Source organism: Brachybacterium tyrofermentans, assembly GCF_014897585.1.
Taxonomy (GTDB): domain Bacteria; phylum Actinomycetota; class Actinomycetes; order Actinomycetales; family Dermabacteraceae; genus Brachybacterium; species Brachybacterium tyrofermentans.
In genome coordinates this window covers 1-115,343 of sequence record NZ_JABUXW010000009.1, presented here as the reverse complement: position 1 = coordinate 115,343, position 115,343 = coordinate 1, and the positions used below count along the sequence as shown (strand labels likewise).

General features: G+C 70.7%; 98 protein-coding genes and 1 tRNA gene (1 of these 99 running past the window's edge). 78 read left to right on the top strand and 21 right to left on the bottom strand.

The genetic code is table 11. From position 1 onward, the window contains the following. Positions 1–51, bottom strand: partial view of an ABC transporter ATP-binding protein gene (locus INT49_RS08490; protein ID WP_193117294.1) — the beginning only. The gene continues 921 nt to the left of window position 1, outside the view; only the first 51 of its 972 coding nucleotides appear in the window; its start codon is at positions 49–51; its stop codon lies beyond the left edge, outside the window. Positions 52–198: 147 nt separating this feature from the next. Beyond that, complete coding sequence (locus INT49_RS08485; RefSeq protein WP_193117293.1) at positions 199–1,305, bottom strand: glutathione S-transferase family protein; 1,107 nt, start codon at positions 1,303–1,305, stop codon at positions 199–201. Between the two features lie 265 nt (positions 1,306–1,570). Here INT49_RS08485 and INT49_RS08480 point away from each other — a divergent pair, with 265 nt between their 5' ends. The 6 genes from INT49_RS08480 to INT49_RS08455 all read left to right on the top strand — a co-directional run bounded on the left by INT49_RS08480 (position 1,571) and on the right by INT49_RS08455 (position 6,660). Beyond that, complete coding sequence (locus INT49_RS08480; RefSeq protein ID WP_193117292.1) at positions 1,571–2,308, top strand: helix-turn-helix transcriptional regulator; 738 nt, start codon at positions 1,571–1,573, stop codon at positions 2,306–2,308. Next, a complete protein-coding gene (gene sufB / locus INT49_RS08475; protein WP_193117291.1) occupies positions 2,305–3,732 on the top strand; it encodes a Fe-S cluster assembly protein SufB in 1,428 nt (475 codons plus the stop codon). The genes INT49_RS08480 and sufB overlap by 4 nt, the downstream gene beginning before the upstream one ends. Next, positions 3,732–5,051 carry a Fe-S cluster assembly protein SufD gene (gene sufD / locus INT49_RS08470; protein ID WP_193117290.1) on the top strand — a complete coding sequence of 440 codons (1,320 nt, stop codon included), beginning with the start codon at positions 3,732–3,734 and terminating at the stop codon, positions 5,049–5,051. Before sufB ends, sufD begins: the two co-directional genes overlap by 1 nt. Further along, complete coding sequence (locus tag INT49_RS08465; RefSeq protein WP_193117289.1) at positions 5,051–5,389, top strand: non-heme iron oxygenase ferredoxin subunit; 339 nt, start codon at positions 5,051–5,053, stop codon at positions 5,387–5,389. Before sufD ends, INT49_RS08465 begins: the two co-directional genes overlap by 1 nt. 79 nt (positions 5,390–5,468) lie before the next feature. Continuing rightward, positions 5,469–6,230, top strand: coding sequence for a Fe-S cluster assembly ATPase SufC (gene sufC / locus INT49_RS08460; protein WP_193117288.1), 762 nt, complete (start codon positions 5,469–5,471; stop codon positions 6,228–6,230). A gap of 97 nt (positions 6,231–6,327) precedes the next feature. Then, positions 6,328–6,660 (top strand): metal-sulfur cluster assembly factor, encoded by a 333-nt coding sequence (locus tag INT49_RS08455; RefSeq protein ID WP_193117287.1) that lies wholly within the window; start codon positions 6,328–6,330, stop codon positions 6,658–6,660. 251 nt (positions 6,661–6,911) lie between these two features. On the opposite strand, the gene ald is transcribed toward INT49_RS08455, so the two are convergent. Then, positions 6,912–8,027, bottom strand: coding sequence for an alanine dehydrogenase (gene ald, locus INT49_RS08450; RefSeq protein WP_193117347.1), 1,116 nt, complete (start codon positions 8,025–8,027; stop codon positions 6,912–6,914). A 316-nt stretch (positions 8,028–8,343) separates the two neighbouring features. Here ald and INT49_RS08445 point away from each other — a divergent pair, with 316 nt between their 5' ends. The 28 genes from INT49_RS08445 to pyk all read left to right on the top strand — a co-directional run bounded on the left by INT49_RS08445 (position 8,344) and on the right by pyk (position 40,842). Then, positions 8,344–9,948, top strand: a complete 1,605-nt coding sequence (locus INT49_RS08445; RefSeq protein WP_193117286.1) for an ABC-F family ATP-binding cassette domain-containing protein — start codon at positions 8,344–8,346, stop codon at positions 9,946–9,948. 196 nt (positions 9,949–10,144) lie between these two features. Continuing rightward, positions 10,145–10,774, top strand: coding sequence for a MarR family transcriptional regulator (locus tag INT49_RS08440; RefSeq protein ID WP_319021557.1), 630 nt, complete (start codon positions 10,145–10,147; stop codon positions 10,772–10,774). Positions 10,775–10,849: 75 nt separating this feature from the next. After that, positions 10,850–11,410, top strand: coding sequence for an elongation factor P (gene efp / locus INT49_RS08435; protein WP_193117285.1), 561 nt, complete (start codon positions 10,850–10,852; stop codon positions 11,408–11,410). Beyond that, the gene (nusB, locus tag INT49_RS08430) at positions 11,407–11,925 is read left to right on the top strand and encodes a transcription antitermination factor NusB (RefSeq protein ID WP_193117284.1); all 519 of its coding nucleotides are present in this window, start codon (positions 11,407–11,409) and stop codon (positions 11,923–11,925) included. The genes efp and nusB overlap by 4 nt, the downstream gene beginning before the upstream one ends. Before the next feature lie 227 nt (positions 11,926–12,152). Continuing rightward, on the top strand, positions 12,153–12,800 hold the full coding sequence (gene pyrR, locus INT49_RS08425) for a bifunctional pyr operon transcriptional regulator/uracil phosphoribosyltransferase PyrR (RefSeq protein WP_193117283.1): 648 nt from the start codon (positions 12,153–12,155) through the stop codon (positions 12,798–12,800). Continuing rightward, complete coding sequence (locus tag INT49_RS08420) at positions 12,797–13,753, top strand: aspartate carbamoyltransferase catalytic subunit (RefSeq protein ID WP_193117282.1); 957 nt, start codon at positions 12,797–12,799, stop codon at positions 13,751–13,753. The genes pyrR and INT49_RS08420 overlap by 4 nt, the downstream gene beginning before the upstream one ends. Continuing rightward, the gene (locus INT49_RS08415; protein ID WP_193117281.1) at positions 13,750–15,084 is read left to right on the top strand and encodes a dihydroorotase; all 1,335 of its coding nucleotides are present in this window, start codon (positions 13,750–13,752) and stop codon (positions 15,082–15,084) included. The genes INT49_RS08420 and INT49_RS08415 overlap by 4 nt, the downstream gene beginning before the upstream one ends. Further along, a complete protein-coding gene (locus INT49_RS08410; RefSeq protein ID WP_193117280.1) occupies positions 15,081–15,575 on the top strand; it encodes a PH-like domain-containing protein in 495 nt (164 codons plus the stop codon). Before INT49_RS08415 ends, INT49_RS08410 begins: the two co-directional genes overlap by 4 nt. After that, positions 15,572–16,831, top strand: a complete 1,260-nt coding sequence (gene carA / locus INT49_RS08405; protein WP_193117279.1) for a glutamine-hydrolyzing carbamoyl-phosphate synthase small subunit — start codon at positions 15,572–15,574, stop codon at positions 16,829–16,831. Before INT49_RS08410 ends, carA begins: the two co-directional genes overlap by 4 nt. Further along, positions 16,831–20,196 carry a carbamoyl-phosphate synthase large subunit gene (gene carB / locus INT49_RS08400; protein ID WP_193117278.1) on the top strand — a complete coding sequence of 1,122 codons (3,366 nt, stop codon included), beginning with the start codon at positions 16,831–16,833 and terminating at the stop codon, positions 20,194–20,196. Before carA ends, carB begins: the two co-directional genes overlap by 1 nt. Then, the gene (pyrF, locus tag INT49_RS08395; protein ID WP_226849970.1) at positions 20,193–21,086 is read left to right on the top strand and encodes an orotidine-5'-phosphate decarboxylase; all 894 of its coding nucleotides are present in this window, start codon (positions 20,193–20,195) and stop codon (positions 21,084–21,086) included. The genes carB and pyrF overlap by 4 nt, the downstream gene beginning before the upstream one ends. A gap of 195 nt (positions 21,087–21,281) precedes the next feature. Then, on the top strand, positions 21,282–21,608 hold the full coding sequence (mihF, locus tag INT49_RS08390) for an integration host factor, actinobacterial type (protein WP_193117277.1): 327 nt from the start codon (positions 21,282–21,284) through the stop codon (positions 21,606–21,608). Continuing rightward, positions 21,605–22,201, top strand: coding sequence for a guanylate kinase (gene gmk, locus INT49_RS08385; RefSeq protein WP_193117276.1), 597 nt, complete (start codon positions 21,605–21,607; stop codon positions 22,199–22,201). The genes mihF and gmk overlap by 4 nt, the downstream gene beginning before the upstream one ends. Before the next feature lie 83 nt (positions 22,202–22,284). Continuing rightward, a complete protein-coding gene (rpoZ, locus tag INT49_RS08380) occupies positions 22,285–22,647 on the top strand; it encodes a DNA-directed RNA polymerase subunit omega (RefSeq protein WP_193117275.1) in 363 nt (120 codons plus the stop codon). A gap of 25 nt (positions 22,648–22,672) precedes the next feature. Beyond that, entirely contained in the window at positions 22,673–23,947 is a 1,275-nt protein-coding gene (gene coaBC, locus INT49_RS08375) for a bifunctional phosphopantothenoylcysteine decarboxylase/phosphopantothenate--cysteine ligase CoaBC (RefSeq protein ID WP_193117274.1), read from the top strand. Further along, complete coding sequence (gene metK / locus INT49_RS08370) at positions 23,944–25,152, top strand: methionine adenosyltransferase (protein ID WP_193117273.1); 1,209 nt, start codon at positions 23,944–23,946, stop codon at positions 25,150–25,152. Before coaBC ends, metK begins: the two co-directional genes overlap by 4 nt. Continuing rightward, complete coding sequence (gene hisI, locus INT49_RS08365; RefSeq protein ID WP_404801945.1) at positions 25,149–25,586, top strand: phosphoribosyl-AMP cyclohydrolase; 438 nt, start codon at positions 25,149–25,151, stop codon at positions 25,584–25,586. The genes metK and hisI overlap by 4 nt, the downstream gene beginning before the upstream one ends. After that, positions 25,583–27,223: an anthranilate synthase component I gene (locus INT49_RS08360; RefSeq protein WP_193117272.1), complete on the top strand. Its 1,641-nt coding sequence runs from the start codon at positions 25,583–25,585 to the stop codon at positions 27,221–27,223. The genes hisI and INT49_RS08360 overlap by 4 nt, the downstream gene beginning before the upstream one ends. Continuing rightward, positions 27,220–27,963 carry a Trp biosynthesis-associated membrane protein gene (locus INT49_RS08355; RefSeq protein WP_193117271.1) on the top strand — a complete coding sequence of 248 codons (744 nt, stop codon included), beginning with the start codon at positions 27,220–27,222 and terminating at the stop codon, positions 27,961–27,963. Before INT49_RS08360 ends, INT49_RS08355 begins: the two co-directional genes overlap by 4 nt. A 122-nt stretch (positions 27,964–28,085) precedes the next feature. Next, positions 28,086–28,334 (top strand): HGxxPAAW family protein, encoded by a 249-nt coding sequence (locus INT49_RS08350; protein ID WP_193117270.1) that lies wholly within the window; start codon positions 28,086–28,088, stop codon positions 28,332–28,334. Next, positions 28,331–28,798, top strand: coding sequence for a DUF2752 domain-containing protein (locus INT49_RS08345; protein ID WP_193117269.1), 468 nt, complete (start codon positions 28,331–28,333; stop codon positions 28,796–28,798). Before INT49_RS08350 ends, INT49_RS08345 begins: the two co-directional genes overlap by 4 nt. Before the next feature lie 61 nt (positions 28,799–28,859). Then, positions 28,860–29,693 (top strand): indole-3-glycerol phosphate synthase TrpC, encoded by an 834-nt coding sequence (gene trpC / locus INT49_RS08340; protein WP_193117268.1) that lies wholly within the window; start codon positions 28,860–28,862, stop codon positions 29,691–29,693. Continuing rightward, positions 29,690–31,024 (top strand): tryptophan synthase subunit beta, encoded by a 1,335-nt coding sequence (gene trpB / locus INT49_RS08335; RefSeq protein ID WP_193117267.1) that lies wholly within the window; start codon positions 29,690–29,692, stop codon positions 31,022–31,024. The genes trpC and trpB overlap by 4 nt, the downstream gene beginning before the upstream one ends. Next, positions 31,021–31,848: a tryptophan synthase subunit alpha gene (trpA, locus tag INT49_RS08330; protein ID WP_193117266.1), complete on the top strand. Its 828-nt coding sequence runs from the start codon at positions 31,021–31,023 to the stop codon at positions 31,846–31,848. Before trpB ends, trpA begins: the two co-directional genes overlap by 4 nt. Positions 31,849–32,055: 207 nt before the next feature. Further along, positions 32,056–32,985, top strand: coding sequence for a prolipoprotein diacylglyceryl transferase (gene lgt / locus INT49_RS08325; RefSeq protein ID WP_193117265.1), 930 nt, complete (start codon positions 32,056–32,058; stop codon positions 32,983–32,985). Positions 32,986–33,103: 118 nt separating this feature from the next. Further along, the gene (gene gltB, locus INT49_RS08320; RefSeq protein ID WP_193117264.1) at positions 33,104–37,801 is read left to right on the top strand and encodes a glutamate synthase large subunit; all 4,698 of its coding nucleotides are present in this window, start codon (positions 33,104–33,106) and stop codon (positions 37,799–37,801) included. Next, complete coding sequence (locus INT49_RS08315) at positions 37,794–39,272, top strand: glutamate synthase subunit beta (RefSeq protein ID WP_193117263.1); 1,479 nt, start codon at positions 37,794–37,796, stop codon at positions 39,270–39,272. Before gltB ends, INT49_RS08315 begins: the two co-directional genes overlap by 8 nt. 100 nt (positions 39,273–39,372) lie before the next feature. Beyond that, on the top strand, positions 39,373–40,842 hold the full coding sequence (gene pyk, locus INT49_RS08310) for a pyruvate kinase (protein WP_193117262.1): 1,470 nt from the start codon (positions 39,373–39,375) through the stop codon (positions 40,840–40,842). A 94-nt stretch (positions 40,843–40,936) separates the two neighbouring features. Here pyk and INT49_RS08305 read toward each other — a convergent pair. Further along, positions 40,937–41,018 (bottom strand) — tRNA-Leu (locus tag INT49_RS08305). Positions 41,019–41,126: 108 nt separating this feature from the next. Between INT49_RS08305 and INT49_RS08300 the strand changes: the two genes are divergently transcribed. Together INT49_RS08300 and INT49_RS08295 are read left to right on the top strand one after the other, a co-directional pair. Beyond that, positions 41,127–41,780, top strand: a complete 654-nt coding sequence (locus tag INT49_RS08300; protein ID WP_193117261.1) for an ANTAR domain-containing response regulator — start codon at positions 41,127–41,129, stop codon at positions 41,778–41,780. Between the two features lie 56 nt (positions 41,781–41,836). Then, positions 41,837–43,201: an ABC transporter substrate-binding protein gene (locus INT49_RS08295; RefSeq protein ID WP_193117260.1), complete on the top strand. Its 1,365-nt coding sequence runs from the start codon at positions 41,837–41,839 to the stop codon at positions 43,199–43,201. A 21-nt stretch (positions 43,202–43,222) separates the two neighbouring features. Here the strand turns inward: INT49_RS08295 and INT49_RS08290 are convergent, their stop codons facing one another. Continuing rightward, positions 43,223–43,687: a PaaI family thioesterase gene (locus tag INT49_RS08290; protein WP_193117259.1), complete on the bottom strand. Its 465-nt coding sequence runs from the start codon at positions 43,685–43,687 to the stop codon at positions 43,223–43,225. A 102-nt stretch (positions 43,688–43,789) separates the two neighbouring features. Between INT49_RS08290 and polA the strand changes: the two genes are divergently transcribed. The 7 genes from polA to aroD all read left to right on the top strand — a co-directional run bounded on the left by polA (position 43,790) and on the right by aroD (position 53,182). Beyond that, positions 43,790–46,489, top strand: coding sequence for a DNA polymerase I (gene polA, locus INT49_RS08285; RefSeq protein WP_193117258.1), 2,700 nt, complete (start codon positions 43,790–43,792; stop codon positions 46,487–46,489). 311 nt (positions 46,490–46,800) lie between these two features. Then, positions 46,801–48,291, top strand: coding sequence for a 30S ribosomal protein S1 (gene rpsA / locus INT49_RS08280; protein WP_193117257.1), 1,491 nt, complete (start codon positions 46,801–46,803; stop codon positions 48,289–48,291). Between the two features lie 205 nt (positions 48,292–48,496). After that, positions 48,497–49,327, top strand: a complete 831-nt coding sequence (locus INT49_RS08275; protein WP_193117256.1) for an HAD-IIA family hydrolase — start codon at positions 48,497–48,499, stop codon at positions 49,325–49,327. Between the two features lie 102 nt (positions 49,328–49,429). After that, positions 49,430–50,680 carry a chorismate synthase gene (gene aroC, locus INT49_RS08270; protein ID WP_193117255.1) on the top strand — a complete coding sequence of 417 codons (1,251 nt, stop codon included), beginning with the start codon at positions 49,430–49,432 and terminating at the stop codon, positions 50,678–50,680. Further along, complete coding sequence (locus INT49_RS08265) at positions 50,677–51,222, top strand: shikimate kinase (protein ID WP_193117254.1); 546 nt, start codon at positions 50,677–50,679, stop codon at positions 51,220–51,222. The genes aroC and INT49_RS08265 overlap by 4 nt, the downstream gene beginning before the upstream one ends. Continuing rightward, positions 51,219–52,301, top strand: a complete 1,083-nt coding sequence (gene aroB / locus INT49_RS08260) for a 3-dehydroquinate synthase (RefSeq protein WP_193117253.1) — start codon at positions 51,219–51,221, stop codon at positions 52,299–52,301. Before INT49_RS08265 ends, aroB begins: the two co-directional genes overlap by 4 nt. Positions 52,302–52,312: 11 nt before the next feature. After that, on the top strand, positions 52,313–53,182 hold the full coding sequence (gene aroD, locus INT49_RS08255; protein WP_193117252.1) for a type I 3-dehydroquinate dehydratase: 870 nt from the start codon (positions 52,313–52,315) through the stop codon (positions 53,180–53,182). Between the two features lie 52 nt (positions 53,183–53,234). Here the strand turns inward: aroD and INT49_RS08250 are convergent, their stop codons facing one another. Further along, positions 53,235–54,209, bottom strand: coding sequence for a trimeric intracellular cation channel family protein (locus INT49_RS08250; RefSeq protein WP_193117251.1), 975 nt, complete (start codon positions 54,207–54,209; stop codon positions 53,235–53,237). A 109-nt stretch (positions 54,210–54,318) separates the two neighbouring features. Here INT49_RS08250 and coaE point away from each other — a divergent pair, with 109 nt between their 5' ends. From coaE to INT49_RS21075, 3 genes are all read left to right on the top strand, one after another. Further along, the gene (gene coaE, locus INT49_RS08245; protein ID WP_226849968.1) at positions 54,319–54,942 is read left to right on the top strand and encodes a dephospho-CoA kinase; all 624 of its coding nucleotides are present in this window, start codon (positions 54,319–54,321) and stop codon (positions 54,940–54,942) included. 135 nt (positions 54,943–55,077) lie between these two features. Beyond that, positions 55,078–57,180 carry an excinuclease ABC subunit UvrB gene (gene uvrB, locus INT49_RS08240; RefSeq protein ID WP_193117250.1) on the top strand — a complete coding sequence of 701 codons (2,103 nt, stop codon included), beginning with the start codon at positions 55,078–55,080 and terminating at the stop codon, positions 57,178–57,180. Between the two features lie 114 nt (positions 57,181–57,294). Beyond that, positions 57,295–59,010, top strand: a complete 1,716-nt coding sequence (locus INT49_RS21075; RefSeq protein ID WP_226849966.1) for an ABC transporter ATP-binding protein — start codon at positions 57,295–57,297, stop codon at positions 59,008–59,010. A 41-nt stretch (positions 59,011–59,051) separates the two neighbouring features. Here the strand turns inward: INT49_RS21075 and INT49_RS08230 are convergent, their stop codons facing one another. Both INT49_RS08230 and INT49_RS08225 read right to left on the bottom strand, forming a co-directional pair. Next, on the bottom strand, positions 59,052–59,525 hold the full coding sequence (locus INT49_RS08230) for a hypothetical protein (protein WP_193117249.1): 474 nt from the start codon (positions 59,523–59,525) through the stop codon (positions 59,052–59,054). Between the two features lie 88 nt (positions 59,526–59,613). Continuing rightward, positions 59,614–60,084 (bottom strand): pyrimidine dimer DNA glycosylase/endonuclease V, encoded by a 471-nt coding sequence (locus tag INT49_RS08225; RefSeq protein WP_193117341.1) that lies wholly within the window; start codon positions 60,082–60,084, stop codon positions 59,614–59,616. Positions 60,085–60,178: 94 nt separating this feature from the next. Here INT49_RS08225 and INT49_RS08220 point away from each other — a divergent pair, with 94 nt between their 5' ends. Continuing rightward, positions 60,179–60,679: a GNAT family N-acetyltransferase gene (locus INT49_RS08220; protein ID WP_193117248.1), complete on the top strand. Its 501-nt coding sequence runs from the start codon at positions 60,179–60,181 to the stop codon at positions 60,677–60,679. A gap of 209 nt (positions 60,680–60,888) precedes the next feature. Then, positions 60,889–61,464 (top strand): hypothetical protein, encoded by a 576-nt coding sequence (locus INT49_RS08215; protein WP_193117247.1) that lies wholly within the window; start codon positions 60,889–60,891, stop codon positions 61,462–61,464. Positions 61,465–61,666: 202 nt separating this feature from the next. Here the strand turns inward: INT49_RS08215 and INT49_RS08210 are convergent, their stop codons facing one another. From INT49_RS08210 to INT49_RS08200, 3 genes are all read right to left on the bottom strand, one after another. Next, positions 61,667–63,478: an HNH endonuclease signature motif containing protein gene (locus INT49_RS08210; RefSeq protein WP_193117246.1), complete on the bottom strand. Its 1,812-nt coding sequence runs from the start codon at positions 63,476–63,478 to the stop codon at positions 61,667–61,669. Between the two features lie 227 nt (positions 63,479–63,705). Beyond that, positions 63,706–65,448 (bottom strand): bifunctional 3'-5' exonuclease/DNA polymerase, encoded by a 1,743-nt coding sequence (locus INT49_RS08205; protein WP_319021556.1) that lies wholly within the window; start codon positions 65,446–65,448, stop codon positions 63,706–63,708. Next, positions 65,445–66,134, bottom strand: coding sequence for an MBL fold metallo-hydrolase (locus INT49_RS08200; RefSeq protein ID WP_193117245.1), 690 nt, complete (start codon positions 66,132–66,134; stop codon positions 65,445–65,447). Before INT49_RS08200 ends, INT49_RS08205 begins: the two co-directional genes overlap by 4 nt. 72 nt (positions 66,135–66,206) lie before the next feature. Here INT49_RS08200 and uvrA point away from each other — a divergent pair, with 72 nt between their 5' ends. The 9 genes from uvrA to secG all read left to right on the top strand — a co-directional run bounded on the left by uvrA (position 66,207) and on the right by secG (position 77,727). Beyond that, positions 66,207–69,068: an excinuclease ABC subunit UvrA gene (gene uvrA, locus INT49_RS08195; RefSeq protein ID WP_193117244.1), complete on the top strand. Its 2,862-nt coding sequence runs from the start codon at positions 66,207–66,209 to the stop codon at positions 69,066–69,068. Positions 69,069–69,077: 9 nt separating this feature from the next. Next, positions 69,078–71,018 (top strand): excinuclease ABC subunit UvrC, encoded by a 1,941-nt coding sequence (gene uvrC, locus INT49_RS08190; protein ID WP_193117243.1) that lies wholly within the window; start codon positions 69,078–69,080, stop codon positions 71,016–71,018. Between the two features lie 41 nt (positions 71,019–71,059). Beyond that, positions 71,060–71,956, top strand: a complete 897-nt coding sequence (rapZ, locus tag INT49_RS08185) for an RNase adapter RapZ (protein ID WP_193117242.1) — start codon at positions 71,060–71,062, stop codon at positions 71,954–71,956. Beyond that, positions 71,953–73,092: a gluconeogenesis factor YvcK family protein gene (locus tag INT49_RS08180; RefSeq protein ID WP_193117241.1), complete on the top strand. Its 1,140-nt coding sequence runs from the start codon at positions 71,953–71,955 to the stop codon at positions 73,090–73,092. The genes rapZ and INT49_RS08180 overlap by 4 nt, the downstream gene beginning before the upstream one ends. Beyond that, positions 73,076–74,074: a DNA-binding protein WhiA gene (gene whiA, locus INT49_RS08175; protein WP_193117240.1), complete on the top strand. Its 999-nt coding sequence runs from the start codon at positions 73,076–73,078 to the stop codon at positions 74,072–74,074. The genes INT49_RS08180 and whiA overlap by 17 nt, the downstream gene beginning before the upstream one ends. Before the next feature lie 148 nt (positions 74,075–74,222). Further along, entirely contained in the window at positions 74,223–75,227 is a 1,005-nt protein-coding gene (gene gap, locus INT49_RS08170) for a type I glyceraldehyde-3-phosphate dehydrogenase (protein ID WP_193117239.1), read from the top strand. Positions 75,228–75,384: 157 nt separating this feature from the next. Next, on the top strand, positions 75,385–76,587 hold the full coding sequence (locus INT49_RS08165) for a phosphoglycerate kinase (protein WP_319021555.1): 1,203 nt from the start codon (positions 75,385–75,387) through the stop codon (positions 76,585–76,587). After that, a complete protein-coding gene (gene tpiA / locus INT49_RS08160; protein WP_193117238.1) occupies positions 76,584–77,357 on the top strand; it encodes a triose-phosphate isomerase in 774 nt (257 codons plus the stop codon). The genes INT49_RS08165 and tpiA overlap by 4 nt, the downstream gene beginning before the upstream one ends. Positions 77,358–77,484: 127 nt before the next feature. Further along, positions 77,485–77,727 carry a preprotein translocase subunit SecG gene (gene secG, locus INT49_RS08155; RefSeq protein WP_193117338.1) on the top strand — a complete coding sequence of 81 codons (243 nt, stop codon included), beginning with the start codon at positions 77,485–77,487 and terminating at the stop codon, positions 77,725–77,727. A 357-nt stretch (positions 77,728–78,084) separates the two neighbouring features. On the opposite strand, the gene pgl is transcribed toward secG, so the two are convergent. The 4 genes from pgl to tkt all read right to left on the bottom strand — a co-directional run bounded on the left by pgl (position 78,085) and on the right by tkt (position 84,815). Beyond that, positions 78,085–79,800 carry a 6-phosphogluconolactonase gene (gene pgl / locus INT49_RS08150; RefSeq protein WP_193117237.1) on the bottom strand — a complete coding sequence of 572 codons (1,716 nt, stop codon included), beginning with the start codon at positions 79,798–79,800 and terminating at the stop codon, positions 78,085–78,087. Further along, a complete protein-coding gene (gene zwf / locus INT49_RS08145; protein ID WP_193117236.1) occupies positions 79,797–81,359 on the bottom strand; it encodes a glucose-6-phosphate dehydrogenase in 1,563 nt (520 codons plus the stop codon). The genes pgl and zwf overlap by 4 nt, the downstream gene beginning before the upstream one ends. A gap of 73 nt (positions 81,360–81,432) precedes the next feature. Next, positions 81,433–82,545 carry a transaldolase gene (gene tal / locus INT49_RS08140; RefSeq protein WP_193117235.1) on the bottom strand — a complete coding sequence of 371 codons (1,113 nt, stop codon included), beginning with the start codon at positions 82,543–82,545 and terminating at the stop codon, positions 81,433–81,435. A gap of 170 nt (positions 82,546–82,715) precedes the next feature. Next, entirely contained in the window at positions 82,716–84,815 is a 2,100-nt protein-coding gene (gene tkt / locus INT49_RS08135) for a transketolase (protein WP_193117234.1), read from the bottom strand. A gap of 299 nt (positions 84,816–85,114) precedes the next feature. On the opposite strand from tkt, the gene INT49_RS08130 reads away from it, so the two are divergent. From INT49_RS08130 to INT49_RS08070, 13 genes are all read left to right on the top strand, one after another. After that, positions 85,115–86,068: a heme o synthase gene (locus INT49_RS08130; RefSeq protein WP_193117233.1), complete on the top strand. Its 954-nt coding sequence runs from the start codon at positions 85,115–85,117 to the stop codon at positions 86,066–86,068. A 10-nt stretch (positions 86,069–86,078) separates the two neighbouring features. After that, entirely contained in the window at positions 86,079–87,077 is a 999-nt protein-coding gene (locus tag INT49_RS08125) for a site-specific tyrosine recombinase XerD (protein ID WP_193117232.1), read from the top strand. Between the two features lie 182 nt (positions 87,078–87,259). Next, positions 87,260–88,132, top strand: a complete 873-nt coding sequence (locus INT49_RS08120) for a ParA family protein (RefSeq protein ID WP_319021554.1) — start codon at positions 87,260–87,262, stop codon at positions 88,130–88,132. 86 nt (positions 88,133–88,218) lie between these two features. After that, positions 88,219–89,031: a pseudouridine synthase gene (locus tag INT49_RS08115; protein WP_319021553.1), complete on the top strand. Its 813-nt coding sequence runs from the start codon at positions 88,219–88,221 to the stop codon at positions 89,029–89,031. Next, positions 89,028–90,137: a prephenate dehydrogenase gene (locus tag INT49_RS08110; RefSeq protein WP_193117230.1), complete on the top strand. Its 1,110-nt coding sequence runs from the start codon at positions 89,028–89,030 to the stop codon at positions 90,135–90,137. The genes INT49_RS08115 and INT49_RS08110 overlap by 4 nt, the downstream gene beginning before the upstream one ends. A 20-nt stretch (positions 90,138–90,157) precedes the next feature. Then, entirely contained in the window at positions 90,158–92,470 is a 2,313-nt protein-coding gene (gene der, locus INT49_RS08105; RefSeq protein WP_193117229.1) for a bifunctional cytidylate kinase/GTPase Der, read from the top strand. Between the two features lie 63 nt (positions 92,471–92,533). Continuing rightward, positions 92,534–93,214, top strand: a complete 681-nt coding sequence (locus tag INT49_RS08100; protein ID WP_193117228.1) for a TM2 domain-containing protein — start codon at positions 92,534–92,536, stop codon at positions 93,212–93,214. A 32-nt stretch (positions 93,215–93,246) separates the two neighbouring features. Continuing rightward, positions 93,247–93,537, top strand: a complete 291-nt coding sequence (locus INT49_RS08095; RefSeq protein ID WP_193117227.1) for a hypothetical protein — start codon at positions 93,247–93,249, stop codon at positions 93,535–93,537. Between the two features lie 35 nt (positions 93,538–93,572). After that, the gene (locus INT49_RS08090; protein WP_193117226.1) at positions 93,573–94,046 is read left to right on the top strand and encodes an NUDIX hydrolase; all 474 of its coding nucleotides are present in this window, start codon (positions 93,573–93,575) and stop codon (positions 94,044–94,046) included. Next, positions 94,043–94,699, top strand: a complete 657-nt coding sequence (locus INT49_RS08085; RefSeq protein WP_193117225.1) for a hypothetical protein — start codon at positions 94,043–94,045, stop codon at positions 94,697–94,699. The genes INT49_RS08090 and INT49_RS08085 overlap by 4 nt, the downstream gene beginning before the upstream one ends. A gap of 67 nt (positions 94,700–94,766) precedes the next feature. Next, the gene (locus INT49_RS08080; RefSeq protein WP_319021552.1) at positions 94,767–96,188 is read left to right on the top strand and encodes a substrate-binding domain-containing protein; all 1,422 of its coding nucleotides are present in this window, start codon (positions 94,767–94,769) and stop codon (positions 96,186–96,188) included. Next, complete coding sequence (locus INT49_RS08075; protein ID WP_193117224.1) at positions 96,185–97,126, top strand: carbohydrate ABC transporter permease; 942 nt, start codon at positions 96,185–96,187, stop codon at positions 97,124–97,126. The genes INT49_RS08080 and INT49_RS08075 overlap by 4 nt, the downstream gene beginning before the upstream one ends. Next, a complete protein-coding gene (locus tag INT49_RS08070; protein ID WP_193117223.1) occupies positions 97,123–98,010 on the top strand; it encodes a carbohydrate ABC transporter permease in 888 nt (295 codons plus the stop codon). Before INT49_RS08075 ends, INT49_RS08070 begins: the two co-directional genes overlap by 4 nt. A gap of 54 nt (positions 98,011–98,064) precedes the next feature. On the opposite strand, the gene INT49_RS08065 is transcribed toward INT49_RS08070, so the two are convergent. After that, entirely contained in the window at positions 98,065–99,321 is a 1,257-nt protein-coding gene (locus INT49_RS08065; protein ID WP_193117222.1) for an acyltransferase family protein, read from the bottom strand. Positions 99,322–99,442: 121 nt separating this feature from the next. On the opposite strand from INT49_RS08065, the gene INT49_RS08060 reads away from it, so the two are divergent. The 3 genes from INT49_RS08060 to INT49_RS08050 all read left to right on the top strand — a co-directional run bounded on the left by INT49_RS08060 (position 99,443) and on the right by INT49_RS08050 (position 102,406). After that, positions 99,443–100,726, top strand: a complete 1,284-nt coding sequence (locus INT49_RS08060) for a sensor histidine kinase (RefSeq protein ID WP_193117221.1) — start codon at positions 99,443–99,445, stop codon at positions 100,724–100,726. Beyond that, positions 100,723–101,352 carry a response regulator gene (locus tag INT49_RS08055; protein WP_193117220.1) on the top strand — a complete coding sequence of 210 codons (630 nt, stop codon included), beginning with the start codon at positions 100,723–100,725 and terminating at the stop codon, positions 101,350–101,352. Before INT49_RS08060 ends, INT49_RS08055 begins: the two co-directional genes overlap by 4 nt. Positions 101,353–101,449: 97 nt before the next feature. After that, on the top strand, positions 101,450–102,406 hold the full coding sequence (locus tag INT49_RS08050) for an SDR family oxidoreductase (RefSeq protein ID WP_193117219.1): 957 nt from the start codon (positions 101,450–101,452) through the stop codon (positions 102,404–102,406). Positions 102,407–102,409: 3 nt separating this feature from the next. On the opposite strand, the gene INT49_RS08045 is transcribed toward INT49_RS08050, so the two are convergent. Both INT49_RS08045 and INT49_RS08040 read right to left on the bottom strand, forming a co-directional pair. Next, on the bottom strand, positions 102,410–103,294 hold the full coding sequence (locus INT49_RS08045; RefSeq protein ID WP_193117218.1) for a formyltetrahydrofolate deformylase: 885 nt from the start codon (positions 103,292–103,294) through the stop codon (positions 102,410–102,412). A 98-nt stretch (positions 103,295–103,392) separates the two neighbouring features. After that, positions 103,393–105,549 (bottom strand): MMPL family transporter, encoded by a 2,157-nt coding sequence (locus tag INT49_RS08040; protein WP_193117217.1) that lies wholly within the window; start codon positions 105,547–105,549, stop codon positions 103,393–103,395. Positions 105,550–105,649: 100 nt separating this feature from the next. Between INT49_RS08040 and INT49_RS08035 the strand changes: the two genes are divergently transcribed. Then, a complete protein-coding gene (locus INT49_RS08035; RefSeq protein WP_193117216.1) occupies positions 105,650–106,315 on the top strand; it encodes a MarR family winged helix-turn-helix transcriptional regulator in 666 nt (221 codons plus the stop codon). A gap of 39 nt (positions 106,316–106,354) precedes the next feature. Here the strand turns inward: INT49_RS08035 and INT49_RS08030 are convergent, their stop codons facing one another. Next, a complete protein-coding gene (locus INT49_RS08030) occupies positions 106,355–107,434 on the bottom strand; it encodes an NADH:flavin oxidoreductase/NADH oxidase (protein WP_193117215.1) in 1,080 nt (359 codons plus the stop codon). 93 nt (positions 107,435–107,527) lie between these two features. Here INT49_RS08030 and INT49_RS08025 point away from each other — a divergent pair, with 93 nt between their 5' ends. The 4 genes from INT49_RS08025 (at position 107,528) to INT49_RS08010 (ending at position 112,592) form a co-directional block, all read left to right on the top strand. Beyond that, a complete protein-coding gene (locus INT49_RS08025) occupies positions 107,528–108,565 on the top strand; it encodes a LysR family transcriptional regulator (RefSeq protein ID WP_193117214.1) in 1,038 nt (345 codons plus the stop codon). Positions 108,566–108,734: 169 nt separating this feature from the next. After that, positions 108,735–109,994 carry an aspartate aminotransferase family protein gene (locus INT49_RS08020; RefSeq protein WP_193117213.1) on the top strand — a complete coding sequence of 420 codons (1,260 nt, stop codon included), beginning with the start codon at positions 108,735–108,737 and terminating at the stop codon, positions 109,992–109,994. Continuing rightward, positions 109,994–111,202, top strand: a complete 1,209-nt coding sequence (gene doeA, locus INT49_RS08015; RefSeq protein ID WP_193117212.1) for an ectoine hydrolase — start codon at positions 109,994–109,996, stop codon at positions 111,200–111,202. The genes INT49_RS08020 and doeA overlap by 1 nt, the downstream gene beginning before the upstream one ends. Before the next feature lie 13 nt (positions 111,203–111,215). Next, positions 111,216–112,592, top strand: coding sequence for an NAD-dependent succinate-semialdehyde dehydrogenase (locus tag INT49_RS08010; RefSeq protein WP_193117211.1), 1,377 nt, complete (start codon positions 111,216–111,218; stop codon positions 112,590–112,592). Positions 112,593–112,820: 228 nt separating this feature from the next. Here the strand turns inward: INT49_RS08010 and INT49_RS08005 are convergent, their stop codons facing one another. Continuing rightward, complete coding sequence (locus INT49_RS08005) at positions 112,821–113,942, bottom strand: tyrosine-type recombinase/integrase (protein ID WP_193117210.1); 1,122 nt, start codon at positions 113,940–113,942, stop codon at positions 112,821–112,823. A gap of 301 nt (positions 113,943–114,243) precedes the next feature. Next, a complete protein-coding gene (locus INT49_RS08000) occupies positions 114,244–115,233 on the bottom strand; it encodes an IS481 family transposase (protein ID WP_193117209.1) in 990 nt (329 codons plus the stop codon). Between the last annotated feature and the right edge of the window lie 110 nt (positions 115,234–115,343).

The window sequence follows — 115,343 nt, the reverse complement described above, 5'->3', positions numbered from 1 at the left end:
GCGCAGCGCCGCCGGGGGAGTGCTCGCAGGAGCGGTGATGTCGTCTGTCATGGCGACCCCATCGTAGGCGCGACCTCCTGGGTGTCGCGCCGCGCCCGCCGGACAGCACGGCGCCCCACCACCGGGACCGGTGGTGGGGCGCGTGGCGTGGCTGGCGTGAGCGGTGCGAGATGGGCGACCGCTCAGCACCGGCTGGGTTTAGCGACCGACGACGTGCAGCGGGGTGTGGGAGGGGTCCACGACCTCGGCCGCGAGCGGGGCCAGGGGAGCGGTGCCCCCATCTCCCCAGGTGTTCGTGGGGAAGCGGTCACGGTCGTGCGCATCCAGCAGGGGCGCCAGGTCCGGGCCGAGCGGCACCACCTGGGTGGGGTTGATGTCGATGTGCACCACGTAGTAGTGCTCCTTGATCTGCTGGAAGTCGACGGTGTCGCCGAAGCCGGGGGTCTGGAACAGGTCCTTGGTGTAGTTCCAGAGGTTCGGCATCGATGCGAGCGTCTGCCGGTTCGCCTTGAAGTGACCGTGATAGACGGCGTCGAAGCGGATCAGGGTGGGGAAGAGGCGCACATCGGCCTCGGTGATCGAGGGACCCATCAGATACCGGCTGCGGGAGAGCCGCTCCTCGAGCTCGTCGAGGGCGGACCAGAGCTCGCCGAACTCCCTCTCGTAGTCCTCCTGGCTGCCGGCGAAACCGACCTTGTAGACGCCGTTGTTGACCGTGTGGAGCATCCACGAGTTCAGCGAGTCGATCTCCTCGCGCTGCGCCTCGGGGTAGAGGTCAGGGGCGCCCTCTCGGTGCAGATCCGCCCACTGCGTCGCGAAGTCCAGCGTGATGCGCTGGAAGTCGTTCGTCACGACGGCCTTCGAGGGGATGTCGACGAGGGCAGGGACCGTGATGCCGCGCGGGTAGTCGGGGAAGCGGGCGAAGTAGGCCTGCTGGAGGCGTTCGTAGCCGAGCACGGGGTCGACCCCGCCCTCGTCGAGATCGAAGGTCCAGGAGCGCTTGTCATGGGTGGGGCCGGGCATCCCGACCGAGAGGGCCTCCTCGAGGCCGAGCAGGCGGCGGGAGATCAGGGTCCGGTTCGCCCAGGGGCACGCGCGGGCCGCGATGAGGCGGTAGCGGCCGGGCTCGACCGCCCAGCCGTCGCTGCCGTCCCGCGTGATCCGGTCGGAGATGTAGGACATGTCGCGGTCGAAGGGCTTCCCCTTGTGCACGTAGGACCCCTCGGTCGAGTGCTCCGCGGAGTGGCCTGCGGAGCCTTTCGCGGCGGTGTCCTCGCGGTCGGTGGTGCTGTCCTGCGTGGTCATAAGATTCCTTCCTCGCTCCCGAGGAGCATGTGTCCTGGATGATCCGAGAGTAGTTGAAAGTGATAGCAAATGGAAGAGGTGGTCGACCTGGGTGGGTCGACGTGGACCGGAAGTGCGGCGGAGTGAGCGGGCGGACAGGCCGGTCCCGGGGTGATTTCGCAGGTTAGGGGACCCTTGGTGCCGTGCGGCACACCACCTCGACCGGTATTTGGCAAGCCATCTGTTGTAAAATGAATTCAGGTCGATGGGAGAGGGTGATGCACCGATGACAGTCTCGGATCTGGATCCGGCCGGCCCGCATGCCACGCGGGACCGACTCGTCGAGGCGATCTCTGCGCACGGACCGATCACCGCCCGCCAGCTGGCGGAGCGCTTCGGTCTCACGAGCGCGGCCGTGCGTCGCCACCTCGCGGCACTCGAGGCCGACGAGGTCATCGCCGAGCACGACATGCCGGTCGCGCACCGCGGACGCGGCCGCCCGAGCAAGGCCTTCGTGCTCACGAAGTTCGCCCACGAGGGCTACACGGGCGGGTACGACGAGCTCGCGGCGATGGCTGTCGCCGAGCTCGCCCGGCTCGGAGGTGACGAGGCGGTGAGCCGCCTCGCCGACCGACGGGTCGCCGACTGGGAGGGGAAGCTCGCCCAGGTGGTCGCCGGCCGCGAGGCGGCGGGGGAGACGGTGACCCTCGTCCGCAAGGTCGAGCTGCTCGCTGAGCTGCTCACATCTCGTGGGTACGCCACCACGGTGCGTCCGCTGCACGTCCCGCTGCCCACTCCGAGCACGCGATCGGGATCCATCCCCCGTACGCTCGTGACGGCGCAGCTGTGCCACGGACGCTGCCCGGTCCTCGACGTCGCCACAGATCATCCCGAGCTGTGCGAGGCCGAGACCCGCGTCATCTCCCGCATCGTCGGAGCCCCGGTCCAGCGCCTCGCCACCCTGGCGCAGGGCGCCCATGCCTGCACGACCCACATTCCGCTCACCGAGGGAAGGACACCATGACGACAGCACCAGAAAAGCTGACACAGGACGAGATCATCGACTCCGTGGGCCAGTACGCCTACGGATGGCACGACGAGGACTCAGCCGGCGCCAGCGCTCGCCGAGGCCTGAGCGAAGAGGTCGTGCGCGACATCTCCGCCCGCAAGGACGAGCCGGAGTGGATGCTCGAGCGCCGCCTCAAGGCCCTCAAGCTCTTCTACAAGAAGCCGCTGCCCACCTGGGGCCCGGATCTGTCCGGCATCGCGTTCGACCACATCAAGTACTTCGTGCGCTCCACCGAGAAGCAGGCCACCTCCTGGGAGGACCTGCCCGCGGACATCAAGGAGACCTACGACCGCCTCGGCATCCCCGAGGCCGAGAAGCAGCGTCTCGTCGCCGGTGTCGCCGCCCAGTACGAGTCCGAGGTCGTCTACCACCAGATCCGCGAGGACCTGGAGGAGCAGGGCGTCGTCTTCCTGGACACCGACTCCGCGCTCAAGGAGTACCCGGAGCTGTTCAAGGAGTACTTCGGCACCGTCATCCCCTCGGGGGACAACACCTTCTCCGCACTGAACACGGCGGTCTGGTCCGGCGGCTCCTTCGTGTACGTCCCCAAGGGCGTTCACGTGGAGATCCCGCTGCAGGCCTACTTCCGGATCAACACCGAGAACATGGGCCAGTTCGAGCGCACCCTGATCATCGCCGACGAGGGCTCCTCGGTGCACTACGTCGAGGGCTGCACGGCGCCGATCTACAAGTCGGACTCGCTGCACTCGGCCGTCGTCGAGATCGTCGTGAAGAAGGACGCCAAGGTCCGCTACACGACCATCCAGAACTGGTCGAACAACGTGTACAACCTGGTCACCAAGCGCACCACGGTCGAGCAGGGCGGCTCCATGGAGTGGGTCGACGGCAACATCGGCTCGAAGGTCACCATGAAGTACCCCGCCGTCTGGCTGATGGGCGAGCACGCCCGCGGCGAGACCCTGTCCATCGCCTTCGCCGGCGAGGGCCAGCAGCAGGACACCGGCTCCAAGATGGTCCACATGGCTCCGCACACCACGAGCTCGATCGTCTCCAAGTCGGTCTCCCGCGGCGGTGGTCGTACCTCGTACCGCGGCCTGGTCCAGGTCATGCCCGGTGCCGAGCACTCGGCATCCACCGTGCTGTGCGATGCGCTGCTGGTGGACCAGATCTCGCGCACGGACACCTACCCCTACGTCGACGTGCGCGTCGACGACGTCCAGATGGGCCACGAGGCCACCGTCTCCAAGGTCTCCGAGGAGCAGCTCTTCTACCTGATGAGCCGCGGCATGACGGAGACCGAGGCGATGGCGATGATCGTGCGCGGGTTCATCGAGCCCATCGCGCGCGAGCTCCCCATGGAGTACGCCCTCGAACTGAACCGCCTGATCGAGCTGCAGATGGAAGGAGCAGTCGGTTGATGACCACCGCAGACCTCAAGGGTGCCGAGACCGTGGGTGACCCCACGGCCAATGAGAACGTCGGCCACGCCGCCGGCGCGGCACCCGTCGCCGCCCAGACCGCGCTCGACGGGGCGGACACCGCCGCTGCGCCCGAGCTCGAGGACGAGGCGCTCGCCCTTCCGGGGGAGAGCTCCCCGGCCCGCGCCGCGCTGAACCGCGGTGCCCGCAGGCGCTCGTTCGAGCTGGGAGACCATCCCCGCCCGAAGAGCGACATCGAGGAGTGGCGCTTCACCCCGCTGCGCCGGTTCGCGCCGCTGTTCGAGGACGCCGCGACCGACGACCGCGAGGGCGATCCGGCACTCACCTACGACGTCACCGTCCCCGAGGGCGCGCCCGACGTCGCCACCCTCGCCCCGGGCGAGGCGCCCCGTGGCACCGTGCTGGTGCCCGAGGACCTCCCCACGGCGGTCGCCTCCGCACGCACCGAGCAGGCTCTCCACCTGGTCGCGCCGAAGAATGCGGCGCTGGAGACCCCGTTCCAGGTCCTGGTGCACGGCAACGGCGCAGACCGCCGCGGCAACGCCCACATCGTGCTCGAGACGAAGGAGTCGTCCTCGGCGACCTTCGTGCTGAACCACACCGGTTCCGCGCAGTACGCGCAGAACGTGGAGATGGTCGTCGGCGACAACTCGCAGATGACCGTCATCACCCTGCAGGACTGGGATGACGACGCGCTGCACATCTCCACGCACCACGCCCGCGTGGGTCGTGACGCGAAGATCAAGCACATCGTGGTCTCGCTCGGCGGCAGCGCCGTGCGCGTCAACGCGATCGGTGAGTTCGCGGCCCCCGGCGGCGAGCTCGAGAACATCGGGCTGTACTTCTCCGACGAGGACCAGTTCCTCGAGCACCGCCTGTTCGTGGACCATGCGGCTCCGAACTGCACCTCCAACGTGGCCTACAAGGGCGCGCTGCAGGGGAAGAAGGCACGCTCCGTGTGGGTCGGCGACGTGCTGATCCGCAAGGAGGCCGAGGGCACCAACACCTATGAGCTCAACCGCAACCTGGTCCTCACCGAGGGTGCACGCGCCGACTCGGTGCCGAACCTGGAGATCGAGACCGGGGAGATCGAGGGGGCTGGCCACGCCGCCGCCACCGGTCGCTTCGACGACGAGCAGCTCTTCTACCTGCGCGCCCGCGGGATCCCCGAGCTCGAGGCCCGTCGCCTGGTCGTGCGCGGCTTCTTCGCCGAGCTGATCCAGCGGATCGACGTCCCGGAGATCCGGGAGCACCTGACCGCGTCCATCGAGTCCGAGCTCGCCCGGAGCATGAACTGATGTCGGACGCCTTCGTCCCCGTCGCCACCCTGGACTCCCTCGCCCCCGGCGAGGCGATCGACGTCGTCGCCGGCGGCGTCGAGATCGCCGTGGTGCGCGCCGAGGACGGCGGCGTCCACGCCCTCGAGGACATCTGCTCGCACGACGAGATCGCGCTGAGCGATGGCGACGTCGAGGGATGCACCATCGAGTGCTGGAAGCACGGCAGCCAGTTCGACCTGGTCACAGGCCGTCCTCTGCAGCTTCCGGCGGTCCTCCCCGTGCGGGTCTTCCCCGTGCGCATCGACGAGAGCAGCGGCGAGATCCTCGTGGATCCGACCGCGGCACCCGCCACCTGAACACTCCGGGCACCGTCCGTCGGCGCCCGTACCCATCACCCACGAATCCACCAGTACCACTGGTCAAGGAGAACAGCCCATGTCGATCCTGGAGATCAAGAACCTCCACGCCACCGTCGAGACCCCTGAAGGCACCAAGGAGATCCTCAAGGGTGTCGACCTCACCATCAAGTCCGGCGAGACCCACGCGATCATGGGGCCCAACGGCTCCGGCAAGTCCACCCTCGCCTACGCGATCGCCGGTCACCCCAAGTACCAGATCACGCAGGGCGAGCTCACGCTCGACGGCGAGGACGTCCTGGAGATGAGCATCGACGAGCGTGCACGCGCCGGGCTCTTCCTCGCCATGCAGTACCCGGTCGAGGTCCCTGGTGTCACGGTGTCGAACTTCCTGCGCACCGCGAAGACCGCGGTCGACGGCCAGGCCCCTGCCCTGCGCACCTGGGTCAAGGACGTCAAGGGCGCGATGACCGACCTTCGCATGGACCCGGTCTTCGCCGAGCGCAACGTCAACGAGGGCTTCTCCGGCGGCGAGAAGAAGCGCCACGAGATCCTCCAGATGCAGCTGCTCAAGCCGGGCATCGCGATCCTCGACGAGACTGACTCCGGTCTCGACGTCGACGCGCTGCGCATCGTCTCCGAAGGCGTGAACCGCGCCAAGGAGGAGACAGAGGTCGGCATCATGCTGATCACGCACTACACCCGCATCCTGCAGTATGTGAAGCCGGACTTCGTCCACGTCTTCGTCAACGGCCAGATCGCGGAGCAGGGCGGCCCCGAGCTGGCCGAGCGCCTCGAGAACGAGGGCTACGACCGCTACCTCGTCGGCTCCGGCAGCTGACCTCCTGCCGGCCCGGCCCGGGAGAGATCCCGGGCCGGGCCGGCACCAACTCACCCGTGGGCCGACACCTCGACCCGCACCTCATCGGGAGGACCCCATGACCGACCAGAAGACCCCGTCGGCGACCGTCAGCTCCGAGGACGTCCTCGAGGCCCTGAAGGACGTGATCGACCCCGAGCTCGGGATCAACGTCGTCGACCTCGGACTCATCTACGGCGTGACGGTCGAGGACGGCAATGCCGTCATCGACATGACGCTGACCTCCGCGGCCTGCCCTCTGACGGAGATGCTCGAGGACCAGACCTTCGCGGTGCTGGACCCGATCACCGAGACGCACCGCATCAACTGGGTGTGGATGCCCCCGTGGGGCATGGAGAAGATCACCGAGGACGGTCGCGAGCAGCTGCGTGCGATCGGCTTCAACCTCTGATCGACTGATCCGGCCTCAGGGCCCTGGCCGCTGCGGTGGCGTGCCCGCCGGAGGGCGAGCGGGCAGCCGCGGCAGCCGCCGGGCAGAGAGATGTCCCGGGAGGACCGATGCGATACGTCGCATCGTTCCTCCCGGGACATGTCCATCTCGGGCGAGCCCGGCGTCGTCGCACAGGGGGTCGGCTCCCGCAGGGTGCGGCCTCCTGCACGGCGCCCGCTCCCGCCCGGAGCCCGCCCCGGGGGAGCGGCGGGTCAGCCGATGATCTGCTCCGCGGAGGCGACGTCGAGGCCGTGCGCCTCGCCCGTCCCGGCATGCGTGAGGGCTCCCTCGTGCGTGTGCAGGCCCTTCGCGAGCGAACCGTCGCTGCGCAGTGCCTCGCGCCAGCCGGCATCGGCGATCTTCAGCACGTAGGGGAGCGTCGCATTCGTCAGCGCCGAGGTGGCGGTGACGGGCACGGAGCCCGGCATGTTCGCGACGCAGTAGAACACCGTGTCGTGCACGGCGAACGTCGGATCGTCATGCGTGGTGGGATGCGAGTTCTCGAAGCATCCGCCCTGGTCGATCGCGACATCCACGAGCACGGAACCCGGTTTCATTGACGCGACCATCTCGTCGGTCACCAGTTTCGGCGCCTTCTTGCCGGGGATCAGCACGGACCCGATGACCACGTCGGCCTGCTGGATCTTCTCCGTGAGGTCGAGCGTGGTGGAGTAGCGGGTGAGGATGCCGCCGTGGTGCATGGTCGCGATCTGCCCGAGGCGGGAGACGTTGAGGTCCATGACCGTGACGTCCGCATGCAGGCCGTGCGCCATCATCGCGGCCTGCTCGCCCACGACGCCGCCGCCGAGGATCAGCACATCCGCCTCCGAGGTCCCGGGGACGCCGCCCATCAGCATGCCGGAGCCGCCCAGCGGGGACATCAGGTGATACGCCGCGACCTGGGTCGCCAGGCGCCCGGCGATCATGCTCATGGGGGAGAGCAGGGGCAGCGACCGGTCCGGCAGCTGCACCGTCTCATAGGCGACGGCCGTCACCCCCGAGCTGAGCAGCGCCTCCGTGAGGGCTCTGTCGGCGGCGAGGTGCAGGTAGGTCAGCAGCACCTGGCCGCGCCGCATCCGCCCGTACTCGTCCGGGAGCGGCTCCTTGACCTTGACGATCAGCTCCGCCTGCTCCCAGACCTCGTCGGCCGTGGCCAGGATCCGGGCACCTGCCGCCCGGTAGTCGTCATCGCTGATCCGCGCTCCCAGGCCCGCGCTCGCCTCGACCACCACGTCGTGGCCGCGGACTGCGAGCTCATGGACTCCTGCTGCGGTCAGCCCCACCCGGTTCTCGTTGTTCTTGATCTCCCGGGGCACACCTATGCGCATCACGAAGCCTCCTCGCATCGTCGTCCGGCCGCCTCTGCGGCCGCTGGGACCAGCATGTCATCGACCTCGCCGCGATGGTGCCGTGGACGCTCCCCGAGGAGTGACGGACTTGTGAGGGTTCCCGTCGGCGGCGAGGGCCTGATCACGCAGGGCCGCGGCGGACTGTGGTTCACCGCACCGTGCGCCGAAAAATCGAGGCCGACGAGGGCCTGCGCACCTAGACTCGATCCGGCCCCGGACCGCTCTGCGTCCGATGACGGCCACCAGCGTCCGCGGTCCCGCCGCCCCCTCTCACCCCACCAAGGAGTCTGATCCTGTGATCACCGTGCACGACCTCGCCATCCGAGTCGGTGCCCGGCTGCTCATGAGCGACGTCTCCTTCCAGATCACCGATGGTGACCGGGTGGGCCTGGTGGGCCGCAACGGGGCCGGGAAGACCACGCTCACGAAGGTCCTCTCCGGCACCCTCCAGCCCGCAGAGGGCTCGGTCGAGGTCACCGGGGAGCTGGGTTACCTCCCCCAGGACACCCACGCCGGTGACGAGGACGAATCGGTGATCACCCGCATCCTCTCCGCCCGCGGCCTCGACGACATCCTGCGCCGGCTGCGCCGGGCCGAGGAGGAGATGGGGGACATGAGCCTGACCGAGGCCAAGCGGGAGAAGGCGATGAACCGCTACCCGCGGCTCTCGGCAGAGCTCGATGCCGTGGGAGGGTACGCCGCCGAGGCCGAGGCCAAGCGGATGGCCTCGAACCTGGGCCTGCCCAACCGCATCCTCGAGCAGGGCCTGGGCACCCTCTCGGGCGGCCAGCGCCGCCGTGTGGAGCTGGCCCGCATCCTCTTCTCCCAGGCCTCCACCATGATCCTGGACGAGCCCACGAACCACCTCGACCACGACTCGATCGTGTGGCTGCGCGAGTACCTCCTGGCCTACCGAGGCGGTCTGATCATCATCAGCCACGACGTCCAGATCGTGGAGTCCGTCGTGAACAAGGTCTTCTACCTCGATGCCAACCGCGCCGAGATCGATATCTACAACATGGGCTGGAAGCTCTATCAGCGCCAGCGCGAGGACGACGAGAAGCGCCGCAAGCGCGAGCGTATGAACGCCGAGAAGAAGGCGTCGACCCTCACCATCCAGGCTGAGAAGATGCGCGCCAAGGCCACCAAGGCCGTCGCCGCGCAGAACATGCTCAAGCGCGCCGAGCGGATGCTCGACGGCCTCGAGAGCGAGCGTCAGCAGGACCGGGTGGCGTCGCTGCGCTTCCCCAAGCCCGCCCCCTGCGGCAAGACCCCGCTGATGGCGAAGGACCTCTCGAAGTCCTACGGCAGCCTCGAGATCTTCACCGGGGTGGACCTCGCGATCGACCGCGGCTCGAAGGTGGTCATCCTGGGCCTGAACGGCGCCGGCAAGACCACCCTGCTGCGGATCCTCGCCGGGGTCGACGCCCCGGACACCGGCGGCCTGCTGCCCGGTCACGGCCTGCGCATCGGCTACTACGCGCAGGAGCACGAGACCCTCGACCTCGAGCGCACCGTGCTGGAGAACATGATGACCGCCGCCCACGAGATCGCCGAGGTCGAGGCCCGCAAGATCCTGGGCTCGTTCCTCTTCACCGGCGACGACGTCCACAAATCCACCCGGGTGCTCTCGGGCGGGGAGAAGACGCGACTGGCCCTGGCCACACTCGTCGTGTCCAGCGCGAACGTCCTCCTGCTGGATGAGCCGACGAACAACCTCGACCCCGCCAGCCGCGAGGAGATCCTCGGGGCGCTCGCGGCCTTCGAGGGCGCCGTGGTCCTGGTCTCCCACGACCCGGGCGCCGTCGCCTCGCTCTCCCCGGAGCGGGTGCTGATGATGCCCGATGCCGTCGAGGACCTCTGGAACGAGGAGTACCAGGAGCTCATCGAGCTCGCCTGACCCTTCCGGTCAGGGACGGACTGGTCCGGTTCGTCGACTCGTCGGCTCGTCGGCCCTCTGAACTCCCTGCTCGCACGCGTCATGGCGATATCACCGTCTTTCGGCTGTACTCTCGTGGACAGCGGATTCGCCCTGAACTCCGTGTGATCGCGACCGCGACGCGCAGCCCGCGTCGCGACGAGGTGGTGGCAGTCCCGTGTACGTCCTCTCCTTCGCCGGGGGCGCCGTGCGCACCTCGCGCGACGGCACCGATCCGGTCCCTGCGATGCTCGAGGCACTCGAGGGCGTGACCCTCGCCCTGCCCGCCGAGCGCACCGTCGGCCCCGACCTGCTCGCGCTCGCCTCCCGGGCCGACGCCGCGCTCGACGCGGTGCTGCGCGCTCGCGAAGAGGGTGACTGGCGGATCGGCCTGGGTGTCGGAGCGGTCCGGAGCCCGCTGCCCGGTTCGGTCCGGGAGATCGAGGGGCCGGCCGTCGTCGCGGCCCAGGAGGCGGTGCAGGCGGCACGCCGGGAGCGGTCGGCGACCAGCGTCCCGATCCACGTCCGGGCGGCCGACGGCCGGCACCGGGAGACCGCCCAGGACGCCGAGGCGGTGCTGGGACTGATCGGATGGATCGTGCGCTCGCGCAATCGCGGTCAGTGGCAGGCCGTCCGCGCGCTGCGGGAGGACCCCGGGGCGACCCAGGCCCGGCTCGCCGAGGGCCTGGGCGTGACCCAGCAGACCGTCTCGCGGGCGGTGAAGACGAGCGGCTGGCGCGAGGAGAGCGCCGCGCATCCGCTCGCCTCCCGACTGCTGAGCATGATCGACCTCACGTCCGAGCGCTGAGCGGGTCCGTCGCCCCGGTCCGCAGCGATCCGGCGCGCTATCCTTGACCCGCCCCGACGACTACCGAGGAGATTCATGGCGACGACGAACGATCTGAAGAACGGGATGGTCCTCGTTCTGGACAAGCAGCTCTGGAGCGTGGTCGATTTCCAGCACGTCAAGCCCGGCAAGGGTCCGGCCTTCGTGCGCACCAAGCTCAAGAACGTCCTGTCCGGCAAGGGTGTCGACAAGACCTTCAACGCCGGCCTCAAGGTGGAGACCGCGACCGTGGACCGTCGCGACATGCAGTTCTCCTATCTCGACGGCGACATGTACGTGTTCATGGACACGAGCAACTGGGAGCAGACGAACCTCACCGAGGAGACCGTCGGCAACGCCAAGGACTTCATGATCGAGGGGCAGGACGTCGTGGTGGCCTTCCACGACGGCACTGCGCTCTTCGTCGAGCTGCCCGCCTCCGTGGTCCTGACCATCGAGTTCACCGAGCCCGGCCTGCAGGGCGACCGCTCCAGCGGCGGCACCAAGCCCGCACGCCTGGAGACCGGCCGCGAGATCCAGGTCCCGCTGTTCCTGGACCAGGGCGACAAGGTCAAGGTCGACACCCGTGGCGGCGAGTACCTCGAGCGCGTGAAGTGACCGATTCCCCCGCTCCTCGGGGCACCGGCCTCCCTCATCCCACGAGGGAGGGCGCGGAGGTCGAGTTCGAACGGACGGTGCCCGCGGGCACTGACCGGCTCCATCGTCGCTCCCGTGATCGCATCCGGGCCCTGGACGTGCTGTTCGAGGCCGATGCGAAGCGGGAGGACGTGCTTGACGTCCTCGCCCAGCGACTGCGCCGCACGGCGGCCCAGAGCCCGCTGCCGGAGGCCGCGCGGGCTCTCGTCGAGCTGTACGCGCCGAACGCCGCGGACATCGACGAGGATCTGGCCACCCATTCCCGGGACTGGCCGCTGCACCGCATGCCTGCGGTGGACCGCGCGATCCTGCGCCTGGGCAGCGCCGAGGTGCTGTACGGCACCGAGGAGACCGCACGGGGCACGCTGATCGGCGAGTACACGAAGATCGCGGAGGTCCTCTCGACGGATGACTCCCCGCGCTTCGTCAACGGACTCCTGCAGCGACTGGCGGACGTGCGCGGCCTGCTGTCCTGACCGCTGCCGGGCCCCGGGGACGGCTCCGGGCCCGGCGGTCCGCGCGGCCGGTGAGCACGGCGCGGCACACGCCGAGGGACGACCCCGAGACTGTGCGGCCGTCCGCCGTCCGGCAGGTGGTCGCCCCCGCGCCGCCGACGCCCGAGCGGCTAAGCTCGGCCTCGCTCGAGAACGAGCATCTGCACCCTTTAACGACACGTCCTGTGAGGCGTGGAAGGGAGAACCCCATGCACGACGTACTACCACCTGCAGGATTAGCAGCCGGACACTCAGCCGATTCCCCGGCGGAGCACTCGCGAGTGCTCGGAGCCGAGGAGATCCGACGGGCGCTGACCCGGATCGCCCACGAGATCCTCGAGAGCGGCCACGGCGCCGATGACCTCGTGCTGCTCGGCATCCCGCATCGCGGAGTGCCGCTCGCCGAGCGCCTCGCCGCCCAGATCGCGCGGGCCGAGGGCGACGACCGCCCGCTGGACCAGCTCGCCGGGTCCCTCGACATCACCATGTACCGCGACGACCTGCGGCACAATCCCACCCGGGCACCGAGCCCCACCCGCATCCCGCGAGAGGGCATCGACGGTCGCACCGTGGTGCTCGTCGACGACGTGCTGTACTCCGGACGCACCATCCGTGCGGCCCTCGACGCCCTCGGGGCGATCGGCCGGCCCGCCGCCGTGCGCCTCGCCGTGCTGGTGGACCGCGGTCACCGGCAGCTCCCGATCCGCGCCGATCACGTCGGCAAGAACCTCCCCACCTCGCGCAGCGAACGGGTGCACGTCCAGCTGACCGAGACCGACGGGGTCGACGCGGTCGACATCGTCCGCCCTGGCGCCGAACCAGGCCCCGGGACAGAGCCCGCGGAGGGGACGGCATGAGGCACTTCATCTCCATCGCGGACCTCGACCGGGACGAGGCGATCGCCGTGCTCGCGACCGCCGAGCACATGGCCGAGACCCAGTCGCGCTCGATCCGGAAGCTGCCCACACTGGTCGGCACCACCGTCGTGAACCTCTTCTTCGAGGACTCCACCCGCACCCGGATCAGCTTCGAGGCCGCGGCCAAGCGGCTCTCCGCCGACGTCATCAACTTCTCGGCCAAGGGCTCGAGCATCTCCAAGGGGGAGACGCTCAAGGACACCGCCCTCACGCTGCAGGCCATGGGAGCCGACGCCGTCGTGGTCCGCTCCGGGTCCTCCGGCGCGGCGCACCTGCTGGCCCATGCCGGCTGGATCGACCAGCCGATCGTGAATGCCGGGGACGGGGCCCATGAGCACCCGACCCAGGCGATGCTCGACGCCTTCACGATGCGCCGACACCTGCGCCCCGGGGACCCGACCGCCGGCCTCGACGGCCTCCACGTGGTCATCGTCGGCGATGTGCTCCACTCGCGGGTGGCGCGCTCGAACGTGCTGCTGCTGACCCTGCTCGGGGCCCGCGTCACCCTGGTCGCGCCGCCGGCGCTGGTTCCCGTCGGCGCCTCCGCGTGGCCCTGCGAGATCCGCTACGACCTCGACGAGGCCCTCGCGACCGGACCGGACGCGGTGATGATGCTCCGCGTCCAGAGCGAGCGCATGGTCGGCGGCGGCTTCTTCCCCACGGCGGGGGAGTACTCCCGCCGCTACGGGCTGACCACGGCCCGCGCGGCCTCTCTGCCCGACCACGCGATCGTGATGCACCCCGGCCCCATGAACCGCGGTTTCGAGATCGCCGGGGACGTCGCGGACTCCCCGCGCAGCGTCATCGTCGAGCAGGTCGCATCCGGCGTGTTCGTCCGCATGGCCGTGCTCTACCATCTGCTCGCCACCGACTCCCGGGAGGGCCCCCGATGACCGCCGACCAGAACGCATCCCCCGGTGGCACCGGGCCGTCCCCGCTGCTGATCCGCGGAGGCCGACCCTACGGCGAGGACGTCCAGGACGTCCTGCTCGAGGCAGGCCGCATCACGGCGATCGGCACGGACCTCGAGGTGCCCGCCGACGCCGAGGTCGTCGAGGCCGACGGCTGCATCGTGCTGCCGGGCCTCGTGGACCTGCACACCCATCTCCGGGAGCCCGGCGGGGAGGAGGCCGAGACCATCGAATCCGGCACCCGCGCCGCCGCCCGGGGCGGCTTCACGGCCGTCCACGCCATGGCCAACACCCTGCCGGTCGCCGACACCGCCGGCGTCGTCGAGCAGGTCGCCCGCCGCGGCGAGACCGACGGCTGGTGCTCCGTGCGCCCCGTCGGCGCCGTGACGGTGGGGCTCGCGGGGGAGCGCCTCGCCGAGCTCGACGCGATGGCCAACTCCCGGGCCAAGGTCCGCGTGTTCAGCGACGACGGCAAGTGCGTCCACGACCCCGTGCTGATGCGGCGCGCCCTGGAGTATGTGAAGTCCTTCGACGGCGTCATCGCCCAGCATGCCCAGGACCCGCGGCTGACCGAGGGTGCCCAGATGCACGAGGGCGTCGTCTCCGCGGAGCTCGGTCTCGCGGGCTGGCCCGCGGTCGCCGAGGAGTCGATCATCGCGCGGGACGTGCTGCTGGCCCAGCACGTCGGCTCCCGCCTGCACGTGTGCCACCTGTCCACGGCCGGCAGCGTCGACATCGTGCGCTGGGCCAAGGAGCGCGGCATCGACGTGACCGCCGAGGTCACCCCTCACCACCTGCTGCTGACCGATGAGACGGTGCGCGAGTTCGACGCCGTGTTCAAGGTGAACCCGCCGCTGCGCACCGCCGAGGACGTCCAGGCGGTCCGCGACGGCCTCGCCGACGGCACGATCGACATCGTCGCCACCGATCACGCCCCGCACCCGCGCGACGCCAAGGACCGTGAATGGGACCAGGCCGCCATGGGCATGACCGGCCTCGAGACGGCGCTCTCCCTCGTGCAGCTGACCATGGTCGACGAGGGTCGCCTGACCTGGCGCGACGTCGCCCGTGTGCTCTCGGAGAAGCCTGCCGAGATCGGCCGCGACGAGGACCAGGGCCAGGTGCTCGAGCCCGGAGCTCCGGCGCATGTGCTGGTCTGGGACCCCCGGTCCGTGCGCGCCGCCGATCCGGCCGAGCACGCCTCACGCAGCCGCAACTCCCCGTTCGCGGGGATCGAGCTGCCGGGCATGAACCGCCTCACCGTGCTCGAGGGCCGGCCCACCGTGCGCGACGGCCTCGTGGTGGAGCAGTGAGCGAGCAGCTCGGACCGGTCCTCGCACTGGTCGCCCTCTTCGCTCTTATCCTGGTGCTCATGGCCTGGGGCTGGCGACGCCGCGGCGCGTCCCAGTCGTCTCTGCCGCAGCCGCTCCGAGATTCGCTCGAGGAGCTCGGGGAGGCCGTCGAGATCGGCCCGCTCGACGCGGTCTACGTGAGCACCGTGCTCGCTCGCCAGCCCCTCGAGAGAGTGGTCGCCCACTCGCTCGGCCAGCGTGCGACAGCTCGCGTCAGCATCGGAGCGGCCGGCACCTGGCACATCGATCGCGAGGGCACTGCGCCCCTCACCATCTCCGCCGACTCCCTCGACGAGGTCACCGCCGGACCCGGCATGGCCGGCAAGTTCGTCGGCGGCGACGGCATCCTCATCCTCCGCTGGCGCCTCGGCGACCAGCTCCTCGACACCGGTCTGCGCCTCGCCCGGCGCGACGACCACGATCTGCTGCTCTCCCGGAAGGAGCACTCATGACAGTCCCCGCCCCTCACCAGTCCTCTGGCCCCGCATCGTCAGGCGCCCGGACCACCTCCCGTGTCCGCCGCGACCGCGCCCTGCTCGTCCTCGAGGACGGCACGGTCCTGCGCGGCAACGCCTACGGCGCCCGGGGCGCCCGCCTCGGCGAGGTCGTCTTCACCACCGGCATGACCGGCTACCAGGAGACCCTCACCGATCCCTCCTACGCCGGCCAGATCGTCGTCCAGACCGCTCCGCACATCGGCAACACCGGTGCGAACGCCGAGGACATGGAGTCCAGGAAGGTCTGGGTGCGCGGCTACGCCGTGCGCGACGCCAGCCGCCTCGCCTCGAACTGGCGCTCCGAGCAGTCCCTGGACGACCTGCTGGTCAGCAGCGAGGTGGTGGGCATCAGCGATATCGATACCCGCATGCTCACCCGCCGCCTGCGGGACGCCGGATCGATGCGCGGGGGCATCTTCTCCGGGGAAGCGCTGCAGAGCACCGAGGACGAGCTCCTCGCCCAGGTGCGCGAGCAGCCCACCATGAGCGGCTCCAGCTTCGTCGAGGAGGTGACCATCGCGCAGCCGGTCGTGCTCGAGCCCGAGGGCGAGGTGCTCGGCACCGTCGCCGCTGTCGACCTCGGCATCAAGGGCGCCTCGCCCCGCAGCATGCTCTCCCGCGGGCTCCGGGTGCACCTGCTCCCGGCCACGACGTCATTCGAGGAGCTGCTCGCCGTCGCTCCGGACGCCGTCTTCTTCTCCAACGGCCCCGGGGATCCCGCCGCCGCGACCGCCCAGGTCGAGCTCCTGCGGGGAGTGCTGGACGCAGGCCTGCCGTTCTTCGGCATCTGCTTCGGCAACCAGCTCCTGGGCCGGGCGCTCGGCTTCGACACCTACAAGCTGAAGTTCGGTCACCGCGGCATCAACCAGCCCGTGATGGACCGGGAGACCGGCAAGGTCGAGATCACGGCCCACAACCACGGCTTCGCCGTCGACGTCCCCCTCGAGGGCGAGCACGAGGCGCCGCACGACGGCGGCCGCTACGGCCGGGTCGTCGTCACCCACGTCGGCCTCAACGACGACGTGGTCGAGGGCATCCGCTGCCTCGATCGCCCCGCCTACTCCGTCCAGTACCACCCGGAGGCCGCCGGCGGCCCGCATGACGCCTCCTACCTCTTCGACCGCCTCGTGGGCCTGGTGACCGAGCGCCGCGCCTCCGGCAGCTCCACCGGCTCCTCCTCCCACATCCAGTCCTCGCAGAAGGAGTCCTGATGCCCCGTCGTCCCGACATCTCCTCCGTCCTCGTCATCGGCTCCGGCCCGATCGTCATCGGCCAGGCCGCGGAGTTCGACTACTCCGGCACCCAGGCCTGCCGGGTGCTGCGCGAGGAGGGCCTGCGGGTCATCCTCGTCAACTCCAACCCGGCGACGATCATGACGGACCCGGACATCGCCGATGCCACCTATATCGAGCCGATCGACCCCGACATCATCCGGTCGATCATCGCCGCCGAGCGTCCCGACGCGCTGCTGCCCACCCTCGGCGGCCAGACGGCGCTCAACGCCGCGATCGCCCTCGCCGAGAACGGCACCCTCGAGGAGTTCGGCGTCGAGATGATCGGTGCGAGCCTCGACGCGATCAACAAGGCCGAGGACCGCCAGCTGTTCAAGGAGGTCGTGGACCGCGTCGGCGGCGAATCCGCGCGCTCGAAGATCTGCCACACGGTCGATGACCTGCTGGCGGGCGCGGACGAGCTCGGGTACCCAATGGTGGTGCGTCCCAGCTTCACCATGGGCGGTCTCGGCTCCGGCATGGCCTACGACGAGAAGGACCTGCGCCGCATCGGCGGCGACGGCCTGCACTACTCGCCGACCACCGAGGTCCTCCTGGAGGAGTCCATCCTCGGCTGGAAGGAGTTCGAGCTCGAGCTGATGCGCGACCGCAACGACAACTGCGTGGTCGTCTGCTCGATCGAGAACGTCGACGCCGTGGGCGTGCACACCGGCGACTCGGTCACCGTCGCGCCGGCGCTCACGCTCACCGACGTCGAGATGCAGAAGCTGCGCGACCTGGGTATCGCCATCATCCGAGAGGTCGGGGTCGACACCGGCGGCTGCAACGTGCAGTTCGCGACGCATCCCGAGACCGGTCGCATCGTCGTCATCGAGATGAACCCGCGCGTCTCCCGCTCCTCGGCGCTGGCGTCCAAGGCCACCGGCTTCCCGATCGCGAAGATCGCGGCACGCCTGGCCATCGGATACTCGCTCGACGAGATCCGTAACGACATCACCGGCACCACGCCGGCGAGCTTCGAGCCCGCGCTGGACTACGTGGTCGTCAAGGTCCCGCGCTTCGCCTTCGAGAAGTTCCCGGCCGCGGACCCGACGCTGACCACCACCATGAAGAGCGTCGGCGAGGCGATGGCCATGGGCCGCAACTTCACCGAGGCCCTCGGCAAGGCGCAGCGGTCGATCGACGTCAAGGGCGCCGCCCCCACCTATGCGGGCACCCCGCCGACCGCTGCGGAGATCACCGGCCTGCTCGAGGAGGTGCGCACCCCGACCGACACCCGCCTGGTCACGATCTCGCGCATCCTGTGGGCCGCCGCCGAAGGGGTCGTGGACCCGACAGAGACCCTGGACCGCCTGGTCGAGGCGACCTGGATCGATCGCTGGTTCCTCGACCAGATGCTGCTGGTCGCCGAGCTCGCGGCCGAGATCCGCACCTCGGAGGTCCTCGACGCCGAGCTGCTGGCCCTGGCCAAGCGGCACGGCCTGTCCGACGACCAGATCGGTCGCCTGCGCGGACAGAGCGGCGACGTGGTCAAGGGGGTGCGCGAGGCACTGGGCATCAACCCGGTCTTCAAGACCGTCGACACCTGCGCGGCGGAGTTCGCCTCCCGCACGCCGTACCACTACTCCACCTACGACCAGGAGACGGAGGTCGAGCCGCGCGAGCGCCCGGCGATCCTGATCCTCGGCTCGGGCCCCAACCGCATCGGCCAGGGCATCGAGTTCGACTACTCGTGCGTGCACGCGGCCCTCGCGCTCGGCGACCGGGACCTGCCCGGCGGCGGCTACGAGACGGTCATGATCAACTGCAACCCCGAGACCGTCTCCACCGACTACGACATCGCCGACCGGCTCTACTTCGAGCCCCTCACCTTCGAGGACGTCGTCGAGGTGTACGAGGCGGAGAAGGCGGCCGGACCGGTTGCGGGCGTCATCGTCCAGCTCGGCGGCCAGACCCCGCTCTCGCTCGCGGACCGGCTCCAGGACGCGGGCCTGCCGATCATCGGCACCAGCCCGGCGGCGATCGATCTCGCTGAGGACCGCGGCCACTTCGGTGCGGTGCTCGCCGACGCCGACCTCCCCGCACCGCCCTACGGCACCGCCTGGGGCCTCGCGGACGCGACCGAGGTCGCCGCCGCGGTGGGGTACCCGGTGCTGGTGCGCCCGAGCTATGTGCTCGGCGGGCGCGGCATGGAGATCGTCTACGACCAGGAGGGCCTGGTCGACTACGTGAGCAGGAATCTTCCCGACGGGGGCCGCGCCGAGGCGCCGATCCTCATCGACCGCTTCCTGGACACCGCGATCGAGATCGACGTGGACGCCCTGTACGACGGGACGGACCTCTACCTCGGCGGCATCATGGAGCACATCGAGGAGGCCGGCATCCATTCCGGAGACTCCGCGTGCACCCTCCCGCCGGTCACCCTCTCCGACGACGTGATGGACCGCATCCGCACCTCGACCCTCGGCATCGCCGAGGGCGTGGGGGTGCGCGGGCTGCTCAACGTCCAGTACGCCCTCTCCCAGGGCACCCTGTACGTCCTGGAGGCCAACCCGCGCGCCTCGCGCACGGTGCCCTTCGTCGCCAAGGCCACCGGCGTGCCGCTCGCGCAGGCCGCGGCGCGGCTGATGGCGGGGGAGTCGATCGCCGAGCTGCGCGAGCGCGGCGTGCTGCCCTCCCAGGGCGATGGCGCGGATCTCCCCGACGACTCCCCGATCGCGGTCAAGGAGGCCGTGCTCCCGTTCAAGCGCTTCCGCACCCGCGAGGGTCGTGCGGTGGACTCGGTGCTCGGCCCGGAGATGCGCTCCACCGGCGAGGTCATGGGTCTGGACGCGACCTTCCCGCTCGCTTTCGCGAAGTCCCAGCTGGCGATCTCCGGGCAGGGGCTGCCGATGTCCGGCAGCGTGTTCATCTCCGTCGCCGACCGGGACAAGCGCGCCGTCGTGCTGCCAGCTGCCCGGCTCGCCGCGCTCGGCTTCGACATCCTCACCACGGCCGGCACCGGTCGCGTGCTGCGCCGCAGCGGGATCCCCTGCACGGTGCTGCGCAAGGCCTCGGAGACGGATGGCGAGGGGGCGAGCGTCATCGAGCTCCTCGAGTCCGGCGACATCGCCCTCGTGCTGAACACCCCGTCGGGATCGAACGCCCGCGCTGACGGCTACGCCATCCGCGCGGCGGCGACCAGCATGGACGTCCCGATGATCACGACGCTCCAGGAGTTCCAGGCCGCCGTGCAGGCGATCGAGGCACGCCCCGAGGAGCCGTTCGCGGTGGGCAGCCTGCAGGAGCACACCCGTCGCCTGGTCGAGGCCCGCGCGGCCACGGTCGCCGAGGCCTCGGCATGACAAGCCGGAGCAGCATGACGGGCGGGACCGGCATGCACACCGCCGCCCCGGCGTCCTTCGGCGCGCGCCTGCACCGGTCGGTGCAGGAGAACGGCCGGATCCTCGCAGGGATCGACCCCCACGCCTCGCTGCTGGAGGCGTGGGGCCTGCCGGACTCCCCGGCCGGGCTCGCGGAGTTCTCCCGCGTCGCGCTGGACTCCGTCGCGGGGCAGGTCGCGGCGATCAAGCCGCAATCGGCCTTCTTCGAGCGTCACGGATCCGCCGGGGTCGCGGTCCTCGAGGACCTCCTGGCCGCGGCGCGCGAGCGAGGGGTGCTCACCATCCTCGACGTCAAGCGCGGGGACATCGGCTCGACCATGGGGGCGTACGCCCAGGCGCACCTCCTCCCGGGAGCGCCGCTCGAGGCCGATGCGATCACCGTGAGCCCGTACCTGGGGACCGGGTCGCTCGACCCCGCGGTGCGGCTCGCCCTCGAGCACGGCAAGGGCCTGTTCGTCCTCGCGCTGACGTCGAACCCCGACGGACCGCAGGTCCAGCACGCGCTGAGCGACTCGGACACGCCGGTGGCGCTCGAGATCGCGCGACACGCCGAGCGGATCGGTGCCGGAGATCCGGGGGAGTGGGGGAGCGTCGGCCTGGTCGTCGGCGCGACCGTCGGAGACGCCTATCGGCGGCTCGGGCTGGACCGTGCGGCGCCCTCGGTGCCGCTGCTCGCCCCGGGCTTCGGAGCCCAGGGCGCAGGCCCCGCCGAGATGTCCGAAGTGTTCGGTGAAAGTGCAGGTCATGTGCTGGTTTCGCTGTCCCGCGGGATCTTGTCGCAGGGTCCGGACCCGGAGCGTCTGAGCCATATCGTCGGCCGGCTCCGGGACGAGTACAGCGGCCGGCCCTGAGCGGCTGAGCGGCGCGGCGCACGCCGTCCCGGAGGGGCGTCCCGGAGGGCTCCGGGACGCCCCTGATCTGCATCCGACCTGGGGTTGAGCGTGTCAGAAGTGCCCTTGGCCACGATATTGGGGTTACGCTCTTCCCACACGCGAGGTCCTCCCGGATCCCGCCCGTCACCAGCAAGAGAAGATGAGGTAAGAACAGTGGCTCTCCCTCCCCTCACCCCTGAGCAGCGGGCCGACGCCCTGAAGAAGGCCGCCGAGGCTCGTCGCGAGCGCGCGGTCATCAAGGCCCGGCTCAAGGACAGCGCCGGCCACCGTGGCGCCGAGATCAAGAAGGTCCTCGTCGAGGCCGAGTCCAACGAGATCGTCGGTCGCCTCCGGGTCGCCGCGCTGCTCGAGGCTCTGCCCGGCGTCGGCAAGGTCAAGGCTCAGCAGATCATGGAGGAGATCGGCATCTCCCCCTCCCGCAAGATCCGGGGCCTCGGCTCCCATCAGGCGGAGAAGCTCGTCGCCCACTTCTCCGAGTGACCGATCCGTCAGGGGCCGGTGCCGTCACGGCACCGGCCCCCGTCACGGTCCTGGCCGGACCGACGGCCGTCGGCAAGGGCACGGTCTCCGCGGCGATCCGTGCGCAGTACCCCGAGATCTGGCTGTCCGTCTCCGCGACCACCCGGGCCGCACGTCCCGGTGAGGTCGACGGCGTGCACTACCGGTTCGTGGAGGAGGAGGAGTTCTCCCGCCTCATCGACACCGGGCAGATGCTCGAGTGGGCAGTCGTCCACGGTCGCAACAAGTACGGCACCCCGCGCGGTCCCGTCGAGGAGAAGGTCGCCGAAGGGCGGCCCGTGCTGCTCGAGATCGACCTCGCCGGCGCCCGGCAGGTCCGCGAGTCCCTGCCGGATGCGCGCTTCGTGTTCCTCGCCCCGCCGGACTGGGACACCCTGGTGGACCGGCTCGTGGGCCGCGGCACCGAGGACGCCCAGGAGCGCGAGCGCCGCCTGGAGACCGCGAAGGTCGAGCTGGCCGCAGAGAGCGAGTTCGACGTGACGATCATCAACGACACCGTGGATCGCGCCGCCGCGGAGCTCGCCGGACTGATCGGCGTGCGCGACCTCACCTGACCTGTGCGCAGGCGCGCTCGCCCCCGACCGGGTCGAGGGCGTATCCTGAAGCGTCGCACCCCGAAACTGACGAAGGGACTTCCGTGGCCGGAACAGTCGCTCAGCCCGAAGGCATCACGAACCCCCCGATCGACCGTCTCCTGGAGACCGTCGATTCCAAGTACGCGCTGGTGCTCTACGGCTCCCAGCGCGCGCGCCAGATCAACGCCTACTACTCGCAGCTCTCCGAGGGCCTGCTCGAGTTCGTCGGCCCGCTGGTGGACGTCGACAACCAGGAGAAGTCCCTGTCGATCGCGCTGCGCGAGATCGACGAGGGCCTGCTGACCGTCCGCGAGATCGACGAGGCCGAGTACGCCGCCCAGAACGAGCCCGATCCCGACGCCCCGGCGCCGCTCAAGCTCGGCGACGACGCCCCCGAGGTCCCGCCCTCCGGCTTCAGCTTCTGACCCTCACCCTCCACCGGGAGCTGCGATGAGCCTCGTGAAGAGCACCCTCGATGGTGCCCGCGTCCTGGTCGGCGTCGGCGGAGGGATCGCCGCCTACAAGACCGCGCACCTGGTGCGCGGTCTTGTCGGCGAAGGGGCCGACGTGCGCGTCGTCCCGACCGCGTCCTCGCTGCAGTTCATGGGCGCTGCGACCTGGGAGGCCCTCAGCGGGCACCCGGTCCTGACGTCGGTGTTCGAGGACGTCGACCAGGTCGCGCACGTCCGCTTCGGCCAGGAGGCCGACCTGGTCGTGATCGCCCCCGCCACCGCCGACCTGCTGGCGCGGATGCGAGCAGGACGCGCCGATGACCTGCTCACCGCCTCCCTGCTCGTGACCCGGGCGCCGGTGGTCGTCGCCCCGGCGATGCACACCGAGATGTGGGATCACCCGGCCACCGTCGAGAACGTCGCCGTGCTGCGAGAGCGCGGCGTCATCGTGCTGGAGCCCGCCGTCGGCCGCCTGACCGGCCCCGATTCCGGACCCGGACGGCTGCCCGAGCCCGCTGCGCTCCTCGAGGCCGCGCGCGCCGCGATCACGGCACCGCGCGACGAGCGCGGGATGATCCTCCAGGACCTCGCCGGGCGCGAGCTGCTCATCACCGCCGGCGGCACCCGGGAGGATCTGGACCCGGTCCGCTTCCTCGCCAACCACTCGTCCGGACGGCAGGGCTGGGCCCTGGCCCACGCCGCTCTCGTACGGGGCGCCCGCGTGCTCCTGGCCGCCGCGAACGTCGACCTGGAGACGCCGCCCGGCGCCCGACGGCTCGACGTCGGCAGTGCCGCCGACCTCGCCGCGGCCGTCACCGAGCACCGCCGCGGCGTGGACGCGCTGGTCATGGCGGCCGCTGTGGCAGATTTCACCGCCGCCGAGCCGAGCCGGGAGAAGATCAAGAAGGACGAGTCCGAGGGCGACTCCGTGCCCACGATCGCCCTGCGCCGCACCGACGACATCCTGCGTCACAGCGTGCTGGACCGAGGCGACGGTGAGCGCCCCGCGATCGTCGGCTTCGCGGCCGAGACCGGCGGGAACGGCAGCTCCGCCCTGGAGCTGGCCCGTTCCAAGGCCCGCCGCAAGGGTGCTGACCTGCTGGTCTTCAACGACGTCACCGCAGGGGTGTTCGGCTCCTCCGACAACGCCGTGCGCATCCTGGACGGCGACGGGGGAGAGGTCGCCGAGGCGACGGGCAGCAAGACCGTCGTGGCCCACGCGGTGCTCGACGAACTCGCCGGTCGGCTGCCGCAAGTACCCTGGTCCGCATGACCTCCAGCGAGCTGCGCACCTTCACCTCAGAATCGGTCACCGAAGGCCACCCGGACAAGATCTGCGACCAGATTTCCGATGCGATCCTTGATGACCTGCTGTCCCAGGACCGCGACGCACGCGTCGCCGTCGAGACCATGGTGACCACCGGCCTCGTGCACGTGGCCGGCGAGGTCCGCACCACCGGCTACAGCGACGTCGCGACGATCGTGCGCGACGTCATCCGGGAGATCGGCTACGACTCGTCCGAGAAGGGCTTCGACGCGGACTCCTGCGGCATCGAGGTCTCCATCGGTGCGCAGTCACCGGACATCGCCCAGGGTGTGGACACCTCCTTCGAGACCCGCGGCGACGCCGCCGCCGAAGCCTTCGCACGGCTCGGCGCCGGGGACCAGGGACTCATGTTCGGGTATGCCTGCCACGACACCCCTGAGCTGATGCCGCTGCCGATCCACGCGGCGCACCGGCTCACCGCGAACCTCTCGGCGGCCCGCCGCGACGGCGTGCTGCCCTACCTGCGCCCCGACGGCAAGACCCAGGTCTCGATCGGCTACGACGAGGACGGGGTGGCCCGCACCGTCGAGGCCGTCGTCGTCTCCACGCAGCACAGCGAGGAGGTCGACCTCGCCAGCCAGCTCGCACCGGCCATCTCCAAGGTGGTCGTCGCCCCGGTCCTCGAGGACCTCGCGGCGCTGGGCCTGGACGTCTCGGACGTCACCACCCACATCAACCCCTCGGGCCGTTTCGTGCTCGGCGGGCCCAAGGGCGATGCGGGCCTGACCGGCCGCAAGATCATCGTGGACACCTACGGCGGCATGGCCCGTCACGGCGGCGGAGCCTTCTCCGGCAAGGACCCCTCGAAGGTGGACCGCTCCGGGGCGTACGCCATGCGCTGGGTCGCCAAGAACATCGTCGCCGCGGGCCTCGCGGACCGCTGCGAGGTGCAGGTCGCCTATGCGATCGGCGTCGCGGAGCCCGTGGGTCTCTACGTCGAGACGTTCGGCACCGCCCACCGTCCCGCCCACCAGATCGCCGCTGCCGTGCGGAAGGTCTTCGACCTGCGCCCCGCCGCACTGATCGACGCCCTGGACCTGCTGCGCCCGATCTACGCCCTCACCTCGGTGCACGGCCACTTCGGCCGGGAGCTGCCCGAGTTCACCTGGGAGCGCGCCGATCGCGCGGAGGAGCTGGAGCGCGCGCTGTGACCACGCCCGCCGCCGCCCAGCCCGCTACCCCGCAGCCCACCGCCACGCAGCCCGCCGTCCCCGTCTCGGGCCTGGACCCGGAGCTCGCCGCGCGTCTGAAGCGTGACGAGGCCGGCCTGATCACCGCCGTCGTCCAGGACGCCGCCGACCATCGTGTGCTGATGGTCGGCTGGATGGATGACGAGGCCCTGCACCGCACGCTCACCTCCGGCCGCGCCACCTACTGGTCGCGGTCCCGGCGCGAGTACTGGCGCAAGGGCGATACGAGCGGACACGTGCAGTGGGTCCGCTCCGTCGCGATCGACTGCGACGCCGACACCCTGCTGATCGAGGTGGACCAGGTGGGCGCCGCCTGCCATCGCGGCACCGAGACCTGTTTCGACGGCGGCGACCTGGGCGCCGTCGTCCTGGACCCCACGGAGCGCACCGCATGACCGACCGTCCCACCCCTGCCCCGACTGATCGCGCCGCCGGATCACCCGCAGCTGATGCCTCCGCCGCCGGTGACCGCTCCGAGGTCTACCCCGAGCTGGTCGCCGGCCGGGAGGGCGACACCCTGGGCGTGATCCAGCCCGACCGCGCCACGTTCCGGGCGCTGGCCGCCCGCCAGCGCGTGGTGCCCGTGAGCGTGCGGCTCCTCGCCGACGAGGACACCCCCGTGTCCCTGTACCGCCGCCTCACCGCGGACGGTGACGGCCGCGGCACGTTCCTCCTCGAATCCGCCGGCGAGGGCGAGTCCTCCCGCTGGTCGATCATCGGCACGCGCGCCCGCGCCGTGCTCACCGAGCACGAGGGCCGGGCCCGCTGGATCGGGGACGTCCCCAGCGGGGTGCCCGTCGACGGCAGCCCGGTCGAGGCGCTGCGCGAGGTCACCAGTGCCTTCCGCGCCGCCCGGCAGCCCCACCTGCCGCCGTTCTCCGGCGGCATGGTCGGATACATCGCCTACGACGCCGTGCGGCACTGGGAGAAGCTCCCCGACTCCCCGCCCGACGAGGTGGGACTGCCGGACCTCTCCATGCTGCTGGCGCAGGACGTCGTGGTCCACGACGCCCACGACTCCACGGTCGTCCTGGTCGCCAACGCCCTGAACCTCAACGCCACGGACGACGGGGTGGACGCCGCCTATGACGACGCGATCGCCCGCCTCGACGTGATGCGGGACCGCCTGCGGACTCCGCTGAGCGGCGGTGCGATGGTCTACGAGACAGTGCGCGACCTCGAGCCGAAGTCCCGCACCGCGCGGCTCGACTACGAGCGGGCCGTACACGAGGCGGTCCAGGACATCGTCGACGGCGAGATCTTCCAGGTGGTGCCCTCCCAGCGGTTCTCCCTCCCGGCCGCGGCGCACCCGCTGGACGTCTATCGGGTGCTGCGGCGCATGAACCCCAGCCCGTACATGTACCTGCTGCGCACGATCGACGCCGACGGCGAGCCGATCGACGTGGTGGGCGCGAGCCCGGAGTCGCTGGTGACCGTGCGGGGCCGGACCGCGACCACGCACCCCATCGCGGGCTCGCGGCCGCGCGGGGCCACCCCGGAGGAGGACGAGCACCTGGGCCAGGAGCTGCTCGCCGATCCCAAGGAGCGCTCGGAGCACCTGATGCTGGTGGACCTCGCCCGCAACGACCTCCAGAAGTTCTGCGAGCCCGGCACAGTGGTGGTGCGCGACTTCATGCATATCGAACGCTTCTCGCACATCCAGCACATCGTCTCCACGGTGACCGGGACGATCCGCGAGGACGCCCTGGCCTACGACGCCCTGCGGGCCACGTTCCCCGCGGGCACCCTCTCGGGGGCACCGAAGCCCTCGGCGATGCGGATCATCGACCGGTTGGAGCCGGTGCGCCGCGGCGTCTACGGGGGCACCGTGGGCTACATCGACTTCGCGGGAGACCTGGACATGGCGATCGCGATCCGCACCGCGGTCCTCAAGGACGGCACCGCCCACGTGCAGGCCGGCGGGGGTGTGGTGGCGGATTCCGATGCCACCACCGAGTACCGCGAGACCCAGTCGAAGGCTGCGGCGGCCCTGCGCGCCGTGGCCTCCGCCGACACGCTGCGCCCCGCATGAGCACCCCGACCCCGGCAGCGCCGATCGACCCGCAGCAGGATCGCCCGCAGCAGCGCACGTCCGTCCGCCGAACCGGCGCTCGTCCCGGCCGCGCCGTCACCGTGCTCGCGGGCACGGTCTTCTCCGGACTGCTGATCGGTGCCACGCGGCTGACCTGGGCCCAGGCGGACGCCCCTGATCTCACCGGCAGCGCGCAGTCCGTCGCGGTCACCGGCACCGACGCCGCCCCCGCGGTGCTCGCCCTGGCGATCGTGGCCATCGCCGCATCCCTCGCGACCTCCCTGGCCTCGTCCTGGGTGCGCTTCGTCACCGGGCCGGTGCTGATCGTGGCCGGGCTCGGCGCGGCCTGGTCGTCGTTCGCCGTCACCCTCGACCCTCAGGGAGCCGCGGCCGGAGCGGTCACCGAGGCCACCGGGGTGGTCGGTTCGCAGGTCGATGCCGCGGCCACGACGTGGCCCCTCCTCGCGATCCTGCCCGCGCTCGTCCTCTGCGCGATCGGGGTCGTGGTGCTCCTCGTGGGAGGGCGCTGGCCGCGAGGGACCCGCTACCGCAGCGCGGCGGTCGCCGCGCCGTCGGACCCGGCCGAGGACCCGGCCGCAGCCTGGGATGCGCTCACCCGGGGCGAAGATCCCAGCGCCGGCCTGCCGGAGCCGGAAGCCGGTCCACCTTCTCCCGAGGACGGAGCACAGCCCCCGCCCGGAGGGAGCGAGGACGGCTCGTCCGGGAGCCCCACCCGCTGACGGTGCTGGTGACGGTGCTCACCCTGGCCGCGCCACCTGCGGAGCTGCGCGGACGCCTCCGCGTCGACCCGCCGATGACGTGGCACAATGGCCTGGACCGGGCCCCTGACTGGAGAAGGATCATGACCAAGACCTACACCGTGCCACCGCCCCCGCCCCACAACGAGGGCAAGACCGTGGCCGCCTACACGCTGAACTTCGGCGTGGTCCTCGGCGCCCTCTTCATCGGGCTGGGCATGGTCCTGCCGATGGTGCTGCTCGTGTGGATCGGCACCGGTGTGATCGCCCTGTCGATCATCGCCGGTATCGCGCTGTCCCTCGCCGGCTTCGGCCAGCCCCGTCGTCGAGCCTCCGAGGCCGAAGCGCGGTGACCACCGGGGTGGGTGATCGGCACGGAGCGACCGCACCGGCCGTCCCCGCCCGTGGCCCGCGCAGGGCGCTGCTGCCGGTGGGCATCGTCGCCGGCGGCCTCGCCCTGGCGGCAGGGGTGCAGCTGGTCTTCGATCCGTTCCGCACGGACATCCCGCTGTGCATCGTCTACCACCTGACCGGTCTGTACTGCCCCGGCTGCGGCGCCATCCGTGCCGTGCACTCGGTGCTCGCCGGGGATCTCCTGCTCGCCCTGCGCAGCAATGCGCTGATCACCATCGCGCTGCCCCTGGTGGCTCTGGCCTTCGTGGTCTGGACCGTCCGTCGGGTGCGCGGCCTCGCCACCGATCTGCTGCCCTCCACCCGGGCGGCCTATGTGCTGCTCGCCCTCATCGCCGTCTTCGCGGTGCTGCGCAACCTTCCCCCCTTCTGGTTCATCGCTCCGATCTCCTTCATCGGCGCCTGAGACCGGACTCCCAGGTGCCCGCGTCCTGCGGGCGCCGCCCCGACTGCTGCAGGAGGTATCCGTGGTCACCACCGGAACCGTGCTCGACGAGATCATCGTCGGGGTCCGCGAGGACCTCGAGACCCGCCGCGGCCAGGTCCCTGCGACCGAGCTCGAGGACCTGGCCCGCGCGGCCGCCCCGGCGCTCGACGCCCGCGCCGCGCTGCGCGGCGACGGCTCCACGATGGGTCTGATCGCCGAGGTGAAGCGCGCGAGCCCCTCGAAGGGCGATCTCGCGGAGATCCCGGTCCCCGCGGACCTCGCGGCGATCTATGCCGAGCACGGGGCGTCCGCGATCAGCGTGCTCACCGAGCAGCGTCGCTTCCGCGGCACCCTGGCCGATCTGGACGACGTGCGGCAGCGCGTCGACGTCCCCGTGCTGCGCAAGGACTTCGTGGTCGACCCCTATCAGGTCCTCGAGGCGCGCGCCCATGGCGCCGACCTCGTCCTGCTGATCGTCGCCGCGCTCGAGGACTCCCAGCTCCACGAGCTGCACCAGCAGATCACCGAGCTCGGGATGAGCGCTCTGGTCGAGACCCACACCGAGGACGAGCTGGATCGGGCGCTCGCCCTGGGCGCCGACATCATCGGCGTCAACGCCCGCAACCTCAAGACCCTCGACGTGGACCTCACCCGCGCCACAGAGCTGCTGCGGCGCATCCCTGCCGGCCCACTGGCGATCGGCGAATCCGCCGTCGTCTCCGTCGCCGACGTCCAGGAGTACGCCGCCGCGGGGGCCGACGCCGTCCTGGTCGGCGAGGCCCTCGTCACCTCCGGCGACGCCGGTGACGCGGTCTCCTCGTTCCGCTCCGTGGCCCGCCGCGGCCGCACCGCCCCGGAAGGAGCTCAGGCATGAGCACATCGGACCCCCGCCCCGCGATCCCCGATCTCACGCGCCCGGACGGCGAGCTGCGCTCCGAGGCCGGCCCGTACTTCGGCGACTTCGGCGGCCGCTTCCTGCCCGAGGCGCTGGTGCCCGCGCTCGACGAGCTGCGGGAGACCTACGAGAAGGCCGTGCTGGATCCCGAGTTCATCGAGGAGCTGCAGCGACTGGCCCGCGAGTACACCGGGCGTCCGTCCCTGCTGTCCGAGGCGCCCCGCTTCTCGCAGCTCGCCGGCGGTGCCCGGATCCTGCTCAAGCGCGAGGACCTCAACCACACCGGCAGCCACAAGATCAACAACGTGCTCGGCCAGGCGCTGCTGACCAAGCGCATGGGCAAGACCCGCCTGATCGCCGAGACCGGAGCCGGGCAGCACGGCGTGGCCACCGCCACGGCCGCCGCTCTGTTCGGCCTCGACTGCACGATCTACATGGGCGAGGAGGACACCGAGCGGCAGGCCCTCAACGTCGCCCGGATGCGTCTGCTCGGCGCCGAGGTGGTCGCGGTCACGCAGGGTTCCCGCACTCTCAAGGACGCCATCAACGAGGCGTTCCGAGACTGGGTCGCCAATGTCGAGAGCACCCACTACCTGCTGGGCACCGTCGCCGGCCCCCACCCGTTCCCGGTGATGGTGCGCGACTTCCATCGCATCATCGGGGAGGAGGCGCGGGAGCAGACCCTCGAGGTCGCCGGTCGCCTCCCGGACGCCGTGGTCGCCTGCGTCGGCGGCGGCTCCAACGCGATGGGCATCTTCCACGCCTTCCTCGACGACACCGACCCCCTCGTGCGGCTGGTCGGCTGCGAGGCCGGCGGCGACGGCATCGCCACCGGCCGCCACAGCGCGACCATCGGCGGCGGGACGGCGGGCGTCCTCCACGGGGCCCGCAGCTTCGTCATGCAGGACGAGGACGGCCAGACCATCCCCTCGCACTCGATCTCCGCGGGTCTGGACTATCCCAGCGTGGGCCCCGAGCACGCCTGGCTGGCGGACATCGGCCGCGCCGAGTACCGCGCGATCGACGACGGCCCGGCGATGGAGGCCTTCGCCCTGCTGTCGATGACCGAGGGCATCATGCCCGCCATCGAATCCGCCCACGCCCTGGCCGGTGCGCTCGAGCTGGGCCGCGAGCTCGGCGAGGACGCGGTGATCCTGGTGAGCCTCTCGGGCCGCGGCGACAAGGACGTGGACACCGCCTCGCGCTGGTTCGGCCTGGTGGGGGACGGTCCCGCCTCCGGCGACCTGGCCGCGCTGCGGGCCCAGGCCCGCGCCACCTCCGACAGCACCGATCCGAAGGAGACGCGATGACCGCCACCGACACCCACCGTCTGCGGTCGGCGGAGGCGATCGACGCCGCCCGCGCCGAGAACCGTGCGGCCCTGATCGGCTACCTGCCCGTCGGCTACCCGGACCTCGCCGGGTCGATCGACGCCGCAAGGGTGCTCATCGACCATGGGGCCGACATGATCGAGCTGGGCCTGCCCTACTCGGACCCCGTCATGGACGGCCCCATCATCCAGAAGGCCGCCTCCGCATCGCTGGCCGGCGGTACCCGGACACGCCATGTGATCGAGGCCGTCGAGGCGCTCTCGGGGCGCGGAGCCGCGATCCTGGTGATGTCCTACTGGAACCCGATCCTCGCCTACGGCCCGGATGCCTTCGCCCGTGATCTCGCGGCGGCAGGCGGCGCCGGGGTCATCACCCCGGACCTGATCCCCGACGAGGGCGCCGACTGGATCGCCGCGAGCGAGGAGCACGGCGTGGACCGGGTCTTCCTGGTCGCCCCCAGCTCGCCCCGCGACCGGCTCGCCCATGTGGTCTCCCACACACGGGGCTTCGTCTACGCCGCGAGCACCATGGGTGTCACCGGGACCCGCGCGAGCGTCTCCGCGGCGACCGAGGGCCTCGTCGAGCGCACGCGCGCTGCGGGTGCGCAGAACGTCTGCGTCGGCCTCGGCGTCTCCAACGGCGACCAGGCCGCGCAGGTCGGAGCCTACGCCGACGGGGTGATCGTCGGCTCCGCCTTCGTCCGGGCTCTGCTCGAGAACGAGGGGGACGGGACCGCCTCGCGCACCGCCCTGGCCGCCGTGGCCGACGACCTGCGTTCAGGGGTTGAACGCGCCCGCCGCTGAGCACCGTCGGGCAGTATTCTGTCGGCGGCGGGGATTCGATCCGAGGATCGCCCTGCCCCGGTGAGCGGGAGACATCAGGACCTGAGGGCCCCGATCACCAGCTCGACCCGACGACCTACCCGGATCGACCACCAGCCCGGCTCGACCACCAGCCAGGTTCGACACCAGCCCGCATGAACGGGGCACGACAGTGAGGAGTGCACGGACATGATCCCCAGCCCGCCCATCTCCTCCGTGTCCCTCGGCCCGCTCACGGTGCACTTCTACGCGATCTGCATCCTGGCCGGCATCGGGCTGGCCCTGTGGTGGTCCACCAAGCGCTGGGAGCAGCGCGGCGGCAACGCCGACGACCTCTTCGACATCGTGTTCGTCGCCGTGATCGCCGGCATCATCGGCTCGCGCATCTGGCATGTGCTGACCTCCCCGGCCCCCTTCTTCGGACCCGACGGCGACCCGCTCGCGGTGTTCTACATCTGGCAGGGCGGCCTGGCGATCTACGGCGGCGTGGCCGGCGGAGCCGTGGCCGTCTGGATCATGGCTCGCGTCAAGAAGGTCTCCTTCGTCGCCCTGGCCGACACGATCGGGCCGACGATCATGGCCGCCCAGATCCTCGGCCGCTTCGGCAACTGGTTCAACCAGGAGCTGTACGGACCGGAGCTGGACGCCTGGTGGGCCTGGGACGTCACCTGCGTGACGAACGGGCAGACCATCGGGGGCTGCGTCCCCGGGACATATCACCCCACGTTCGCCTACGAGCAGATCTGGATGCTCGCGGGGCTCGCCGTGCTGATGCTGCTGAGCCGACGCTTCCAGTGGGCCGGCGGTCGCGTGTTCTGGGCCTACGTCGTCATCTACTCCGCCGGGCGCGCTCTGGTCGACTCGATCCGCACCGAGCCGGTGCTGATGGTCGGCCCCCTGCGCATCCACACCCTCGTCGCCATCCTCATGGTGCTCTTCGGCGTCCTGGTGTTCGTGAACCTCACTCGGCGCAAGCAGCGCCGCGGGGGAGAGGTCGTCGCCGCCGACGGCTCGTTCGTGCTGTTCGCCCAGACCGCGGGCAACGGTCCCGATGAGGACGAGGTCGAGAAGTCCGGGACGCCTCCGTCCACGGGTGAGGATCCCTCACCCGGACCGTAGGCCACCCAGGACCCCGCGCGATGCAGATCGCCAGGTGGATCCCGGGCCTGCGACCGGGCAGTCGTCGATATCCGACGCCCCCCGCCACCGGCCGCCCACCTGGAAGGGCTTCGCTCCCATGCGATCTCTCGATTCTGATTCCGTTCTGTCCACCGGCTCCACGCACCCCACCGACGATCTGCGCTCGGCGCACTCCGTCCGGTCCTCCCGGTTCTCGGACTTCCCTGCGCCCCAGGGCCTCTACCACCCCGACAGCGAGGTCGACTCCTGCGGCGTCGCGATGATCGCGACCCTGCGCGGTCGCCCCGGGCACGACATCGTCGAGCACGCGCTCACGGCGCTGCGCAACCTCGAGCACCGCGGAGCCGTCGGCGCCGAGGAGGACACCGGCGACGGCACCGGGATCATGGTGCAGCTGCCCGATGCCTTCCTCCGCGAGGTCGTCGGGTTCGAGCTGCCGCCCCTCGGTGCCTACGCGGCCGGCACCGCCTTCCTGCCCCGTGATCCGGCCGGCAGAGCAGAGGCGCTGGACGCTCTCGGGACGATCGCGGCCGACGAGGGCCTGCAGCTGCTCGGACTGCGCGAGGTGCCCATCACCGACGGTCTCGTCGGCCCCTCCGCCGAAGCGGTCCGCCCCGACTTCGTGCAGGTCTTCCTGGCAGACGCAGCAGGTGCGGACGGCGCGGCAGGCGTGGCCGGAGCGGTCGACGGGGCCGGGGCGCGCACCGGCCTCGAGCTGGAGCGTGCGGCCTTCGCCGTGCGCCGCCGGGTCGAGCACACCACGGGGGCCTACTTCCCCTCGCTGTCCACACGGGTGATGGTCTACAAGGGCATGCTCACCCCGGTGCAGCTCGACGAGTTCTACCCGGACCTGCGCGACCCGCGCGTCACCTCCGAGCTCGCGATCGTCCACTCGCGGTTCTCGACGAACACCTTCCCGGCCTGGCCGCTCGCCCATCCCTTCCGGGCGCTCGCCCACAACGGCGAGATCAACACCGTCATCGGCAACCGCAACCGCCTGCGGGCCGCCGAGGGCAGCATGCGCACGGACGCCTTCGGGACGGATTTCGAACGGCTGCTGCCGATCAACACCCCCGGAGCCTCCGACTCCGCCGGTCTGGACGAGGCCCTCGAGCTGCTCCACCTCGCGGGCCGCTCCCTCCCGCACGCGCTCATGATGCTCATCCCGGAGCCCTGGGAGAACGACGCCACGATGGACCCCGATCTGCGGGCCTTCTACGAGTTCCATGCGGCGCTCCAGGAGCCCTGGGACGGGCCCGCCTCGGTGGTGTTCACCGACGGCACCCAGGTCGGCGCGCGCCTGGACCGCAACGGACTGCGCCCGCTGCGCTACTGGATCACGGACGACGACCTGGTGATCCTCGGATCCGAGACCGGGCTGGTCGACGTCCCTCGCAGCTCCCTGGTGCGCACGGGGCGCGTGGCCCCGGGCGAGATCTTCCTGGTGGACCTCGCCGCAGGGGAGATCGTCCCGAGCGATCAGCTCAAGCACGCCATCGCCACCGAGCATCCGTACGGCACCTGGGTGCGCGAGCAGAAGGTGCAGCTGGCGGACCTCCCCTCCCGCGAGCACATCATCCACTCGCGGTCCTCCGTGGTGCGGCGCCAGCAGACCTTCGGCTACACGGAGGAGGAGCTGCGGATCCTGCTCGCCCCGATGGCGGCCAAGGGCGCCGAACCGCTCGGAGCGATGGGCACCGACACCCCGATCGCGGTGCTCTCGGAGCGGCCCCGGCTGCTGTTCGACTACTTCACCCAGATGTTCGCGCAGGTGACCAATCCTCCGCTGGACTCCCTGCGCGAGGAGATCGTGACCTCGCTGGGCGTGGCCATCGGCCAGTCGCGCAACCTGCTCGACGCCACCCCGCAGCACGCCCGCCAGCTCGGGCTGGACTTCCCGATCCTGGACAACGACGAGCTCGCGAAGATCATCGCGGTCGATGCGAACCCGGCCACCGCGGACTTCCACACCGTGCGCCTGCGCGGCCTCTACCCGGTGAGCGGCGGGACCGCGGCGCTCCAGCGGAGGCTGCAGGAGATCTGCGAGGAGGCGGTCGCGGCGATCGACGACGGCGCCACCTTCCTGGTGCTCTCGGACCGCGACGCCAACCAGACGCTCGCGCCGATCCCGTCCCTGCTCCTGACCAGCGCCGTGCAGCACCACCTCGTGCGCACCGGCCGCCGCACCGCGGCCGCGCTGGTCGTCGAGGCCGGCGACGTGCGGGAGGTCCACCACGCCGCCCTGCTGATCGGCTACGGGGCGAGCGCGATCAACCCCTATCTCGCGATGGAGAGCGTCGAGGAGCTCGTGCGCCGCGGGGTGATCAGCGACATCACCCCCGAGCACGCCGTCCGCAACCTCAACCGGGCGCTCGGCAAGGGCGTGCTGAAGATCATGTCGAAGATGGGCATCGCGACGGTCGCCTCCTACCGCGGCGCCCAGATCTTCGAGGCCGTGGGCCTCTCGCAGGATCTCGTGGAGACCTGGTTCCCCGGCACGATCAGCCGCATCGGGGGGATCACCCTGGACGTCATCGCGCAGGAGAACGCGGCCCGCCACGCCCTGGCGTATCCGGTGGACGGGGAGCACCCCGCCCACCGCAACCTGCCCGTGGGCGGCGAGTACCAGTGGCGCCGGGAGGGGGAGCCGCACCTGTTCACCCCCGAGGCCGTGTTCCGCCTGCAGCATTCGACGAAGAACCGCCAGTACGAGGAGTTCCGGAGGTACACCGACGAGGTCGATGACCAGCACGAGCGGCTGATGACGATCCGCGGTCTGCTGCAGCTGCGCACGGGCGAGCTCGACCCGATCCCGATCGACGAGGTCGAACCGGTCGAGGAGATCACGCGCCGCTTCATGACCGGCGCCATGAGCTACGGCTCGATCTCGCAGGAGGCGCACGAGACCCTCGCGATCGCGATGAACCGCCTGGGCGGCATGTCCAACAGCGGGGAGGGCGGGGAGGATCCCGAGCGCCTGCGCGACCCGGAGCGACGCAGCGCGATCAAGCAGATCGCGTCGGGCCGCTTCGGGGTCACCAGCGAGTACCTGACCTTCGCCCGGGACATCCAGATCAAGATCGCCCAGGGGGCGAAGCCGGGCGAGGGCGGCCAGCTGCCCCCGGAGAAGGTGTACCCGTGGATCGCGCGCACCCGGCACTCCACCCCGGGCATCGGCCTGATCTCGCCGCCGCCGCACCACGACATCTACTCCATCGAGGACCTCGCCCAGCTGATCCACGATGCCAAGTCGGCGAACCCGTCGGCCCGCGTCCACGTGAAGCTGGTGTCGCGCTTCGGGGTCGGCACCGTCGCGGCAGGGGTCTCCAAGTCCCATGCCGACGTGGTGCTCATCTCCGGGCACGACGGCGGCACCGGGGCGAGCCCGCTGAACTCGCTCAAGCACGCCGGCACCCCGTGGGAGCTCGGCCTGGCGGAGACCCAGCAGACCCTGCTCCTCAACGGTCTCCGCGATCGCATCACCGTGCAGGTCGACGGCCAGATGAAGACGGGACGCGATGTGGTGATCGCCGCGCTGCTGGGTGCCGAGGAGTACGGCTTCGCCTCCGCCCCGCTGGTCGTCTCCGGCTGCGTCATGATGCGGGTGTGCCACCTCGACACCTGCCCGGTGGGCGTGGCCACCCAGAACCCCGAGCTGCGCTCACGGTTCACCGGCCGCGCGGAGCACGTGGTGACCTTCTTCCAGTTCGTCGCCCAGCAGGTGCGCGAGCACCTCGCGGCCCTGGGCCTGCGCAGCCTGGACGAGGCGATCGGGCGCAGCGACCTGCTGGACCTGCGCGAGGACGCCCGCAGCGGGTCGGTCCTCGGGGCGGCCAAGCGGGAAGGGCTCGACCTGGGAGCGATCCTCGCGCCGCCCACCATCCATCCGGGCGACCATCCGCGGCGCCGCCGCGGCCAGGACCATCAGCTCGACCGCGCCGCGGACCACCCGTGGATCGCGCAGGCCGCGTCCGTCATCGATGGGCGCTCCGCCTCGGTGCGGATCTCCGACACGATCCGCAATGTCCAGCGCAGCACGGGCACGCTGCTGGGACACGAGGTCACCCGCCGCACCGGGGGAGACGGCCTGGCCGACGACTCCATCGTGCTGGACCTCGAGGGGACCGGAGGGCAGTCCTTCGGGGCGTTCCTGCCCCGCGGGATCAGCCTGCACGTGACCGGGGACGTCAACGACTACGTCGGCAAGGGGCTCTCCGGCGGGGTGATCGCCGTGGGCCACGGCACCGCCACGGAGCCCTCGCTCACCTCGGCCGTGATCGCCGGCAACACCTGTGCGTACGGCGCCACCAGCGGCCGGCTCCTGCTCGCCGGCTCGGCGGGGGAGCGCTTCGGGGTGCGCAACTCCGGGGCGACGCTCGTCGTCGAGGGGATCGGCGACCACGGCGCGGAGTACATGACCGGCGGCGTCGTGATCGTGCTGGGCCCGACGGGCCGCAACCTCGGCGCCGGGATGAGCGGGGGCACCCTGTTCGTCCTCGACCTCGACCCGGCGGCGCTGAACGCCCAGGACGCCGCCACCTTCGAGATCAGCGCCGTGCGGGAGGACCACCGATCCTTCGTGCTCGACGCGATCTCCGAGCACGCCCGGCGCACCGGGTCCGACCGGGCCGCCGCACTGCTCGCCGATCCCGAGGAGCTCCTCGGCCGGCTCACGGAGATCGCGCCCCGCGCGTTCCTCCGCATCACCGGGATCCGCGAGGACGCCCTGGCCCAGGGGATCGACCCCGATTCGAACGATGTCTGGAACGAGATCATGGAGAGCACTCATGGCTGATCCTCGCGGATTCCTGCGGAACCGAGATCGGGAGCTGCCGCCCCGACGTCCCGTGCCGGTGCGGCTGATGGACTGGCGGGAGGTGTACGAGGCCCGTGAGAAGGGCACGCTGAACGTCGTGTCCCGCCAGGCCGGCCGCTGCATGAACTGCGGCATCCCCTTCTGCCATCAGGGCTGCCCGTTGGGGAACCTGATCCCCGAGTGGAACGACCTCGTCTATCGCGATGACTGGCAGGAGGCGGCCGAGCGGCTCCACGCGACGAACAACTTCCCGGAGTTCACCGGCCGTGCCTGCCCGGCGCCGTGCGAGTCGAGCTGCGTGCTGGGCATCAACCAGCCGCCGGTGACGATCAAGAACATCGAGGTCTCGATCATCGACCGCGCCTTCGAGGAGGGCTGGGTCGAGCCGGTCGAGGCCGCCCGGCAGACGGGCCGCTCCGTGGCCGTGGTGGGCTCAGGGCCGGCCGGGCTGGCCGCTGCCCAGCAGCTCACCCGGGCCGGGCACTCCGTGGTCGTGCTCGAGCGGGACGACCGCCTGGGCGGGCTCCTGCGCTACGGGATCCCGGAGTTCAAGCTCGAGAAGCGCCATGTGGACCGGCGCCTGCAGCAGATGCGCGCCGAGGGCACGCGGTTCCGCACCGGGATCGACGTGGGCGGCACGGGGAAGGGCGCCCTGTCCGTCGACGACCTGCGGTCCCGCTTCGACGCGGTGGTGCTCGCCACGGGTGCGAGCACGCCGCGGGAGCTCGCCGTCCCCGGGAACGACGCCGTCGGTGTGCATCCGGCGATGGAGTACCTGACCCAGGCCAATCGCCTGGTCGAGGGGGACTGGGTGGAGGACGGGATCTCCGCGGAGGGCAAGGACGTCGTGATCATCGGCGGCGGGGACACCGGCGCCGACTGCCTGGGCACGGCCTTGCGCCAGGGCGCACGCTCGGTCACGACCCTCGCGATCGGCACCCAGCCTCCCGCCGAGCGGAACGAGGACCAGCCGTGGCCCACCCACCCGGTCCTCTTCGAGGTGTCCGCCGCCCATGAGGAGGGCGGTGACCGCACCTACCTCGCCTCGACGACCGGCTTCGAGGTCGGCGAGGACGGCGCCGTGACGGGCCTGAAGGTCGCACGGACGCAGTTCCGCGACGGGGCCCGTGTGCCCACCCCGGGCACCGAGACCGTCCTGCCCGCGAGCCTCGTGCTCATCGCGATGGGATTCACGGGTGCGCAGGAGGATGGACTGCTCGCCTCCCTGGGCGTGGAGATCACCTCGCGTGGCAACATCGTGCACGACGAGAACTGGGCCACGACGGCTCCGAATGTGTACACGGCGGGGGACTGCGCCCGAGGTCAGAGCCTGATCGTCTGGGCGATCGCCGAGGGGCGCGCCTGCGCGGCGGCGGTGGATCGGGCGCTCATGGGCTCGTCCTCGCTGCCTTCGCCGGTGAGTCCCGGAGAGAAGCCCGTCACGGTGTGAAACACTAGGGGGACCACGCGACGCTGCGGCCAGTACGGCGAGCACTTCGTGGTGCCCGCCGGAGGGCCGCGGCCCTTACTCGAACTACTGATGGGTTGACATGCGCAAAGCGAAGATCGTCTGCACACTCGGTCCGGCGACCAACACCTACGACCAGATCCGGACCCTGATCGAATCCGGGATGAACGTGGCGAGGATGAACCTCAGCCACGGCACCTACGACGATCACGAGCAGGTCTACGCGAACATCCGCAAGGCCGCCGAGGACCTCGGGCGCAACGTCGCCGTCCTCGTCGATCTCCAGGGCCCGAAGATCCGGCTCGGCACGTTCGAGAGCGGCCCCCACCAGCTCGAGGTCGGCGACACCTTCGTCATCACGACGGACGACATCGTCGGCTCCAAGGAGCGCGTCTCCACCACGTTCAAGGGCCTCCCGGGCGACTGCCGCCCCGGTGACTCCCTGCTGATCGACGATGGCAAGGTGTCGGTGCGCGTCACCGACGTCACCGCGACGGACGTCACCACGGTCGTCGAGGTCCCCGGACCGGTCTCGAACAACAAGGGCATCAACCTCCCCGGCGTCGCGGTCTCCATCCCCGCGATGAGCGAGAAGGACATCGCCGATCTCCGCTGGGGCCTGAACCTCGGCGCCGACGTCATCGCCCTGTCCTTCGTGCGCGACGCCCATGACATGGACGACGTGCTGCGCATCATGCAGGAGGAGGGCCGCCGGGTCCCCGTCATCGCCAAGATCGAGAAGCCGCAGGCCGTGCGCGCCCTGCGCTCCATCGTCGGCGCCTTCGACGGCATCATGGTCGCCCGTGGCGACCTCGGCGTCGAGCTGCCGCTCGAGCAGGTCCCGCTGGTGCAGAAGCGCGCCATCGAGCTCGCCCGCCGCAACGCGAAGCCGGTCATCGTGGCCACCCAGGTCCTCGAGTCGATGATCACCAGCCCGCGCCCCACGCGCGCAGAGGCCTCCGACTGCGCCAACGCGATCCTCGACGGCGCCGACGCGGTCATGCTCTCCGGCGAGACCAGCGTGGGCGCGTACCCCTTCGAGGCCGTCCGCACGATGGCCCGCATCATCATCAACACGGAGGAGAACGGCGCCGACCGCATCCTCCCGCTGGGCACCATCCCCCACACCCGCGGCGGTGCGATCACCCGTGCGGCCGCCGAGATCGGCGACCAGCTCTCCGCGCAGTACCTGGTGACCTTCACGGAGTCCGGTGACACCGCGCGCCGGCTCTCGCGCCTGCGCCCCACCATCCCCCTGCTGGCGATGACCCCGTATCCCGAGGTCGCCCGCCAGCTGTCGCTGACCTGGGGCATCGAGGCGCACCTGGTGCCCATGCAGAAGGACTCCGACCAGATGGTCGCGGAGGCCGACGCGATGCTCCGCGAGAGCAAGGGCCTGCAGAAGAACGACCTCGTCGTGATCGCCGCCGGTTCCCCTCCCGGAGTCCACGGCTCGACCAACACGCTGCGCGTGCACCGGATCGGTGACCTCGACGGCACCGAGTCCGCTCGGATCGAGGCGGACCGCATCGCGGCCGGGCCCGAGAACTGAGACGCTGCACCGTATGAGACGGCGCCCGCGGCCGGAAGGCCGACGGGCGCCGTCTCATGGGCGGGCGCTCTGCGGAGGCGCCATGCCCTGCTCGTACCGGGTGCGGGACTCGAACCCGCACGCCCAAAGGACAGCGCATTTTGAGTGCGCCGCGTCTACCATTCCGCCAACCCGGCTCGCCCCCTCAGAGGAGGGCTGGACTAGGATACCGCTGATGACCACCGGCCTCGACCGCGTGGGTGCACGGCACCCCGCATCAGGCACTACCCGAGACACAGGGCGACATGACTGACGACACCACCCCCCTTCCCGACGATCAGCAGGACTTCTCCGGCCCGGACGAGGAGGAGACCCCGCGACGCACCGCCGTCGTGGCCGAGGACGAGAGCCTCATCCGCATGGACATCGTGGAGACCCTCACCGAGGCAGGCTTCGAGGTCGTCGCTGCGGTCGGTGACGGCGAGAGCGCCGTGACCAAGGCCCGCGAGCTGCGACCCGACGTGGTCGTGATGGATGTGAAGATGCCCCAGGTCGACGGCGTGACCGCCGCCGAGCGCATCGGCGAGGACAACCTCGCCCCCGTCGTGATGCTCACGGCGTTCTCGCAGGCCGAGCTCGTCGAGCGCGCCCGCGATGCCGGCGCGATGGCCTACGTCGTCAAGCCCTTCACCCCGGCGGATCTGCTGCCCGCGATCGAGATCGCGATCTCCCGCTACCAGCAGATCACCCAGCTCGAGTCCGAGATCGCCGACCTCGGCGAGCGTTTCGAGACCCGCAAGCGCGTGGATCGTGCCAAGGGCCTGCTGCAGACCAACATGGGCCTGTCCGAGCCGGAGGCCTTCCGCTGGATCCAGAAGACGTCGATGGATCGCCGCCTCACGATGCGTGAGGTCGCCGACGCCGTCGTCGACCAGCTCGGCGGGTCCGGCAAGGACTGACCGGAGACACCGGTCCGGCGTGGCATATGCCGGAGCAGAAGGGACGCGCGGGCTCGATGTCGATCACACGGCGGTCGCTGGTGCGCGGGCTCGCCCCGGCGATCGTCGGCGCCGCGGCAGGTGTCGGCGCCCTGACCTCGTGCAGCTCTGACCGCGATCCCGACGCCTCGGCGGAGGACGCCGGGACGCGCAGTGCCCCGCAGCCCCTGCCGGACACCCCGCTCGTCCTCGGATCGATCGGGGCCTCCTATGGCCGCGCCGCAGCCTTCGAGGCGCCGATCTCGATCGCGATCAGCGAGGCGATGATCGATCTCAACGCCCGCTGGGGTGGCGTGCTCGGCCGCGAGGTGACGATGCACGAGCGGCACGTCGCAGCCGCTGCGGGGGAGGACCTCACCGCGGTCATCGCGACGATGGCCGAGGCCGGGGTGAGCGCCGTGATCACCTCGCTCGACGAGGAGGCGCTCGTCGCGGCGATCCCCGCCCTCGTCGACGCGCAGATCGCCGTGATCGACGTCCTCACCTCCGGCATGACCGTGCGCGAGCCCGAGGTGGCCAGCGCCACCATGCTGATCCGGCTCGCGCCCGATGACGTCGCGATCGCGTCCCTCTATGCCGAGCAGGCGTGGACGGCGGGATCGGACAGGAGCGGCCCGCCCGGCACGCTCGCCTACGTCTCCGAGGACACCGCGCAGGGGCACAGCCTGCTCGGTGAGCTCACGCGGATCCTGGCCCCTCAGGGCGGGAAGATCCAGACGGAGCAGTTCTATCGCGCCGGGGAGTCGCCGGACCTCGACGCCGTGGTCGAGGCCATCCTGGCCGAGCCGCCTGCCCTGCTCGTCGTCAACGGCGGCCGGGAGGCGGGACCTCTCCTCTCCGCCCTGCACGACGCCACGCTGGACGGGTCGCAGGAGCCCACCGTGCAGATCGCCGCCCGGTTGAGCCCGGCGGCGACTGCGGACTACTCCGAGGACGACCTGGCGCCGGGGTGCCTCGCCTCCGCCACCGGATTCCTGCCCGGCGGCGAGCTGGACGACACCCACATCAACATGATGCTCAACGCCGACACGACGCTGCTGGGCACCGGGTTCGGGTACTCGCAGCAGGCCTACGACGCGGTCATGCTCGCCGGGCTCGCCGCGGAGGACGCCGTGTCGGTCGGGGGCGTCGACATCGCCGGGTCGCTGACGAAGGTGCTCACGGGGGCCCAGGAATGCACCGAGTTCGGGGAGTGCTCGACGCTGCTCCGCGATGCACGAGCTGCCGGGCAGCGCACCATGATCTCCTTCACCGGACGCTCGGGACCGCTCGAGCTGGGCTCGGACAACGACATCCGCACCGGGACGATCCGCAGCAGCACCTGGGACGACGCGAACGCGATCGAGCCCGGTCCCACCACGGATGTCGGCACCGGGAGCTGAGGCGCCGCCGGCGTCGACCGTTCAGCGCGGCGGGAGGAGCATCGTCTGGACGGTGATGGTGCTCAGCAGTGTTCCGCCCTCGTCGTGCACGTCCACGAGATAGCTGGCGACCTGCCGCCCCGCGTGCCGGCTGGTGCAGGTGGCCGTGACGACCCCGGACCGGGCCGAGCGGTGGTGGAGCGCCGAGACCGAGGTGCCGACCGCCTGGGCGCCGTCGCCGTGGACCTCCCGGGCGCGGACGATCGCGGCGAAGGAGGCGACGGACTCGGCCAGGGCGATCGTCGCGCCGCCGTGCAGCAGCCCGGCCGGCTGCGTGTTCCCGGCCACCGGCATCGTCATGACGCCGCCGTCGGCGGACAGGCTCAGCAGCTCCATCCCGCACCGTTCCACGAGGGTCCCGCGGATCATCGGGGCGATGAGCTCGCGCAGCTCCTCCCCGGACAGCGGGGAGGGGGCGTTCTCGGTCTGGTCCGGTGCATCGTTCATGCCCACGAGGGTGCCACAGGCAGGGCATCCATCGGTGCGATCGCCGCAGCCGGAGCGCGAGGGAATGCACGTCCGTCGGGCGGACATGCGAGACTTCTCCTCATGAGTGCCAGCGACACCGGTGACCAGCGAATCCTCCTCATCGACGGGCACGCCATGGCGTTCCGCGCGTTCTTCGCGCTGCCTGCCGACGGGTTCAGCGACGGGCGGGGGCAGGCGACCAACGCCGTGTACGGCTTCACGCGGATGATCATCAACGTCGTCGCCTCGGAGAAGCCCACCCATGTGGCCGTCGCCTTCGACCTGCCCGGCGGAACCTTCCGCGACCGCATCTACGACCAGTACAAGGGCGGTCGCGACGAGACTCCGCCCGAGTTCGTGGGCCAGATCGACCTGATCATGCAGGTCCTGGATGCGCTCGGGGTGCGCTGGCTGACGGTCGAGGACTACGAGGCCGACGACATCATCGCCAGCCTCGCCCACCGGACCGCGACCGAGGGCGGCGAGGCGCTGATCGTCACCAGCGACCGTGACGCAATCCAGCTGGTCGGGGAGAGCGTGACCCTGCTGCAGCCGGTCAAGGGCGTCACCGAGATGCGCCGCATGAACCCCGCGGCCATCGAGGAGAAGTACGGGATCCCGCCCGAGCGCTACTCGGATCTCGCCGCGCTCGTCGGGGAGTCGGCGGACAACCTCCCCGGGGTCCCCGGCGTCGGCCCGAAGACCGCCGCGAAGTGGATCGTGCAGTACGGCGACCTGCCCGGGATCATCGCCCACGCCGGCGAGATCAAGGGCAAGGCCGGGCAGTCCCTGCGCGACCACATCGCCGATGTCGAGCGCAACCGGCTGATGAACGCCGCGGTCCTCGACCTCGAGCTGCCCGCGGATCCCGAGCACTACACCCTGGGCCGCGGCGACGCGACCGTGCTCAACGCTCTCTTCGACGAGCTCGCCTTCGGCCCCACGATCCGCAAGGACGTCCCCGCGGACTTCCTCGCCGGGGGTGCGGACGTGCCCCAGGCGCCGGCCCGCGAGCTGCCCCCGGTGCAGCGTCCCGCCTCCGCCGAGCTCCCCGAGCTGCTGACCTCCGCCTTCGGCGAGGGTGCGGCGCTCGCGAGCGACGGCAGCTGGGTGCTCGGGCAGGGAGACCTGCGCCGGCTCGCCCTGGCCACCGACGACGCGCTCGCGGTGCTCACGCTCGCCGATCTCGACGACGCCGCGGAGCGGGCTCTCGCCGCCTGGCTCGAGGACCCCGAGATCCCCAAGTCCGCGCACGACACCAAGAACCTCGCCCATCAGGCCCGTGGCCGCGGGCTGCGCATCGCGGGCTGGCGCACCGACCTCGCGATCGCGGAGTTCCTGTGCCGTCCCGACCAGCGGCCCACCGACCTCGCCGGGCTGACCCTGCGGCACCTGCAGGAGGACCTCCAGGTAGAGGCCGCCGCGGCCCAGCAGGAGCTGGATCTCGGGGCCGACGACGGCAGCGACGCCGAGGCCGAGCAGCTCGGCCGCGCCGCCGATGCGGTGCTGCGCCTGGAGCGGCTGCTGCGCTCCGAGCTCGAGGAGCACGCCGCGCTGTCGCTGCACGACGATCTCGAGCTGCCGCTGTCCGCCGTGATCGGTGAGCTCGAGGCCACCGGCATCGCCGTCTCCGACGACGTGCTCGCGGGCCTGGACCAGGAGCACGCGACCAAGCAGACCGAGGTCGCCGAGTCGGCGTTCTCCCACCTCGACGGCGATCGCATCAACCTCGGCTCGCCCAAGCAGCTCCAGGAGGTCCTCTACGAACGCCTGGGGCTCCCCAAGGGCCGCCGGACGAAGACCGGCTACAGCACGAACGCCGAGACCCTCGTGGATCTGTTCGAGAAGACCCAGCACCCCTTCCTCGCGGATCTGCTCGCGCACCGTGACGTGACGAAGATGCGGCAGATCATCGACACCCTGCGCCGGTTCATCTCCCCGGAGGGGCGGATCCACACGACGTTCCACCAGAACATCGCCGCGACCGGCCGCCTCTCCTCGAACAACCCGAACCTGCAGAACATCCCCACCCGCACCGAGGAGGGGCGACGGATCCGATCGGCCTTCGGGAACTCCGCGGGATACCACGCGCTGCTCACGGCTGACTACTCGCAGATCGAGATGCGCATCATGGCGCACCTCTCGGAGGACGCCGGCCTGATCGAGGCGTTCCGCTCGGGGGAGGACCTGCACCGCTTCGTCGCCTCGCGAGTCTTCGACGTCGAGCCGGAGGAGGTCGACGGCGCGATGCGGTCCAAGACCAAGGCCATCAGCTACGGGCTGGCCTACGGGCTGAGCGCCTTCGGCCTGGCCCGCCAGCTGCACATCTCCCAGGGTGAGGCGACCGCCCTGCGCGACGGCTACTTCGAGCGGTTCGGCGGGGTGCGGGACTTCCTGCGCGAGAGCGTCGAGAAGGCCCGTGCGACGGGGTACACCGAGACCATCCTCGGGCGCCGCCGCTACCTGCCGGACCTCACCTCCGACAACCGCCAGCGCCGCGAGAACGCCGAGCGCGTGGCCCTGAACTCGCCGATCCAGGGCAGCGCGGCGGACATCATCAAGCTCGCGATGCTCCGGGTCGACGAGCTGCTGCGCGAGAAGGAGCTGACCTCTCGGGTGCTGCTCCAGGTGCATGACGAACTGGTGATGGACGTCGCCGAGGGCGAGGAGGCGCAGGTGCGCGAGGTCGTGACCGAGGGCATGGGGTCCGCCTTCGAGCTGTCGGTTCCCCTCGAGGTCGGCATCGGCGTCGGCCCGAACTGGCTCGAGGCCGCCCACTGAGCCGAGCAACCGGCGGCGACCGCAGCCGGTCCTCCGGTCGCGCACCGCGGGCCCGGTCGACGGTCGTGGTCCGGTGAGGGACCGAACTCACATCGACGCACGACGTCGGAGCCGGTTTCTCCCTCGCGCCGGAATCGTCAGGCTGGTAACCTGGTCGAGGTCTGCGCGCGGGCCCGCCCTTCGTGGGATGCATGTGGTGAACGCCCATGTCCTCCCGAACCTGGCCGGGTGCGTGCGGATGTGCCCCTGAGCAGGGGCACTGCACGTCCATCGTTCCTACTCAATCCTGTCCCGACGGAGTCCTTACCTACATGACCGACACCACGACCCCCCAGATCGCCATCAACGACATCGGCGGCGCCGACGAACTCATGGCAGCCATCGATGCGACCATCAAGTACTTCAACGATGGCGACATCGTCGAAGGCACTGTGGTGAAGGTCGATCACGATGAGGTCCTCCTGGACATCGGCTACAAGACCGAGGGCGTCATCCCCTCGCGCGAGCTGTCCATCAAGCACGACGTCGACCCCGGTGAGGTCGTCGAGGTCGGCGACGAGATCGAGGCCCTTGTCCTCCAGAAGGAGGACAAGGAAGGCCGTCTGATCCTGTCCAAGAAGCGCGCACAGTACGAGCGCGCCTGGGGCACGATCGAGCAGATCAAGGAAGACGAGGGCGTCGTCACCGGCCGCGTCATCGAGGTCGTCAAGGGCGGCCTCATCGTCGACATCGGCCTGCGCGGCTTCCTCCCCGCCTCCCTCGTCGAGATGCGTCGCGTCCGCGACCTGCAGCCGTACGTCGGCCAGGAGATCGAGGCGAAGATCATCGAGCTCGACAAGAACCGCAACAACGTGGTCCTGTCGCGCCGTGCCTACCTCGAGGAGACCCAGTCCGCGGTCCGCTCGGACTTCCTGCAGACCCTGCAGAAGGGCCAGGTCCGCGAGGGCGCAGTGTCCTCCATCGTCAACTTCGGCGCCTTCGTCGATCTCGGCGGCGTCGACGGCCTGGTGCACGTCTCCGAGCTGTCCTGGAAGCACATCGATCACCCGTCCGAGGTCGTCGAGGTCGGCCAGAAGGTCTCCGTCGAGGTTCTCGACGTGGACATGGATCGCGAGCGCGTCTCCCTGTCGCTGAAGGCGACGCAGGAGGATCCGTGGCAGCTCTTCGCCCGCACCCACGCCATCGGCGAGGTCGTTCCGGGCAAGGTCACCAAGCTGGTTCCCTTCGGTGCGTTCGTGCGCGTCGAGGACGGCATCGAGGGCCTCGTGCACATCTCCGAGCTGGCTCAGCGCCACGTGGATCTGCCCGAGCAGGTCGTCACCGTCGACCAGGACGTCTTCGTCAAGGTCATCGACATCGACCTCGAGCGTCGCCGGATCTCGCTGTCGCTCAAGCAGGCCAACGAGGGCGTCGACCCCGAGGGTGACGACACCACCTTCGACCCGGCGCTGTACGGCATGGCGGCGGAGTACGACGCCAACGGCGAGTACAAGTACCCCGAGGGCTTCGACCCGGAGACCAACGAGTGGCTCGAGGGCTACGACGCCCAGCGCGAGGTGTGGGAGGCCCAGTACGGCGCCGCCTACGAGCGCTGGACCGCTCACAAGGCTCAGGTCGCCGAGGCCATCAAGGCCGACGAGGAGTCCGCGAACGCACCGGCCACCGAGACGTCCACCTCGACGCCGTCGGCCGCTGCTCCGGCCCCGCAGGCTTCCTCCTACCAGTCGAGCACCACGGACGAGGGCACCCTGGCCTCGGACGAGGCACTGGCCGCCCTGCGCGCCAAGCTCACCGGTAACTGATCCTCGGATCGTTCTGCGGAACGCCCCGGTCCCCTCGTGGGGGCCGGGGCGTTCCGGCGTCCGGGGCCGGGACACGCCGGAGGACCTGCTGAGCACCCGCCGAGGCAACTGCAGAGGGATCTGCAGGACATCTTCCGCACCGTGTCGGGCAGCTCATCGGGACGGCCTCGTGCGGGCGAGGGCGTTCTCGGTGCACACTGGTGGCATGACCACCGCGCTCGATGACCATCCGATCCACTCCTGGCTCACCGATATGGACGGCGTGCTCGTCCATGAGCAGTCCGCCCTGCCCGGCGCCTCCGACTTCATCGCGGCCCTGCAGCGATTCGGCCGACCGTTCCTGGTTCTCACGAACAACTCGATCTTCACGCCTCGGGATCTGCGTGCGCGGCTCTCGCGCAGTGGCATCGACATCCCCGAGGAGTCGATCTGGACCAGCGCGATGGCCACGGCACGCTTCCTCGCGGAGCAGGCGCCCGGCTCATCGGCCTATGTGATCGGTGAAGCAGGGCTGACCAGCGCGATGCACGAGGAGGGCTTCATCCTCGCCGACTCCGACGTGGAGTTCGTGGTGCTGGGGGAGACGCGCACGTACTCCTTCGAGTCGATCACCCGCGCGATCCGCCTGATCGCCAAGGGCGCGAAGTTCATCGCCACCAACCCGGACGTCAGCGGCCCCAGCGCCGAGGGGCCGATGCCCGCCACCGGGTCCGTCGCAGCGATGATCACCGCCGCCACCGGGATCCAGCCGTACTACATCGGCAAGCCGAACCCGCTCATGATGCGCACCGCGCTGAACCGCATCGGAGCGCATTCGGAGACCTCCGTGATGATCGGCGACCGGATGGACACCGATGTGAAGTCGGGCCTCGAGGCGGGCATGCGGTCCGTGCTGGTGCTGACCGGCTCCACCACGGAGGACGAGATCCCGCTGTACCCGTTCCGACCCACCGCGATCATGGACGGCATCGCCGATGTCGTCCCGCTGGTGGAGCAGCTGATGCCCTCCGAGGCGGTCGAGCTCGGGGAGGACTGATCCCGACCTCAGCACGCAGGGTGACGAGCACCTCCGGGACGGGCGTCCGCACAGCGCGGACGCCCGTCCTCGTGTCCAGGGCATCATGAGAGAATCGGCGGTATGTTGCGCTGGCTCACGGCCGGGGAATCCCATGGCCCTTCCCTCATCTCCCTGCTCGACGGCGTCCCCGCCGGGATCGAGCTGACCAGTGACGATCTGAAGGCGGCTCTCGCCCGTCGGCGGCTCGGCCACGGCCGTGGCAGCCGGCAGAAGTTCGAGCAGGACGTGCTGACCGTGCACAGCGGGCTCCGGCACGGGCTCACCCTCGGCTCTCCGCTCGCGATCGAGATCGCGAACTCCGAGTGGCCGAAGTGGGAGAAGGTCATGAGCGCCGATCCCGTGCAGCCCGAGGACCTCCTGGTCGATGCCGGGACCGGTGACCAGCGGGAGATCGCCCGCAACCGCCCGCTGACCCGGCCGCGGCCCGGCCACGCCGATCTCTCCGGGATGCTCAAGTACGGGTTCGACGAGGCCCGTCCGATCCTCGAACGGGCCAGCGCCCGCGAGACCGCCGCTCGGGTGGTGGCGGGCCGCGTCGCCGCCGCGATCCTGGAGCAGGCCGCCGGTATCCGGCTGGTCTCCCACACCCTGTCCGTCGGCCCGGTGCGCGTCCCGGAGGACGCCCCCCTGCCGACGCCCGACGACGACCAGGCCCTGGACGCCGATCCGCTGCGCTGCTTCCACCCGGAGACCTCCGCCGCGATGGTCGCCGAGGTCGACTCCGCGAAGTCCGACGGCGACACCCTCGGCGGGGTCGTCGAGGTCCTCGCCTACGGCCTACCGGTGGGCCTGGGGTCGCACACGCAGTGGGATCGCAAGCTCGACGGCCGCCTCGCCCAGGCGATCATGTCCATCCAGGCGATGAAGGGCGTGGAGATCGGCGACGGCTTCGCGACCGCCGCCCGCCGCGGCTCCGTCGCCCACGACGAGATCCTCGCGGCCGGCGAGTCCGACAGCCGCACCGCGATCCCGCGCGCCAGCAACCGCGCCGGCGGCCTCGAGGGCGGCATGACCAACGGCCAGGTGCTGCGCGTGCGCGGCGCCCTGAAGCCCATCTCGACGGTGCCGCGCGCGCTGCGCACGATCGACGTGGCCAGCGGTGACCAGTCCACCGCCAACCACCAGCGCTCCGACACCTGCGCGGTCGCGCCTGCCGCGGTGATCGCGGAGGCCGTGGTCGCCCTCGCCCTCGTGGACGCCCTGTTGGAGAAGACCGGCGGGGACAGCGTCGAGGAGATCCGGGCGCACCTGGCAGGGACGGTCGAGCTGCAGTCACGCATCGTGGGCGGTGGCTCGGGCGCCGCCTCGTGAGCGGACCCGCAGTCATCCTGCTGGGCCCGATGGGCGCCGGCAAGACCAGCGTCGGGCGGGAGCTCGCGGCCCGTCTGGACGTGCCCTTCGACGATCTGGACGCGATGATCGTCGCCGAGGCGGGACGCCCGATCCCGGCGATCTTCGAGACCGAGGGCGAGACGGGTTTCCGGGAGCTCGAGGCCGCCGTGCTCGAACAGGCTCTCGTCTCCTGCGGCGGCGTGCTCTCCCTCGGCGGGGGAGCGCCCCTGCACCCCGTCTCCCGGGAGCGGCTGCGGGGCGGGCCCGTCGTGCTGCTCGAGATCGATGAGCGCACGGCGACCAGCCGCATCGGCCGGGGCCACGGACGCCCGATGCTCGCGGGCGGCACGGACCCCATGGTCCGCTGGCGCCAGCTCGCCCGGGAGCGGGGGCCCGTGTACCGCGAGCTCGCCCGCTGGAGAGTCGACACCGGCCACGGCAGCGCCGCCTCCGTGGCGCGCGCCATCACCGACATGATGGGCAGGGACCTGTTGTCCCTCCCGGAGGAGGAGAATCCATGAGCACCACCGTGATCCCCGTGACCACCCCCGGCGGCGGCTACGACGTCCTCGTCGGACGCGGCATCATGCACGACGTGGGCGACCTGATCCCGGAGCGCACCCGCCGTGTGGTCATCGTCCACCAGCCCAGCCTCCGCGACGTCGCCGAGGAGATCCGCGCGACCATCGCCGGCACCGGACGCGAGGCTTTCGCTGCGGAGATCCCCGACGGCGAGGAGGCCAAGACCGCGCAGGTCGCCGGCTTCCTCTGGGGCGTGTGCGGACAGGCGGAGATCGGCCGGGGCGACCTCGTGGTCGGGCTCGGCGGCGGGGCCGCGACGGACCTCGCCGGGTTCGTCGCCGCCTCCTGGCTGCGCGGCATCGACGTGCTGCAGATCCCCTCCACGGTGGCGGGCATGGTCGATGCCGCCGTGGGCGGGAAGACCGGGATCAACACCACCGAGGGCAAGAACCTCGTCGGCGCCTTCCACCCGCCGATCGCGGTGCTCGCCGATCTCGACGTGCTCGAGAGCCTCGGTGCCCACGACATCGCCGCCGGCCTCGCCGAGGTCGTCAAGGGCGGGTTCATCGCCGACGAGCGCATCCTGGAGATCATCGAGGCGGACCCCGCCGCGGTGCTCGACGTGACCACCGACGCCTTCCGCGAGGTCGTCGAGCGCAAGATCCGTATCAAGGCCGACGTCGTCTCGGAGGACCTCACCGAGCAGGGTCGCCGCGAGATCCTCAACTACGGCCACACCCTCGCCCACGCCATCGAGCGCAACGAGCGCTACCAGTGGCGCCACGGCGCGGCGGTCTCCGTCGGCATGATGTTCGCCGCCGAGCTCTCGCACCTCGCGGGCAAGCTCTCCGAGGCCGACGTCGACCGGCATCGCAACATCCTCACCTCTCTGGGCCTGCCCACCACCTACCGGGACCGGCAGTGGCCCAAGCTCGAGGACGCCATGAAGCGCGACAAGAAGACCCGGGCGGGTCTGCTGCGCTTCGTGGTCCTGGACCGGGTCGGGTCCGTCTCCCGGCTGGAAGGCCCCGACCCCGCCCTGCTGCTGTCCGCCTACGCAGCGATCACCGCAGAATGACGGAGGACACCATGACCGACAGCACCCCCACATCCAGCACTCCCGCACCTGGCACTCCCACGGACCCCATTGCGCCCGAGAGCGCAGGGACCACGGTCACCGCCACCGTGCGCGGCATCGAGCTCGGCCGTGCGCGGCCCGAGATCATCGTCCCGCTGGTGGGCGACGACCACGACGCCGTGCTCGCGCAGGCCGATGCCGCGCTGAAGACCCCGGCTCGCATCATCGAGTGGCGCATCGACCGCTTCCGCCCCGACCTGGAGGACTCCGAGGACCACCGCGACGTGGTGCTCGCGACCCTGCCGGCGCTGCGCGCGAAGCTCGGACCCGACAAGGCGCTGCTGGCCACCGTGCGCACCGACGCCGAGGGCGGGTCCCGTCGGATCCGCGACCTCGACCTCGCGGTGCTGCTGGAGGCGCTCATGGGCTCCCGGCGAGCCGGCACCCAGTCCCAGGTCGACATGATCGACATCGAGACGTCGCGCTCGCCCGAGATCGTCGCGCGCGTGATCACGACCGCGCACCGCAACGGCGTGGTCGTGATCGGCTCCTTCCACGACCTCGAGGGCACCCCCGACGAGGCGGAGATCGCCGAGCTGCTGCGCTCCCAGCGCCGCCTCGGAGCCGACGTCCCGAAGATCGCCGTGACCCCGCGGACCGCCCGCGACGTGCTGACGCTGCTCTCAGCGAGCCTGACGGTCGCCTCCGAGCGCACCGGGCCCCACATCGCGATCAGCATGGGGACCCTCGGCGTGGCCAGCAGGGTCTCTGCGGAATCCTTCGGCAGCGCCGCGACCTTCGCGACGGCCGGGGCGGCTTCCGCCCCGGGCCAGCTGGGGGCTGACGACGTGGCCCGGATGCTCGAGCTGCTGCGCCCCTGAGCGCTGTCGGCCCGACGGGTGGCCCGACGGGTGGCCCGTCGTGCGGGTCCGCTCAGCGGGCGTCGGACGGGTCCGGGCTGCCGGGGTGGTCCGTGTCGCCGGTGCCGTCCGTGCTCCGGGGCGCGACATGCCCTGTCCCTGTCCCGTGCCCGTGCCCGTGCCCGTGCCCGGAATCGGGCTCGGGGAAGCTGACGGCGTCCCCGTCGTGGTCCGCGAACGCCCGATCGGCGTACTGACCGGCATCGGCATCCAGGAAGCTGAAGTCGTCGGCGAGATCGTCGACCGTGGCATCGACCACAGGGATCGCCCCGGTCTCCTGCGCGACCCGCTCGCGCTCCGAGCGTCGCGTGCGCCGCACGAGGGCCTTGACCTGCGAGGCGGACATCGTCACCTGCCATTCCCCATGGGCGGGCAGCGACCAGCGCCGCCAGGCCGCGAGCCCGGCGAGGAGCGCGCCGAGGGCGACGGCCACCAGCACGTAGGGCGACTCCAGGCCCATGGCCGTCACGCCCCAGGTGCCGATCGCGGTGACCAGGGCGCCCGTCGCATACAGCGGCCCGCCGCCGAAGATCGCGGGGATCCTGCCCACGAGGACATCGCGGATCACGCCGCCGCCCACGGCGCTGGTCACCCCGAGCAGGATCGCGGGCAGCGGATCCAGGCCGTAACCGATCGACTTCGCCGTGCCGGTCGCCGCCCACAGCGCCATCGCCGCGATGTCCAGCACGGTGACCAGGCCCCGCCACCAGGGCCCGTCGGCCGCGATCACGAAAGTGAACAGCGACCCGGCGAGCGCACAGGTCAGGTACCAGGGGCCGTCGAAGGCGGCCGGTGTGCCGTAGTCCAGGATCAGGTCGCGCACCAGGCCTCCGCCGAGACCGGCGACGATCCCGATGATCGCGAACCCCACGGCATCGAAGTTCAGGCGCGATGCGAGGGCGCCTGCGGCGACACCCATCACGAAGACCCCGATGAGGTCCAGCACGCGCAGGAAGTCGTTGGTGACGAGCAGTTGGAGAGGATCCACGTCTCGACGGTAGTCGGCTCGGACGCCGTGTGAGGATCCGGCGCGATGTGAGACGGCATCCACCTGCCCGCCCGGGAGGCGGGGGAGCGATGCCCCGTACGATCGGCGCATGACGATCTCCGCTCGTGCCACCCCGCCCCGCATCGGTCTGACCGGCGGCATCGGCTCCGGGAAGTCGACCGTCGCGGCGATCTGGCGAGACGCTGGGCACCGCGTGATCGACCTCGATGCGCACTCCCGAGCGGTGCTCGACACCCCCGGCGACGGGGTCGAGGAGGCCGTGACCCGATTCGGGGAACGATTCCGCACCTCCGGCGGGATCATCGATCGGGCGGCGCTGGCGGCCCTCGTCTTCGCCGATGACGAGGCCCGGGCCGATCTGGAGGCGATCGTGCTCAGCCGCGTCGACCGCGCGGTCGCCGCGGAGGAGCGGGAGGCGGCCGCGGCGGGCGAGGCGCTCGTCGTGCATGACAGCCCCCTGCTGCTGGAGAAGGATCGCGGCCTGGACTACGCCGCCGTCGTCGCCGTGCTCGCCCGCTGGGAGGACCGCATCCACCGGGTCGTCCGCGACCGCGGCAAGGACCGTGCCTACGTCGAATCGATCATGGCCGCCCAGGTCACCGACCTCGAGCGGATCCGTCGGGCGGATCGCCTCGTGCTCAACACGACGGATCGGGGGACCCTCGCGCAGCGCGCGCGGCACGCCCTGGCCGTCCTCGTCGACGCGCTCTGACCTCGGACACCCTCGTGAGGGGGGTGGATGATGCCCGCGGACGCGGAAGACGCCGGGATCACGCAGGATTCTGCCGTGCGCTGACGCACAGGCCGTCACCTGTCGGCTGTCGGACCCGGGACGTAGGCTCGACGCATGCGTCCCGTCACTGATCTGGTCCGCGCCGAGCATCCCTTCGAGGTCGTCTCCGACTACTCGCCCTCGGGCGATCAGCCGCGGGCGATCGCCGACCTCACGCGTCGTGTCAACGACGGCGAGCAGGACGTGGTGCTGCTGGGCGCCACCGGTACCGGCAAGTCGGCGACCACGGCCTGGCTGATCGAACAGGTGCAGCGCCCCACCCTGGTGATGGCCCACAACAAGACCCTCGCCGCGCAGCTGGCCAGCGAGTTCCGGGATCTGCTGCCGAACAACGCGGTGGAGTACTTCGTCTCGTACTACGACTACTACCAGCCCGAGGCGTACGTCCCCCAGTCGGACACCTTCATCGAGAAGGACTCCTCCGTGAACGCCGAGGTGGAACGGCTGCGGCACAGCGCCACCAACTCCCTGCTCACGCGGCGTGATGTCGTCGTGGTCTCCTCCGTGTCCTGCATCTACGGCCTGGGCACCCCGCAGGAGTACGTGGACCGGATGGTGCAGCTGCAGGTGGGCCAGCAGCTGGACCGCGATGAGCTGCTGCACCGCTTCGTGGACATGCAGTACGACCGCAACGACGTCGCCTTCGAGCGCGGTACCTTCCGCGTGCGCGGCGACACCGTTGAGATCATCCCGATGTACGAGGAGCTCGCGATCCGGATCGAGTTCTTCGGCGACGAGGTCGACGCGCTGTACACGCTGCACCCGATGACCGGCGAGGTGATCCGCGCCGAGGACCACATCCACATCTTCCCGGCCTCGCACTACGTGGCCGGCCCCGAGCGGCTCTCCCGCGCGATCGGCACCATCGAGGTCGAGCTCGCCGAGCGGCTCGAGGAGCTCGAGCACCAGAACAAGCTCCTCGAGGCGCAGCGGCTGCGGATGCGCACCACGCATGACCTGGAGATGCTGCGTCAGGTCGGGTCGACCAACGGTGTCGAGAACTACTCCCGGCATCTCGACGGACGTGACCCCGGCACCGCCCCGAACACCCTCATGGACTACTTCCCCGAGGACTTCCTGCTGGTCATCGACGAGTCCCATGTGACCGTGCCGCAGATCGGCGCGATGTTCGAGGGTGACCGCTCCCGCAAGCGCACGCTGGTCGATTTCGGGTTCCGTCTGCCCAGCGCCCTGGACAACCGGCCCCTGACCTTCTCGGAGTTCACCGAGCGCACAGGGCAGACGGTCTACCTCTCCGCGACCCCCGCGGACTACGAGCTCGGCAAGGCGAACGGCGTGGTCGAGCAGATCATCCGGCCGACGGGCCTGGTCGACCCCGAGGTCATCGTCAAGCCGGTCAAGGGCCAGATCGACGATCTGCGCGAGGAGATCGAGAAGCGGGTCCAGCGTGATGAGCGCATCCTGGTGACCACGCTGACCAAGCGCATGGCGGAGGACCTCACGGACTTCCTGCTGGAGAACGGCGTGCGGGTGCAGTACCTGCACTCGGACGTCGACACCCTGCGCCGCATCGAGCTGCTGCGCCAGCTGCGCACGGGCGAGTTCGACGTGCTGGTGGGCATCAACCTGCTGCGTGAGGGGCTGGATCTCCCGGAGGTGTCGCTCGTCGCGATCCTCGACGCGGACAAGGAAGGCTTCCTCCGCTCGCGCACCTCGCTGATCCAGACCATCGGCCGCGCCGCCCGCAACGTCTCCGGCCAGGTGCACATGTACGCCGACCGGATCACCGACTCGATGCAGTCCGCGATCGACGAGACCAACCGCCGCCGCGAGATCCAGGTCGCGTACAACACGGAGCACGGCATCGACCCGACGCCGCTGCGCAAGCGCATCGCGGACGTCACCGACATGCTCGCCCGCGAGGACATCGACACCGACACCCTGATGGCCACCGACTACCGCTCCGGCAAGGAGCGGGTCTCGCGCGACCGCGCCCGGGCCAATGCGGTGGACGCCGTCAGCGGCCGCACGGTCGACCTCGGGGACGATCCCGTCGGCTCCCTGACCGGCATGATCGACGAGATGACCGCGCAGATGCACCAGGCCGCCGAGACCCTCCAGTTCGAGCAGGCGGCTCGGCTGCGCGACGAGGTCCAGGAGCTCAAGAAGGAGCTGCGGGCGGTGCAGCGCTCGTAGGGACTGTCCCCGAATCGGTCCGACCGTTCGCCCCGCATCGGGCCGGTTGGCGTGGGACGATCGACAGGGTTGCCGCCCGGAGGCATCCAGGTCGAGTTCGACAGGGGAGCATCGTTGCGCACCATCGCATGGATCTCCCGGCGTGCCCTGGCGGCCGCTCCGGTCATGGTTGTCTGCACGACGCTGGTGGCGCTCGTCCTCGCAGCGGTTCCTGCGCTGCAGGTGCTCGTCATCGCCGAGCTGATCGCAGCCCTCGGGGAGGCAGAACGGCTTCAGGACATCGCCGGCGCGCTGCTCGCCATGATCCTGCTCGTGGGACTGACGCCGTCGATCTCGATGATCTGCGGCGACTTCCAGATGCGCGCCGCCCAGAGGCTCCAGGCCGAGCTGAATGCCTCGCTCGTGCGCGAAGCGGCGAGGATCTCGCCGGAAGAACTGGTCAACTCCTCGATCTCGTCGCAGGTGGAACGGCACTCCCGAGCGATCGGTGAAGGCATTTCGTGGTCGTTCAAGCAGTACATGACAGCGTTCATGGGACTTCTGTCCTCGATCGGCGTGATCGCCGCTGTCTTCTCGTTCAGCGCTATCGCCGGTGTGCTGACGCTGATCGCGCTGATCCCGCCTCTGATCTACTCCCGGCATCTCTCAGGTGTCTGGGAACGGCAGTGGGCGGAGGTCAGCCCGCACTACGACCGAGAGCGCTACCTCCGTGAGCTCATCGTGCGTCAACGGCCGGCGACCGATCTCGCCGGATTGGGCACCTCCGAGCGGGTCGGGGAAATGGTCGCGGTGCGCTGGCGGATCGTCGACTCGATCATGGCCAAGGCGCTGCGGCCCGAGGCGCTCGGGAACGCCGCCAGCGGGATCGTATCGACAGTCCTGCTGGGCGGGGCGATCCTCGCCGTGGTGGTCGGCGCCCACTTCGAGTCATCGGCCGTGGCCGGCATCTATGGCGTGATGGCTGCGATGACCGCCTCTGCCGGTGCCGGGCTCAATGCGGGGCTCGCGATCGAGACTCTTCCCTTGGCACGAGGGCTCCATCATTTTCTGGCCGTGGCCCGGCCCAGCCGGGTGCATCCCGTCGCCCCTGCGGTCCGGGAGCTCCGGGCGGAGCGCCTCACGCATCGCTACAGCGGCAGGGATACGGACGCGATCACCGACGTGAGCATCGAGGCTCGACTCGGCGAGGTGGTGGCGCTGGTCGGCGTGAACGGCGCGGGAAAGACGACGACGGTCAACGCACTGCTCGGACTGGTGACGCCGCAGGCGGGGGAGGCCCGGCTCGACGGGGCAACCCGCACCGAGCTCGGGGAGGCGGCCTGGCTCGCGAGGTTCGGGCTGCTGACCCAGGAGTTCGGGCGCTTCGAGCTGACCGTGCGCGACGCAGTGCGTCTGGGGTCGCCGCGAGAGGACGTGTCCGACGAAGAGGTCTGGACCGCGCTGCGATCGGCTCACGCGGAAGCCATGGTCGAGTCCATGCCGGACGGTCTGGACCAGCAGCTCGGTGAGCAGTGGGGCGGGGTGGGCATCTCCGGGGGCCAGTGGCAGCGGCTGGCGCTGGCGCGGATCTATCTCCGGGATGCGCCGGTCTGGGTGCTGGACGAGCCGACGTCGGCGATCGATGCGGAGGCCGAGCAGGAGATCTTCCACGAGCTGCAGCGGACGAAGCACACCAGGATCACGGTCGTCGTCTCGCACCGTGCCTGGACGCTCAAGGAGATGGACCGGATCTACGTCATCGATGAGGGCCGGGTCGCCGAGCAGGGGACCTACGAGGAGCTGCTCGCGCTCGACGGCAGGTTCGCCGCGATCTTCGCCGAGCAGAGGTGACGGGCAGCGTTGTCAGAGGTGACGGGCCACGTCCTGCGGAATCACTCCTCGTAGGTGATCGCGTACGTCGTCCCGCCGTCCATGGTCGGGGTCGTGATCTCCAGAGTGTCACCGACGGCGACGGTGAAGGACTTCTGGTTGGTGGTGAGGTCGATCCCGCCGGTCTCGGAGCGCTCGGACATCGGCTGGCTCGTGCGCAGCGTGAGCTCCTCGTCGTCCACCGACTTCACCGTGAAGGTGAGTTCGCCGCCCACGCCGTCGCGCGTGAACTCGGATCCCTTCGTGACGCTCTCGGACGCTGATTCCGGCGCTGGCTGATCCTTGCTCCAGCCGGTCCAATCGCTCGAGATCACGGTGAGAGTGACTGTCGGGGACGGGTTCAGGGCCTCCCCGAGCCCGCACCCGGCGACGAGGGTGCTCATCGGCAGGAGGAGAAGCACGCAGCGGCGCGTCCTCAGAATGCCGGCGCTTCGGCGTTCGGCCGCCCGGGTGGTCGTCGTCGTGCTCGTGCTCATGGGTCCTCCTCCGGCTGCGGATGGCGTCTGCTCGGAGGCTATGCCGATCGTGCGTCGAAGCCGATGGGGAGGACTCCCCAGCGCCCCGTCATCTGCCGGCGCGTTCCCAGGACTCGACATCGCCCGGCACCGCCACGAACAGCGGATGCAGCTCCGGTCCCGTCCGGGCGGACTCCCGCTCCCAGCGCTCGGCGTCCCGGTCGGACAGCTTGAGCAGCAGATGCTCCCACTCCAGCGCGACCTGGCCGGTGGTCACGGGGATGCGACCGTCGGCAGAGGGCGCGCCGTCTCGCTGTTCCCCGTCGGCGCTCGGTCGGTGGTCTATACGGGTGCGGTCGAACCGGTACCCGCGCTCGGTGGCCTCCTCGGCGATCGCCTCGAGGTAGATCCCGACGGCGGCGAGCGGATCGTCCTGAGCGCGGAACCGTTCGAGCTGCGGATGCGCACGGTATCCCGTCGTCCGTCCGGCGAGCACGGCCTGAGCGAGCAGCGACTCCCGCCAGCAGCCGGTCAGGCCGGGGCGATCGAGGTGACGGGGATGCAGGGACCACAGGCGCATGGTCCCAGCATGCGGCATGTGGCTGACGACGCGGTCGGTCGACGGGGACCAGTATTCGATGGACGTGCCCGCGGCGACACCGCATGATCGCTGCATGGAGATCACTCTGCAGCCCCTGTCGGTCGAGGACGCCGAGGACCTGGTCGCTGCCGAGGACGAGGAGACGATCCGCTGGTTCTCCGGCGGACGCAGCACGGTCGAGGGCACCAGGCGGTATGTGCAGCTCCTGGAGCAGCGGGCGGCTGCTGGCAGCACCAAACGGGCCTTCACCATCAAGGTGGACGGGCGATGCGTGGGCTCCATCGACCACGACGCCGATCCGCAGGACGGCATCGGTCCCGGGGACGTGAACATCGCCTATGCGATCGCCCCCTGGATGCGCGGGCAGGGGATCACGGCTCACGCGGTCGGCCTGCTCTGCGCGCAGCTCAGCGAACAGGCGGAGGGGGAACGCGCAGTGATCCGCTGCGAGGCCGAGAACGTCGCCTCCGGACGAGTCGCCGAGAAGGCGGGGTTCACCCGTACGCGTGAGGTCCCCAGCACGAATGAGCTCGGCGAACCCGTTGACATGCAGGTGCACGTCCGCGAGCTGTGAGGGTGACAGCGCGCTCCAGCCGCGCCCCGGCCCGTCGGTCGTCGCGACGATCCATCCGATCGTCGGGGTCCTGACGCCGTCTGCTTCGATACCGTCGATCACCGGAGCGACGACGACGGCGCGCAAGACGTCGGCGCGGCAGACTGCTGCGCGACAGCGTCGTCCCCAGGAACCGACCACAGGCCCCGACCCCAGGAGCGACCCGAGCGATGCACGCACCACGACAGGACCAGATCCTTCCCCTTGCCGTGGGAGGTGTGGCTGCTGCGGCACTGGGCACCGTTCCGCTCCACCGGCTGCCGCGTCCCCTCCGGATCGCCTATGTCGTCATCCCTGGAGCGCTGACCGCGGTCCTGACCTACGCCGCCTTCGGGAAGCCTGGCCAGCGACCGGCCCGCGACGCCGGTTCCGCCCCCTTGACGGCAGCGGCTGTGGAGACGAGGGACGAGGCCGAGACGGTGGGGGAGACGGCTGGGGCGGACGACCCGGCAGGATCCGCCCACGAGGGCGAGGACGAGGACGAGAACGAGGGCGAGGACGCAGGTGAGGACGAGGTCCCGACATCACAGGGCTTCCGGCTCGTGCTGTCCCTCGGGCTCGGGTCTCTCCTCGTGGGAGCCGGTGCAGCCGCGATCTGGGTGGACCATCGCATCGAGGATGCCCTGCGTTCGCGGGGAGTCCCTGCGCCGCGGCTGATCATGGGGCTGGCGACCGGGCTGATCACGGTGGCGATCACGGCATCCGACACCGACGAGTCCGGGCACGCGTCGCACTCCGACAGCTGATCGGCAGGTTCCGCTCGCCCGCCGGCGTTGTCGAGCGCACCGAACCCCGGAGATCCCCGGGCACTGGCCCGAGGGCGTCCGAGGAGCTGGGTCGGGACCGATCCGTTCCGCCGGTCCCGTTCCTGCGGGAACGTCCCGTGATCGCCGCTCGCCGAGGCTCCGTCTGCTGTCCGACACGAGTGACGGCACGCGGAACGCGAGATCAGGCGGCGGTGGGGTGCACGACGTTGCGGCAGAGGGCGTCGACGCAATCGGCGAGACGGAAGCCGGCCCCGCCGGTGGTCGCGGCGATCCGTTCCGGGTCCGGATCGATACCGCCCCCGGTCTCGCGCCCGGCCGGAGGAACGAGACGAAGCGCCAGGGTTTCCAGCATCGCCGGCCATCGTGCCTGCACGGGTCGGCCCGCTGCGTCCACCACCTCGAATCGAGGTGGGAACGGGATGGATGGGGCAGCGATCGGGACGAGACGGAGCCCGCCCTCATGGACCATCACGTGGTGGCGGCGGCACAGCAGGGCGAGTCCGTCGATGTCCGTCGGACCGCCCTGGGACCAGGGGGTCGTGTGGTGAGCATCGAGATGCCGGGTCTGGTGGCAGCCGGGGAAGGTGCAGGCGGCGTCACGGAGTCTCAGAGCACGGCGCTGGGCACGGGAGGCGAGCCGGCGGGAGCGGCCCAGATGGAGCACCTCCCCGCCGGCGTCGGTGATCATGAGGGCGACCTTCCCGGTGCAGGCCAGACGTTCTGCCGTGCGGGGCTCCAGAGGTCCCAGGCCGACGACCCCGCAGAGTGAAGACGTTCCCGCGGGAACGCCCTCGGCAGGAGCCGGCGTCGGTGATCCTGCCGCGGCGAGGTTCTTCGGAGCGGCGTCCCCGGGGGAGGGCGACGGTGGGCCGACCGAAAGGACCGCGGCAGGGGAGGAGGGAGACGTTCCCGCGGGAACGCATCCCGTGAGTGCCTCCGCGCTGACCTGGACGACGACCAGATGACGGTCCTCCCCGGAGCGATCCTCCGGCTCGGCGTAGAGGAAGGTCCGGGCGAGGTTGTGCAGAGCGTCCGCCTGGCGCTGCTCGAGGGTGGGTGTCGTGGAGTCGGCGGCGTAACGCGCCGTCCTGTCGACCTCCTCGGCCCCGTCGTCGGCGTTCGACAGGGAGGAGCCGGCGACAGGGGCCGAGTCGGCGGGGGCGGCAGAGTCGTCGAGGGCGCCACGGTCGGGGTCGTGGCCGTCGCGAGCCAGGGAGAGGTCCAGGGCAGTGATCAGCTCGGCGCCCATCTCCGCGGGGAGGACTGCGCGGATCTCGACCAGTCCGTCCTCCCTGGTCTGCCAGCGCGCATGGCGGATGGCGTCCTGGGAGAGGCGGCTGCCATCGACGGCTCGGAACGAGGAGATGGTGCGCGCCAGCTGGGAGGCGGTCATCGCCCGGGCCATCTCCACCAGCACCGACTCCTCGACCCGGTCGGAGACCCTGCTGATCTCCCGGACCTTCGAGTAGGACAGACGGCCGGTGCGGAACTCTGCGACGGTCAGGGGCATTCCCGGGAGAGCGCGCGCCACCCGCACATGCTCCCGGGCGGTGCCCGGCGTCATCGAACAGGCCCACGCCAACCAGTGGCTCGTCGACTTCAGCCCGGTGTACCAGTCGAGCCCTCCCCGAGCATCGAAGTCTCCGAGGGTGAGCAGCAGCTCGCAGGTGGCCTCGGCGATCATGGCCGCCTGCTGCTGGATGCGCTCGCCGAGCTCCTCGGCTCCCTGGCGATCGAGACGGGCCCGGGGAGTGAGGGGTTGCTCGGGAGAGTGCTCGCTCGTCCCGCGGGCAGCTGCTGATCCACTGTCGGGGTTGGGGTTGGGGTTGGGGTTGGGGTTGGGGTTGGGGTTGGAGCCGGTGCCGTGGCAGCGGCTGAGGTCGGGCTCGGGCTCGGGCTCGCGGTCGGCGTGGGGCTCGGGGACTTCGTCGAGCGGATCGGGCCCGGGCCCATCGGGCACTTCGGGCCCGGGCGTCAGCGGGATCAGGGACATGGCGGCCTCCAACCGGCAGGAGCTCTGGACTCCGTTCCAGTCAAACCGTCGGCCGCCGATCCGTTGTCCGGACCCTGCGCAGTGTGGACGGGGCGGCGGTGTGGAGGAAGCAGCTCGGCCCGCGCTCTTGTGCGAGTCCGTCCGTCCGTCCGACCACGTGTGTGCGTGTGGGTGTGTGTGTGTGTGGACGTCCGCGAGCGTGTACGCATCTGCGCCGAGGCGGCGCCTCACTTCGCGGGGGAGCGCTCGGTGATCGTCAGGTCCAACGGGAAGTCGACCGGGCTGCCAGGGAACAGCAGACGGCCGGCGGCGTCGGCGGCCTCTCGAATCGCGGTGGCGGCGGCATCGGCCTGGTGGGCCGGCGCGTGCACGATCACCTCGTCGTGGAGGAAGAACGCGAGGTGCGCGCGGCGGGAGAACACCGGGCCCGAGGCCTGCGCCGCGGCCTCGGGTGCCACCGGCTCGAAACGGGACAGGGCCAGGCGAAGCGCCGCCAGCCATGACAGCGCCCACTCCGCCGCCGTGCCCTGCACGACGTAGTTCCGGGTGAAGCGTCCGCGATCCCGGGCGGACCGCCTCGCGCGCTCCTGCTCGCCGGGCGCCGAATCGGGGAGGTACGCACTGGTCTGCGCCTGCGTCCACGCCGTCTCGGGGGCGGGCGAGGAGCGTCCCAGCCAAGTCGAGACGGTCCCGCCGCGCTCGCCGGTCGCGGCGGCGCCGTCCACCAGGGCCATCGCGTCGGGGAAGTTCTGGCGCAGCCGAGGCACCACACGGCCGCTGTCCCCGGTGGTGCCGCCGTACAGCGCGCCGAGCACTCCCACCTTCGCCTCCTGCCGGGAGGCGACGATCCCTGCCTCGACGATCCCGGAGTACAGGTCCTTGCCCGCGCCGGCGGTGGCCATCGCCGCGTCGGCGGACATCGCCGCGAGCGCACGCGGTTCCAGCTGGGCGACGTCGGCGCTGACCAGGCGCCAGCCGTCGTCGGCCCGCAGCGCCGGGCGCAGCTGACGGGGGATCTGCAGGGCCCCGCCGCCGCTGCTGGCCCAGCGCCCCGTGACCACCCCGCCGGGCACGTAGACCGGCCGGTAGCGGCCCTCGTGCACCCACTCGTCGATCCACGCCCAGCCGTTCGCGGTGAGCAGGCGCGACTGCTTCTTGTAGCGCAGCAGCGGCTCGATCGCCGGATGGTCGTAGCGCGTCAGCTCCCATTTCGAGGTGGACTCGACGTCGATCTCCGCCCGGTGCAGGGCGCGCAGCAGGCGCGGCGGAGAGTCCAGCGCCAGCTGGGGGTCGCCCAGCGCGGCGCGCACCTCGGCGGCGGAGGCCACCATCTGCGAGGGCGGATGGCCGGGCGAGGGCCTCGGGCCCAGGGACTCGGTGAGGATCCGGTCGTGCTCGGCGACGTCCCAGGGGATCCCGGCCGCATGCAGCTCGGCCGCGAGGAGACCCCCGGCGGATTCTGCCGCGACCAGCAGCCGCAGGCGGGAGGCGGCGGTGGCGCCGTCGACCGCGGCGAGCTGCCGGGTCAGTTCCGCGAGCGCGGCGTCGATGTCGTGCGGGACCCCTCCGCGCCGGGTGGACGAAGCATCGAGGTCGAAGAGGGTCGCACCGGCCGTGCGGTCCTCGAGGTGCGGATCGAGGGGAGCGTCCCACTCGGTGGCGCCACGGATCGCCTCAGGGTCGCGGACCAGCTGCGAGTGGCGCAGGATCACGTGGACCAGGCGCAGGTCGTGGCAGCGGGAGACCGTCACCCCGGCGGTGAGGAGACGCGCGTACCAGGTGGGCGTATCGCTCCAGACCCAGCGCGGGGCGTGCTCGTTCTCGCGCTGGGAGACGACGTCGGCCAGCTGGGCCGGCTCGACCTCGAGGGAGCGCATCCGCTCTCCCTGCGCGTCGAGGTCGACGAGCGCGGTGCGCCCGCCGGCACCCCGGCCGACGACGCACCAGGCGGGCGTCGGGCCCGTGCTCACCAGCCCCGCTCGCGCCACTGGGGGAGCGCGGGACGCTGCTGGCCGAGCGTGGTGTCGTCGCCATGGCCGGGGTACACCCAGGTCGAATCCGGCAGCTCGGCGAAGAGCCGCTGCTCGACGTCGTCGAGCAGCTGGGCGAAGCGCTGCGGATCCTGGTCCGTGTTGCCCACCCCTCCGGGGAAGAGGGAGTCGCCGGTGAAGAGATGGTGGCTGGCGTCGCCGGCGTCGTCGACCCCGCTCCACAGCACGGCGACCGAGCCCGGGGTGTGGCCGCGCAGGGCGATGATCCGCACCGACTGATCCCCGAATTCGAGCACCTGGCCGTGCTCGAGAGGGAGGTCGATCTTCGCGACGATCTCCTTCGCGTCCTCCGTCCCCGCGGCGGTGCGGGCCCCGGTGGCGGCGGCCATCTCCTCGAGCGCACCCACGTGGTCGTGATGGCTGTGGGTGGTGACGATGAGGTCGAGCCAGTTGTGCTCCGCGCCCTCGGCGACCAGGCGCCGCAGGCGGTCGGGCTCCGCCGCCGCGTCGATCAGGAGCTGCGCCCCCGTCGACCGACAGGTCAGCAGATAGGCGTTGTTGTCCATCGGACCCACCGACGCCTTGCGGATCTGCAGGCCCTTCAGGGTGCGCACGGCGCTCTCACCATGGGGTTCGACGTGTCCGGTGTATTCGTTCGTCTCCATGACCCCAGTATGTCGCGTTCGTCTCCGGCGAACAGCTGTTCGAACGTCGTGTCCCGCTCGTAGGATGACCTGGTGACTGAATCCCTCGTCGTCCGCGGTGCGCGCGAGCACAACCTCAAGAACATCGACATCGATATCCCCCGGAACCGGCTGGTGGTCTTCTCCGGGCTCTCCGGCTCCGGCAAGAGCTCCCTGGCGTTCGACACGATCTTCGCCGAAGGCCAGCGCCGGTACGTGGAGTCGCTGTCCGCCTATGCCCGGCAGTTCCTGGGCCAGATGGACAAGCCCTCCGTGGACCTCATCGAAGGACTGTCCCCGGCGGTCTCGATCGATCAGAAGTCGACCAACCGCAACCCGCGCTCCACCGTCGGCACGATCACCGAGATCTACGACTACCTGCGTCTGCTGTTCTCCCGCACCGGCGTGCAGCACTGCCCGGTGTGCGGCGAGGCCGTCATCTCCTCCTCCGCGGAGCAGATCGTGGACACGCTGCTCGAGCAGAGCGAGGGCACCCGCTTCCAGCTGCTGGCCCCCGTGGTGCAGGGCCGCAAGGGCGAGCACGCCGACCTGCTGAGCTCGCTGCGCTCACAGGGCTACGCCCGCGCCCGGATCGACGGGACGACCCGTCGGCTCGACGAGGAGATCTCGCTCGACAAGAAGTTCAAGCACACCATCGAGGTCGTCGTGGACCGTCTGGCGGCCAAGCCCGACGCCCGCCGCCGGCTCACGGACTCGGTCGAGACCTCGCTGCGCCTCGCCGAGGGCGTGGTCCTGGTCGACTTCGTGGACCTCGAGGAGGGCGACGAGGGGCGCATCCGCCGCTTCTCCGAGAAGCGGGCCTGCCCCAACCTCCACCCCCTCGCGATCGACGACATCGAGCCGCGCACCTTCTCCTTCAACGCCCCCTACGGCGCCTGCCCCGAGTGCACAGGCATCGGCATGCGCCTCGAGGTCGACCCCGAGCTCGTGATCCCCGACGAGGACCTCACCCTCGCCGAGGGCGCCATCGCGCCCTGGACCATGGGCTCCTCCGATCACCATCAGGAGGTCATGACGGCGCTCGCCGAGGAGCTCAGCTTCTCGATGGACGTCCCGTGGCGGGCTCTCCCGGAGCGCGCCACCGAGGCGCTGCTGCACGGCAAGGACCACAAGGTCCACGTGAAGTACCGCAACCGCTTCGGCCGCGAGCGCACCTACTCCACGGGCTTCGAGGGCATCATGCACTTCCTCGAGCGCCGCCATTCCGACACCGAGTCCGACTGGGCGAAGGAGCGCTACGAGCAGTTCATGCGCGAGGTGCCCTGTCCCGCCTGCCGGGGCGCGCGCCTGCGCCCCGAGGTCCTCGCGGTCACCGTGGGCGGCCGCTCCATCGCCGAGGTCTGCGCGATGTCGCTGCGCGACGCGCTCACCTTCCACGAGGGGCTCCGGCTCGGCGTGCGCGAGGCCGCGATCGCCGACGAGGTGCTGCGGGAGATCCGCTCGCGCCTGGGCTTCCTGCTCGACGTGGGACTGGACTACCTCAGCCTCGAGCGCGCCGCCGCGACCCTCTCGGGCGGCGAGGCCCAGCGCATCCGCCTGGCCACGCAGATCGGCTCGGGCCTCGTCGGCGTGCTGTACGTGCTCGACGAGCCCTCGATCGGCCTGCACCAGCGGGACAACGCGCGCCTCATCACCACCCTGAACCGGCTCCGCGACCTGGGCAACACCCTCATCGTCGTCGAGCACGACGAGGACACGCTCAACGCCGCCGACTGGGTCGTCGACATCGGCCCCCTCGCCGGCGAGCACGGCGGGAGGGTGGTCCACTCCGGCAGCGTCGAGGACCTCAAGAAGAACCCCGAGAGCCTCACCGGTCGCTACCTCTCCGGCGACCTCGAGATCCCGCTTCCTCTTACGCGGCGCCCGGTCGACAAGGACCGCATGGTCAAGGTCATCGGCCCGCGCGCCAACAACCTCAAGGGACAGGACGTCAGCTTCCCGCTGGGCGTGCTCACCGCGATCACCGGCGTCTCCGGCTCCGGTAAGTCTTCGCTGGTCAACGACATCCTCTACTCGGTGCTCGCCAAGGAGCTCAACCGTGCCCGGATCGTGCCCGGCCGCCACAAGCGCGTCACCGGTCTCGAGCACCTCGACAAGGTCGTCCACGTCGATCAGTCGCCGATCGGGCGCACACCGCGCTCGAACCCCGCGACCTACACGGGCGTCTGGGACCGCGTGCGCACCCTGTTCGCCCAGACCAACGAGGCGAAGGTGCGCGGCTACACGGCAGGGCGCTTCTCCTTCAACGTCAAGGGCGGCCGCTGCGAGGCCTGCTCGGGCGACGGCACGCTGAAGATCGAGATGAACTTCCTGCCCGACGTCTACGTCCAGTGCGAGGTCTGCCACGGCCAGCGGTACAACCGCGAGACCCTCGAGGTGAAGTTCAAGGACAAGAACGTCGCCGAGGTGCTGAACCTGTCGATCGCCGAGGCCCTGGAGTTCTTCGACGCGGTCCCCGCGATCCGTCGCCAGATGCAGACCCTCGTGGACGTGGGCCTGGGCTATGTGAAGCTCGGGCAGTCCGCGACCACGCTCTCGGGCGGCGAGGCGCAGCGGGTGAAGCTCTCCTCCGAGCTGCACAAGCGCTCCAACGGTCGCAGCATCTACGTGCTCGACGAGCCCACCACCGGGCTCCACTTCGAGGACGTGCGCAAGCTGCTCGAGGTGCTCGGCGGCCTGGTCGACAAGGGCAACACCGTGCTCGTCATCGAGCACAACCTCGACGTCATCAAGACGGCGGACCACGTCATCGACCTCGGCCCCGAGGGAGGTGCCGGCGGCGGCGAGATCGTGGCCAAGGGCACTCCGGAGCAGGTCGCCGCCGTGGTGGGTTCCTACACGGGACAGTTCCTCGGCCCGCTGCTCGAGGTCGGGCGCGCCGGCCGGGAGGCGTGAGCACGAGCCATGGCTGATCCGTCGACCTATCGTCCCGAACGCGGCACCATCCCCGTCCGCCCGGGGGTGTACCGCTTCCGGGACGAGCACGGTCGCGTCATCTACGTCGGCAAGGCGAAGAACCTCCGCCAGCGGCTCTCGAACTACTTCCAGGACCTCTCGGTGCTCCACGAGCGCACCCGGCGCATGGTCACCACCGCGGCGAGCGTGGAATGGACCGTCGTGGGCACCGAGGTCGAGGCGCTCACCCTCGAGTACACCTGGATCAAGGAGTTCGACCCGCGGTTCAACGTCAAGTTCCGCGACGACAAGTCCTACCCCTACCTCGCCCTCACGATGGGGGAGAAGGTGCCGCGGGTGCACATCACCCGTCGTCCGCGCACCAAGGGGGATCGCACCTTCGGGCCCTACCCGCAGGTCGGTGCCATCCGCGAGACGCTCGATCTGATGCTGCGGGTGTTCCCGATCCGTTCCTGCACCGCCGGCGTGTACCGGCGCGCGGAGCGCTCCGGCCGGCCCTGCCTGCTGGGGTTCATCGGCAAGTGCGCCGCGCCGTGCGTCGGTGACATCTCGCAGGAGGAGCATCGCCGCCTCGCCGAGCAGTTCGCCGACTTCATGGCCGGGAACACCGCGACCTACACCCGGCGCATCGAGAAGCAGATGCGCGATGCGGCCGCGGCCATGGACTACGAGACCGCCGCCGGGCTGCGTGATGATCTCGCGGCGCTGGACAAGGTCATGGAGAAGAACTCCGTGGTGCTCTCCGACGCCACCGACGCGGATCTCATCGGCCTCGCGCAGGACGAGCTCGAGGCGTCGGTGCAGGTATTCCACGTGCGCGGAGGCCGGATCCGCGGTCAGCGCGGCTGGACCGCGGAGATCCTCGACGACTCCAGCGCCCCGGACCTCGTCGAGCGCGCCCTGACCACGCTGTACACCGAAGGCGCCGCACCCCGGGAGGTGCTGGTCCCCGTCCAGCCCACCAACCGCGAGCAGGTGCTCGCACTGATCGGGAAGCAGGTGGACCTGCGCATCCCGCAGCGAGGCGAGAAGAAGGACCTGCTGGCCACCGTCACCGACAACGCGGTCGACGCGCTGCGGCTCCACCGGCTCAAGCGCACCGGTGACATCACCGCGCGCACCAAGGCCCTCGAGGACCTCGGTCAGGCACTCGATCTCGCGGAGCCGCCCCTGCGCATCGAGTGCTACGACATCTCCCACTCCCACGGGACCAACGTCGTCGGCTCGCAGGTCGTCTTCGAGGACGGCCTGCCCAAGAAGAGCGAGTACCGGCGGTACTCGGTCAGCGGCGAGGCGGCTCGTGACGACACGGCGTCGATGTACGACGTCATCTCCCGCCGCCTGAAGCACCACCTGGATCCGCCGGAGAAGACGGAGGAGGAGTCGCGCCGCTTCGCGTACCCGCCCTCCCTGATCCTCGTCGACGGCGGCGCGCCGCAGGTGGCGGCCGCGCAGCGAGCCTTCGACGACCTCGGGGTCACCGATATCGCCCTGGCCGGCATCGCGAAGCGTCTGGAGGAGATCTGGCTCCCCGGCGACGAGTACCCGGTGATCCTGCCGCGCACCAGCGAGGCGCTCTTCCTCGTGCAGCGGCTGCGGGACGAGGCGCACCGCTTCGCGATCACCTACCACCGCTCCAAGCGGGGCCGGGCGATGCAGTCCAGCGCCCTGGACGGCATCCCCGGGCTCGGCCCGGCCCGTCGGCGCGCCCTGCTCGACCGATTCGTGACCGTCTCCGCGATCCGCGAGGCGGGCGAGGAGGAGCTGCAGGAGGTCGACGGGGTCGGGCCCGCGTTGGCCGCGCAGATCATGGTCGCGCTACGATCCGAGCAGGCGACCGACACGGACGCCGCGACGGATTCTCCACAGGGCGATGAACCGCTCGACGTCGCGGTCGACATGGCCACGGGCGAGATCCTCGACCGCTGACCCGCCCGTCCGCGTCGCCGTGATCCTGGAAGGAGCGCCTCGTGCACGACGAGTCCTCGCTGGCCCCTCGCTCCGACACGACGGGAGACGTCGTGATCATCACCGGTCTCGCGGGTGCCGGCCGTGAGACGGCCGCCCATGCCCTCGAGGACATGGGCTGGTACGTGGTCTACAACATCGCCCCGCAGCTGATCGGCACCCTCTACGAGCTGCGCGCCTCGGCCGTGGGCCGGGAGAACCGCTTCGCCGTCGTCGTCGATCCCCGCTCCGGCCCGTTCTTCTCCGAGCTCGCCGATGTGGTCGCCGAGCTGCGTCGCGCCGACCTCCGCCTGCGCCTGCTGTTCCTCACGGCCGACGAGTCCACCCTCGTGCGGCGCTTCGACTCCGTGCGTCGCCCCCATCCGCTGCAGGGCGAGGAGGGCGTGCTCGAGGGGATCCGCCGCGAACGCGAGATGCTCGCGCCCTACCGGGCGATGGCCGATCTGGTCATCGACACCTCCCCGCTGAACGTGCACCAGCTGACGATGAAGATGCGCACCGTCTTCGGGACCAGCGAGGAGCAGCAGCTCACCGTGACGATGCTGTCCTTCGGGTTCAAGTACGGGATCCCGCTCGAGGCCGATCACGTCAGCGACGTGCGCTTCATCCCCAACCCGTACTGGGTGCCCGAGCTGAAGCCCAAGCGCGGCACCGATCAGGAGGTCGCCGACTTCGTGCTCGGCGACGCCAACGCCGCCGAGTTCGTGGACAGGTACCTCGAGATGATCACGCCCGTGCTGCGCGGCTACAGCGCCGAGAACAAGCACTTCACCACCCTGGCCATCGGCTGCACCGGGGGCAAGCACCGCTCCGTCGCGGTCGCCGAGCGGATCGGTGACCGGCTCCGCAGCGCCGGTCATGCCGTCCGGATCCGTCACCGCGATCTGGGGCGCGAATGAGCACCATCGCCTCCCGCTCCGGCGGTCATCGTCTGCGCACCGCCGACCGGTCCGCCAGCGCCCGCCGCGGCCGCCGCGGCGACCCGCAGCGTCCCCTGCGCGTGGTCGCCCTGGGCGGCGGCCACGGGCTCGCCGCGAACCTGCGTGCGCTGCGCCTTCTGGCCGACGACATCACCGCCGTGGTCACCGTGGCGGACAACGGCGGCTCCTCCGGCAGGATCCGCACCGAGATGCCCGTGCTGCCGCCGGGCGACCTGCGGATGGCGCTGGCCGCGCTGTGCGAGGACTCCGACTGGGGATCCATCTGGGGCGACGTGATCCAGCATCGCTTCGAGACCGACGGCGAGCTCGACGGGCACGCGCTGGGCAATCTCCTGATCGTCTCCCTGTGGCAGATCCTCGGCGACCCGATCGAGGGCCTGGATCAGATGGCCGAGCTGCTCGGGGCACGCGGACGCGTGCTCCCGATGGCGCTCGAGCCCCTCGACATCGAGGCCGACGTGCGCGGCGGCGACGGTGAGCTGCGCACCGTCGCCGGGCAGTGGCAGGTCGCGACCGCCGAAGGACGGGTGGAGCAGGTGCGGCTGGACCCGCCGCGGCCCCGCGTGCCCGAGGCGGTGCTCGAGGCGATCGGGCGTGCCGACTGGATCATCGTGGGACCGGGCTCCTGGTACACCTCGGTGCTGCCGCACCTGATGATCCCGGAGATCGCCGAGGCGATCCGCACCAGTCCCGCCCGTCGCTGCATCACCACGAATCTGTCCGTCGGCTCGCAGGAGGCCGAGGGGATGACGAGCCTGGACATGCTGGAGGTGCTGCTCGAGCAGGCGGGGGACTGCCGTTTCGACGCCCTGCTGGCCGACCCCACGACCCTCGACGATGCGCTCGAGCTCTCCGAGGCCGCCGAGGCGCGCGGGATCCGCACGCTGCTGCGCCAGGTGAGCGTCGGGGACGGCCAGCCCCACCACGACCCGGTGCGCCTGGCCGCCGCCTATCGTGATCTCTTCGACGACGCCTACGGTGATGTCGAGTCGAATCCGAGCACGCGGGGCGACGCTGCCAGGGCCACCCCGTACAGTGCATCGACGGCGGACGCACCATCGAACGAGGAGGACCCGCATGGCACTGACGGGTGATGCCAAGGAGGAGCTGAGCCACCTCGAGGTGACACGGCCCTCCGCCCGCAAGGCGGAGGCCGCGGCGATGCTGCGCTTCGCCGGCGGTCTGCACCTGGTCGCCGGGCGGGTCGTGGTCGAGGCGGAGCTGGACTCCGCGGCCGTCGCCCGCCGGCTGCACGCGATCATCGGCGACATGTACGGCCATCGGGCCGATCTCGCGGTGCTCGCCCCGTCGGGGATCCGTCGCACCACGCGCTACATCGTGCGGGTGGACAGGGAGGGCGGCATGCTCGCCCGGCAGACCGGACTGCTCGACGCCCGGGGCCGGCCCGTGCGCGGCATGCCCCCTTTCGTGGTCGGCGGCGCCGCGGTCGATGCCGAGGCCGCCTGGCGCGGGGCCTTCCTCGCCCGGGGCACCCTCACCGAGCCCGGCAGGTCCTCGGCCCTCGAACTGTCCTGCCCGGGGCCGGAGGTCGCCCTCGCCATGGTCGGCGCCGCCCGCCGCCTCGGAGTGGCCTCCAAGGCCCGTGAGGCCCGGGGTGCGGATCGGGTGGTGCTGCGCGACGGCGACGCGATCTCGACGCTCCTGACCCGGATGGGCGCCCACCAGACCGTCGTCACGTGGGAGGACCGCCGTACCAAGCGCGAGGTGAAGGCGACCGCGCACCGGCTGGCGAACTTCGACGACGCGAACCTCCGACGCAGCGCGCGGGCCGCCGTGGCCGCCGGGCAGCGCGTCCAGCGCGCGCTGGAGATCCTCGGGGACGACGTGCCCGAGCACCTGCAGGCCGCCGGACAGCTGCGCCTGGAGCACCGCCAGGCCAGCCTCGAGGAGCTCGGGCGCCTCGCGGACCCGCAGCTCACGAAGGATGCGGTCGCCGGGAGGATCCGTCGGCTGCTCGCCATGGCGGACAAGAAGGCCGACGATCTGGGTATGCCGGGCACCGAGGACGGCGTCAACGAGGAACAGCTGCCGCCCTCTCCCGATCCCGTCTCCTGATCCCGGGGGATGAACGTCCTGCAGAAGCACTCTGTGACATTGATAGGATCGTCCCGGTCGTCGGTCACAGCCGGCGCCGTCCGAGCGTACGAGGGCGTGCGCGCCACTGTCCATATTTCGCAGATCCCCTGCGAATCTAGGAGGAACCGTGACCATTAAGGTCGGAATCAACGGATTCGGTCGTATCGGCCGCAATTTCCTGCGCGCCGCGCTCGAGCAGAAGGCTGACATCCAGATCGTCGGCGTCAACGACCTCACGAGCAACGCCACGCTCGCGAATCTCATCAAGTACGACTCGATCGGTGGCGTGCTCCCGTACGACGTCTCCTTCGACGACGACACCATCACCGTCGGCGAGACCACGATCAAGGCGTTCGCCGAGCGCGATCCCAAGAACATCCCGTGGGGCGAGATCGGCGCGGACGTCGTCATCGAGTCCACCGGCATCTTCACGGACGCCGAGAAGGCCAAGGCCCACCTCGAGGCCGGCGCCAAGAAGGTCATCATCTCCGCTCCGGCGAAGAACGAGGACGCGACCTTCGTGATCGGTGTCAACGAGGGCGACTACGACCCGGAGAAGCACCACATCGTCTCCAACGCGTCCTGCACCACCAACAGCCTCGCTCCCGTGGCCAAGGTGCTGAACGACGAGTTCGGGATCGTCAAGGGCCTCATGACGACCATCCACGCCTACACCTCCGACCAGGTGCTGCAGGATGGCCCGCACAGCGACCCGCGTCGTGCACGCGCCGCCGCGCTGAACATCATCCCGACCACCACGGGCGCGGCCAAGGCCGTCGCACTGGTGCTCCCGGAGCTCAAGGGCAAGCTCGACGGCTACTCGCTGCGCGTGCCGGTCCCGACCGGCTCGATCACCGACCTGACCTTCGAGGCGTCCCGCGAGGTCACCGCCGAAGAGGTCAACGCCGCGGTCAAGAAGGCGGCGGAGGGCCCCCTCAAGGGCATCCTGCGCTACACCGAGGACCCCATCGTGTCCAAGGACATCGAGGGTGACCCGCACAGCTCGATCTTCGATGCGCAGCTGACCAAGGTCAACGGCAACCTGGTGAAGATCTTCTCCTGGTACGACAACGAGTGGGGCTTCTCAAACCGCCTCGTCGAGCTCTCGCAGCTCGTGGGCAAGTCGCTCTGACTTCCCTCTGAAACCCGTGTCGTCCCCGGACGACCAGGACATCTCCGGAGCCCGCCGGTCGCCACCCCGAGGGGTCGGCCTCCGGCGGGCTCCGCTCGTCCCACGGCCGTCGCGGCGCCCCGGCGCCGCCCGGCCTCGAACCGAAGGAACACCTATCGTGCTGAAGACCATCGATTCGCTCGGAGAGCTGCGCGGCAAGCGCGTGCTCGTCCGAGCCGATCTCAACGTCCCGCTGGACGGCACCACGATCACCGACGACGGCCGCATCCGCGCCGCTCTGCCCACCCTCACCCGCCTCGTCGAGGCCGGTGCCCGGGTCGTGGTCATCTCCCACCTCGGTCGCCCCAAGGGCGCCCCGGAGGACAAGTACTCCCTCAAGCCCGTCGTGGGTCGGCTCGGCGAGCTGCTGGGCCAGGAGGTCGCCTTCGCGACGGACACCATCGGCGATTCCGCCCGTGGCGTCGTCGCCGCGCTGCAGGACGGCCAGGTCGCCGTGCTCGAGAACCTCCGCTTCAACCCGGGGGAGACGGCGAAGCAGGACGGTGAGCGCCACGTGTTCGCCCAGGCCCTCGCCTCCCTCGGCGATGCCTTCGTCTCCGACGGCTTCGGCGTCGTGCACCGCAAGCAGGCGTCCGTCTACGAGCTCGCCTCGCTGCTGCCCTCGGCGGCCGGCGAGCTGGTGGTGCGCGAGGTCGAGTCGCTGCGCAAGGTCACCGACTCACCGGAGCGTCCGTTCGTCGTGATCCTCGGCGGCGCGAAGATCGCCGACAAGCTCGGGGTCATCGACGCGCTGCTGGGCAAGGCGGACCGCATCCTCATCGGCGGCGGCATGGCGTACACCTTCCAGAAGGCGCTCGGCTACGAGGTCGGGCTGTCCCTGCTGGACGAGAGCAAGCTCGACGTGGTCCGTGAGTACATGGAGCGGGCCGAGAAGAACGGGGTCGAGCTGGTGCTGCCGGTCGATACCGTCGTCGCGCCCGAGTTCTCCGCCGACGCCCCGGCCACCGTGGTCAAGGCCACCGAGATCCCGGCCGACCAGGAGGGCATGGACATCGGCCCGGAGACCGCGAAGCTGTTCGCCGAGAAGGTCTCCGACGCCGCGACCGTGTTCTGGAACGGGCCCATGGGCGTGTTCGAGTTCGAGGCCTTCGCCGAGGGCACCAAGTCCGTCGCCGAGGTGCTCGCCACGGCCGACGGCTACACCGTGGTCGGCGGTGGCGATTCCGCCGCCGCGGTCCGCATCCTCGGATTCGATGAATCCGCGTACTCGCACATCTCCACCGGCGGTGGAGCGAGCCTCGAACTCATCGAGGGCAAGGACCTGCCGGGCATTTCGATCCTCGAGGAGGGCACCAAGTGAGCACCCGTACCCCGCTGATGGCGGGCAACTGGAAGATGAACCTCGACTGGAAGCAGGGCCTCGCCCTGGTCGAGGAGCTGGGCGACCAGCTCAAGGGCTTCAACACCGACGCGGTCGAGGCAGTCGTGCTTCCCCCGTTCGTCGACCTGCGCACCGTCCAGGTCGCCGTCGACGCCGGCAAGCTGCCGATCGCCTACGGCGCCCAGGACATCTCCGCCTTCGAGTCCGGTGCCTACACCGGTGAGGTCTCCGGCTCCATGCTGACGGCGCTCGGCGCGACCTATGTCGCGGTGGGGCACTCGGAGCGTCGCCAGTACCACGGCGAGGACGAGCAGGTCACGAGCGCGAAGGTGAAGGCCGCCTTCGCGGCGGGCCTCACCCCGATCCTGTGCGTCGGGGAGCCCCTCGAGGAGCGCAAGGCCGGCAACCACGTCGCGTACACCCTGGCCCAGCTCACGGGCGGCCTGGAGGGCGTGGACGCCGAGCAGGCGAAGCAGGTCGTCATCGCCTACGAGCCCGTCTGGGCCATCGGCACCGGCGAGGTCGCCAGCGCGGATGATGCGCAGGAGGTCTGCCACGCCATCCGTGAGGCGCTGCGCGAGCTCCACGGCGACGTCGTCGCCGATGCCGTGCGCGTCCTGTACGGCGGCAGCGTGAAGTCCTCGAACGTCGTCGAGCTGATGGGCAAGGCCGACGTCGACGGCGCCCTCGTCGGCGGCGCGTCGCTCAAGGCCGAGGAGTTCGCGAAGATCGTGGGCTTCCAGGGCTGAGAGCCCATCGCGCGGCTCCGCCCCGGCGAGAGCCGCGCCACGCGGGCCGGACCTCCTCGGGGTCCGGCCCGTGCCGTATGCTGGATCGGTCCGTCCGACCTCGTGGAAGGTGCTCGCCCTCGTGGATCTGCCCCTCCTGAAGCTCATCCTTCAGATCTCGCTGGCTGTTCTCAGCCTGCTCGCCATCATGTTCGTGCTCCTGCACAAGGGACGCGGCGGCGGCCTCTCCGACATGTTCGGCGGCGGCGTCTCCTCCTCGGCCAGCGCCTCCGGCGTCGCCGAGCGGAACCTCAACCGGCTGACCGTGACGGTCGCCGTGCTGTGGGGCGCGGCCTGCGTCGGCCTCGGCGTGGTGGAGCGCTTCCTCTGAGCGCTCACCCCTGACACTCCCACGACGGGCCGGTCACCGTGAGGTGACCGGCCCGTCGTGCTGTCCGGGGCGTTCGCTGCCCGCGGCACGTCGTGGGGCCCGGTGCAGGGCGGCTCCGCTCCGTCCGGGCCGTGGCCGTCAGGGTGGTGCAGGCGCGCCGCGTGATCTCGTTGCGCCCGCCACTCCTGGATCAGGGAGGCGGAGATTCGGGAGGGAGTGGTGGCCAGCGTGGTCAGATCTTCCCAGATCGTGGCGGAGAGCGGGACATATCCACCGCCGCGACGACGGACCGGCCGCCGCAGATCGAGGATCTGCGGCGGCCGGTCCGGGCTGTCAGCGGGTCAGGCGTCCAGCGGGTCAGTCATCCAGCCGGGAGGCCGCCGCGGTGTCGAGGAACCAGGTCGTCGACTCCAGGCCGCGCACGGCGGAGGCCGGCACGGGCCACGGGTTGATCTCCCCGTGGGCCGCCGCCACGGCTTCGGCCTTCTCCTCGCCGGCGACCAGGAGTGCCACGTGGCGGGCGGAGTTCAGGACCGGCCAGGTGAGCGAGATCCGCTCCGGCGGCGGCTTCGGCGAGTTCGTCACCGCGATGGCGCTCGCGCTGACGGATCGCTGATCCGAATGCTCCGGGAACAGGGAGGCGATATGGCCGTCGGGCCCGACCCCCAGCAGGAGCACGTCGAAGAACGCCCGGCCGCGGGTGCGGAAGGGCTCGTCGCCGCCCGAGAGGTCGAGCTGCTGCCCGTACCAGGCCGCGGCATCGTCCAGGGACATGCCGTCGGCGGGCGAGGGCATGACGTGGATGTTGCGCGCGGGCAGTCCGGCCTCCTGGAGCGGCTCCAGCAGGGGGTCGCGGACTCCGACCTCGTTGCGGTCGCTCGAGTCGGGGTCGACGAAACGCTCATCGCCCCACCAGATGTGCAGGCGGGAGACGTCGACACCCGCGGCGGAGAGCGCGGCGGGGAGTGCCTTCGCGGTCGCCGTGCCGACGGTGCCGCCGGTGACCACGAGGTGCGCGGAGGAGCGCGCCTTGAGGGCCGTGGCGAGCTGCGCCGCGGTGGCCTCTGCGGCGTCCGCCGCGACGGCCTCCGCATCGGCGCTGATCGAATCCGTCGGTGCCGGCTTCCCGCTGGCGTACGTGCCCATGTCGTCGATCCCGCTGAAGGCGGTGGCGAGGACCTCGCCGTAGACCTCGTCGGGGTCGAGCCGGCGCAGCTCCTCGGCGAGGAGCTCGTTCAGGGTGCGTCGCGGCATCGTCACGTGCTGACCGGAATCATCGGTCGGCAGCGTGAGCACGATGGCCTCGTCGCTGACTCGGGTGAGGTCGATCGTGCCGTCCTCGCGGGTCAGCCGCACGCCGTGCACCCCGGCGTAGTCGGGGGCATCCTGCGAGGGGTCGACGATCTGCGCGTCGACGCCGAGGCTGCGCGAGAGCCAGGCCGCCATGAGCACGACGGAGGGGTTCTCCTCGGAGCCGGCGACCTCGATCTTCGTGGGCACGGAGACCGGCGGCACCTCGTAGGAGCTCGCGACGAGCCCGCGCCAGCGGGTCAGCCGCGACCAGGCCAGGTCCGAATCGCCGTGGGAGTACCCGCGGCGGAGCCGCTTCAGGGTCGCGATGGGCCCGGAGCACGCCGCCGAGTCGGTGATGCGCCGCTGGGACATGGAGCCCAGCACGTCATGGATGGGGGAGGACGGAGCGGACTCCGGCCACCAGGTGACGATCGGGGCATCGGGCAGCAGGAGGGCCATGACCAGCGTGTCCAGGGACGCCATGATGTCGCCGCGGGCGCGCAGGATGACGATCTCGCCGGCGCCGGCGTCACGGCCCACGCGGATCTCGGCATCCAGCCCGGAGGTCTCGGCGTCAGGGTCGGCATGGACCACGAGGACCCGGGCGGGGTGCTCGTGGCTCGCGCTGATGGCGGCGCCGAGGGGCTCCTCGATATCGCCGGTCGCGATGATGATGAGCGTGAGGACACGCCCGATGGTGTTCGCACCGAAGGTCTCCCGCATCTCGATCATCGTCTTGTCGATGGCCGATGCGGTGGTGTCGGTCAGGGTGGTGATCACGGTCGCCTCCAGGTACGTCCGTCACGGGCGAGCATCTCGTGCGCGGTGTCGGGGCCCCAGGTGCCGGGGCGGTACGGCGCCGGCTTCATGTGCTCGGCCCAGTAGTCGGTGATGGGGTCGAGGATCTTCCAGGAGAGCTCGACCTCCTTCTGGCGGGGGAACAGCGGCGGATCGCCGAGCAGCATGTCCAGGATCAGGCGCTCGTAGGCCTCCGGCGACTCCTCGGTGAAGTTCATGCCATAGGCGAAGTCCATGGTCACGTCCCGCACCTCCATCTGCGTCCCGGGCACCTTGGAGCCGAAGCGGATGGTCACGCCCTCGTCGGGCTGGACCCGGATGACGATCGCGTTCTGACCCAGATCCGCCGTGTCGGTGGAGCGGAAGGGCAGGAAGGGGGCGCGCTTGAACACCAGGGCGATCTCGGTGACCCGTCGGCCCAGGCGCTTGCCGGCGCGGAGGTAGAACGGCACGCCCGCCCAGCGGCGCGTCGCGATGTCCAGGCGCATGGCCGCGAACGTCTCGGTGGTGGAGTCGGCGGGGATGCCGTCCTCCTCCATATAGGGACGCACCTCCTCGCCGCCCTGCCAGCCGCCCACATACTGGCCGCGGGCGGTGTGCTCCCCGAGATCCTCGGGCAGCTCGATGGCGGAGAGCACCTTCTCCTTCTCCGCCCGCAGATCCGAGGCGCGGAAGGAGACCGGCTCCTCCATCGCCGTCAGGGCGAGCAGCTGGAGCAGGTGGTTCTGGATGACGTCGCGGGCGGTGCCGATGCCGTCGTAGTAGCCCGCGCGCGAACCGATGCCGATGTCCTCGGCCATCGTGATCTGCACGTGGTCGACGTAGCCGGCGTTCCACACCGGCTCGTAGAGCTGGTTGGCGAAGCGCAGCGCGAGGATGTTCTGCACCGTCTCCTTGCCGAGGTAATGGTCGATGCGGAAGACGTCCTCGGGACGGAAGACCTTCTCGACGACGTCGTTGAGCTCGCGGGCGGAGGCGAGGTCGTGACCGAAGGGCTTCTCGATGACGACGCGGCGCCAGGAGCCGTCGCGCGGGGTGTTGAGCCCGGATTCGGCGAGCTGACCGCACACCTTGGGGAAGGCGTCCGGCGGGATCGACAGGTAGAAGGCGTGGTTGCCGCCCGTGCCCCGGGTGCGATCGAGCTCGCCGACGACCTCGGTGAGCTTCTCGAAGGCGGCGGAGTCGTCGAAGGTGCCGGTGACGAAGCGGAGCCCGCCGCGCAGCTGCTCGAACACGCTCTCCGAGAAGCCGGTGCGGGAGTGCTCGGAGACGGATGTGCGCACGTAGTCGGCGAAGTCGTCGTCGGACCAGTCACGACGACCGAAGCCGACGAGGCCGAAGCTGGGCGGCAGCAGGCCGCGGTGGGTGAGGTCGTAGATCGCCGGCAGGAGCTTCTTCCGGGCGAGGTCGCCGGTGACGCCGAACATCACCATCGAGCTGGGCCCGGCGATGAGGGGGAGTCGGCGGTCGCGGGGATCGCGCAGCGGGTTGAGGCGGTCCTCGGCGTCGGCCCCGGCAGGGGGAGTGGAGGTATCGGTCACGATGGTCCTTTCTCGGACACGGACGGCAAGAGCACGGCCCGCCCCGGAGGGCTGGACCGTGCTCGTGGGGAACTCAGGCGCGGGTGGAGTCGATCGATTCCGACACGGTCGCGAGGAGCTCCTCCCAGGCCTTCTCGAACTTCTCGACACCTTCGCGCTCGAGGAGTGCGAAGACGTCGTCCAGGTCCACGCCCGCGGCGGCGACGCGCTCGAGCACGCCCTCGGCGGAGGTGGCGATCTCGGCGTTCAGCGAGGCGGCGGGCTCGGAGTGATCGGCCGTCGCGTCGAGGGTCTTCTCGGGCATCGTGTTCACGCTCGGATCGGCGACGAGGTTGTCGACGTAGAGAGTGTCGGAGTACTCGGGGTTCTTCACGCCGGTCGAGGCCCACAGCGCCCGCTGCACGTTCGCGCCCTTCGCGGACAGCGCCGAGTAGCGCCCCGAGCCGAAGGCCTCGAGGTACTTGCCGAAGGCCGCCTGGGCGTTGGCCACGCCGGCGGCGCCCTGCAGGGACACGGCCTCGCCGCCCAGATCGGTCAGACGCTTGTCGATCTCCGCGTCCACGCGGGAGACGAAGAAGGAGGCGACCGAGTGGATCGTCGAGAGATCCTTGCCGGCCGCTGCGGCCTGCTCGAGGCCGGTGAGGTAGGCGTCGATGACCTCCTCGTAGCGGGCCACCGAGAAGATCAGGGTCACGTTGACGCTGATGCCTTCGGCGATGGCTGCGGTGATGGCGGGCAGGCCCTCGACCGTGGCGGGGATCTTGATCATGACGTTCTCGCGACCGACGACCTCGTGCAGGTGCTTGGCCTGCGCGATGGTCTTCTCGGTCTCGTGGGCGAGGCGGGGATCGACCTCGATGCTCACGCGGCCGTCGAAGCCGTGGGAGGTCGTGTACACGTCCGCGAAGAGGTCCGCGGCGCGGCGCACATCATCGGTCGTGACGGTCTCGACGACCGCGTCGACGTCCTTGCCCTCGCCGGCGAGGCGGGCGATGTCGGCGTCGTACTCGGAGCGGCCGGAGATGGCCGCCTGGAAGATCGACGGGTTCGTCGTCACGCCGACGATGTTGCGGGTGTCGATGAGCTCCTGCAGGTTGCCGGAGTCCATGCGCTGGCGCGAGAGGTCGTCGAGCCAGATGGAGACGCCGGCATCGGAGAGGGTCTGGGTGCGGGGATTCTGGGTCATGTGCGTTCCTTCCGGGCGCTGCGCGCCCTGTGTCGAACTGCTGGTGTCCTGCTCAACGAGATCCGGGACGGCACCCTTCCCACCTGTGGCGGAAGGAACGTCGAGCGATGGGGCGGGCAGGATGGAGGAGAGGTGCGGGGCGGGGCCCGGAGGCCCCGCCCCGCGGTCGATCAAGAGCCTGCTGCGGAGAGCGAGTCCTTCGCGGCGGCCACGACGGCCTCCGGCGTGAAGCCGTACTCACGGAACAGGGTCTTCGCGTCGGCCGAGGCGCCGTAGTGCTCGAGCGAGACCGCGCGGCCGTGGGTGCCGAGGAAGCGGTACCACGGCATGGCGATGCCGGCCTCGACGGAGACGCGGGCGGTGACCGAGGAGGGGAGCACGGACTCCTTGTAGTCCTCGTCCTGCTCGTCGAACCACTCGACGGACGGCATCGAGACCAGGCGCGTGGGCGTGCCCTCGGCCTCGAGCTGCTTCTGCGCCTCGGCGGCGTACTGCACCTCGGAACCGGTGGCGATGAGGATGACCTCCGGCGTGCCGGTGGAGGCGTCCTTCATGACGTACCCGCCCTTGGCGAGGTTCTCGGCGCCGGCGTACTCGCTGCGGTCGAAGGTGGGCATCGCCTGACGGCTGAGGATCAGGCCGACGGGGCCGTTGTCCCGCTCGAGCAGGATCTTCCAGGCCTGAGCCGTCTCGTTGGCGTCCGCCGGGCGCACGATCGAGAGGTTCGGGATCGCCCGGTAGGCGGCCAGGTGCTCGACCGGCTGGTGGGTCGGGCCGTCCTCGCCGAGGCCGACGGAGTCGTGGGTCCACACGTAGGTGGCCGGGACCTTCATCAGCGAGGCGAGGCGCACTGCGCCGCGCATGTAGTCGGCGAACTGGAAGAAGGTGCCGCCGTACGGACGGGTCAGCCCGTGCAGCGAGATGCCCGAGAGGATCGCGCCCATCGCGTGCTCGCGGATGCCGAAGTGCAGCGTGCGGCCGTACTCGTCACCGGCGAACTCGGAGGAGCTGTACTCCTTGGGGAGGAACGAGGGCTCGCCCTTCATCGTGGTGTTGTTGGAGCCCGCGAGGTCGGCGGAGCCGCCCCACAGCTCAGGCATGACGGAGGCGAGCTCGCCCAGCACCTTGCCGGAGGCGGCGCGGGTCGCGATGCCCTTCTCGTCGGCCTCGAAGGCCGGGAAGGCCTCGGCGAAGCCCTCGGGGAGCTCACGGGAGACGAGACGGTCCAGCAGGGCTGCCGCGTCAGCGTTCGCGGAGCGCCAGGCCTGGTAGCCCGTGTCCCACTCGGCCTTGTCGGCGGCGGCGCGCTCGGCGAGGGAGCGGGTGTGGGCCAGCACGTCCTCGTCGACCTGGAACTGCTGCTCCGGATCGAAGCCGATGGCCTTCTTCAGGCCGGCGACGCCCTCGGCACCGAGCTTGGCGCCGTGCACGGTGTGGCTGCCGGCGAGCTCGGGGATGGGCCAGCCGATGACGGTGCGCAGCTGGATGAAGGTGGGCTTGTCGGTGACCTTCTGGGCCTCGAGGATCTCGGCCTTCAGCGCCGCGACGTCCTCGACGTACCCCGTGCCTCCGTTGGTCCAGTCCACGGTGCGGACGTCCCAGCCGTAGGCGGCGTAGCGGGCCGCGGTGTCCTCGGTGAACGCGATCGAGGTGTCGCCCTCGATGGAGATCTCGTTGTCGTCCCACAGGACGATGAGGTTGCCCAGCTGCTGGGTCCCGGCGAGCGAGCTCGCCTCGCTGCTGACGCCCTCCTCGAGGTCGCCGTCGGAGGCGATCACGTAGGTGAAGTGGTCGAAGGGGCTGGTGCCCGGTGCCGCCTCGGGATCGAGCAGGCCGCGCTCGCGGCGCTGGGCCATCGCGAAGCCGACGGAGGAGGAGATGCCCTGGCCGAGGGGGCCGGTCGTGATCTCGACGCCCTTGGTGTGGAAGTTCTCGGGGTGGCCCGGGGTCTTCGAGCCCCAGGTGCGCAGCTCCTCGATGTCCTTCTTCTCGAGGCCGAAGCCGCCGAGGTAGAGCTGGATGTACTGGGTGAGGCTGGAGTGCCCGGCGGACAGCACGAAGCGGTCGCGGCCCAGCCAGCTCGGATCGGTCGGATCGTGACGCATCACGTCCTGGTAGAGGAGGTACGCGGCGGGTGCGAGGCTCACGGCGGTGCCGGGGTGGCCGTTGCCGACCTTCTCGACCGCATCCGCAGCCAGGACGCGGACGGTGTCCACTGCGCGCTTGTCGAGCTCGGTCCAGCCCTCGGGGGCCTTGAACGTTTCGGTCACGTCGATTGCTTCCTTTCACCGGAGTGCGGCCGCGATGGCCGCTCGGACGACAGCTTCGGCAGATCACCCTCGACGGGGTCCGTCGCGATGGGGGTCCACGCGAAGCGATGGCTCTACCTTAGTAGGGCCGGGGCCCATTCACCGCTCCCGTCCAGCCAGTTGCCTCGCCGCGGCCCTGCGGTGTGCCCGTACGGTGCCGGGACTCACCCTGTGAACACTGGGTTCGCACAGCTCGAGCACCTAGACTGGTCGGGTTCACGCGACGGCAGCGTCGCGCTCAGGAGGAAGGACGGTGGGCGGTGACCGCCACCCAGGGAGCTTCGATCCGGCACGCAGGGCAGGGCGGTGACCACACCCCGCAACGCACTGCGCGGTCCGTGATCCGTGCGTACGTCGCCCTCACCAAGCCGCGGATCATCGAACTGCTGCTCATCACGACGATCCCGACGATGTTCCTCGCCGCAGGCGGATTCCCGTCGTGGTGGCTGATCGTCGCGACGCTGGTGGGCGGCTATCTCGCCGCTGGCGGCGCCAACACGCTGAACATGTATCTCGACCGCGACATCGACGCGAAGATGAAGCGCACGCGGAACCGTCCGCTCGTCACGGGCGAGATCTCCCCACGGGCGGCGCTGGTGTTCGGCATCGCGCTCTCCATCGGGTCCACCCTCTGGCTGGGCCTCCTGGTCAATTGGATGTCGGCCGCCCTCGCGCTGGGCGCCATCCTGCTCTACGTCGTCTTCTACACGATGATCCTCAAGCGTCGCACCAGCCAGAACATCGTCTGGGGCGGCGTCGCCGGCTGCATGCCGGTGCTGATCGGCTGGTCCGCGGTGACCGGCACGGTCTCGTGGACCGCGGTGCTGCTGTTCCTGGTGATCTTCTTCTGGACGCCCCCGCACTACTGGCCGCTGGCCGAGAAGTTCTCCCAGGACTACGCCGACGCCGGCGTGCCGATGCTCCCCGTGGTGGCCACGCGCACGAGCGTCGCCGGGCAGATGATCATGCACACGTTCCTCATGATCGCCGCGAGCCTCGCGATCATCCCGCTGGGGGAGACCGGCTGGGTCTACGGGGTCAGCGCCGTGGCCGTCGGCGCCTGGTTCGCCTTCCTCGTGATCCGGTACGCGGTGCGCGTTCGTCGTGGTCTGAGCGGCAAGAAGCTCGGCCCGATGACCGTCTTCCACGGGTCGATCACCTACCTCACGCTGCTCTTCGTGGCCCTCGCGATCGATCCCTTCGTCACGCTGTGAGCCTGGCCCTGTGACGCCGGGGGGTGATCCGCGACCATCCCGGGAGCAGGCCGCCCTGCGCCCCGGGGACAGCCGGATCCTCGAGCAGTACCTGAGCCATCTGCGCATCGAGCGCGGCCTCTCGGCGAACACGCTCGCCGCCTACCGTCGGGACCTGACCCGCTACCTCTCGCATCTGGCCCATGCCGAGATCGACCCGGTCGCGGTGGATCCTCAGGTCCTTTCGGCGTGGCTGCAGGCTCTCCGCACCGGGGCCGACGGCGGCTCGGCGCTGTCCGCGGCCTCCGCGGCACGGTCGCTCGCCGCGGTGCGCGGCCTGCACAGCTTCCTCGATGCCGAGCGCGTCTCGACCACCGGCGATCCCGCGCGCCTGGTCCCCACACCATCACTGCCCTCCCGCCTGCCGCACCCCCTGGCCATCGACCAGGTCGAGGCGCTGCTGGAGGCGGCAGGTCGGCCCGGCACCGGACGGGACTCCGCGCAGCGGGCGCTGCGCGACCGCGCGCTCCTCGAGCTGCTCTACGGGATCGGTGCCCGGATCTCCGAGGCGACCGGTCTGGACCTCGATGACGTGGACCGCGAGCAGCGCTCGGCGCTCCTGCGGGGCAAGGGTGACAAGCAGCGGGTGGTACCGGTCGGGCGGTTCGCGCTCGAGGCGCTGGATGCGTACCTCACCCGCGGCCGACCGGCCCTGGCGGCCCGGGGGACCGGCACGCCGGCCGTCTTCCTCGGATCCCGCGGCACCCGCCTGACGCGTCAGGCCGCCTGGCAGGTGGTCCGGCGCGCGGCGGAGGCCGCGGAGCCGGCGCTCACGGAGCCCATCAGCCCGCACACGCTGCGCCACTCCTATGCGACGCATCTGCTGCACGGCGGTGCCGATGTGCGCAGCGTCCAGGAGCTGCTGGGGCATGCCTCGGTCACCACGACGCAGCTCTACACGCAGGTGACGGTCGACTCGCTGCGCGAAACGCATGCGAGCGCCCACCCCCGTGCTCAGCGGGGGGCTTAGACTTGTCCGGCATGGCGCCGAGGGAGGACGAGAACAGACCTGTCCGCCCGGATCGCCGCCCCCAAGACCTCGACGACTGCTCGCAGCCGCCGCTCCCCGGGCTGGGACCCGTGGCCCGCCGTCCCCACGGCGGCCCTTCCCTCCCGCGCACAGCCCCTCGACGCCGACGACAGGACAACGACGTGAGCTCGACCTCCAACCAGCAGCTGGACATCGACCTCGGCCCCACCGGCCGACCGATGCCGGAGCTGCCGGAGCCAGCCCCTCTCGACGGTCACGGACCGGCTCGGATCATCTCGATGGTGAACCAGAAGGGCGGCGTGGGGAAGACCACGAGCGTCATCAACCTCGGCGCCGCCCTCGCGGAGCTGGGCCGCAAGGTGCTCCTGGTGGACCTCGACCCGCAGGGTGCGCTCAGCGCCGGGACCGGGGTGAACCCGTACGAGCTCGACGTCACGGTCTACAACCTGCTCATGGATCGGCAGCACGACGTGCGCGACGTCATCCAGACCACCTCCACCGAGAACCTCGACGTGCTCCCGGCGAACATCGACCTGTCCGCCGCCGAGGTTCAGCTGGTCAACGAGGTGGCTCGCGAGATGGCGCTCGCCCGCGTGCTGCGCCCGGTCGCGGACGAGTACGACGTGATCATCATCGACTGCCAGCCGTCCCTGGGCCTGCTCACGGTCAACGCGCTCGCGGCCAGCCACGGCGTGATCATCCCGCTCGAGGCCGAGTACTTCGCCCTGCGCGGTGTGGCCCTCCTGGTGGAGACCATCGAGAAGGTGCAGGACCGCATCAACCCGCGCCTGGAGATCGACGGGATCGTCATCACGATGTTCGATCCCCGGACCCTCCACGCCCGCGAGGTGTGCCAGCGCGTCGTGGAGGCGTTCCCCGACAAGGTCTTCCACACCACGATCAACCGCACCGTGAAGTTCCCGGACGCCTCGGTCGCCGCGGAGCCGATCATCTCCTTCGCGGGGTCCACCAAGGGCGCCGACGCCTACCGGCAGCTGGCACGGGAGCTCATCTCCCGCGGCGCGGCAGCCTGATGGCCGGTCCCACGGCGGAGGCCGGGCGTCCGGGTGCCTCGGGTCGGGGACCGCGTCGTCGCAGCGCCTTCACCCCGCCTCGCACCGTGAAGCTGCGCGACGACCAGGGGTCGCCGCGCCCGAAGGCCGATCGGTCCGCGGACGGCGACGGGCCGGATCTCCACCAGGAGGGTGCGGAGCGGCTGCAGAAGATCCTGGCCCGCGCCGGTTTCGGCTCCCGGCGCGCGTGCGAGACGCTGATCTCCACCGGCCGCGTGATGGTCGACGGCGCTGTGGTGAGCGAGCAGGGCATCCGCATCGAGGCGTCGGCCCACGTGATCCACGTCGACGGCCGCCGCCTCCAGCTGGACGACGCCAAGGTGACCGTCGTGCTCAACAAGCCGCGCCACGTCGTCTCCGCCATGAGCGATCCGGAGGGCCGGCGCGACCTCGCCGAGTTCACCGCGCCCTTCTCCCAGCGTCTCTACCACGTGGGGCGGCTGGACTACGAGACCGAGGGGCTGCTGCTCCTGACCAACGACGGCGAGCTCGCCCACCGCCTCACCCACCCCAGCTTCGAGGTCGAGAAGACCTACGTCTGCCGCTTCGACGCCCCCGGAGGCCCGCCCCGCGGGCTCGTGAAGGTCCTGCGCGACGGCGTGGAGCTCGAGGACGGCCCCGCCCACGCCGATCGTGCCCGGGTGCTCGCGCAGGACGGCCGCGAGGCCGTCGTCGAGGTCACCCTCCACGAGGGCCGCAATCGCATCGTGCGCCGGATGTTCGCCTCCCAGGGCTTCGAGCTGACGGCGCTCATGCGCACCCGGATCGGCCCTGTCGTGCTCGGCGATCTCGCCGCGGGGGAGACCCGCGAGCTGACGGGACGCGAGCTCGGCACCCTGATGGCCGAGGTCGGCCTGTGACGACTCTGGTGCCCTCGCCCGTGCGCGTCATCGGCACGGGCCTCATCGGCGGATCCCTGGGCATGGCGCTCGGGCGGGCGGGGGCCGCGGTCCAGGTCGAGGACGTCTCCCCGGGCACCACCGCCCTCGCCGTCGAGCTCGGGGTCGGGGCTCTCCCCGCCCCCGAGGATCCGGCGCCGCAGCTCGTGCTGGTGGCCGCGCCGCCTGACGTCGCCGCCCAGGTCATCGACCGGGCGCTGCGCACCTGGCCCGAGGCGGTCGTCGCCGATGTGGCGAGCGTGAAGACCACGGTGCTCGAGGGCGTGAGGGCGCTCGCCCGGGCCGAGGACCTCCCGCGCTACATCGGCGCCCACCCGATGGCCGGCCGCGAGGTCTCCGGCGTGATCGCCGCCCGGGGGGACCTCTTCCAGGGCCGCCCCTTCGTGATCGTCCCGCACCCCGGCACGGTGCCCGAGGCCGTGACCGCGCTGAAGGGCCTGGCCACCGAGATCGGGTCCGTCCCGGTGACGATGGACGCCTCCGCGCACGACACGGCGGTCGCCCATGTCTCGCACGTCCCGCAGGTGATGGCGAGCCTGGTGGCGGGCACCCTCCTGGAGCCCACCGAGGCGGCGCTCGGACTGGCCGGGCAGGGTCTGCGGGACACCACCCGGATCGCGGACTCCGATCCGCGCCTCTGGGTCGAGATCCTCGGCGCGAACGCCGCGGCGGTCGCCGATGTGCTCGGCGACGTGCGCGTGCGCCTCGACGACATCCTGGCTGCGCTCGACTCGCTGCGCGGCTCCCCGGATCCCTCCATCGGCTCACGACGGGCGCTGGCGGGACTCATCGCCGACGGCAACCGCGGGGTGCGACGCATCCCGGGGAAGCACGGCGGCGGCACCGACGCCTTCGCGACCGTGACCGTGCTGGTCCCGGACCGCCCCGGCGAGCTGGCGCGGCTGCTCACGGAGATCGGGCAGATCGGCGTCAACCTCGAGGACCTCCGCCTCGAGCACGAACTGGGACGCGCGGTGGGCCTCGCGCACGTCGCGATCGACGCCACGCGTGAGGACCTGCTCACGCGATCGCTCGCGGAACGTGGTTGGACCGTCGCCGACGCCTGAGCGACCCCTATCCTTGGGGGATGCACACCAGCGCGCCGCACGACCCCTCCGCCCTCGCGAGCCCGGAGCCCGGGGCCGGCATCACCATCGCGATCGACGGCCCGGCCGGCTCCGGCAAGTCGACCGTCTCCCGCCTTCTCGCCGAGGCCCTCGACGGCGGGATCCTCGACACCGGTGCGATGTACCGCGCCGTCGCCTGGACCTGCCTCGAGCAGGGCATCGACCTTGCGGATCGGGACTCCGTCGCGGCGGTCGCCGACTCCCTGGACCTGGACCTGGGCACCGACCCGGAGGGCGCGACGGTCGTCGTCGGCGGCACCGACATCACGACCGAGATCCGCACGCAGCGGATCTCCGAGCAGGTCAGCGCCGTCGCCACGAACACCCTGGTGCGCGCGATCCTCCAGCGCCGACAGCGCGAGGTCCTGTTCGCGACCGCGGCCGAGCGCGGATTCTGCGTCGCCGAGGGCCGCGACATCACGACGGTGGTCGCCCCCGACGCCCAGGTGCGCGTCCTGCTGACCGCGTCCGACCAGGAGCGGATGAGACGTCGGGCCAGCGAGCTCGACCTCGAGGACTCCGAGGAGACCCGCGCCGCCATGGCTGACCAGGTGCTGCGCCGGGACCGCGACGACTCCACCGTCTCGGAGTTCCTGACCGCCGCCGAGGGCGTGCACACGGTCGACACCACCGGCCTGGACATCCCGGACGTCGTCGAGCGCGTGCTCATGCTGGTGGCGGAGGCCGAGGAGGCCGAGGAGAGCGCCCTCCACGGCGCGCCCGAGCCCGGCCCGCGCGCCGCTGAGCCCGTCGCCGGCCTCGGCGGCTCGACCGGTGCCGACGACGCGCACGACTCCACCGGCTCGACCGACTCGACTGGCTCGACGGACTCCGACGGACCGTCCGACGAGGACGTCGAGTCCGCACTGCGCGCTGGGCTCTCCGGCTACGACCTGGACGAGGAGGACCTGGCCCTGCTCGAGGGCGAGGACGCCGACGACCCCCGTCCCTCCGTGCAGCGCAACCTGCCGGTCGTCGCGGTCGTCGGCCGCCCCAACGTCGGCAAGTCGACCCTGGTCAACAGGATCCTCGGTCGCCGTGAGGCCGTGGTCGAGGACCGCCCCGGCGTCACCCGCGACCGCGTGTTCTACGAGGCGGAGTGGGCCGGCAAGGACTTCTGGCTCGTGGACACCGGCGGCTGGGAGGACCGTGTCCAGGGCATGGCCTATCGCGTCGCCGAGCAGGCGGAGGTCGCCATCTCCCTGGCCGACGTCGTGATGTTCATCGTCGATGCGAACGTCGGCATCACCACGACCGACGAGCAGCTCCTCAAGGTGCTGCGCACGGCCAAGTGCCCGGTGGTGCTGGTCGCCAACAAGGTCGACGACCAGCGCGGAGAGCTCGAGGCCGCAGGACTGTGGAACCTCGGCCTCGGCGAGCCGTTCCCCGTCTCCGCCCTCCACGGGCGCGGCTCCGGCGACCTGCTGGACGCGATGCTCGCGGCGATGCCGGAGGAGGGACGGGGCGCCCCGGTCGACAACGGGCCGCGACGCGTCGCGCTGGTGGGTCGGCCCAACGTGGGCAAGTCCTCCCTGCTGAACCGCCTGGCCAAGGAGCAGCGCGTCGTCGTCGACGACGAGGCCGGCACCACCCGCGATCCGGTCGACGAGAGGATCACCCTCGCCGGCAAGGACTGGACCTTCGTGGACACCGCCGGGATCCGTCGGCGCGTCCTGCAGTCGCAGGGAGCGGACTACTACGCCTCGCTGCGCACCCGGGCCGCCCTGGATCGTGCCGAGGTGGCCGTGGTGCTGCTGGAGGCCTCGGAGCCCATCTCCGCCCAGGACCTCAAGATCATCGACATGGTGCTGGAGTCGGGCCGTGCGCTCGTGCTCGCGTTCAACAAGTGGGACCTCATCGATGAGGAACGTCACAAGCAGCTGGAATGGGAGATCGAGAAGGATCTCGCGCACGTGGCCTGGGCCCCGCGCGTGAACATCTCGGCCCAGACGGGCCGTCACGCCGACCGTCTCGTGCCCGCGATCGAGCGTGCCCTGGAGTCGTGGGACATCCGGATCCCCACCGGGCGCCTCAACGCCTTCCTGGGCACCCTGGTCGCGGCGCATCCGCACCCCCTGCGCGGCGGCAAGCAGTCCCGCATCCTCTTCGCGACGCAGGCCCGCACCCGTCCGCCCCGCTTCGTGATCTTCGCGAGCGGGTTCCTCGAGCACGGGTACCGGCGATTCATCGAACGCCGCCTGCGCGAGGACTTCGAGTTCACCGGGTCGCCGATCGTGATCGGTGTGCGGATCCGCGAGAAGCGCCGCCGCTGAGCGCACGCCGGGCCAGGCGGGCCCGGCGTGCTGAGGTGGCCGGTGAGCCAGTAGTCTGGGGACATGAGCACCCCGAGCGACAACGGCCCCTGGACGCCTCAGGGCGGCGACGACGCCCAGCAGGCGGGGCAGGGGACCCCTGGTCAGGACCCGTGGGCCGCCCCGCAGGATGCCCAGCCCGCACAGGACCCGTGGGCGCAGCCGCAGGACGGTCAGCAGAACCCCTACGGCGCGCCCGGTGGCGAACAGGGCGATCAGCAGTACGGCCAGCAGAACTCCTACGGTGCCCCGCAGGCCGGACAGCCCGCGGCCCAGCAGCCGTACGGCCAGGGATCGGGCGCGTCGGCGTCGGACCCGTACGGCCAGGCGTCCGGTGCGGGCCAGCAGAACTGGACCCCGGCCGGTGGGCCCGTCCCGTCGGGCGCAGATCCCTTCGGACAGCCCGGCGCCGCCGGATACGGTCCGCAGAGTGGCCCGCAGGGCGGCCAGCCGGCCCCGATGGGGGCCCCGCACGATCCCCAGGCGCAGAGCCGCCTCGTGGTCGGCCTGCTCGGCATCTTCCTCGGCGGCTTCGGTGTGCACCGCTTCCTGCTGGGCTACACCACCATCGGGATCGTCCAGATCCTCGTCACCCTGATCACCTGCGGGTTCGGTGCGTGGTGGGGCATCATCGAGGGCATCATGGTGCTCGCGAAGTCGCCCACCTTCGAGCGTGACGCCCGCGGTCGTCCGCTCACCGACTGACCCGTGATCGACCACGCCGCCGGAGGAGCACGATGAGCTATCCGCCCCAGGAATATTCCCCCGATCGGGGATCCATCCAGACCAGCGCGATCTGGTTGATCGTCGTCGGATTCCTCTGCGGAGGGACCATCCCGGCGATCTTCGGGATCATCGCCCTCGTGCAGCTGAACGCGGACCCGCGGCAGGCCCAGCAGATGAACAAGGTCGGCTGGATCATCTTCTGGGTGCTCCTCGGCGTGGGGCTCCTGATCGCCCTCGCCTATGTCGTGTTCATGGTCTTGGCGTTCGGCCTCGCGTTCCTGCCTGTCATCCTGGGCGGCTGACCCGTACAGCATCCACCCCTCGCAGAAGGAGGACCATGGCCACGCCCGAGTTCGTGCTCGCCCTCCGGGAGCACGTCGGCCACGCCCCGCTCTGGCTGTCCGGGGTCACCGCGTTCGTGCTCGATCCCGCTCGCACCCGGATGCTCGCCGTGCGTCGCGCCGACACCGGTGCCTGGACCCCGGTCACCGGCATCATCGACCCCGGCGAGGAGCCGGCCACCGCTGCGGTCCGTGAGGTCGCCGAGGAGGCCGGTGTCGACTGCACGGCGCTGCGCCTCGTCGACGTGCGCACGCATGCGCCGATCACCTACGCCAACGGCGACGTCGCGCAGTACCTCGATCTGTGCTTCCTGTGCGAGCACGACGGGGGAGAGCCGTACCCGGCCGACGGCGAGAACACCCAGGCGCAGTGGTTCCCGATCGATGCGCCGCCCCCGATGAACGACCGGTTCCTCGAGCAGCTCGAGCTCATCCGGGCCGACCGGCCCGAGGCCCGGTTCCGTCGATGACCCCGCTCTCCCCACCGTCCCGTCCGCGCGACCGGGGCGGACCGTCCGACCCCCTGCCCGGCACCCGCGTGACCATCCCGCTGACCGACGCCCCGGGAGACCTGGCCGTCGTCCGGGTGATCGCCGCGCCCCGCCGGGACATGGCCCGTGCCGGGCGCCTCGGGACGCCGCTGCTTCCCTTCGCCGATTCCCTGCTGGTCGATGTCTCGGTCGACGGACGGCTCGTGCTCCCCGGCGCCTGGGTCCAGCGGGAGGTCCTCGACCGGGGCACGCCCCTCGCCCCGGTCCGCGTCGGTGCCGTGGATCTCCGCCCGCCTGCGGTGATCGCCGGCGACGGCGAGCAGGCTCAGCTGCACTGGGGCGAGACGGTCTGGCCCCTCGATCTCGGCGGAGTGGTCGCGATCCCCCCGACGGCTCGCGCCTCCGCCCACCCGCTGTCCCGCCTGCGCCGTCTGGTGCTCGTCGCCGCGGGACGCCGGGCTGATATCGCCCTCACGCTGTGGCAGGATCCGGGCTTCGAGCTGCCCTGGCACGATGTGCGCCTGCTGCCCCACGCCGCCCGCTGGTTCGAGCTCGCCGAGGTGCCGGTCGGGATGCGGTATTCCGACGCTGAGCAGGCGCAGGGTGTGGGACGGGCCCGCCAGCGTCCCTGACCGAGCGGTTGTCCACGCCCTGGCTCCGGACTTGTGATGTGCGCCGCACCGTATAGGGTCTCTGCTCGTGATCGACCACGACGAAGAGGTCCCCGTGCCCCCACGACCGCACCACCCGCCCCTGACCGACCGCCGCACGTTCCTGCGCTTCACCGCGGGCGCGGCCGCCGTTCTCCCGCTGACCGCCCTGGCCGGATGCTCCGGCAGCTCGCGAGATCCGAACTCGATCCGGATCGCCTTCCAGCAGTTCGGCTCCGGCACGATCAAGCAGGAATGGATCACCACTGCCGCACAGGAGTTCTCCGCCGAGAACCCGGAGCTCACGGTCGAGCTGGTGCCGATCGTCGCCTCCGAGAACGACTACTTCACCAAGAACGAGCTGCTCATGAGCTCACCCCGCACCAGCCCCGACCTCGTGTACGAGGACTCCTTCATCCTGCTCTCCGACGTCGGGGCGGACTATCTGCAGCCGATCACCGACCTGGTCGAGGGATTCGAGCACTGGGACGACATCGCGGAGGCATCGAAGAAGGCCGTCACCAGTGAGGACGGCGAGGCCTACGGCGTCCCCATCACCACGGACACCCGGGCGATCTGGTTCCACCGCGACGTCTTCGAGCAGGCGGGCCTGCCGCCGGACTGGCAGCCGGGGAGCTGGGAGGACATCCTCGAAGCGGCGCGCGCGATCCGCGACTCCGACAGCGAGGCGATCCCGTTCTTCCTCTTCGCCGGCACGCCGCAGGGGGAGAAGGCCTCGATGCAGGGCTTCGAGATGCTCCTGTACGGAACCGGGGATGGGAGCGGGCTGTACGACGCCGAGACCAAGAAGTGGATCCTGGGCAGCCCCGGATTCGTGGACTCCCTGACCTTCCTCAAGACCCTCTTCGACGAAGAGCTCACGGCGACCCTCGGTCAGCACCTCGACCCCAACATCTCCGAGACCATCTACTCCTCGCTGCTGCCCGACGGCAAGCTCGGGATGCTCGTGGACGGCTCCTGGATCTCGCAGAACTGGACGGAGACGGCGGCCCGCCCCTGGCCCGAGTGGCCCGATGTGGTCGGCCTGGCGGACATGCCCACGCAGGACGGCGGCGGGACCGGCACGATCACTCTGGCCGGCGGCTGGGGACTGTCGATCCCCGAGTACGTCACCGACCGGGACGTGGCCTACCGCTTCCTCGAGAAGCTCGTCTCCACGCAGACCCTCGTGCAGTACGCGATCGCCGACAACCACATCACGGTGCGCGCCGACGTCGCGGACAAGGAGGAGTACCTCAGCTACTCCCCGGCGGTCGAGTACTTCACGGATCTGCTGGAGACCGCCTACTACCGTCCGGCCCTGCCGGCCTATCCCGAGGTGTCCTCCGCGATCCAGGAGGCGATGGAGGCGGTCATGACCGGGACCAGCCCGGACGCCGCAGCCGCCGCCTACGACGCCACAGTCACCGACATCGTCGGCCCCGAGAACGTGCAGGAGGCCTCCGCATGACCACCGACGCCCCACCTGTTCCCGGGCGCACCGCCCCGGCCCCGCGCCGACGTCACGGCACGCTGGGTGACGGGCTCACCCTCTCCCGGGCCCTGCCGATGGTGCCTGCCGGGGTGCTGCTGGTCGGCTTCATGCTCGGCCCGATCATCTACTCGCTGTACCTCGCCTTCACCGACAGCGCCATCCGCGGCGACGGCGCCTCCGAGACCAGCTTCGTGGGCTTCGACAACTTCGTCGACGCCTTCACCGACGCCGACTTCTGGAACTCCGTCGCCCTGACGCTGATCTTCACCGTGGTCTCCGCCGTGATCGGCCAGAACGTGATGGGCATGCTGCTGGCGCAGCTCATGGAGCGCGCCAACCGGATCATCACCTTCGTGGTCACCTCGGTGGTGATCGCCGCCTGGATCCTCCCGGAGGTCGTGGCCGGTTACCTGCTGTACACGTTCTTCGCGGCCGAGGGCAGCCTCAACACGATCCTCACCTCGATCGGTCTGCCCGGTCAGGACATGCTCTTCACGGCCCCGATCATCGCGGTCTCCTTCGCGAACATCTGGCGCGGCACAGCCTTCTCGATGCTGGTCTACTCGGCGGCCCTGAGCTCGGTGCCCGGCGACATCTACGAGTCGGCGGCCCTGGACGGCGCCGGCCCCGTGCGCCGCTTCGTCTCCGTGACCCTGCCGCTGATGCGCCCGGCGATCGCGACCAACCTGATGCTGACCACCCTCCAGACCCTCTCCGTCTTCGGGCTCATCTTCATCATGACCGGCGGTGGTCCGGCCCGACAGAGCCAGACCCTGCCCCTGTACATGTACGAGCAGGCGTTCTCCTACGGACAGCTCGGGTACGGCACCGCCGTGGCCCTGCTGCTGCTCCTGATCGGGGCCGTCGCCTCGCTGGTGTACCTGCGCCTGCTGCCCGAGGAGGACAAGCGATGAGCGCGACCACCCGTACCCGCCCGCAGGGCGATGCACCCACTGCGAAGGTGTCCAAGCAGGGCTCCCGAGCCCGCAGCGCCCATGTCGCCAGCACCGTGGTGATGATCGTCATCGGTCTCGCGTTCCTGGTTCCGCTGCTGTGGGTCGTGCTGGCGTCCTTCGACACCGAGGCTTCGCTGTCCGTGGCCTGGCCCGACCGCTGGAGCCTGGGCAACTTCTCCGCGATCTGGAACGCGGAGACCACCTTCCGGCCCCTGCTGAACTCGCTGATCCTGTGCGGCGGCGCGACCGTGGTGACGATGTGCGCGGCGATCCTGTGCGCCTACCCGATGTCCCGGTTCCGCTTCAGGGCCAAGCGCTCGCTGCTGCTGACGATCATCTTCTCCACCGGCCTGCCGATCACCGCGATCATGATCCCGGTGTACTCGCTGTTCGTGCAGGTGAACCTCATCGACTCGATGTTCGGGGCGATCCTGTTCCTGGGGGCCAGCTCGCTGCCCTACGCGATCTTCCTGACCAAGGGGTTCATGGACGGCGTGCCGATCGAGATCGAGGAGTCCGCCTGGACCGAGGGCGCCGGAGTGCTGCGTGCCCTGTGGTCCGTGGTGATCCCGCTGATGCGCTCGGGCCTCGCCGTCGCCACGATCTTCACGTTCGTGAGCATGTGGGGCAACTTCTTCGTCCCGTTCATGCTGCTGCTGAGCCCGGAGAACCTGCCGGCGGCGGTCACGCTGTACACCTTCTCCTCGCAGTACGGGCAGGTCGCCTACGGCCAGCTCGCGGCCTTCTCGATCTTCTACTCGCTGCCGGTCGTCGCCCTCTACCTGTTCCTGGGCCGCAACCTGGGCAAGGGCTTCGCGGCCGCCGGCGGCGTCAAGGGCTGATCCGCCGGGCGGCGCCGATCCGGGTGGATCGGCGCCGCCGTCATGCCGGTCGACTCAGGCGACGGAGGGCTCGCGCCGGGTGCGCCGGCTGCCCCGACGGGCGAGGAGGGCCGACGGCCGACGGTGCCCGTTCAACCACTTCCCGATCCAGCTGGGGCGCACCATCAGGTCGTAGCTCAGCAGCAGCACCGCCATCACGACCCCGAGGGTGAGCACCAGCTTGACGAGCACGGGCAGCCCCAGATCGGCGAGCGGCACCGCCGCCAGCAGCAGCAGCGGGAAGTGCAGGAGATAGACCCAGTAGGAGGAATCTGCGAGGTAGCGCACCCACGGGATCTCGCGACGCACCAGGCGCGCGCACAGTCCCAGGAGCCCGTAGACCCACGCCCAGCCGGCGAGCGCCGCGCTGATGGCCACGACGGCCCCGGGCAGCATCGGCGACAGCAGGAGCGTCACCGGGGTGAGGACCAGGGCGATGCCCAGGTGGAGCACCCATCGGCGTTCCACGCGGGTCAGCGCATCCGGCCGGGAGCGCAGGAACCATCCGGCCAGGAAGGCGCCGCTGTAGGCGATGCTCGCGCCGGCCACGGGGACCAGCGTGTACGGCTCGGTGATGCTCGCCATGCCGCCGCCCTGCACGATCAGCCCCAGCGCATACGGCACCGCGACCACGAGGAGTCCCGCCCGGGACGCGAGCAGATCGCTGATCCGGCCGGAGAGCCTCCCGGCCCGGTCGGCCCCCAGCACCCGCACCAGCACGGCCCGCACCGCCACCACCACGAGCGCGATCTCCACCAGGAGCAGCAGGAACCACAGGTGCATCGTGGGCAGGGCGAGGAAGCCGGTCGGGGCGCCCGGATCGACCGGTGGGGCGGAGGCCGGCCCGAGATCACGCATCACGCCGTTGAGGACCAAGGCACCGACCATCAGCACGAACAGGACCGGCCCGAGAGTGGGGAGCGGGAGCCCGATGCGCAGCAGCCGATCGCGCACATAGGACCCCGCGCCCCGTCGATGCAGCACCATGTGCCCGAAGTACCCCGCGAGCATCATGAACAGGACCATCCGGAACAGATGGATCACGCCGACCGCGCCGAGGGCGACGCCGGACTCGTGGATGTCGTCGACCAGCCAGTACCCGCCGGGCAGGAAGGGCATCAGCGCGTGCAGGAGCACCCCGAGCAGGAGCGCCCCACCGCGCAGCGCGTCGAGATGGTGCAGGCGCGGCGAGGCGCCGGGTGGGGTGGGGGCCGGGGACGGCGGAGCCGAGGAGCCGGGAGTCGGCGCGGCAGGAACAGGGTGCGAGGACATGGGAACGACGCTAGGGGAGCGGGAGGCTCGCCGCCTCGCCCGATCGGGATCAGGGCCCTCCACCGATCAGTGGATGCCGCCACCCTGGCGCGGGCGAGCATCTGCGGCGAGACTGCTCGGTATGGCGATTCATCCCGCGACGACCGGGCGGCGGGTCGGGGACGGGCCTGTCGGCGACGGCCCCGAGCTCGAGGGCCCAGGTCTCGAGCGTCCCGATGTCGAGCCCGACCTGGCACCGGGCCCGCTCGGCGCGGTGATCGAGCGGTGGATCCCTCCTGCCCTGCTGATCGTGTCCTGGATCGTGGGATGGATCGCGGCGCACACCTGGATGGTGGGCGAGCCGGTGACGTGGGCGCTCGTGCCCACTGCGGCCCTCCTGGCCCTGCGGGTCGTGCTGGAGCGCACGCTGCGACGCACCGGCCCTGATTCACCCCAGCTCATCGCGGGCTACGGTCTGCATCTCGTGCTGGTCCTCGTTGCGCTCGTCCTCAATCCGCTGACCTGCATCTATGCCTTCTGCGGGTACCTCGATTCCGGTCGTTTCCTCGGTGGCGCACGGGAGAGGGCCGTCGTCGTGGCGACCGCGCTGCTGTGCGCGGTCGGCCAGGTGGGCGGATTCCGGGTGGTCCACGAGGAGACCTGGTTCTTCGCCGGGCTCGCCGCGGTGAACCTCCTGATCGCGCTCGGCATGATGCACCTGGCGCGCGAGCGGGAGGGGCTCCTCGTGCAGCGCGAGCGTTCGCTGGCCGAGATCTCCCGGGTGAACGAGGAGAACTCCCGGCTTCACGAGCAGCTGATGGCCGGGGCGCGGCGCGCAGGAGCGGGGGAGGAGCGGACCCGGCTCTCGCGCGAGATCCACGACACCGTCGCGCAGGGCCTGGTGGGCGTGATCCGGCAGCTGGAGGCCGTGGGTCCGGGGATCGACGAGGCCGCGCGGCATCGCGTGACCGTGGCGGAGGAGGCCGCCCGTGACTGCCTGCTCGAGGCCCGCCGTGCGGTCGAGGCGCTCGGGCCGCACCAGCTGCACGACGGCGACGTCGTCGAGGCGCTGTCCACCCTCGTCGCCCGCTGGGCACGGACCCATCGGGTGGTCGCCGGCTTCGACGGCGACGACGCACCCCGCGACGGCCGGCACGCGGAGGTGCTGGTGCGCATCGCGCAGGAGGCGCTGGCGAACATCGCCCGCCATGCGGAGGCCGGCGCCGTGAGCGTGACGCTGACCGGGGACGACCGCGACCAGATCCTGCAGGTCGTGGACGACGGCATCGGCTTCGACCTGGAGACGGTGCCTCGGGGTCACGGCCTGGAGAACATGCGGACCCGCGCCCTCGAGGCCGGCGGGGACCTCGGTGTCGACGCGCGCACCGGCCGGGGCTGCACCGTGACGGCGAGGGTGCCCCGATGACAGGGACGGATCCGGTGCGGGTGGTGGTCGTCGACGACCATCCGGTGGTGCGCGACGGACTCGTCGCGATGCTCGGGGCCGAGCCGGGCCTCGAGGTCGTCGGCACCGCGCAGGACGGGGTGGAGGCTCTCGTGGTGATCGGCTCCTCCGCGCCGGACGTCGTGCTCATGGACCTGCGGATGCCGGGAGGCCACGGCGTCGACGCGATCCGGGCCCTGCGCGGCGGTGGTCGGAAGCGGCCGCGGATCCTGGTCCTCACCACCTATGACACGGATCGGGACATCCGCAGCGCGCTCGAGGCGGGGGCCGACGGCTACCTGCTCAAGGACACGCGCCGCGAGGACGTCATCCGCGCCGTGCACGACCTCGTCGCGGGCCGTGCCGTCCTCGCCCCGGCCGCCCTCGCGGCCCTCACCGGTGCACCCGGGGCCCGGATCGCCCTCAGCGGTCGGGAGGCGGAGGTGCTGCGCCTGGTCGCGGACGGCTGCACGAACCGCGCCGCCGCCTCACGGCTCGGCATCGGCGAGGCGACCGTGAAGACGCACCTGATGCACGTCTACGAGAAGCTCGGCGTCGGCGACCGGGCCTCCGCGGTCCGCACGGCCTGGGAGCTCGGGCTGGTCTGAGCGACCGTTCGGACGGGATCCGGCGTCGCGGCGCGCCGCCGCCTACGGTGGGGCCACGCGACCAGTCACCGCCCGATCCGTCCCTGAAGGAGTCGTGATGAGCCAGTCCTCGTCCACCGAGTCGCCCCGAGATCCCGAGAGCACCTTGTCACCGGTCATCGCTCGGCGTGCACGCGATCTCGCCACCGTCGACGGCCGCCCGTCGTTCGCGGAGCAGGACCAGCAGCCGCCAGGGCTGACCGCGCCCATGGATCCCGTGCCCGACCATGGCGAGCACAGCTACGTCGGCCATGGACGTCTGAAGGGTCTGTCCGCCCTCATCACCGGTGGGGATTCCGGGATCGGCCGCGCCGTGGCGATCGCCTACGCCCGCGAGGGCGCCGACGTCGCGATCTCCTACCTCCCCGAGGAGCAGGAGGACGCCGAGGAGACCGGCCGGTGGATCCGGGAGGCGGGACGCCGGGCCCTGCTGCTGCCCGGCGACATCCGCGAGGAGAGCACCGCCCGGTCGCTGGTGACGCAGACGGTCGCCGAGCACGGCGGCCTCGACGTGCTCGTCAACAATGCCGCCTTCCAGTGGGGTCGCGCCGAGCCGCAGGGCCTCGACGGCATCGATTCCCTGCGGCTGCACCGCACGCTGACCACGAACCTCGAAGCGCTGTTCTGGATCACCCAGGAGGCGGCCCGGCATCTCGGCGAGGGCGCGTCGGTGATCAACTGCTCCTCGATCCAGTCCTACGACCCGTCGGTGCCGCTGATGGACTATGCGGCCACCAAGGCGGCGATCAACAACGTGACCGTGAATCTGGCGGCGGATCTGGGGCCGCGGGGGATCCGTGTCAACGCCGTCGCCCCGGGGCCGATCTGGACCCCGCTGAACGTCGCGACCCGCATCAGCGACGACTACGTCGAGTTCGGGGGCAACACGCCGCTGGGCCGCGCGGGCCAGCCGGCGGAGTGCGCCGGTGCCTTCGTGTTCCTGGCCTGCCCCGCCGAGGCGAGCTACGTCTCGGGAACCGTGCTCGGCGTCACCGGCGGCCGCCCCGTCTTCTGAACGTCAGCGGAAGATGATCGTGCGGGTCCCGTCCAGCAGGACGCGGGACTGGGCGAACCACGTGACCGCCTGCCGCAGGGTGCGCACCTCGGCGTCCTGCCCGATGGCCATGAGCTCCTGGGGGGAGCGGGTGTGGTCCACGCGGATCACGTCCTGCTCGATGATCGGGCCCTCGTCGAGATCGCTCGTGACGAAGTGGGCCGTCGCCCCGATCTGCTTGACGCCGCGGGCATGGGCCTGGCGGTAGGGGTTCGCGCCCTTGAACCCCGGCAGGAACGAGTGGTGGATGTTGATGCAGCGCCCGGCGAGCTCCGCGCACAGCTCGGGCGAGACGATCTGCATGTAGCGGGCCAGGACCACGAGCTCGACGTCGTGCTCGTCGATCGCCGCGCGCACCCGGTCCTCGAAGGCGGCCTTGGCGCCCTCGCCCTTGGTGGGCAGGTGCTCGAAGGGGATCCCGTGGAAGCTCGCGAGGGGCTCGAGGGTGGGGTGGTTGGCCAGGATCAGCGGCACCTCGATGGGCAGGTGGCCGGCGTCGACCTGGAACAGCAGGTCGTTCACGCAGTGCTTGGCGGTGGAGCCGAGCACGAGGGTGCGCACCGGCCGTCCCACCACGTCGAGCCGGTGCTCGATGCCGAAGCGTTCGACGACGGGGGCCAGCGCCGCGGCGATCTCCTCGGCGGTCGCCGTGGTGGTCAGCTGCAGGCGCATGTAGAAGCGATGCGAGCTGCCGCTCTCGAACTGGCGGCTCTCCGTGATGTTCCCGCCCACCTCGACGATGGCCCCGGTGACGGCATGGACGATGCCGGGACGGTCCTCGCACACGAAGGTCAGGACGTACTCGACGGTGGGGGACGGGACACCGGTGGCGGCGATCGGACTGCTCATGCCCGGAAGTCTAGGAGGGGACGGGGCCCGGGGCGATGACCGCCCGCATGACGGGGCCCCGGAATGGGGCCGACGTCACGGCGTCGGGAGGCTCGCGCTCAGCTCCGGCCGTCGCGCCACAGCGTCGAGGGCCACCAGATCACCCTGCCGAGGTCGTGCGCCAGGGCCGGGACCAGGAGCGTGCGGACCACGAAGGTGTCCAGCAGCACGCCGAAGGCGACGATGAACGCGATCTGTGCGAGGAACAGGATCGGGATGACCGCGAGGGCGGCGAAGGTCGCCGCGAGCACCAGGCCGGCCGAGGTGATCACGCCGCCGGTGACGGCCAGTCCGCGCACCACCCCCTCCCGGGTCCCGTGCTGCAGGGCCTCTTCCCGGACCCGGGTCATGAGGAAGATGTTGTAGTCGATGCCCAGTGCGACGAGGAAGACGAAGCCGAACAGCGGCACCGCCGGATCGGCGCCCGGGAAGTCGAGGAGGTGGTTGAACACCAGCGCGGCCACGCCCAGTGCCGTGCCGAAGGACAGCACCGTGGTGGCCACCAGCAGCACCGGAGCCAGGACCGAGCGCAGCAGGAGCATGAGGATCAGCAGGATCACCACCAGCACGACGGGGATGATCAGCGCCCGGTCATGGGCGGAGGCGTCATTGGTGTCGATCGATGTGGCCGTCACCCCGCCCACGATCTCCGCGAAATCCTCCTCGTCCAGCGCGGCACGCAGATCGCGCACGGTCTGCTCCGCCGCAGAGGAGTCCGGGGCGTCGGTGAGGGTGCCCTGGACGAGCACCCTGCCGTCGACCACGGTGGGTGCTGGAGCGGGAGTCCCGGGAGGCCCCTGGGCCTGGATGCCCTCGGTGCTCACCGTCGCGGAGCCGCTCGGAGAGTCCGCGGCGACGACGGAGACGGCGTCGATGCCGTCGTCCGCGAGGAGCACGTCGGTCGTGGCCTGGAGGTCGTCCTCGGCGACGATGACCTCGACCGGGCTGCCGGCACCGGCTGGGAAGTGCTCCCCGAGCGCGACCTGGCCGTCGCGGGCGGAGGAGGCTCCGAGGACGAGGTCGGACTGGGGGACGCCGTCGGCGTCCAGCTGGAGCGCGCCCACGCAGCCCACGGCGAGCAGCACCGCGGTGAGGATCCAGACCGGCCGCGGACGGCGCGACACGGCGGTGGCGACCTTCCCCCAGAGGCCGTGGTCGGCTGCGGACGAGGTGCTCCGGGAGGAAGCCGGGTCGAAGCGCGGGCGGCGCGGCCAGAAGGCCGCTCGACCGGCGACATAGAGCAGGGCGGGCAGGAAGGTGAGGGCCGCGAGCATCGCGAACACGATGCCGATCGCCGCGACGGGCCCCAGGGTGCTGTTGGACTTCAGATCCGACAGGAGCAGGCAGAGCAGTCCGGCGATCACGGTGCCGCCGGAGGCGAGCACCGGCTCCACGGTGCCGCGCAGGGCGGAGATGGTGGCCGCCCATCTCCTCTCCTGCCGGCGCAGCTCGTCGCGATAGCGGGAGACGTACAGCAGCGAATAGTCGGTCGCCGCCCCGATGACCAGGATGAACAGGATGCCCTGGGTCTGCCCGCTCAGCAGCAGCAGATCGGCGGCCGCGAGGTGCCAGATCGTCAGCAGCGCCACGCAGAGGGCGAACATGCTGGTGGACAGCACGATCAGCGGCAGCAGCAGGGACCGGTAGACGATGACGAGGATGATGAACACCGCCGCGAGCGCCACGCCCAGCAGGAGGCCGTCGATGCCGGCGAAGGCGGCGCCCAGATCCGCGGAGAAGCCGGCCGGCCCGGTCACGTGGGCGCTGAGTCCCGTCGGCAGATCGGCCGACAGCTGCGCATCGAGCTCGCCGACGATGGTGCCGATGTCGGCATCGGCGTCGACCGGGACGACGACCTGCACCGCGAGACCGTCCTCGGAGGGGATCGGCGGGGAGACGTCGTCGACCACACCGTCCACGGAGGAGAGCGACCGGGCCGACTCGGTGAGGGCGGACAGCTGCTCGTCGGTGAGCTCCTCGTCGGAGGTCACGACGAGGATGGCGGGGATCGCCTCGGATCCGAGGAAGCCCTCGGCGAGCGCCTGGACCTGGGTGGCCTCCGCCGAGTCCGGGAGGTACGCGGTGCGGTCGTTGGAGGAGACCTCGTCGACCCGCCCGAAGTAGGGGCCGCCGATCCCGGCGAGAGCGATCCATCCCAGGATCAGCAGGGCGGGAAGCACGATACGCAGGGGCCGCAGCAGGCGTGACTCGCTCATGGGGGTGACCTTCCGGTGGTGACTGACGACCAGTGTCGCATACATCGTTAGCTTGGCTAGTAACTCTCCGTTCGAGATACTGGCCCAGTACGATTCACGGATGACACGACAGGACACCGACACCCCAGGAGAGCAGGCGGGGGAGCAGAGGGACCTGCCCAGCGTCTACTCCCTCGCGGGGAGCGATCCGCACGGGGAACTCGTGGATCGCAGCGGGCTGAGCCCGGCCGACCTCGTGCAGATCGACGAGGTGATGGCGGCCCTCGTGCATCTGCGGGCGGCGGAGAAGCGCCTGGCGGAGGCATCCTTGCGCTATATGGAGCTGGGGGAGACGGACATGCGGGCGCTGCATCTCCTGATCGTGAGCGAGAACGCCGGCTCCCTGGCCACCCCTGGGGTGATGGCGGAGTCGCTGGGGATCTCGAGCGCCTCGACGACGAAGCTCATCGATCGGCTGGAGCGGGCCGGTCATGTGCGGCGAGGGCGTCATCCCACGGACCGGCGTGCGATCGTCGTCACCATCGAGCCGACTACCCGCGCGGCCGCGCTGCGCACAGTCGGTGCGCATCAGGCACGTCGGGTCCATGTGGTGCGGCGTCTCGATCCTCAGGAGCGGGAGACCGTGACCCGGTTCCTGGAGGACATGGCCGCGGAGATCTCCATCGAGGGGATCGACTGGGCCGAGCACCCTGCTCACGTCGCAGACGCAGAGGGCGCAGCGGATAGCGGGGGCACAGCTGGACCCACGGGCGCCGCGGGCTCCTGAGGAGCACCGCGGCGCCCGGTGGTCGATCTCTCGGATCCCTCAGCGGTGGGCGCGCGCGTACTGCGGCGGGATGGGTGCCGCGTCATAGCGCACCGCGTGCGCGGCGCGCAGCGGGAAGTTCGGATCGCGGAGCATCTCCCGGCCCACGAGCACCACGTCCGCCAGGCCGGTCGCGACGATCTGCTCAGCCTGGAAGGGCTCGTCGATCATGCCGACGGCGCCGGTGGGGAGCCCGCTCGCTGCCCTGACCGCGGTCGCCAGCGGCACCTGGTAGCCGGGACCGACGGGGATCGGGGCGGGGGACTGGTTGCCGCCGTTGGAGATGTCCAGCAGATCGACGCCGTGCTCCTTGAGCCAGGCGCCGACCTGGCCCACCTCGTCGACGCGGAGCCCGTCCTCGAGCCAGTCCGTTCCAGACAGGCGCACGAGCAGCGGCATCCCGTCGCCGATCTCGGCACGCACGGCATCGACGATCTCCAGCAGCAGGCGGCTGCGGTTCTCGAGCGAGCCGCCGTACTCGTCCTCGCGGTGGTTCGACAGCGGGGAGAGGAACTCGTGCAGCAGGTAGCCGTGGGCTCCATGGAGCTCGATCAGGTCGAAGCCGGCCTCGACCGCTCGGCGGGCCGATGCGACGAAGGCGCGGACGACCACGTCGATCCCGGCGGCGTCCAGCGCGCGGGGCGCTGCCAGCCCGGGGAAGGGGGTCTCGGAGGGGCCGACGGTCTCCCAGCCGCCCTCCTCCGGGGTCAGGCTGCCCGAGCCCTCGGTGCCCCACTCGGGGTGGGTGGAGGCCTTGCGGCCCGCGTGGGCGAGCTGGATGCCCATGGCGGCTCCCTGGCTGTGGGCCAGGTCGACGATCGGTGCGAGCGCGTCGCGCTGGGCGTCGTTCCAGAGCCCGAGGTCTGTGGGGGAGATGCGACCCTCGGGGACCACTCCGGTGGCCTCGACGATGATCGCTCCGGCGCCGCCGCGGGCGAGCGATCCGTAATGCATGAGATGCCAGGGGGCGGGGACCCCGTCGAGGGTGTCGACGGAGTACTGGCACATGGGCGGCACCCAGATCCGATTGCGGATCTCGAGGCTGCGCAGGGTGATGGGGGTGAAGAGTGCGTGGGTCATGCGATGAAGCTACGCCCGGAGATATCGGCTGACCAATAGCGATCTCGATGTCGGGTATCACGATTGTGATCGCCTCTGACCTACCATGTGGCGATGTCCACGACTCCGCTCACCTCACGTCCGATCGCACCGAGCAGCCCGGCGTCGTCGGTGGAACCCGCCCGGTCCGGTGCCGGCAGTGCGGATCTGAACCTGCTGCGCACCTTCCTCGCCGTCTATCGGGCCGGGACGTTCACGGCGGCCGCGCCGCTGCTCGGCCTGTCCCAGCCCACGGTGACCTCGCAGATCAAGGCGCTCGAGAAGCACATCGGTCATCGGCTGTTCGACCGCGGTCCGCGCGGGGTGGAGCCGACCGCCTATGCCAGCGGCCTCGCCTCCAGGGTCGCCGAGGCGCTCGACTCGCTGGCGGACGTCGACGACGCCGTCTGCGCCTCCGGCGGGCGCGCGGCGCCCGTCCACCTCGCCGGCCCCGCCGAACTGCTCTGCACGAGGCTCCTGCCCGCCGTGGCGCCGCTGGTGGCCGAGGGGGTGCAGGTGCGGCTGGAGCACGGCGTGCCCGAGGAGCTGATCGACGGCCTGCGTGAGGGTCGGCACGATCTGGTCGTCACGACCCGCCGCCCGCGCGGCCGGTCTCTCGAGTCGACCCCCCTGGCCGACGAGGAGTACCTGCTGGTCGCCTCGCCGCGGTGGGCGCGATGGATCGCGCAGGAGCGCGGCGACCAGGAGCTGTGCACCGCGCTGAAGGAGGTGCCCCTGGTCAGCTATGCGGAGGACATGCCGATCGTGAGGCGGTACTGGCGGACCGTGTTCGGCAGGCAGCATCCTCCGATCGGACCGGCGCTCACGGTGCCGAACCTGCATGATGTCGTGGCCGCCCTGACTCGTGGTGCCGGCTACAGCGTGGTCCCCCGGTCCCTCTGCTCCGACCATCTGGCCGCAGGCCGACTGGTGCAGCTGGACGACCCCTGTGACGGGCCGTTGAACACCCTCTTCCTGGTGCGGCGGCCGGGCTCCCGATCCAATCCCGACGTGGCGCGGGTCCACGACGCGCTGCGCGCCGATGCCCTGTGCTGGAACTCCCCGCCGGAGGGGCGGCAGAAGCCGTTAACTACCAGATGGTCGGGCCTGTGACCTGCATCGCGAATAACGGGATCGATCGGGGTTGATGGGCGGCTTGACGGGGTGCTCACCCCCGGGTGATGGTCTGCATACCGGCTCACACTTGCCAGATGGGGCGATCTTCGCTATGGGAGTCGGTCATGGAGATCGGGATCGCCCCCGTGATGAAGAGAGGTCTCCCATGGACGCCACAGTCTTCGAGTCCCACGAATCCACCATCCGCGGCTACTGCCGCAACTACCCCACGGTGTTCGCCTCCGCGTCCAATGCGCGGCAGGTCGACGAGGACGGGAAGTCCTACCTGGACTTCTTCGCCGGGGCCGGAGTGCTCAACTTCGGGCACAACAACCCGCGCATGAAGGACGCACTGATCGCGTTCCTCCAGGCCGACGGCGTCGCCCACAGCCTGGACACCTACACCACCACCAAGCGCGACTTCATCGCACGCTTCCAGGAGGTGGTCCTGGAGCCGCGGGGGATGGACCACAAGATGCAGTTCATGGGCCCCACGGGGTCCAACGCGGTCGAGGCGGCGATGAAGCTCGCCCGGCTCGCCACGGGCCGACGGGAGATCGTGGCCTTCAGCCACGGCTTCCACGGCATGACGCTGGGCTCCCTGGCGGCCACCGCCAACCATGCGTTCCGCCAGTGGGCCGGCGTGCCCCTGGAGAACATCCAGCGGCTCCCCTTCGAGACCGCCCCGGGCGGCGAGTCAGCCATCGCCGACTACGCCGCAGCGCTGCGGGATCCCTCGAGCGGTATGCGACCCCCGGCCGCCTTCCTCGTGGAGGCGGTCCAGGCCGAGGGCGGCGTGAACGTCGCCAGCACGGAGTGGCTGCACGAGGTCCAGGACCTCGCCCACGAGGTCGGCGCCCTGTTCGTCATCGACGACATCCAGGCGGGGGTGGGGCGCACCGGCGGCTACTTCTCCTTCGACGGGATGGGGCTGGACCCGGACATCATCACGCTCGCGAAGGGCCTGGGAGGCTTCGGCACCCCGATCGCCATGAACCTCAACAAGCCCGAGGTCGACGCCCACTGGTCGCCGGGTGCGCATACGGGCACCTTCCGCGGGCAGGGGCTGTCCTTCGTCGCCGGCACCGTGGCGCTGGACTACTTCACCGACGAGGCCTTCCTCGCCGAGGTCCTCGCCAAGGGGCAGCGGATGCGCGATCGGCTCGAGAGCATCGCCGCGAAGAACCCGGATCGGGGCTGGGAGGTGCGCGGGCGCGGCATGATGCAGGCCCTGGACACCCACGACGGCGCCTTCGCCAAGCGGGTCCAGCAGGCGGCCTTCGAGGCCGGTCTGCTGATCGGCCCCTGCGGCAGTGAGGGGCGGGTGATCAAGCTGATCCCGCCGCTGACGATCCCGGAGGACGACCTCGCCGCCGGACTCGACCTGCTCGAGGGGGCCCTCGCCGCCGCATCGGACGCGGACTGATGCGCCGCCGGTCCGATATGACCTTCGCTCCGGAGGAGTACGAGCGGAGGCTTTCGGAGCTGCGGCGGCGGATGGGGGAGCGGGAGCTCGATGCGGTGATCATCACCGATCCCGAGAACCTGATGTACCTCACCGACTACCAGACCACCGGGTACTCGTTCTTCCAGGCCCTGATCGTGCCCCTGGAGGCGGATTCGGTGATGATCACCCGTGCGCTCGAGGAGTCCAACGTGATCGCACGGACCTGGCTGGAGCACTCACGTCCCTATCCCGACAGCGGTGACGCGATCCTCGAGCTGGTCAGCACCCTGCGCGACCTGCGCCTCGGGGATGCCACGGTGGGATACGAGCGCAACAGCTACTACTTCCCCGCCTATCAGCAGGATCGCTTCCACGACGCCTTCGGCGAAGGACTGGTGGACTGCTTCGGCATCGTCGAGGAGGGCAGGATCCGCAAGTCCCCGGCCGAGATCGAGGTGATGCAGCTCGCGGCCTATGCCGGCGAGGCGGGGATGGCCGCGGGGCTGCGCGCCGCGATGGCCGGTGCCACCGAGAACGATGTGGCCGCGGCGATCACCTCGGCGATGTTCCGTGCCGGTGGCGAGTTCCCGGCGGTGGTCCCGTACGTCGCCTCGGGGCCCCGGACGATGATCGGCCACTCCACCTGGGAGGGCCGCATGATCCGGCCCGGGGAGCATGTGTTCCTCGAGGTCGGAGGCTGCTACCGCAGATATCACACCGCCATGATGCGCACCGCCGTCAACGGTGCGCTCTCGGACTCGATGCACTCCGCCCAGGAGCTCATGAAGCAGACGCTCGCGGAGCTGCGCAGCCTCATGAAGCCAGGGGTGACGGTCTCCGAGATCGCTGAGCTCACGCGCACCCGCATCGAGAGCAACGACGTGGGGGCGCAGCTCGTCACCCGCGCCGGCTACTCGATCGGGATCGCGTTCCCGCCGTCCTGGGACGAGGGCTACATCATCTCCCTGCTGGAGGGGGACGAACGCCCGCTCGAGGAGGGCATGACCTTCCATCTGCTCCCGTGGATGTGGGGTGTGGACGGGAACAAGACCGTCGGCATCTCGGACACCGTCCACGTCACCGCGGACGGCTGCGAGTCGTTCTTCACCCTGCCGGAGGATTTCACCGTCCACGAGAGCTCCGCCCGTTCATTCCGCACCTCTGCCGTCGTCGCGCCGAGCTTCTGAGAGGAGCTGCATCATGACCATGCTGACAGCCATCGATCCCACCACCGGCGCCGTCGTGCGCGAAGTGCCTGCCGCGACCCCCGAGGAGATCACGGCGATCATCGACCGGGCCCAACAGGCCTATCCCGCCTGGAGGGACGCCGGGATCGAGGAGCGCGCCGCGGTGATGCGCCGGGTCGCCGACTACATGCGGGAGCACGTCGAGGAGCTCGCACCCGTGATGACGCAGGAGATGGGCAAACCGATCGGGGAGTCCTGCGGAGAGGTGGTGAAGTCCGCCTGGGCCGCCGAGCACTACGCTGAGCATGCCGCGGAGTACCTCGCCGACGAGCACCTCCCCTCGGACGCGACCAGCTCCTACGTCCAGTACCTGCCGCTCGGGCCGGTGCTCGGGATCCTGCCCTGGAACGCCCCCTTCTGGGTCGCGTTCCGCTTCTGCGCCCCGGCGCTCATGGCCGGGAACACCTGCGTCATGAAGCACGATCCCCATGTGCCCGGCTGTGCGGCCGCGCTCGAGGAGGTGTTCCGCGCAGCGGGTGCCCCGGAGGGGATCTTCCAGACCCTCCAGGCCCGCACCGAGGACGTCGAGCAGGCGATCCGCGATCCGAGGATCCAGGCCGTCTCCTTCACCGGCTCGGACCGGGCCGGCGCGAAGGTCGCCGCGATCGCCGCGAGCGAGATCAAGCCCGCGGTGCTCGAGCTGGGCGGTTCGGACCCCTGCATCGTGCTGGCCGACGCGGACCTCGCCACAGCGGCCGAGGTCTCCGCCCTGTCGCGGATCATCAACGCCGGGCAGTCGTGCATCGCCGCCAAGCGGGTGATCGTCGAGCGCTCCGTCCACGACGAGTTCGTCGAGCTGCTCACCGCGCAGCTGAAGGACCTCGTGGCCGGCGATCCCCGGGACGAGGCCACCAAGGTGGGGCCCATCGCCCGGCAGGAACTGCGCGAGAACCTCCACCGGCAGGTCACCACCAGCCTCGAGGCCGGGGCCACCCGCGTCCTCGGCGGCGAGATGCCGCAGGGGGAGGGATTCTTCTATCCGGTCACCCTGCTCACCGGCGTCGAGCCGGGGATGGCCGCCTGCACGGAGGAGACCTTCGGACCGCTGGCCGTGGTGATGGCGGCCGAGGACGCGGAGCACGCGCTCGCGCTCGCGAACGACACGCCCTACGGTCTGGGCGCCGCGATCTGGACGGAGACGGAGCGCGGGGTCGAGCTCGCCCGGAGGATCGAGGCGGGCCAGGTCAGCGTGAACGGCATCGTGAAGTCCGATCCGCGCCTGCCCTCGGGCGGCATCAAGCGCTCGGGCTACGGCCGCGAGCTGGGTCCGCACGGGATCCGCGAGTTCACCAACGCCCAGCAGATCTGGGTGGGTCCGGTGCGCTCGTGAGGCTGATCCGCACACGACGAAGGCCGTCGATCCGCAGATGCGGATCGACGGCCTTCGTCGTCGGTCGGGCTGACAGGATTTGAACCTGCGACCCCCTGACTCGGAGCGAACTAGGGGTAGACGCCCAGGTCGGACGACGAATGCGCTGGCAGTGAGTGGATACTTGCAGCCACATGCTTCACGGAGGTTCCGGGATGTGACCGCCAAATACCGCCGCTAGCGGTCACTCTAGCGGTCACTTTCGAACATGGCGGCTGCCGCAGAGACCACAGCCTCCGTGCTCGTGACCGCCGTGTACCGCTGCCGATTCACGGCTGCCGTATGCCCGAACAACCGAGTGCGGGTCGCCTCCGGCAGCACGTCGTACAACAGGGTGTTGTTCGTCGTGCGCCACGAGTGCCCGCGCTCATTCTCGAACATCTCGATGTTCAGCTTCTCGGCTAGCTCCTTGTACATCGCCGCGAGCTTCCTGTCCCGGTTGCGCGGATCCCACGGCTTGGCCGGGTCCGTCGGCGACGGGAACAGCCACGGAGACCCCGACTCGAGCCTCGCCGCCAACCGCTTGCTCACCGCAGGGGCGAGGACAGGGACTGGGCGACCCGTTCGCGTCTTCGTGGCCTCCGGCGACAACTCAACGATGAACGTGCCCGAATCGTCCACGCGGCAGTCCTCCGTGGGCCTCATGCACAGCTCAGAGGTCCGCAGCCCCGTCGTCGCCTGCGCGAGCACGATGTCGATGCACGCGGCCCGCTCGACCACCCGCTGTCCGTGCGTCCACCGTCCACGCTTCGGCGCCTCCACGTCCTCCGGATCGGCGGTCAGCAGGTACTCGATCGCCGCGCGGTACTGCTCCGCGGTCAGCGCCCGGCCGCCCCGCGAGTATGCGGGCCTCTTCGCCCCGGACAGGTCGAGATCCAGCTCGATGAGGGGGTTGTACTCGATCACCTCATCCACGCGCAGTGGCGCCGCCAGGTACTTCTTCGCGACCGTCTTGGCATGTTTCGCGTTGACCGCACCGTGCAGCCTCCCGATCTCCTCCAGGCACGAGATCAGGGCTCGAGGCCGCATCGCCTCTCGCAGCGACAAGCCGGCCAGAGAATGGGTGTGCTTGCATGCCTCGTCGCCGCACTCCCCGCGCAGAAGCCGGTACGCGAGCTCGTAGCGCCGGGTCGTCGTGTCGGCCAGTCGCTCAGCACGGATGGCCGGGAGCGTGACCTTGTCCAGATAGTCGAGGGTGTCGCTGGTGCCCTTCCACCTGCCGTCGCTGGAGCTGCTCAGCAGGTCTGCAGCCCGCGCCCGCGCGCGAGCCCTCACCTTGCCCTTCGTCGGACCCTGAGTGAGCGGGCGCATGAGCCGCCCGTTGTTGAGTCGAATCGACCATCGGATGGCGAAGCCGTCGCGGTACGGGAATACCTGAGCCCGGTCGATGCTGTGCTCTCCAGGTTCCAACCTGGTGGTCGCGGCGCGAGACATGCACGCCCCTCCTCTCGCCGATCACATCAGCCTACGGTCACCGCGTCCTCGACCAAAGCCCCTCCGACGAACTCCCCAGCCCAGCGAAGGTCGACGCGGTCTAAGCCCTCGTCGCCCTCTGCACCTCCTGCACGGACATCGCGTGCGTCCCCCGCATGGCCGTATCGAGCCACTCCTGCTAGTTGTATGAGGTCATGACGTTGTCGACACGTTCGTGGACTCGGGTGGCCGGGGGCTGATCAGCGCAGGCGGTGTGTGGCCGATGGTAGTTGTAATGGTGGACCCAGATGTTGATCGCTTCGCGCCGTTCGTCTTCGGAGTAGAAGGCGTGGGCGTAGAGGCATTCCTCGGCAAGGATCCGCTGGTAGCGCTCGACTTTCCCGTTGTGTCGGGGCGTGTAGGGCCGAGTCCTTTGATGCCGCGACGCGTGCGCGTTCACGGTGCGAACGAAGGTCTTCGCGCGGTAGTTGGAGCCGTTGTCGGTGACCACCCGGACCAGGCGAGTGATGCCGTGAGCGGCGAAGAATGCCCTGGCCCGGGCGAAGAAGGCGATGGTGGTTGCTGCGGTCTCGTTCTCGAGGGCTTCGGTGTAGGCGAGGCGTGAGTAGCCGTCGATCGCGGAGTGCAGGTAGGTATAGCCCACGCGCTGATGGCGTGCTCGGGTGCTGCCTCGGCCGTGGAGTCGCCAGCCGCCGCCGTCGGGGATCTGGCCGACCTTCTTCACGTCCAGGTGGAGCATGTGCCCCGGGAAACGGGCGATGATCTTCCCGGTCTCGCGGTTGTTCTCCCCGGTCGGGTCGAGGTCACGGCGGCGGGAGATCCCGAGGCGCTGCAGCCAGCGTCCGATGGTGCGGACGCAGTAGTGGTGGCCGCGGTCGGCGAGCTCGAGAGCGATGCGGCGGGCGGACCATTTGCGGTCTCGTCTCCAGGCGTCGATGAGTTCGAGGACCTCGATCGGTGGCCGCGAGGGTCGTCGTGCTGGGGCGCTGGGGCGGTCCTGGAGAGCTTCGATGCCGTCGTCGCGGTAGCGGTGCACCCACTTCGTCAGAGTCGAGCGGGCGATGCCGGCTTCGGCGGCGACGTGGGCGACGGGGCGACCATCATCTTCGACACGTTGGACCAGGCGGAGTCTTCCGGCAGGGGTCAGCGGCGAATTACGGTGGGTCATGGAACGGGTCTCTTCCAGCAGATGGACGGCTTCAGCACCACCCATCGTGCCGGTCGGGCGTGTCAGATGGTCTGTGTAAGCCGTACCGAGAGGAACGGTAAGAATCATGA

Excerpts from the sequence above, each read along its gene's own strand:
- INT49_RS08295 (WP_193117260.1), top strand. The coding sequence starts at position 41,837 with ATGTCGATCACACGGCGGTCGCTGGTGCGCGGGCTCGCCCCGGCGATC.
- INT49_RS08230 (WP_193117249.1), bottom strand. The coding sequence starts at position 59,525 with ATGAGCACGAGCACGACGACGACCACCCGGGCGGCCGAACGCCGAAGC.
- INT49_RS08100 (WP_193117228.1), top strand. The coding sequence starts at position 92,534 with ATGAGCACCCCGAGCGACAACGGCCCCTGGACGCCTCAGGGCGGCGAC.
- aroB (WP_193117253.1), top strand. The coding sequence starts at position 51,219 with ATGAGCACCACCGTGATCCCCGTGACCACCCCCGGCGGCGGCTACGAC.
- INT49_RS08050 (WP_193117219.1), top strand. The coding sequence starts at position 101,450 with ATGAGCCAGTCCTCGTCCACCGAGTCGCCCCGAGATCCCGAGAGCACC.
- INT49_RS08465 (WP_193117289.1), top strand. The coding sequence starts at position 5,051 with ATGTCGGACGCCTTCGTCCCCGTCGCCACCCTGGACTCCCTCGCCCCC.
- INT49_RS08025 (WP_193117214.1), top strand. The coding sequence starts at position 107,528 with ATGTCCACGACTCCGCTCACCTCACGTCCGATCGCACCGAGCAGCCCG.
- INT49_RS08000 (WP_193117209.1), bottom strand. The coding sequence starts at position 115,233 with ATGACCCACCGTAATTCGCCGCTGACCCCTGCCGGAAGACTCCGCCTG.
- metK (WP_193117273.1), top strand. The coding sequence starts at position 23,944 with ATGACCTCCAGCGAGCTGCGCACCTTCACCTCAGAATCGGTCACCGAA.
- trpB (WP_193117267.1), top strand. The coding sequence starts at position 29,690 with ATGAGCACATCGGACCCCCGCCCCGCGATCCCCGATCTCACGCGCCCG.
- INT49_RS08020 (WP_193117213.1), top strand. The coding sequence starts at position 108,735 with ATGGACGCCACAGTCTTCGAGTCCCACGAATCCACCATCCGCGGCTAC.
- coaE (WP_226849968.1), top strand. The coding sequence starts at position 54,319 with ATGACGATCTCCGCTCGTGCCACCCCGCCCCGCATCGGTCTGACCGGC.
- rpsA (WP_193117257.1), top strand. The coding sequence starts at position 46,801 with ATGACCGACACCACGACCCCCCAGATCGCCATCAACGACATCGGCGGC.
- ald (WP_193117347.1), bottom strand. The coding sequence starts at position 8,027 with ATGCGCATAGGTGTGCCCCGGGAGATCAAGAACAACGAGAACCGGGTG.
- lgt (WP_193117265.1), top strand. The coding sequence starts at position 32,056 with ATGATCCCCAGCCCGCCCATCTCCTCCGTGTCCCTCGGCCCGCTCACG.
- pyk (WP_193117262.1), top strand. The coding sequence starts at position 39,373 with ATGCGCAAAGCGAAGATCGTCTGCACACTCGGTCCGGCGACCAACACC.
- INT49_RS08010 (WP_193117211.1), top strand. The coding sequence starts at position 111,216 with ATGACCATGCTGACAGCCATCGATCCCACCACCGGCGCCGTCGTGCGC.
- INT49_RS08040 (WP_193117217.1), bottom strand. The coding sequence starts at position 105,549 with ATGAGCGAGTCACGCCTGCTGCGGCCCCTGCGTATCGTGCTTCCCGCC.
- INT49_RS08075 (WP_193117224.1), top strand. The coding sequence starts at position 96,185 with ATGACCACCGACGCCCCACCTGTTCCCGGGCGCACCGCCCCGGCCCCG.
- tal (WP_193117235.1), bottom strand. The coding sequence starts at position 82,545 with ATGACCCAGAATCCCCGCACCCAGACCCTCTCCGATGCCGGCGTCTCC.
- uvrB (WP_193117250.1), top strand. The coding sequence starts at position 55,078 with ATGCGTCCCGTCACTGATCTGGTCCGCGCCGAGCATCCCTTCGAGGTC.
- INT49_RS08035 (WP_193117216.1), top strand. The coding sequence starts at position 105,650 with ATGACACGACAGGACACCGACACCCCAGGAGAGCAGGCGGGGGAGCAG.
- efp (WP_193117285.1), top strand. The coding sequence starts at position 10,850 with ATGGCGACGACGAACGATCTGAAGAACGGGATGGTCCTCGTTCTGGAC.
- INT49_RS08070 (WP_193117223.1), top strand. The coding sequence starts at position 97,123 with ATGAGCGCGACCACCCGTACCCGCCCGCAGGGCGATGCACCCACTGCG.
- uvrC (WP_193117243.1), top strand. The coding sequence starts at position 69,078 with ATGGCTGATCCGTCGACCTATCGTCCCGAACGCGGCACCATCCCCGTC.
- doeA (WP_193117212.1), top strand. The coding sequence starts at position 109,994 with ATGCGCCGCCGGTCCGATATGACCTTCGCTCCGGAGGAGTACGAGCGG.
- INT49_RS08005 (WP_193117210.1), bottom strand. The coding sequence starts at position 113,942 with ATGCGCCCGCTCACTCAGGGTCCGACGAAGGGCAAGGTGAGGGCTCGC.
- sufC (WP_193117288.1), top strand. The coding sequence starts at position 5,469 with ATGTCGATCCTGGAGATCAAGAACCTCCACGCCACCGTCGAGACCCCT.
- INT49_RS08290 (WP_193117259.1), bottom strand. The coding sequence starts at position 43,687 with ATGAACGATGCACCGGACCAGACCGAGAACGCCCCCTCCCCGCTGTCC.
- INT49_RS08315 (WP_193117263.1), top strand. The coding sequence starts at position 37,794 with ATGGCTGATCCTCGCGGATTCCTGCGGAACCGAGATCGGGAGCTGCCG.
- INT49_RS08220 (WP_193117248.1), top strand. The coding sequence starts at position 60,179 with ATGGAGATCACTCTGCAGCCCCTGTCGGTCGAGGACGCCGAGGACCTG.
- INT49_RS08030 (WP_193117215.1), bottom strand. The coding sequence starts at position 107,434 with ATGACCCACGCACTCTTCACCCCCATCACCCTGCGCAGCCTCGAGATC.
- INT49_RS08085 (WP_193117225.1), top strand. The coding sequence starts at position 94,043 with ATGACCCCGCTCTCCCCACCGTCCCGTCCGCGCGACCGGGGCGGACCG.
- trpA (WP_193117266.1), top strand. The coding sequence starts at position 31,021 with ATGACCGCCACCGACACCCACCGTCTGCGGTCGGCGGAGGCGATCGAC.
- INT49_RS08415 (WP_193117281.1), top strand. The coding sequence starts at position 13,750 with ATGACCGCCGACCAGAACGCATCCCCCGGTGGCACCGGGCCGTCCCCG.
- INT49_RS08090 (WP_193117226.1), top strand. The coding sequence starts at position 93,573 with ATGGCCACGCCCGAGTTCGTGCTCGCCCTCCGGGAGCACGTCGGCCAC.
- INT49_RS08215 (WP_193117247.1), top strand. The coding sequence starts at position 60,889 with ATGCACGCACCACGACAGGACCAGATCCTTCCCCTTGCCGTGGGAGGT.
- der (WP_193117229.1), top strand. The coding sequence starts at position 90,158 with ATGCACACCAGCGCGCCGCACGACCCCTCCGCCCTCGCGAGCCCGGAG.
- INT49_RS08420 (WP_193117282.1), top strand. The coding sequence starts at position 12,797 with ATGAGGCACTTCATCTCCATCGCGGACCTCGACCGGGACGAGGCGATC.
- INT49_RS08480 (WP_193117292.1), top strand. The coding sequence starts at position 1,571 with ATGACAGTCTCGGATCTGGATCCGGCCGGCCCGCATGCCACGCGGGAC.
- aroC (WP_193117255.1), top strand. The coding sequence starts at position 49,430 with ATGTTGCGCTGGCTCACGGCCGGGGAATCCCATGGCCCTTCCCTCATC.
- INT49_RS08455 (WP_193117287.1), top strand. The coding sequence starts at position 6,328 with ATGACCGACCAGAAGACCCCGTCGGCGACCGTCAGCTCCGAGGACGTC.
- INT49_RS08060 (WP_193117221.1), top strand. The coding sequence starts at position 99,443 with ATGGCGATTCATCCCGCGACGACCGGGCGGCGGGTCGGGGACGGGCCT.
- INT49_RS08350 (WP_193117270.1), top strand. The coding sequence starts at position 28,086 with ATGACCAAGACCTACACCGTGCCACCGCCCCCGCCCCACAACGAGGGC.
- carB (WP_193117278.1), top strand. The coding sequence starts at position 16,831 with ATGCCCCGTCGTCCCGACATCTCCTCCGTCCTCGTCATCGGCTCCGGC.
- INT49_RS08180 (WP_193117241.1), top strand. The coding sequence starts at position 71,953 with ATGAGCACCATCGCCTCCCGCTCCGGCGGTCATCGTCTGCGCACCGCC.
- pyrR (WP_193117283.1), top strand. The coding sequence starts at position 12,153 with ATGCACGACGTACTACCACCTGCAGGATTAGCAGCCGGACACTCAGCC.
- whiA (WP_193117240.1), top strand. The coding sequence starts at position 73,076 with ATGGCACTGACGGGTGATGCCAAGGAGGAGCTGAGCCACCTCGAGGTG.
- INT49_RS08055 (WP_193117220.1), top strand. The coding sequence starts at position 100,723 with ATGACAGGGACGGATCCGGTGCGGGTGGTGGTCGTCGACGACCATCCG.
- carA (WP_193117279.1), top strand. The coding sequence starts at position 15,572 with ATGACAGTCCCCGCCCCTCACCAGTCCTCTGGCCCCGCATCGTCAGGC.
- pyrF (WP_226849970.1), top strand. The coding sequence starts at position 20,193 with ATGACAAGCCGGAGCAGCATGACGGGCGGGACCGGCATGCACACCGCC.
- INT49_RS08360 (WP_193117272.1), top strand. The coding sequence starts at position 25,583 with ATGACCGACCGTCCCACCCCTGCCCCGACTGATCGCGCCGCCGGATCA.
- INT49_RS08300 (WP_193117261.1), top strand. The coding sequence starts at position 41,127 with ATGACTGACGACACCACCCCCCTTCCCGACGATCAGCAGGACTTCTCC.
- INT49_RS08045 (WP_193117218.1), bottom strand. The coding sequence starts at position 103,294 with ATGAGCAGTCCGATCGCCGCCACCGGTGTCCCGTCCCCCACCGTCGAG.
- INT49_RS08210 (WP_193117246.1), bottom strand. The coding sequence starts at position 63,478 with ATGTCCCTGATCCCGCTGACGCCCGGGCCCGAAGTGCCCGATGGGCCC.
- sufD (WP_193117290.1), top strand. The coding sequence starts at position 3,732 with ATGACCACCGCAGACCTCAAGGGTGCCGAGACCGTGGGTGACCCCACG.
- coaBC (WP_193117274.1), top strand. The coding sequence starts at position 22,673 with ATGAGCCTCGTGAAGAGCACCCTCGATGGTGCCCGCGTCCTGGTCGGC.
- INT49_RS08200 (WP_193117245.1), bottom strand. The coding sequence starts at position 66,134 with ATGGAGACGAACGAATACACCGGACACGTCGAACCCCATGGTGAGAGC.
- INT49_RS08065 (WP_193117222.1), bottom strand. The coding sequence starts at position 99,321 with ATGTCCTCGCACCCTGTTCCTGCCGCGCCGACTCCCGGCTCCTCGGCT.
- INT49_RS08225 (WP_193117341.1), bottom strand. The coding sequence starts at position 60,084 with ATGCGCCTGTGGTCCCTGCATCCCCGTCACCTCGATCGCCCCGGCCTG.
- INT49_RS08355 (WP_193117271.1), top strand. The coding sequence starts at position 27,220 with ATGAGCACCCCGACCCCGGCAGCGCCGATCGACCCGCAGCAGGATCGC.
- sufB (WP_193117291.1), top strand. The coding sequence starts at position 2,305 with ATGACGACAGCACCAGAAAAGCTGACACAGGACGAGATCATCGACTCC.
- INT49_RS08485 (WP_193117293.1), bottom strand. The coding sequence starts at position 1,305 with ATGACCACGCAGGACAGCACCACCGACCGCGAGGACACCGCCGCGAAA.
- aroD (WP_193117252.1), top strand. The coding sequence starts at position 52,313 with ATGACCGACAGCACCCCCACATCCAGCACTCCCGCACCTGGCACTCCC.
- gltB (WP_193117264.1), top strand. The coding sequence starts at position 33,104 with ATGCGATCTCTCGATTCTGATTCCGTTCTGTCCACCGGCTCCACGCAC.
- polA (WP_193117258.1), top strand. The coding sequence starts at position 43,790 with ATGAGTGCCAGCGACACCGGTGACCAGCGAATCCTCCTCATCGACGGG.
- INT49_RS08095 (WP_193117227.1), top strand. The coding sequence starts at position 93,247 with ATGAGCTATCCGCCCCAGGAATATTCCCCCGATCGGGGATCCATCCAG.
- INT49_RS08275 (WP_193117256.1), top strand. The coding sequence starts at position 48,497 with ATGACCACCGCGCTCGATGACCATCCGATCCACTCCTGGCTCACCGAT.